The following is a 108,098-nucleotide window of genomic DNA, read 5'->3' on the forward strand; positions in this document are numbered from 1 at the left end:
CGCCGGCAGAGAGAAAACCGTATAGTTGATGGGCGGGAGTGTGAAATTCATTAATCTGCGAAGCTTTGCGCAAATACAGCTATTACTCAGTCGCAGGCAACCGACGGTGAGCGTGCCGCTCGTTATGTTCATTTTGCATAAATTATGCGCAATAAATGCATTTAGGTTCTAAAAAAGCCGGTGTTAGTCTCGGGTTTTCTCCTTATTGAGACACCAGATGAAAACCCTTTCTCTTTCTGCACTTGCTGTACTTCTCGCGGCGGTCACGGCGCCCGTTTTGGCTGCGAATACGCTTTCAGTTGGCGACCAGCGGGGCAATGCGCGGGCGATCCTTGAAGCCTCCGGCGAGTTAAACAACACGCCTTATACGCTGGACTGGCATGAGTTTGCTAACGCCGCACCGTTGCTGGAAGCGATGCGCGCAGGTTCAATAGATGCCGGTTCGGTGGGGGATGCACCCTTAACTTTCGCCGTGGCGGCAGGGCTGGATGCCAAAGGGATCCTGGCGACGCGCTATGCCGGCAACGCCATTATCGTCAAAAAGGGTAGCCCGATTCACAGCGTGAAGGATCTGATTGGCAAACGCATTGCGACGGTCAAAGGTTCATCCGGGCACAACCTGGCTTTGCAGGCGCTGCAAAAAGCCGGTGTCGATCCTAAGCAGGTCAGCTTTGTCTTTACCACGCCAGCAGAAGCGACGCTGGTGCTGGATCAGGGCGGCGTCGATGCGGTTTCCACCTGGGAACCTTACGTGTCGTTTGCCACGCATCAGTCAGGCGCACAGATCCTGGCGGACGGTAAAGACTATCCGGCCCTCAACTATCTGGTGGCCAGCAACGCCGCCATTGCCAGCAAGAAGGCCGAACTGGCCGACTTCACGCAGCGGTTGAGCCGTGCCCGCGCCTGGGGCATCCAGCATCCTGACGCCTATGCGGCCTCCATCAGCAAGCTGTTAAGGATCCCGCAGGACGTGGCGCTGGCAAAGGTGAAGCGCGAAGTGAACTCCGTCGACACCAACAGTCAGGACGTGGTTGCGGTGCAGCAAAATACCGCCGATTTCTACGTGAAAAATGGCCTGATCCCGGCACCGCTGAAGGCGGCTTCCTTTATTGACCTCAGCCTTTCGCAGGGGAAATAGCATGCATCTGGCGCTTTATCTCAGCGACACCGGGTTGCACGCCGGAGGCTGGCGGCATCCTGAGGCGCAAAATAACGATCCGATGCAGCTGCAGACCTGGCTGACGCTGGTGAAAAAAGCCGAGCAGGCCGGATTTGATTTCGCATTTATCGCCGACAAACTGTCGATCGATGATATTTACGGTAACGACATCGCCAGCACCGTTCAGTCGCGTCCGGGTTATGCCCGTCCGGAACCGATGGCGCTGCTGACCGCATTGAGCCTGTTTACCGATCGCATTGGCTTAGGCGCAACCGTATCGACCACCTACGGTGAGCCTTTCCATACTGCCCGCACCATCGCCACAATCGATCATTTTAGCGCCGGCAGAATGGGCTGGAATGCGGTGACCTCGACCAATGATGGCGAAGCACGCAATTTCAGCCGCCAGCAGCATTTAGGCCATCAGGCGCGTTATCAGCGTGCGGGAGAGTTTATCGATGCGGTGCATCAGCTGCTTGCCAGCTGGCAGCCTGGTGCGCTGGTGGCCGACCAGGAGAGCGGCGTTTATATGGATCCGGAAAAGGTCAGCTATACCGATTTTCACGGCGAGCATTTCCATATCAAAGGGCCGCTGACCGTCGCCGCCTCGCCGCAGGGCAGGCCGGTGCAGATTCTGGCGGGCGTCTCGGAGGATTTTAAGAAGGTCGCCGCCCGGGTGGCAGAGGTGATTTTCACCGTTCAACCCGACATGGCGCGCGCGCAGCAATTTTATCAGCAGTTTAAGCAGGAGATGGCCGCCTTGGGTCGTCCACCGCAAGCCTGTAAAGTGCTGCCCGGCCTGATGCCGATTGTGGGCGCAACGCAGCAGGAGGCGGAAGAGAAGCGCCGTCAGCTGGATGAACTGGTCAATCCGTTAGCCGGGTTAAGCTTTATGTCTGCCAGCATGAATTACGATCTGTCGCAGCACGATGAAAACGACATTTTCCCGGATATCTTCGACAAAATCAGCGGCAGCAAAGGGCGCTTTGAGTACGTGATTTCTCAGGCAAGGAAAGAGGGGAAAACGCTGGCCGAAGTGGCGAAAGCCTATGCGGCCAGCGCCTCATTTAAGGTGATTGCCGGCACGCCAGAACAGATTGCCAGCGAGATGATTGCCTGGGTAGAGGCCAAAGCCTGCGACGGTTTCGTGCTGATGCCCGCTGATATGCCGGCCTCGTTGAATAATTTTGCTGAACGGGTCATCCCGGAACTGCAAAAGCGCGGTGCCTTCAGGCAGGGCTATCAGGGAACCACGTTGCGCGACCATCTGGATTTACCGCTGGTCACGCCTCGTTGAACGACGAGTAAAAAAAAGGCGAACCCATCACAGGTTCGCCTTTTTTCGTTCTGGCGTGTTACCAGGCCAGCACTAATCCTGCAATGGAAGCAGACAGCACGCTCACCAGCGTTGAGCCGTACAGCAGTTTCAGGCCGAAGCGGGAAACCACGTTACCTTGCTCTTCGTGCAGGCCTTTGATCGCGCCTGCCACAATCCCGATAGACGAGAAGTTCGCAAAAGAGACCAGGAACACGGAGAGGATGCCGACGCCGCGTGGTGACAGTTCAGCCGCCACTTTTTGCAGATCCATCATCGCCACAAACTCGTTAGACACCAGTTTGGTTGCCATGATGCTACCCACTTTCAGCGCTTCACCTGCCGGCACGCCCATCACCCAGGCAAACGGGTAGAAGACGTAACCCAGCACACCCTGGAAGCTGATGCCGAAGACGAAATCGAACAGGGCGTTAATCGCTGAAATCAGCGCAATAAAGCCAATCAGCATCGCCGCGACGATCACCGCAACTTTGAAACCGGCCAGGATGTATTCACCCAGCATCTCAAAGAAGCTCTGCCCTTTGTGCAGATCGCCCAGCGTCAATTCTTCTTCGCTGTCGACGCTGTACGGGTTGATGATCGACAGCACGATAAAGGTGCTGAACATGTTCAGTACCAGCGCGGCCACCACGTATTTCGGATCAATCATGGTCATGTACGCGCCCACAATTGACATTGATACGGTAGACATCGCCGTTGCCGCCATGGTGTACATGCGGCGCTGAGACATTTTTCCGAGGATATCTTTGTAGGCAATGAAGTTCTCTGACTGACCTAAAATCAGCGAGCTCACGGCGTTAAAAGATTCCAGCTTGCCCATGCCGTTGATTTTTGACAGCACGGTACCGATGGCGCGAATAACAATCGGCAGGATACGGAAGTGCTGCAAAATCCCGATCAGTGCAGAGATAAACACGATAGGGCAGAGAACATTGAGCCAGAAGAATGCCAGGCCTTTATCACTCATGTTGCCGAAAACGAAATTAGTCCCTTGTGCTGCATAGCTCAGCAATTTGTCGAACAGACCCGCAAACCCTTTAACGAAGCCAAGACCCACTTCAGAGTTAAGGAAGAACCACGCAAGCAGCACTTCGATAACCAGAAGCTGTATAATAAAACGTACGCGGATGTTTTTCCGATCGGTGCTAACCAGTAAGGCCAGCACGGCTACCATCACCAGCGCCAAAGCAAAATGAAAAATGCCTGACATGTGTGCTCCATTTTTGAAGGATGTTATATTTCGCTGCACATTCTATGTAACAAGAAACTGAAAAACGAGATCTAGAACACAATATAACAATTACCTATCACCCTTCCCGACAGAATCCCCTGATTGATCACATCCTGATACTGTTTAAAAAAACACCCCACGCATCGGAAGGTTAAGCTTTTACCGGCGCACGAAAAGTGATTGCTCATTTTTTAGCTATGGAGTAGTTTGAAATCAAGGTATAGCCTTTGCTATATTTCTTAGTACTGGCTATCAGAGCGATATGCAAAACCCATTCAAATGCGCTTGATAATCATTATCATTTAAAAGACAATGATCTCTTCAGGTGTTTAGGGGACTAACTATGTTTGAAGGCCGCACAGTAGAACAAACGGTTCGCGGATCGCGCAAAATCAAATTTGCGTTGATGGGCCCTGCGTTTATCGCGGCTATCGGTTATATCGATCCCGGCAATTTTGCCACCAATATTCAGGCCGGCGCCTCTTATGGCTATACGCTGCTGTGGGTGGTGGTGTGGGCCAACATTATGGCGATGGTGATCCAGCTGATGTCTGCCAAACTCGGCATCGCTACCGGGAAAAACCTCGCTGAACATATCCGCGATCGTTTCCCGCGTCCTGCCGTCTGGTTTTACTGGGTGCAGGCTGAAATTATTGCCATGGCGACCGACCTGGCGGAATTCATCGGGGCGGCGATTGGCTTCAAGCTGATTTTCGGCGTCAGTCTGCTGCAGGGCGCGGTGCTCACCGGCGTGGTCACCTTCCTGATCCTGATGCTGCAAAACCACGGTAAAAAGCCGCTGGAACTGGTGATTGGTGGCCTGCTGCTGTTTGTCGCGGCGGCTTACGTCATCGAACTGTTCTTCTCACAGCCGAAGATTACCGATCTGATGCAGGGTCTGGCCGTGCCTTCGCTGCCAACCGCCGATGCGGTGTTACTGGCGGCGGGCGTGCTGGGCGCGACAATTATGCCGCACGTGATCTATCTGCACTCCTCGTTAACGCAAAATCCCGACGGCGGCTCGCGTGAACAGCGCTACTCGTCGACCAAGCTGGACGTGGCGATTGCGATGACCATTGCCGGCTTCGTCAATCTGGCGATGATGGCCACGGCGGCGGCGGCGTTCCACTTTAGCGGTCATACCGGCATTGCCGATCTGGATCAGGCTTACCTGACGCTGGACCCGCTGCTGGGTCGCGCAGCGGCGCTGGTGTTTGGTCTGAGCCTGCTGGCTGCCGGACTCTCTTCCACCGTGGTGGGCACCATGGCCGGGCAGGTGGTGATGCAGGGCTTCGTCCATATTCACATTCCGATTCTGGTGCGCCGCGTGGTGACCATGCTGCCTTCCTTTATCGTGATCCTTGCCGGATGGGAGCCGACACGTATCCTGGTGATGAGTCAGGTACTGCTGAGCTTCGGTATCGCGCTGGCGTTAATCCCGCTGCTGACCTTTACCGGCAACCGCGAGCTGATGGGCGATATGGTGAACTCACGCCCGATGCAGCTGGCAGGCAAGGTGATTGTGCTGGTGGTGGTGGCGTTGAATCTGTATCTGCTGGTGGCGATGGCCATGGGGTTGTAAGCCGACTTCATTACTGCGCAGCCGATAAAAAAGCCGACCTTAACAGGTCGGCTTTTTTGATCGCTTAATGGCGATGATCGTGGTCGTGATGACGCTCTCTTTCATGATGACGGTATTCGCGATGACGTTCGCGATCGTGCCATCTGCGTTCCCGCTCCCATTCGTGACGACGGCGCATCTCTTCATGCCTGCGCCACTGCTCGTGTCGCCACCAGCGGCCTTCATCATAACGGTAGTTGCTGCGCCAGTAGTGCCCATCGCGCCAGCGGCCGCCGTCCCAGTAATTACCGCGCGGATCGCGGTCACCAATATGTAACGAGACGCCAGGAGCTAAGGTGATATTTGCGTTGTCAGCCTGCGCTGTGTGCATTGCCAACGGGGATAAACTTGCCACTAAGGTGGCAACAAGTAATAAACGTTTCATTGGATCTCCTTATCAACGGCTCACCTGCTCCGCTGTGCAGCCAAGATTATAAAGAGTTTGTTGCCGTTTCGCCTGGGGGATTCCGAAAAACTGCCTGCCGGGGAGATTTGAGATTTATCTGGAGAGATCCCGCCGCAGGGCGCGGCGGGACGGGTTTAGCCGAGAATGCTGCTGATTTTTTGCAGTTCAGCCTGGCTGAAATCACGCTTCTGCAGCATGCCAACCGCATCATCAATCTGGCTGGTTTTACTGGCACCAATCAGCACCGAGGTCACGCGGTTTTCCCGCAGCACCCAGGCCAGCGCCATCTGAGACAGTTTCTGCCCACGCTCCTGCGCCATCGTGTTCAGCTGACGCACCTTCTCCATTTTCTCCGGGGTCAACTGGTCGCCGCTGAGGAACTGGCTGCCGCTGGCCGCGCGCGAGTCTTCCGGAATACCGTTCAGGTAGCGGTCGGTCAACACGCCGCCAGCCAATGGGGAGAAGGCGATGCTGCCGACGCCTTCTTTTATCAACACGTCCAGCAGACCGTTATCTGGCGCACGCTCGAACATCGAGTATTTCGGCTGGTGGATCAAACATGGCGTGCCGAGCTGCTTGAGGATGCCAATGGCTTCTGCCGCCAGTTCAGCCGGATAGTTGGACAGCGCGATATACAGCGCCTTGCCCTGACGCACAATGTGGTCCAGTGCGCCCATCGTCTCTTCCAGCGGCGTTTCAGGATCCGGGCGGTGGTGATAGAAGATATCGACGTAATCGAGTCCCATCCGCTTCAGGCTCTGGTTCAGGCTGGCAATCAGATATTTACGCGAACCCCAGTCACCATAAGGGCCGTCCCACATGGTGTAACCCGCTTTGGACGAAATGATCAGCTCATCACGGTACGGCGCAAAGTCTTCCCGCAGGATGCGGCCAAAGTTTTCTTCAGCTGAACCCGGTGGTGGACCGTAGTTGTTAGCCAGATCGAAATGAGTGATACCGTTATCAAACGCATGGCGCAGCAGCTGACGGCTGTTATCCACGCGGGTGCTGTCGCCGAAGTTATGCCATAAGCCTAACGAAATTGCCGGTAGCTTGAGGCCACTCCGTCCGCTGCGGTGATAGGTCATTTTCTGATAACGTTCTGCATCTGCCTGATAAACCATGAATAAATCCTGTTCAGTAGAGGTCGGTTTCCGGGAAAGCATAGCAGTGTATACGGTTACACCGAACCGGTTCGCGCGGTAGATCGCAACTTGAGGATAATTCCGAGGCGTAACGACAGCTTGCCACTGCAACAGCCTGCCACTGTGCTGCGCATTGAAAAATATCGCTAATACTTTGCTGAGGACAACTGTGGAGAAAGAGCTATGCAAAGTCTTACCGTTGGGGAGTACCTGCTGTCGCGCTTACGGGAAGCCGGAATTGGGCATCTGTTCGGCGTGCCGGGTGACTACAATTTGCAGTTTCTCGATGATGTTATTACCAGCAGCGAGATTGGTTGGGTCGGCTGCGCCAATGAGTTAAATGCCGCCTACGCGGCCGATGGCTATGCGCGCTGCCACGGCGCGGCGGCGTTACTGACCACCTTTGGCGTCGGTGAGCTGAGTGCGTTAAACGGCGTGGCAGGGAGCTATGCCGAATACTTACCGGTTATTCATATTGTCGGTGCGCCTGCAACGGCCGCCGCCCGCGAAGGTCTGCTGCTGCATCACACGCTGGGTGACGGTGACTATCGTCACTTTATGCGCATGTCGCAGGAGGTGACGGTCGCCCAGGCAATATTAACGCCAGAGAACGCCGTGGAGGAGATCGACCGCCTGCTTAACGCCGCCTTACGTGCACGGCGTCCGGTCTACCTTTACTTAGCAACCGATGTGGCGGTGGCAAAAATCACCCCAGCCGCCACGTCATTGGCGACAGAACTGCCCTGCGATGCGGCGACCGTCGCCGCTTTTGCTGATGCGGCAGACCAACTGCTGGCGGGGGCAAAAAACGTCGCCATGCTGGCGGACTTCCTCGCCGACCGGGCTCAGCAGCAGGGCAAGCTTAAACAGTTGTTAACCGATGCGCCGATGCCGTTTGCCACCTTATTGATGGGTAAGGGCGTGCTCCCCGAGCAGCATACCGGTTTTGCCGGAACCTATGCCGGTGCTGCCAGTGCCGGTCACACCCAGCAAATTATTGAGCAGGCCGACGTGCTGATTACCGTGGGCGTGCTCTATACCGACACCATCACCGCCGGATTCACGCAAAATATCGACAGCGGCAAAACACTCGCTATCGGGCTTTCATCCAGCCGCATTGGGGACAAGACCTTTACCCCGTTGCCGATGAGCGCCGCATTAACCGCGCTGCAGCCGCTGGTTAAACGTTATGCCGCGCAATGGCCTGAACCCGAGGTTTCGCCTCCGCCGCTCAACGATGTGCCGTCAGACGCGCTCACGCAGGACAGTTTCTGGCAGGCAATACAGCATTTTCTTAAGCCTGGTGATATTGTGCTGGCCGACCAGGGCACCTCGGCTTTTGGCGCAGCGGCGTTAAGGCTGCCTGAAGGCGTGACCTTTATCAGTCAGCCGTTGTGGGGATCGATTGGCTATACGTTACCCGCTGCTTATGGCGCGCAGGTTGCCTGTCCCGATCGTCGGGTGGTGCTGCTTAGCGGCGATGGATCGGCTCAGCTGACCATCCAGGAATTAGGGTCGATGCTGCGGGATGGTATGAAACCCGTCATCTTTATCCTGAATAATGCAGGATATACTGTCGAGCGGGCGATCCATGGCGAGCATCAACGCTACAATGATATTGCCGCCTGGAACTGGACGCAGCTGCCGCAGGCGCTGAGCCTGAACTGCGCCGCGCAGAGTTGGCGGGTGGAGCAAACGGTGCAACTGGTTGAAGTGATGAAGGTTATCGCGCAAAGCGATCGCCTGTCGCTGGTGGAGGTGGTACTGCCACCACTTGACGTGCCGCCGCTGTTGCAGGCGGTCTGTGAAGCGCTAAATAAACGAAATTCTGCATAATGTTACAGAATTCAGATTGATGCCCGTGGGCAAGGACGTCGCGGGCAGGTAAGGTAGTCGATTAACGTGCCTCGCGTGCCTGTTTTGACCGGGGAGGCGTTGTTGTTTGAGTGGGGGAAATTTATAGTGTGTTTAAATGACGTAAGCGGAGCAAAACAATAATGACTAAGTATGCTTTGGTAGGTGATGTTGGCGGCACGAATGCCCGCCTGGCACTGTGTGAAGTAGAAAACGGTGCCCTTTCACAAGCCAAAACTTTCTCCACAGTAGACTACGACAGCCTTGAAGCTGTGATCCGCTTCTATCTTGACGAACAGAAGCAGGAGATTACCGACGGCTGTATCGCTATTGCCTGTCCAATCACTGACGACTGGGTCGAGATGACCAACCATGACTGGGCGTTCTCCACCAGTAAAATGAAAGCTAACCTCGGCTTTGAGCACCTGGAGATCATCAACGACTTTACCGCCGTTTCTATGGCCATCCCGATGCTGTCCGCAGACGATGTGATGCAGTTTGGTGGCGGCAAAGCGGTCAACGACAAGCCTGTTGCGGTCTACGGCGCAGGGACCGGTCTGGGCGTTGCTCACCTGGTTCACGTTGATAAGCGCTGGGTCAGCCTGCCGGGCGAGGGCGGTCACGTCGATTTCGCTGCTAACAGTGAAGAAGAAGACCTGATCCTCGAAGTGCTGCGTGCGGAACTGGGCCACGTCTCTGCCGAGCGCGTGCTGTCTGGTGCCGGTCTGGTGAATCTGTATCGGGCGATTGTTAAATCAGATGACCGGGTGCCGGAAAACCTGAAGCCGAAAGACGTGTCGCAACGTGCGCTGGATGACAGCTGCACCGATTGCCGCCGCGCACTGGCGATGTTCTGCGTGATCATGGGCCGCTTTGGTGGCAACCTGGCGCTGAACCTCGGTACCTTTGGCGGGGTGTATATCGCCGGCGGTATCGTGCCTCGCTTCCTGGAATTCTTTAAATCGTCCGGCTTCCGTGCCGCATTTGAAGACAAAGGCCGCTTTAAGGATTACGTGCAGAATATTCCGGTATTCCTGATCACTCACGATCAGCCAGGCCTGCTGGGTGCCGGTGCGCACCTGCGTCAGACGCTGGGCAGCGTGCTGTAACTGTGGTAACAGGGCCGGTTTCCCGGCCCTGATCTTGCTTCCTTCCTCTATAACCGCATCAGCTGGCGAAACTCTTTTACTTTGCTGCGGCTGACCGGCACCTGAAATTCCAAATCCCGCAGTTTCAGCATGTAGGTGTTATTAAACCAGGGTTCGATTTCGCGGATCTTGCTGAGATTGATGCAATACGATCGATGGCAGCGGAAAAAGGCCTCTTCCGGCAGCCTGCTACAGAATTCGGTGATATTCATCGACATCACATACTCTTCCCGTCGGGTGTAGACAAAGGTCATCTTTTCATGGGCTTCAGCGTAATAAATATCGTTGATATCGGTGACGATAATCCGCTCATCCTTGACCAGGTTAATGGTATGCACCGAACTGCGGACGGCTTCCGGATTGCTCTGGTGCGCGGCCTGCTGCAGGGTGTTTTCGACCTTGCGCAGCATGGTGATAATGCGCATCTCATGATAGGGCTTGAGGATGTAATCGAACGCTTCCAGCTCAAAGGCATCCACCGCATGTTCCTTATAGGCGGTGATAAAGACGATCAGCGGCTTTTGCGCGAACTTACTGATGTTCTGCGCCAGCAGCACGCCGTCCAGTGACGGAATATTAATATCGAGGAAAATCACGTCAACCTGGTGGCTTTGCAGATATTTCAGCACGTCCAGACCATCGTCAAACGTGGCCTCAAGGGTCAGCTGGCTGTGTTGTCTGATTAGCCAGCTCAGCTCCTGCTGGGCCAGAAACTCATCTTCAACAATTATCGCTTTCACATCATTTTCCCGGAGTTAGCAGGGCATTACGCCCGTAAAGAGACGCTTTCACTGGCCGGCAGAGCCGTGCCGTTTTTACTGATATAAAAGGCGATTTCGGTGCCCGGATTGCGCCGGTGAATATGCAGGCCTTCGCCGTAAAGCAGCTTTACGCGGTGATGAACGTTGAGCAGGCCGATTTTATTGCCGGGCATCTCGTTGCTTTCTACCCGCGCCATTACTTCTTCGCTAATGCCATTACCGGTATCGCGAACGGCGATGCGGATCCGGTCGCCCTGGTCTTTCAGGCTGATGGTCACCACGCCTTTTCCCCGGCAGGGATGGATGCCATGCACGATGGCGTTCTCAACCAACGGCTGAAGCAGCAGGCTGGGCAGCGCGCAGTTGACGTCTTCATCAATGTCGTAGATTACCGTCAGCTTGTCGCCAAAACGCGCCTGTTCAATGGCGATATAATCCTTAACCTGATACAGCTCTTTCTTGATATCGATGATCTCATCATCGTTCAGCTCAAGGTTATAGCGCAGGTAGCGCGCCAGATTGGTGATCAGCTGCCGCGCGGTATCCGGATTCATGCGGATTGAGGAGGAGATTGCATTCAGCGCATTGAACAGGAAATGCGGGTTGATTTTGCTTTGCAGCGCGCGCAGTTCGGCTTTGTTCGCCATTTCACGTAGCTGCTCGGCGCGGGACACTTCCAGTTGGGTGGAGATAATTTGCGACAGGCCTACCGCCATCTCTTTCAGCGACCAGGTGATGCGGTGCGCATGGCGATAGTAAATTTTCAGCGTGCCGGTGACTTCCCCTTTTTCCCACAGCGGGATCACAATCATCGAGTGAATTTCCGGCGTGCGGTGCGCCTCGTCGTTATTTTTGATGATGATCTCGCCGTTGGCGATCGAACGTGCGGTGGTCGGGCTTATCGCGTCATCACCGTTGTGGTAATTCGCTTCGCCAACGCCGACATAGGCGAGGATCTGGTTTTTGTTGGTGATGGCGACCGCATCGGCATTGATATCATTGCGGATAATGTCGCACACCTGACGCAGCGACTGGCTGTTGACATGCCGGAACAGCGGCAGGGTTTTATTGGCAATCTCCAGTGCCAGTTTGGCCTGTCTGGCGGCAATGGCCTCTTTTTCGCCCTCAACGCTCTGGATTAACAGCACAATCAGCCCGATGCTTACCGCGCCGAGGATCATCGGCACCGCGATTTCCGAGACGATTTCAATGCCTAAGGTAGTGGGCTGTGACCAGACGACAATCAGGATCATGGTCAGGGATTCACACAGCATGCCGCCGAGAATACCCACGCTCCAGCGCTTCTCTTTCACCACTTTCAGGTTGATATAGCCGGAAACCACACCGGCGATGATGCTGGTGATCAGGCAGGGCACCGAGGTCACGCCATGAACATCAATTAGGAAACGGTGCAGGCCGGCAATCACGCCGGTAATTATCCCGACCCAGGGCCCAAACAGAATGCCGCCGGACATAATCGCGATGGTGCGGACGTTAACCAGCGAGCCATCAACGTTGATGCCGCTCCAGGTACCAAACAGGGCAAATAGCGAAAAGATGGCGGTAACGGCGATCAGTTCCTGGCGTGAATGCTCGTCTTTTTGCAGCAGCTGCCGGAAATGGCGCGTGCGGGTCATGAAGAACAGGCAGATCAGCATCAGCGCGGCGCGGTCCAGCACGGCTAACAGCATTTCAAACATCGAGTGCACGGGCGCCTCGGCGGAGGGAAGAGGGGAAAGGGCTATGATAAGGAAAGCGGGCGGGATGTGCCAGGCATCGGCGCAGTGATTTGCGCCGATGCCTGTCCAGATCAATTTCGGATGGGCTATTTCATCTGGGATTTGCCCAGTTCGGTCAATTCGGCTTCCGTTGCGCGGCCGACAAAGTCCACTTCGAAATCATCGGCGGCAAAGTCCGGCGGCGAGCGGCCCTCGATAAAGGCTGGCCACTGACGCTGCAGGTAGGCTTCATTTTTCGCACACCAGGGCGCGGCAGAAATGTACATCACGTTGCTGTCGAAATCGCCCTGATGTTCATTCTCAACCGAATGGATCACATCGCAGTGCCAGAATACGGTATCGCCGGCTTCCATATCAGGAATTGCGGAAATCCCAGTCAGCAAAAGGGGATGCCATTTTTCACTGATCGAGAGTGCACGGCCCGGCGCCGCGCCACAGAGATCGTCTTCCGGCACATCATCCTGGACGGCACGCAACAGGATCCACGCCATCACGTTTGCTACCGGCAGCAGGTTCAGCGTACCGCCGTGTTTGCGCTGCGGCGAAAGCGCCGTCCAGCCCTGAAAGGTGCGGAACATTGAGCATACGGCCGGTGACGCAAATTCACGCACCTCGGTACGCATTTCTCCATCGAATGGGTTATATTGCTGCCAGTTGCCGCTGAAAACGTGACGGTAAACGTGGCGGAAATTCTCATCCAGCCAGCGTTCAAGCGAGCCGCCATCAATGTGCGGCGACAGGCCAAGTGACCCCGAGTTCGGTGGCCGGCGACGCGTGCGATCGGCATAGCTGACGATGCGCGCAGGGTCGAAATGCTGCTTGCCGTGACTTTCGGTTTGCCACAGCGTATTCAGGAATACCTGTACCGCGTTCATCCGCGCGTGCTGGCGGGCTTCAACCTGCGGCTTCGACCAGTAGATGCCGTAAATCTGCGGTTTACCCTGTTTGAGATCGCCAAAATAGTTGTCTTCCGCCGCATGCTTAAGGCGCTCGACAAAGTTATTACGGTCAAGGTAGTCACCGACTTCCTGATTCCAGGCCTCGGCCTGTTCCTGGGGAAAAACCCCGTGGATGACGCAACAGCCACGTTGCAGGATCTGCGCTTTTTGCTGGCGGGTGACGCGGTGCTGAAGTATATCCTCGGCATCCAGCTGCGGCACGGGATTTTCACCGCGTTGCTGTTGCGCATTCAGTTCGGCAATTTGCTGGCGGATGTTGGCATCAACTTCAGCAAATACGTCTGCATAGTTCGGCAGTGCCTTGCGCAGCTGACGTTTAATATCCGCAACGGCCTGCGGGATGTTATCAATGTTGAGGGAAGACATGGCGATTCTCCTGTAACACTCTCGTTATGGTTATGTAGGGTTGATGTGAATTACAGCGCTTAAAAGCGGAAATTAAAAGGGGCTAAGTTTGTGCGAGACTTCCCCTTTTGTGAGGGCACTATGCATCTGTTTACCGAACGGCTGGAGCTGAAAGGGTTAAAGCCGGAAGACTGGCAACTTTTCCATCGGGTCCATACCGATAAAACCAGCATGGAATTTATCAGCGCCGTGCCGCAGCTGGCCGATATCCGCCAGCGTTTTCACGATCGTCTGGCCCCGTGGCAGGTCACCAGTTTTCATATGCTGTGCCTGACCGTCCGCTTGAAAAGCAGCGGTGAGATCCTTGGGCTGATTGGCGCCAACGCCGAGTGGGCACCGTATCGCCAGGCCGAAGTGGGCTATTCCTTCCTTAGCGAGCACTTTGGCCATGGCTATGGCAGCGAGGCATTAGGCGCGCTGGCGGGCTATCTTTTCGAACATTGTGAGTTTCATAAACTCAAAGCGCAGGTGGTGGAAGGCAACTGGGCCTCGCGGCGGGTGCTGGAGAAAAACGGTTTTATCCTTGAAGGCACCCTACGGGATAATTATCTGTTACGCGGGCAATGGGTGAACGATTGGGTGTTTGGAAAGCTGAAAAGCGACGCCTGAAAATATTTTATCCCGCCTCTCGACAGGGCAGCGGACTCTACGTTATGTTCGTTGTTCGACCAGTTTCTGGTCAGCGTCGCTCGGATGGTCCGGGCGCTAACGTAAATCAGAGGTATCTATGGCTGACAACAGCTCACCACGCCGTTTTTCCCGCATTGAACGTCTTCCCCCTTACGTGTTTAACATCACGGCCGAACTGAAAATGGCCGCACGCCGTCGTGGCGAAGACATCATCGATTTTAGTATGGGCAACCCCGATGGCCCTACGCCGCCGCATATCGTGGAAAAACTCTGTGCTGTCGCTCAGCGTGACGATACTCACGGCTACTCTACCTCGCGCGGTATTCCGCGCCTGCGTCGGGCCATTTCACACTGGTATAAAGACCGCTATCAGGTGGATATCGATCCCGAGTCTGAAGCGATTGTCACCATCGGCTCAAAAGAGGGCCTGGCGCATCTGATGCTGGCCACGCTGGATCACGGTGATACCGTGCTGGTGCCGAACCCAAGCTATCCGATTCATATTTACGGTGCGGTGATTGCCGGCGCGCAGGTGCGTTCCGTGCCGCTGGTGGCGGGCGTCGACTTCTTTACCGAGCTGGAGCGGGCGATCCGTGAAAGCTATCCAAAGCCGAAAATGATGATCCTCGGCTTCCCGTCTAACCCAACCGCGCAGTGCGTTGAGTTAGATTTCTTCGAGCGCGTGATTGCGCTGGCGAAGCAATACAACATTCTGGTGATCCACGATTTGGCCTATGCCGACATCGTCTATGACGGCTGGAAAGCTCCGTCGATTATGGAAGTGCCGGGCGCGCGTGATGTCGCCGTTGAGTTCTTCACCCTGTCGAAAAGCTACAACATGGCCGGCTGGCGTATTGGCTTTATGGTTGGCAACAAAGAGCTGGTGGCGGCACTGGCGCGAATCAAAAGCTATCACGATTACGGCACCTTTACTCCGCTTCAGGTCGCCGCCATTGCGGCGCTGGAAGGCGATCAGCAATGCGTGAAGGACATTGCCGAGCAGTATAAACGTCGTCGTGATGTGCTGGTGAAAGGGCTGCATGAAGCGGGCTGGATGGTCGAAATCCCGAAAGCCTCGATGTACGTCTGGGCGAAAATCCCCGATCATTACGCACAGATGGGCTCGCTGGAGTTCGCCAAGCATATGCTGCAGGAAGCCAAGGTTTGCGTCTCGCCGGGCATTGGCTTTGGTGATTACGGTGATACCCACGTGCGCTTTGCGTTGATTGAAAACAGCGACCGTATTCGTCAGGCGGTGAGAGGCATTAAATCGATGTTCCGCGCGGATGGCATTTTGCCAGGCGCAACGAAGCTGAACGAAGAAGAAGCGTAAGGACTGGGGTCAGGCCGTGTGGCCTGACCCGCTTAATCAGCCCTGGCAGGGTTAAACCATCAGATAGAAGGTGCCAACCCAAAGTAGCAGGATAAAAGAGATCCCCATCAAAGCATATTTCACCGCAAAACTCCTCTGAGCGCCTACGTCTGGGGCGATCCCGGGCCTGCGTAACGCGAACAGATACGATACGGCAGACAGTTACGCCCTACCGTATCAGGTAGCCATAAGAAGCTTATGGCAGGATCGTTCGCTAATTTACCCGCTCTGTTCCGCAAAATAAAGCCGATTGTGCTATGAATCACTGGTATCACGGCGTCTCGATGGACGGGATCACCGACATCCCAACCCGCAAACGCGCCACATCGGCCTGGCCCGGTTCAAACACAATCTTCACCGGCAGGCGTTGCACCACCTTGGTGTAGTTACCCGTGGCATTATCAGCCGTGATCGCCGCGAAGGTGGAACCGGTGGCCGGAGCAATACTGTCGACATGCCCGCGTAACGTCACGCCTGGCAGCGCATCAACCTCAACGGAAACCGGCTGGCCTGGCTTGACGTCGGTCAACTGAGTTTCGAGGAAATTCGCCACAACGTAGGTCTGGTGCAAGGGAACCACCGCCAGCAGGCGGGTTCCGGCGGCCACCCACGCGCCCTGACGGACCGAGCGTTGACCGACTGAGCCATCAATCGGTGCCGTAATGGTGGTGTACGACAGGTTCAGGCGCGCCTGATCGACACTGGCGGTTGACGCGGCGATATCGGCTTCAGCCTGTTTGATACTGGCCTGCAAAATACCCACCTGCTTGCGTGAGGCGAGGGCAGCGGCCTGACTCTGACGCAGCTGAGCCGAGGCTTCACGCATTGAGGCGTTGGTTTTCTGCTGCTCGTCGGCGGTGGTGGTGCCGCTTTTTAGCAGGCGGCGATAACGCTCGGCATTCTGTCCGGCATAGTTCAGCGTTGCTTCACTTGAGCTGACCGCCGCATCATTCTGCGCAATGGTCGCCTGCTGCTGATCGAGCTGCGCCTGAACGCTGGTGAGCTTGGCCTGGCTGACCTGCAGGTTGGCTTCTGCGGTTTCCAGCGCGACGCGGTAATCGCGGTCATCGATGGTCGCCAGCAGGGCGCCGGCCTTAACCGCCTGGTTATCACTGACGTTAACGGTGCGGATATACCCCGACACTTTTGGCGCAACCAGCGTGTAATCCGCGGTCACCACGGCATCATCGGTGCGTGACTGGTGGCGATTCATTGCTGACCAGACAAAAAACACGATGCCCAGCAGGATCGCTAACAGCAGCACTAACATTAAGGTTCTTTTGGCAGGTGTGAAGCTCATATTATTATCTCGTTGCTTTTGCGGCTTGTTGTAAAAGGGTTTGCGGCGGATAAACACGCTTGGGTAGCCAGGCGGTCAACAGCACCATCAGCAGGGCAAAACCAATGATCAGCAGATAGGCATCGCTGATGCTAAGGATCACCGCCTGATGCTTGAGCAGCGTGGCGAAGTGGCTCAGGTTTTCTGTTGTGCTGGCGCTGCCATCCGGCAATAACGGCGTCAGGCTGCTGGCACTGGCAGAGGTGTCTGCGGTCATCAGCCACGGGCGATTGCCCAGGTTATCGACCAGCGTATGCGAGTGAAACTTCTCGCGGTGGGTAAGGAAATTCTCCACCAGACAGCTGGCCGCCACGCTGGAAAAACCGCGCACGGTGTTAAACATGGCCGAGGCAAAAGGCCCTTCCGGTGGCAGAACCACGCTGGTGGCGCTCATCAATACCGGCAGGATCAGCATCGGCTGGGCGAAGGCTTGCAGCAGTTGGATCAGCCAGAAGTTCTGTCGCGCCCAGTCGTCAGTCAACTGCATGCCCATCAGGCAGGAGATGATCATCAACGCCGCGCCACAGGCCAGCATCCAGCGGCAGTCTATCCAGCGCCGGTTGAGTAACGCCGCCATAAAGGGCGCAATGATCAGCTGCGGCAGACCGATGGTCAGGGCCAGCGGCGCAAACTGCACCGTACGGAATCCACTGACCTGACCGAAGTACCCCGACGGCAGGGCAGATCCGGACAGCGACACCATCAGTACGCCCGCCAGCACCAGCAAGCCATGGGTCAGATTCCGGCGCTCCAGCATCTGCAACTTAAACAGCGGCAGCGGGTGATACCACTCGTTGATAAGGAAGACGATCAGCAAGGCAAAGGCGCTGAGCATCATGCCGCTAATCAGCGGCGAGGCAAACCAGTCAAGGCGTTCGCCCTGGCTCAGCGACAGGATTAACAGCGCAATACCGCTGGTGCCGGTCAACATGCCGAACAAATCGATCTGTTTAAAACGCTCAAAGCGGGTGGGATCCTGCGGAATTCCCCAGCCAATTAACAGGTTGGCGATCAGGATCAGCGGGATCACCTGCCAGAAGACGAACTGCCAGCCGACCGAATCGGTCCAGAATGCCGCCAGCGACGCGGCAATGTTGGGGCCGAAGGTGGCGGTTAAGGCATAGGCAGCCAGACCATAAAGCTTGATCGGCGGCGGCAGAAAACGCAGTGCCACGGTCATCAGCATCGGCGGCAGCGCGCCACCAAAAATCCCCTGGATCACGCGTAACGCGATAAATAAAGAAGGCGTGGGTGCGAAAGGCTGCAATAAACCCACCAGCGCAAAGCCGGTTGCGACGGTCAGGGTAAAGCGCCGCAGGGAAAACGTCACCGCAAACCAGGGAGCGATCATCATCGCGGCGACTTCTGCCGCCTGATACACCGAGGTGATCCAGCTGGCCTGGTCATAGCTGAAGCCAATGGCTGCCCGCACATCGGCCAGCGCCAGGTCAGTGACGCGGTCGTTTAATCCTGAGGTCAACGCAGCGATCAGTACACCCACCAGTCCCAACGCCAGACGCAAGGTAAACGGGTGGGGAGCAGGCGGCGCTGCTGGTTGAGCAGTCATAGCAGGGGCTCCGTCAGGAAGGAAATAAAATTACGATGCACTGTATTGCATTGTGGTACATTTGCCGCAGAGTTTACAGTGTGAATGGGTGTATTGCAATGTGATACAGCCTGCCTGGAACGGTAAATAAGTGCTAAAGTATCGTCATCAAGCAAGGAGCAACGGCGTATGTCTGACCCTACAACACAGCGTGAGGATGAGCGCACTGGGGGGATCCAGGTGATCTCTCGTGCGGCGAAAATATTGGATGCGTTGGGCAACCGGCCCGACGGCATGAGTTTGGGCGAAATCGCTCAGGCGGTGGATTTACCCCGTTCAACCGTGCAACGCATCGTCGCGGCGCTGGATTCGGTGCAGCTGGTACGCAGTCCCGGCGCAGGCGGCGTCCGGCTTGGGCCGGCATTGCTTCGGCTCATTGCCACGCTGCATACCGACGTGGTGGCGATTGCTCAACCCTGGCTGCAGGCGCTGTGCGATGCCACCGGTGAAACGGTTTCTCTGGCGCGTGCCAGCGGATTGCAGCTGGCGATCGTGCATTATGTGGTGGCCGATCGTGAGCTGCGCGTGGTTCCGCGCATCGGCCTGAATCTGCCGTTGTACAGCACCTCCGGTGGCAAAGCGCTGCTGGCGCTGGACAGCGATGAACAGGCTCGCGCCGTCGTCGGCGATGCCTATGAAGCCATTACCGATCTGACCGTTAAGGCGTTTCCTGAACTGATTGAACGCCTTAAGGAGATCCGCCGCACGGGTCTTTCGTACGATCGGGGCGAGACGCTGGAAGGGATCTCCACCATGGCGGTGGCGATCGATACCATTCTGGGCCGTTTTTCCATCAGCTTGCTGGTTCCGTCTACCCGTTTTCAGAAGCACGAGGCGCTCTACCGTACAGAGATCCTTAAATGCAAAGAGGCGCTGGTGGATGAGATAGGCAAAGCGGCCTTACGTGACTGACAGGAGAGGGAAATGAAAACGCTTTTAGTCGCCGTTGATAATTCCGCTATAGCCCGCAAGGTGGTGGCACTGGCCACTGAACAGGCGCAGGCTTTGCAGGCCAACGTTGTTGTGCTGTGCTGTATTGATGCCAGCTATGCCAGCACCACCGGCACCTACCTTATCGAGGCCGGGGAAGACCCGAATGATTTCGGTTGCGCGCTGGATGAGCAAAACACCGCTGAAGCCGCGGTGCGTCAGGCTCTGGCGGAACTGCAGCGCGCCGGCATCGCCTCCACCGGGCGTGTGGTGGCCGGTGAGTCCGCGGAAACCATCGTCGCGCAGGCCAACGAACTCTCTGCTGCGATGATCATTATGGGCCGCCGTCATCTTTCCTCTTTTAACCGTCTGCTGAAGGGCTCTGTCAGTGCTGCCGTGATCGAGCGCGCCAGCTGCCCGGTGCTGGTGGATGTTCGGCTAGATTAACTCCGCCTATTGGGCCGCGCATCGCGGCCCGCCTCTACAGGTATTTACTGTCATGTCCCAGGCTACACTCATCTCCTTTATTAGCGGCCTGCTGGTCGTTTTATTTCTCGCGTGGTTGTCAAAGCGGGGTTCCCTCAGTAAAGCCAAAGCGGTTTTGCTGGCCTTTATGCTGCTGTTTGCCGGTAACCTTTATTACTTTGGTTTTGTGGCACCGCAACAGCAGCAGGAAGCCCGTCTGGCTGCGGCAGAGCAACGTCTGGCGACGCTGCCGGTCTACCGCACCATCAAAGATCAGCAGCCGGCACTTTACCAGACGTTGGATCAGGAATTTATTCGCGCCTTACGTGAAGGCAACAGCGAGCAACAGGCGCTGGAACGGTTACGTCCGATGCTGCCAGACCTGCTGAATCAGCGCATCAGCTATGCCGGCGATCGGCAACTACATGATTATATGGCCGTAGCGCTGGAAGAAATGAAAGTCATCAGGCAGAAGGACAGTGCACTCTGTTTCAAATACCTTTTCCCTCAGGTGGAAGGTGGCGTTAACACCGCAGAAATATTACCCAAGGCGCTGATCGACAAAGAGATGGCCAGCATTGATGATTTCCTGCTGCACAGCCACGGCGCACAGCAGCAGGTCGATGTGGCGAAGGGCCGTGCCGCTCTGCAAACCATCGTGCGTTCGCTATACGGCAAGTGGGGCAGCGATCTGCAAACGCTTAACTCCCCGGCCGAAGCGGGTTCTGATAAAGGTAAACTCTGCGATATGACCATTGACCTTTATCAGTCGGTTCTGGCACTTCCGGTTAATAATTCTGCAGACGTTTTACGTATTATTCTCGACGGTAACGCGAATTAAGCGCAAAAAAAAGCCCGCTCGCCGCGGGCATAACACATTGTTATTGTAAGTCATTCATGGTGTTGGCAGACATTAAAATATGTCTGTACGGATAATCGCATCCCTTTCCAGATAGCGCCAGACGGCTTCCTGAATCGATTCAATTGGTAAAACAATGCATTTGCACGGTAAAGAAACTGCAAATGCGGGATTTTCCGATGGCGTCAGGAAAGTCGGCTGTTATCATGCCGCACCGAACGAAGGAGCTAAAATGAAGAAGTTAGTGACTGGCGCCGTTGCGCTGGCTGTATTTGTATTAGCCGGTTGTACTTCCAGCAAGCCAGGGGCATTTGAAAAAGTTGATGAAGATCCTGCGGTAAATACTGTGCAGTATCGTTTTAATCCGTCCACCGTCAATAAGATGGCGATGCAAGAGGATGTGGAACGCTACTGTACAGAACGCGGGTTTGATAAAGTGGAACCGATTAAACCGCAGGAAAGTCGGGTGCCTGGATTAATGAACGCCTGGTATCAGTGTAATTACAGCATTAAAAGCTAAAACGAAAAAAGGGCGGGGAAAATTCCCGCCCAATATTTTTTTCAACGATCTTATTATATTGCCGTGTGCAGGCTTTGCCCGCTTGAGGATGAGTTTCCTCACCCTCTTAGAATTTCTGCTTACCAGCCCCGATGCGGGCCATTTCCGTGGTGATAGCCGCCATGATACCCGTTATGATAACCGCCGCCGGGATGTCCGCCACGATATCCATCATGCACGATACAACCGTTCAACATCAGCATTACGCCCAGAACCGAGACAACTTTAATGAGTTTTTTCATTGTGAATGCTCCTTCACTTTTTCAATGACTACAACTTTACTTGAGAAAAGTGGAGGAATAATGCCGGTTGTGTAGAGTTATTTAATCAGGTATTTCCAGATATTTCAAATTTGTGTTTAATAATTGCGGCATAATATTCATAAATAAGATAAGACCTAAAATAATCCGTTTCCATCCGGAATGCTCTTAATTTAGCACCAGCGACGAATAAACCTTAATACGAATCAATTTCACCTCAGGCCGCCACCGACATCAAATATGCAGTAGACTTAGGGCAGACTGACTAAGGAGAAACTATGAGTTATCAGGTAGAAAACGTGCTGTCGGCGCAGGCGGAACTGGGTGAGTGTCCGGTCTGGTCTGTCAGGGAACAGGTCCTCTATTTTGTCGATATTCTGGCGCCTGCTTTGCACCGGTTCGATCCACAGAGTGGTAAGCATCAGGTTTTCCCGGTGGCTGAGGACATTGGCTGCTTTGGCCTGAATGCTCAGGGTGGATTTGTTGCTGCATTACGCAGCGGCGTCTGCATGCTGGATGATCACGGGCAGATTACTCAGCGCATCGCGCCAAATCCGGGTGATGCGGAACGCAGCCGTTTTAATGATGGCCGCGTCGATCGCCACGGTCGTTTCTGGTGTGGCAGCCTGTGGGAACCGCAGGATCGCAACGGCGGCAAGCTGTGCCGTCTGGATGAACACCTGACGCTGACGGTGCAGGCTGAAGATATCAAAATCTCCAACGGGCTGGCTTTCTCACCAGACAGTCGCTGGATGTATCAGACCGATACGCCAAACGGCGTGCTCTGGCGTTATCCGATGGATGAACAGGGCGAAATCGGTCCACGCGAAGTGCTGCAACGCTTTGTGCAGGAAGAGGGCGGTTTGCCTGATGGTGCCGCCGTCGACAGTGAAGGCTTCTACTGGGCGGCAATGTTTGATGGTTCCCGGGTGATCCGTCTCGATCCCGCTGATGGACGCATTGTGGATGAGATCCCGTTGCCGGTTCGCTGGCCGACCATGGTGGCATTCGGCGGGGAGGATCTGAAGACGCTATATATCACCAGTTCACGCGAAGACCGCACGGCAGAAGAGCTGGCGCGCTATCCTCAGTCAGGCGATGTGTTTGCGGTAAGAGTGGCGGTGGCAGGGATTGCGGAGCCGCTGTTTCAGGCGAAATAATCCGGGAAGGGACATCTCAACGGTGTATGAATGGGGCGAATTATCGCCCCATTTTTTTACGCGTGCTGCAGCGCCTTTTTCTCTTCTTCCGCACGGTGCGGTAAGCGAATGGTGGCAGACATAATCAGCGAAATCACCAGCAGGGCCATAATCAGGCTGAAGGTGATGGTGAAGCCGCCAAACAGCGAAGCAATCAACGACCCCAATACGCTACCGATACCAAAGCCCAGATAAATCAGCCCGTAGTTTTTGGTCAGATTGTTCAGGCCGAAGAAGTCGCTGACCAGCGAGGGGTAAACGGTAATGGTGCCGCCAAAGCTGAAGGCCACGCAGGCGATAGAGATAAAAAAGGTGGTTTCATTCATCTGGGTAAACAGCAGGATGCTCATGCCCGCCAGCGAGACCACCTGCGCCAGAGTAATCACCCGGATACGGGCCATCTTGTCGGACATCACGCCGAGGATCAGTCGTCCACTCAGATTAGCAATGGCGATAATGGTCACCGCATTGGCCGCCGTTTGCGTCGACAGATGCACCAGGCCTTCGCCAATATCTTTCGCCACGCCAATCACATACAGGCCGCTCATACAGGCGGTCAGAAACATCAGAGCCAGCATCCAGTACTGCGGCAGACGCACCGCTTCCGCCAGAGAGAAATCGCGGGCTTTACTGTGACTGCCCTGCGCTGCGGCAGATTGTTTCGGCGCTTCCTTCATAAACAGTGCGCCGGTGACAATTAGCGCCATCGCCAGCAGACCCCAAATCAGGAAGGTATTTTCCAGACTGTAGACGCTGAGCAGGTAGCCGCAGATAAATTTAAAACCGAGGCTGCCCAGACCGTAAGCCCCAATGGCACAGGCGGAGATCAGCCCTTTGCGTTCCGGGAACCACTTCACACAGTTCGACAGGGTCATCAGATAGCCGGCGCCATCAGCCAGTCCCACCAACACGCCCGCGCTCAGATACAGCATAAACAGGTTGCTGGAGTGCGCCGTCAGATAAAAACCAATCGCCATCAACACGCCCGCACCGATGGTGACGTTGCGCACGCCAAAACGCTCCTGCAGCTTGCCGGCCAGGGAAGAAGCAATCGCCAGCCCCAGGCTCAGCAAGCCAAAGGAGAACGCCACCTGGCTAACCGGGGCATCCAGCTTATGCGACAACTGACCATTAAACAGGCTCCAGGTATAAACGGAGCCCAGCGCGAACTGGGTAATGATGGTGCCGAACAGGGTTAACCAGCGGGTACGGTTAACGCTTGTGCTGACGGGCTGTGTGCTCATGGAAAGCTCCCGGGGGAAAGTTTAAGAGAATGAGCAGATGATAAGCCGGGACTTCACGCGCGGGGAGAATAGGGCATGAACTGCCGTCAGAGCGGAATGAAATGCCTGTTAGCGGGTATGAATGGCATGGCGAAATGCAGAGAGAGCGTTGGCGGACGGGCTTTTCAGCAACCCGTCCGCCGGTTCAGCCCTTATTCCGCGGGGGAAAAGCGCATATTGCGCATATCATTGCCGGTTGGCGTCTGGTGCACGCGCAGGCCGAATTCAGGCAGCAGCGCAAAGATGTGGTCAAAGATATCTGACTGGATCTTTTCGTACTCCAGCCAGACCGTGGTGTTGGTGAAGACATAAATCTCAATCGGCAGGCCTTCAGAACCCGGCGCCAGCTGGCGAACCATCAGCGTCATATCTTTGTGGATCTGGGGATGAGACTTCAACCAGGCTTCGAGCCAGGCGCGGAAGGTGCCAATATTGGTCATATGCCGGCCATTCAGTGGCGTGGTGAGATCGCAGCCCAGGCTGGCATTGTGGTTGGCGACTTCAGCGACCTTGCCGTCGAGATACGGCGTCAGCAGCTGCGCGCGATTCATCCGGGCGATCTCTTCATCTGACAGAAAATGAATGCTGGTGGCATCAATATTCAGGCTGCGCTTGATGCGGCGGCCACCGGATTCGGACATGCCGCGCCAATTCTTAAACGAGTCGGAAATCAGCGCGTAGGTCGGAATGGTGGTGATGGTTTTGTCCCAGTTGCGCACTTTCACCGTGGTCAGCCCGATATCAATCACGTCACCATCCGCGCCGTATTTTGGCATATCCAGCCAGTCACCCATTTTCAGCATATTGTTGGCCGAAAGCTGAATGCCGGCGACCAGGCCGAGGATCGGATCCTTAAACACCAGCATCAGTACGGCGGTCATCGCACCCAGACCGGTCAACAGCACCAGCGGGGATTTGCCAATCAGTAGCGAGATCACCATCAGCCCAATCAACAGGGTGGCGATCAGTTTGATGCTCTGAAAAATGCCGCGTAACGGCAGCTGGCCGGCAAAGCTGCTGTTATCGGAGAGCTCCAGCAGGACGTCCAGCAGCGAGTAAAGAATCAGCAGGGTGAAGATCATCAGCCAAACCTGACTGGCGATCATCAGCACGGAATAAATCGGCTCGTCGCCCTTCAGGAACACCTCAAGCTGGATTTGCAGCAGCACGCCCTGCATCAGCAGCGCGAAACGGCTGAACAGCTTTTTATCAATAATGGATTTTGGCCACAGGTGTGAGGATCGGTCGGCAAACCGACGCAGGAATGGCAGCACCGCGCGGTGCAGTAAGCCATGCACAATCAATGAGATGATGGCAATCAGGGCGATGATGGCGAAGAGCGCAATCAGGGGCGCGTAGGGCAGGTCGAAGGCGGTCAGCCATCCGGTTATTAAAAGTTGCATGTGGCTATTATCCCTTCAGGTGAAGCTGTCCAGAGTGCAGTTTCAGTCAAAAAATATCGTTCAGGCGGGCCTTTGGGCTCATGCGAACCCCAGCCTCCCGGCCTTTGACAGCGCAGACGTTCCGCTGCCAGCCGTTATTATCAATTAAGCGCGGCGATGAATGAAGGGTAAATCCGATCCTTTACCTGCGCTGACATACTCTGTTTAAGGTTTTCTCGTGGCAGGCCGATAACCCGGGGATGTGATGGTTAACAATCACGCTGTGTCATCTCTTACGCCACCCTTTCTCTCAGTTATCACGACTTCTTTACTATGAAGGAAATCACTATGCCGGGGATCCCAGTTCGTCTGTCAGGGAAATTGACACTAGGTGGCATTTCGATGCTGCTACTCATCACATTAATTGTTTATCTTGCCATTTCGCTGCGCGGCCAACCGAGGGTGATCGAAGCCAGTAACAGTCTGATCCAGCAGACCGGCGAAAACATTGTCGGCCAGCTGAATCAGCAGTTGATCCGCATTGAAGGCGAAGTCGTCAGCATGGCGCGTCTGGCGGAAGTGCTGCCCCATCAGGACGATTTATTCAAAAGCGTGCTGCCGCAGATTATCGACAGCAAAGGTGACAAAAGCATTGCCGGTGGCGGCATCTGGCCGGAACCGAATGCCTTTACCGAGGGGGTTGCCCGCCGCAGCTTCTTCTGGTCACGCGGCGCCAACGGCACGCTGGATTACTCCGACGGCTACAACGATCCTGCCGGTGCGGGTTACCACAATGAAAGTTGGTACACCTCAACCAAAGCGGCATCGCGCAGCAAGTGTAACTGGTCCGAAGTGTACCAGGACCCGGTTTCCAACGTGAATATGGTCACCTGTAGCGTGCCTTACACCGCAGGCGACAGGTTTGCCGGCGTGGCAACCTTTGACGTGCTTTTGGACAACCTGTCTGGCTTTATGGCCAAGAATGGCAACCTGACCGGCGGCTATGCCTTCGCGTTGGATCAGTCTGGAAACGTGCTGTATTTCCCCGGCAGTAAAGACAAAGCGTTGAAGAAATTCAGCGCGCTGGCGGATGAGCAGAAGTGGCTGGCGCCGGTGGTAGAAGGCCTTGCGACGGCAGCCCATCAGCAGGGAACCACCACGCTGAATAATTTGCAGGATGATTACCTGCATACCCGTGCTCAGGTCACGCTGTTTAAGATGCCGGATACCGGCTGGGTGATCGGCCTGGTCACGCCGGAAGCAAACGTGACCGCGTTGGCCAGAAATATCATGCAGGATATCTTCGTGGTGCTGATCCCGGCGCTGCTGGTTCTGCTGGCGGGTGCCAGGTTGTTTGCACGCGGGCTGACCACGCGTCTTGAATCCACGCGTGCCGCGCTGGATGAGATTGCCAATGGCGATGGGGATTTAACCCGCCGTCTGGATGCTTCCGGCAAGGATGAGATCGCGGAAATTGCCGTATCGTTTAACCAGTTTGTCGACAAGATTGCCGGGGTTATCACTAATGTGCAGGCCAGCGGCATCAACGTGGCTGCCAATGCCACCTTCCTGGCAGAGGGCAATCAGGCCCTGTCGGCGAAGATTGGCGATCAGGCCGCTGCATTGGAGCAGAGTGCCGCTGCGATGGAGCAGCTCAACGCCACCGTGCAGCAGAATGCCGAGAACACCCGCCTGGCAGATGCCTTCACCGAGCAGACGGCGCAGATTGCCCGCAGCAGCAGCGAAGTAATGCATAAAGTGATTGATACCATGGCGACCATCAAAACCTCTTCCAGCCGCGTCGGCGAGATCCTGAGTGTGATTGATGGCATTGCCTTCCAGACCAATATTCTGGCGCTGAACGCTGCGGTTGAAGCCGCCAGGGCCGGTGAGCAGGGCCGTGGATTTGCGGTAGTGGCCGCCGAAGTCCGCGCGCTGGCACAGCGAAGCGCTAATGCGGCGCAGGAGATCAAAACCTTGATCAGCCAGTCGGATACCACGGTGCTGGCAGGCAGTAAGCTGGTGGAAGGTGCAGGCGAACAGCTGGAAGGTTTGGTGAACGACGTGCTGAAAGTGAAGCAGGTGGTTGGTGAAATCCGCGTTGCAGGCGATGAGCAGAGTAAAGGCATTGGTGAAGTGACGCTGGCCGTCTCGCAGATGGAGCGCAGCATTCAGCAGAACCTGCTGTTGGTCAATCAGACCGCGGAAAACACCCAGGCACTACGGGCAGAGGCTTCACAGCTGGCTCAGGACATCTCTTCGTTTAAGGTGGCTACCTCGTAACGGCCGGACGTTAATGCAAAAACCCGGTCCAGATGCTGGACCGGGTTTTTTATTACTTCTGAATATAGCTGCGGATAGCGTCAGCAATCGCTTTATTCGCGTGGCGATCGTCGCGATGTTCCGCGTCCTCGGCCACTTTCATCAGGTATTTATTCAGTTTGCCGCCGGTTGGCACGTTGCCATAGGCAATCAGCATCTGCACGATATGCCTGAGGGCAACGACTTCAACGGTGAGGCGTTCAACGATAGGATCTTTTTCTGACATAGGGTACTCCGCCATGATTCGGTATGTATTTCCCACCAGCTTAGGGGCAGGGAGCAAAAATCAATCAATGGAATACACCGGCATAACGGTGGCTAATCAAATCGGGCGAGCGCATCAGGACAGGTGCAATACCGCACCGGGCATTTTCAGGAAGTTAAACAGGTCGGCCGCAGCGCAATGGGAAAGATCTTTCTGCACGGTGGCATTGCTGTAATTCATCAGGGTGATTCTTTTTAACTGATGCCAGACCAGAATAGCCGATACCGCCAGCGAACAGGTTTCGTCACTCTGCTGGCAGAGCAAAGTGTAATGCCACTCTTCATCGAGTTCATTGGAGAAGAACTGCATCGACTCGGGTGGGATCAGCGCTTTCAGATCGGGCAGCAAAACATCACTCACACGGTGGGCCATACGCAGGGTAAAAGTGGCAGGCATTCAGTGCACCTCCTTATTCAGATGACTGGAGTTTACCCTGTTAATTTGTCTTAATGCGACGTTTTTTAAAATATTATTGAATGAGAATTAATTGATTCAATTGAGGTCGCGCTTTTTTCACTTCAAAGGGGGTAATGGTAAATATAATTATTGATTCACAACATGGTCAGGCGTTAATATATCGACCCTCAACATAATGCTCTTGCAGATAACCTTATTTTTATCTGGTCATTTTGCGTGCTTTCAGGAAATTTTTTAATAAAAGGGCAGGGAAATGAAAAAGTTAGTTTTGGCCTTAGCAGTGTTAACTTTGGCAGGCTGTGCAAGGCCTTATGGTCCTGCAGATAAAATTTTGGATAATCAGATTGTTACCCCATCTTCATCCGGTCAGCAGACCAAGGTCACCATCACACGACAGAAGCAGTTTATTGGCAGCATGAGTGCTGGGATATGTAGGTTTGTTATTACCGTTGATAATACTGAAGTGGCTTTATTGCGCCAGAACCAATTTGTGACGACCTATTTGAAAAACGGGCCGCATAAATTACGCGTCAGTAACGATTGTAGTGTGCTGACGATGGGAATGAGAAAAACGTTGGATATTACCGCAGACGGTACCGATCAGGAATATGTCGCCGAGGTGGGTTTCTGGGGACAATATCGCATGTGGCGCACCAAATAGAATTTCAACACCAGGGCGACAGCTCTATTTCGCCCTGTCATCAGTTATACTGACGGCCTGAACGGTAAAGTATGCATTGCAGTGATGCACACTTTACCCTGGTTAGCAGGTCCACTTCCTGCCTCCGCTTCAACAGGTCATGCCTCCGTTATGATAAAAACATCCCTGCTTCTCTCCACGCTAATGCTGTGCCTTTCACCGGCAATGGCGGCAATGCAATGCGGTCCTTTTCATTTAGATCGCCACCAGGACGGTAGCATTTACGTCAATAACACCAAGCCCAGCCAGCAGAAAGTCACTTTTACCGGTGATAAAGGGGATTACGATAATGTGAAAATCCATCTGCGGGTTAAGAACACCAAGGCACCGGGTATGCTGGATATGGACCAGGCTGTTCAGCACGGCAAGGCGACATTGAACGTGCAGGTGGTGCGAACCAGCGCCAGCCAGATCCGCATCAGCGGTTCCTACGACTGTGAAAAAGTCGGATAGCCCTTCAGTTTGACGAGAATATTGATGAGAAAAATACTGACTGTATTGGGCATTGTTCTGTTTCTTTCCGGCTGCACCTCTTCGACCGGCAAGGATTTCGATGACGCCAAGCTAAGCAAAATCCAGTACGGCCAAACCAGCCGCCAGGATCTGATTTCGCTGTTCGGCCAGCCGACCACGGAAACGCCATACCCGGAGAATCATCTGCTGATGATGTGGAGCTACAGTCAGGCGAAAGCCGGCAGTACCACTGAAGGCAAAACCCTAACGGTGCAACTCGATGGCGGCAAGGTTAAAAGCTACACGGTGAGTAAGACCTGAGGAAAGGGGGATAAAGCAATGGTGCCATCTGCAGATACCCTGGCTGGTCATCTTGTCACTGATGAAAAATGAGCGGATCATGTGTCTACCCCAGGTGAACACGGCAGGTTCCATGTTAATCAGCACTGAGAATTCGCGAAGTCATGTTGCAGATACACAACTCGCTTGTACGCTCGCCGCCGTTGCCGGAGCCCTGAACACCGCAGCATTTGAAGCTGTCGGTTTTTTCTCTGCCAACATGACGGGAAACGTCTCTTCACTGTCAGATCATCTTGCCAAAGCAAACCTGGCACCAGCCATTTTCTTTCTGTCGATTGTCAGCATTTTCATTGCCGGTTCTGCATTCTCGACAATTGTTATCAATTCAGGTTGCAGAAAGAAAATGCGTACGGTATACGCCATTAATATTTTTATAGAGGGTGTCGGGCTTGTCGTGCTCGGTATTGTTGAGAGCTATCTCACGCCAGTTTCCCCCGGCGTGTTACTTATCTTAAGCCTGAGCTTTTTAATGGGCTTACAAAATGCTGTCGTCACGCGAATATCTAACGCGCGTGTAAGAACAACGCATGTATCAGGCACATCTACGGATATCGGTATAGAGCTGGCCTTGCTCTTCGACGTGCTCAGGCGAAAGGAATCACCTAAGGACGCTCCGCTTTATCTTGAGAGACTCAGGCTGCACTCATTCACCTTGCTGTCATTTCTGGCCGGCGGGATCGCAGGAATAGGGTTGTTCCATTCACTTGGATATGCGTTCCTGGTACTGATAGGTGTTGGTCTGATATTTCTGGCGCTGCATAACATGCTAAAGAGGCATAAAAACTCATAATAACTTTTCACCGCCTGCCTCTTTTCCGCTCAAGTAAACGGCCAAAAAAACAATGCGTAAAATGATTTAAGGGGAGGTTGATTGACTTGGGATTTGCGAACTAAAGCGGAGGGTAGCGAACGGTCAGATGGTGTCCCCTGCAGACACATAATTCATCATGCAGGGGATTGTATTTGAATGGTTTTATTGAACGGAAGAATATTTTTACCCGCGTATTTACCCATCGGGGTTGTTCAGAAGCTTAGATTTGAATGCGCAGTGGTCACTGTACAGCCATCTTGCCCGGCCATGAATGATTTTGCTTTTTGGAAGGGTACCGTCTTTGATGCGGTCATAAATGAATGTCTTGCCGAAACCAGTATCAGCCATGATGAATTTGAGATCAACAAGCGAGTCTGGTTGAAACTGATGCTGATGCATAGTCGTTACCTCGTTCAGAGTATTTTGAATATCGCCCAGGCGGCGAACACGAATGCTATTGCGATGAGAATGTGGGGGAGGGTGATCACTTCAGGATGCTGAATGCAGTTGCTGCCACTCGCGGAACTTGTCCATTTCCAAGGGCTTTAAGTCGGTCCACCCCGAAGGCCACATCATCAGCCACTCTACATAATCGGGGGCTGCATTCAGGCCAGGGATTTCTTCTCCGCCCGCTTGCAGGTGTAACCAGCCAAGGTAGTCTTCCAAATTGTGCCTGTGCTCTCCCGTTCTCGCTCTGCACCAGGCTATTCCATGACTGCCCATGCTCGCCCTTGGGGTAGGCAACAAGCCAGATCCGGTCACGGTTATGGGACGCTCCGCACTCAGATGCTGAAATACAACACCATTCCGCATCAAGCCCCAGCGTGGCAAGATCACCAAGGACCATTGCAAGTCCTCTTCCCACAAGCAAAGGTGAGTTTTCCAGCAGGACGTATGAGGGTCGAACCTCATCGACGATTCTTGCCATTTGCTTCCATAATCCCGATCGTGCTCCTTCGATTCCGGCTCCGCTGCCGGCTGCTGAAATGTCCTGGCAGGGAAAGCCTCCAGAAACGATGTCAACAATGCCTCTCCATGACTTTCCATCAAAACTGCAGACGTCAGACCAAATCGGGAATGGTCGCAAGCATCTATCGTTTTGTCGTTGCGCCAGAATTTGTGCGGCGTAGGCATCACGTTCAACTGCGCAAACTGTCCTCCATCCAAGGAGGTGCCCGCCGAGTATTCCTCCGCCAGCACCTGCGAAAAGAGCCAGCTCATTCATCTTGTCCTCTCATGACTTCATCTCCTTATCCACCACGCGCACGAAGTAGACCAGCCAAGATTTAGCTGAGAACTGATCGGGCGGTAGGCATTGAATGGTTTTGTGTGTTTGTCCAACAGAAGGGTGGTAATGCGATCGTGCTCTGACTTGGGTTTGCCGGTGATAGCTTTGAGGATTTCAGCTCTGCACTTGCGGGCTACTGACCTCAACGCGTTTTCCTGCGCTGGCGACATTCTGCCTCTCCATACAATCCATCCACACCTCACGGGCCAGAGTGCAGCGCGGTATGCTCCAGATTAAGCGGCGCTTTCCGGTCTGGCCTGCCCACTGGATAATCTCATCCATGTAGTGCTCAAAGGCTTTCTCTGCTTCAGTCATGCCACCCTCCGCTGTTTGGTTGCCCACTGATTAAGCTCATCATCTTTCCTGCACTCCGGGCAGCAGTAGCTCGCACCCGGCTGAGATGGCTCCCCACAATCGCCATTGCGGCAGATGGGTGACGGCGGTTCCGGCTTCTTCCTGTTAGCCAAAGCGATAGTCCTTTCCAGTTCTTCAAGCTCAGCGGCCTGGTCAGTTATGTCTGCATGCATGAGGTGGCTCCTGAATTTAGAAAACAAAAAACCGCCCGGAGGCGGTCACATTCATCAAAATTTGTATTACGGATTACGATATTGTTCATAGGTGCGTGGTTTGGGATCGGTGGCAGTACGATACTGCTCAATGCTTTGTTTGCGCTGCTTAAGGTATATCAATGTCTCATTGAGCTGATTTTGCTCATCAATAGGCATAGTGAAAACACCAGAATCATTCTTTGATTTAATCTTATCCATGATTTCAATGGCTAAACCAATCATCTCGCTATCGGTCAAAATCTCGTTTCGATACATTTCACTGCGGTTTTCGAGATCGTCAACTTTGCTTTCTAATTCCCCGACCTGAATGAAATAGCCTTCATTCTGTGACTGCGCATCGCTCAGAGCTGCATCCGCATTAATAGCGAGCTCTTTCAATTCGTTGACTTTTTCAATTGCTTGACTGGCAAGCTGTTCAGCTGTATCAGACATGATTAATTCCTTTTCAGTTTAATGGTTTATCGTAATAAATCAGGAAAAATACTAACCGAAATGTAATCAATCTCAAAGCAAAATGCTGTATATAAACACAGTATTTTGTGTCATAAATCTGGTTAGGATTTTTCTGGCCGATTCACACCGCGAGCAGTTAAGAATCGGATGCCCATTCGTTTAGCCATCTGACGAATTGATTCACATGAGCGGTTTATTTTCCGCGCGATTATTTTCGGAGGTAGAGAAGAGGCCATTCTCTTTAGAGAGTCTTTTTCATCTGGAGTCCATCTACGACCAAGCGAAAGCTGATTCCCTCTTCTGCGGTAGTTTCCAGCCATCCTTATCTCCTGAAACTAGGGCGTAAAAAAACCGCCTCAAGGGCGGTGCAAAATTCTCACATGGTCGTTAAACAGGACGAACCCTGACCGTGGACGGATGGCAATCTTGTCCGTGAATTGGGCCAGAAACAGTCAAGATTTCATATTGTGTTTTCTTTCCGTTACGCACCAACGTTACCGAATCACCGGCGTGAGGCTCAAAATTAAAATCATGCTCTTCCTTAATTCCTGAGTCGTCAAAAGTCACTTCTATCTTCATTCCCTTACCCCTTTGATAAACCAAGCCATTGAGCCTGGTAGATTTAACTGATTACTATCTTCTTGCTGTTTAGTCTCTTAACGAAATAAGGCTGCCTCATATCACCAAGGTAAAGGAGCGAGCTCTGTACGTTCTATCGCCTCTTGTATTTGCTCCTGTCTCACCGGATTTGAAGGGCTTATTAATATTCCGTATGGACCATTGCCAAAGTAATGGTAATGATGGGATGTATATTCGATCCCATCAATTAACTTCTTTTGATTGTGCCCATAACGTTCATTCGTTCTCAGCTTCTCGGGTCCCTGTAATGTGAAAATAAGGTATTCATGCATAGTTGGTTCCTCTCAGTTGGAGTAGTATTTCTACCCCGTTACCTTTCGGCGCTCAAGCAGAAATAACTCGCTTACTGAACTATTATTAGTGATAGAGGTGCCTATGTGCGGTCGATTCACGCAGTACAGAACACGCGAAGAATACCTGAAAGAGTTTGCCGACGAAGTAGAGCGGGAGATTGCTTACGACTCTGAACCGATCGGCCGGTATAACGTGGCGCCAGGCACCAACGTTCTGCTGCTTAACCAGCGCGACGATTCCCTTCATCTTGACCCGGTTCACTGGGGCTATGGGCCAGAGTGGTGGGATAAAGCCCCGTTGATTAATGCCAGGGTAGAAACTGCAGCCACCGGTCGCATGTTCAAGCCTCTGTGGAACAACGGTCGCGCTATCGTTATGGCTGACGGCTGGTATGAGTGGAAGCGTGACGGCAGCAAGAAGCAGCCTTACTTCATCTACCACACATCCGGTAAACCCATCTTCTTCGCTGCAATCGGGAAGGCTCCCTACGACAAGCAGAATGAGAACGAAGGCTTCGTAATCGTCACAGCCGCCAGCGATAAAGGCCTGGTGGATATCCATGACCGCCGGCCGCTGGTTCTGAGCACATCCGCTGTGCTGGACTGGCTCAATCCCGACACCACTTCTGAAGAGGCGCAGGACATCGCCAAAGAGCAATCCATACCCTCAGATGAATTCACCTGGCACCCTGTATCGAAGTCAGTGGGCAGTGTGAAGAATCAGGGGAGTGAGTTGGTCGAGGAGATTGATGATCCAGGATTATAAAAACCCCGAAGTGGCGAGGTCGCTTGGAAGCATATTAAAAAATTACAGGCAGTCTTTTACAACACTACTTCTGTTTGAAGCATTGGTGTACCCCATACTAAATGTCTTATAGAATTTCACTTTCGAACCGCCCTGATTGTCGTGCACATCAGCAAACATCGTATCATGCCATGTGAAAACGGTTACCTTACTTGCCGAACGCTCGGTGTGCGTCGTGTTATCCCTTTCAAGCATCATCCTGGTGTTAGTCCATCCCTCATAAATACACTCAGAAAGCTTTTCTGGAGATTTACTGCTTGTACCAGAAAATACAGGATCGTCTCTCCTTGCTTCATTTGGTGTAGACAGGCAGCCTGACAACATAAGTGGCATAATCAGCAACAATCCTTTTGGCACCTTCACTTTTCGTCCCCTTATTAAGAACGGGTATTAACCCAACTGAAGCTTTGAAAAAATAATTTGTTAGTACCACGCAAATAACCCTAGTATTCGCTACAGATTGAGTTAACTTTTTCCATCCACCTTTGCATGTTTTTGGTTCTTTTAGAGGTTTTTGAAAACTTATTTTTTACACCCTCACAAACCATCTTTGTGTTTTCATACATCCTTTGCTCTCCATTCTGCTTGTACAATAGAGATGATTGGGCCAGAAGTGAGACATCTTCCGACATTTCACTTTCACTTGAGTAAGGTGTGTTTGCGTAATCTGCTAGAGCTGGCAATGAAAAAAACACTAGAAGTAAAATGAATCGTTTCAATTTTCTTTCCTTTTAAATGCAGAATGGTATTTTTACCTCCTTACCTTGTCATACTCAAGCTGAACAAATGCCTGCGCTCGATAATCCGCTTCTGCACCTGCTCAGAGGCTGCTCTGGATTCATAGCTTCGTAACGAGGGCCAGCCGCAGCCAGCCCGGAGATTAGTTAAGCTGCTTCGGTGAGCTCATCCCGGCGAATGCTGTAGACGTCCGTAGCCAAATCCAACTTTTCCGTTTCATTAGCGAGATGCTTAGCGGCGTACTTATAGATGCGATCCAGTTCCTTGGCATCAGTCGCCTTACTGGCTGCTTCAGTAAAGGCTGCAAGGAGTTCATCTGGCGTGCGTTCAGTTGGCTGCTGGGTTGTAGTTTCTTCCGCGGCTGGCTTCTGGTTGATCAGGTTGTTCAAATCCTGTCGGGTGCGCGCCGGGGTAACATCGCGCTCAATACGCTCTTTCTGCTCAAACTCGTCCGGGGTATAAACGCCGAGAATAACGTCCGGGCAGTAGAGGCGCGCCCAGTACTTCACGGCAAGATAAGCCATCTGCTGCTTTGGCGCTGTCTTCCAAAGCGGGGAATTGCGGGTGGTGATGAATTCGAGGAACAGCCATTCGCCCCAGGTGATTTCCGTTTCACCGCGAAGAACAGCTCCCACGCGAATGCACAGGCCTTTCTCATTAGCGGCATTGGCTGCTCCGGGCTTGAAGGCATCCCAGTTGCCGCCGTACTCGTATTTGAAGCGCCCCTGAACGGCAGTAGAGCTGGTCACTACCGCATTAACCAACTGGGCTTCATATCCCAGCGTGCCGTTCACCAGATGCGTTTTCTGCGCCACAGCAAATGGGTTCATTCCCCACTGAGCTGCCTGCAATGCCACGGCGAGACAGTCAGCCGGCTTACCGGACAGATGTGCCGGCACTGTCGTTTTACCTTCTGCCATGACAGCTGCAAATGCCTGAAGCTTTTGCAGGCCTGACGGGCTGAAGATGGCTGCTTTCGTATCTGCCTCGTTAGCCGGGGCGTGGATGATTTCGTTGCTCATGAGTAATCCTTTTTCTTCGCCCAGGCTGGGCGGGTGATATCTTCGATGCCGCCCCAGTTATCGGTAGTCCGGCATTCGTGATAAGTGTTCAGGCTGGTACGGAAGAGGTCGTAACCATCCTCGGTATCATCAGGCTGAATCTGAAAGGTGCGAACCGGATAGCGGCCGCAGTCGATGGTTTCGCTGACGCAAAGGAAAATAAACATTGGATATTCGCCAAAGTGGCGGAGATAACCTTCGCGGTACATGGCGTCCTGCATGTGATACCGGAACTCAGCCAGATGACGGGGGAAGCGATCCATATCCGCCACCTTTTTGACGTCAACGATTACCGGCTGGCCTGTCAGGAACTTGTCAGGCCTGATGCGGCATAACTCACTGGTTTCATCATCTGTCCAGTAGATTGAACCCTCGCAGTGTCCTTCAGCTTCAAGCAGCCATCTGGCCGCCGGGTGCGCCAATGCACTCTCACGCATCAGTTTCAGCTTCCTGCCTTGCTCTGCATCCATGACTGTCATGCCGCCGCCTTCACAATCCTTTAGAAAGCGAGCTTCTTCTTCCTTGCCTGCGGTTGTGCGGCGGTTGAATTCCGGCGCCACGATGAATCGCTTGTCGAACTCCAGCGGCTCCAGCAAAAGGCAGTGCAGGGCGGTACCCATATCAAGTGCCTTAAGCTTTTCGGTATCCACTGGTGCTTCCTTGCGCCATTTGTAAATGGCCGGGTTAGTTGCAATATCATCCAGTTGAGATTTGCTAACCCCGGCGCCTGAGTGGTAATCCTCGTTGCTGATATCGAGGTACATTCCCGGTTCCATCAGGCCACCTCACGATATGAGTGCTTGTCCTTCCAGATTGACTCAGCCAGGCGCTGCTCTTCGTTTTTGGTCACGTAATCCCAAAGGAATTTATGCGCCAAATCCTGAGCATCTGAACCATCCTGAGCGCGGCCAACCATTTCCATATCGTCGCCTTGCTTGGAGAAGAACACCGTCATAGCGGCTTCCACAGGGTTGTGCTTGAGAGGTTCAACAATCTGCTCGACCATCTCCCGCACCTGTTCGTGCTCAACATCACCAAATCCTTGGATGATGGTTTCTATTTCCTGTCTGTCTTTGAATGTGAGCCTCATGGCTTACCCTCCGATCGCAGGAACTCAACCAACTTATCCAGCCAGCTCTTACGGGGCGGGGGAGTGAAGCTGGCGCTGGTCAGGATGTGTTTTGGGTGAAACTGAATTGATTTGAACGCGTCGAAATTGGAGCCACCCACACGGGTAGCCCCAGCAGTTGCAAGTTGCATGGGTGAGTCCTTTAGTTTGAATTAATAAGTGATTCTGGTATGTGGGATGAGGTCACCTTTGAGGGCTACCAGTGTTGCAATGGCATCTTCGCGAGTCAGTCCGGCATGGGCTATCAAGGCGTTTACCACCGCGGTGCCGATCGTCTTGCGGTGCGCTTCATTAGCTGCGCGGGCGGCTGCCTCATCGGCAATGCGTTTTTCTTCAGCCAGGCGAGTGGCTTCTTTCTGCTCGGCTTCCCGCTTGATGCGATCGGCTTCCTGCCGCGCCTTAATTTGCTCTGCTTCGATAGCCTGTTGCTTTTCCCGTTCAGCCTTTTCCTTTGCCTCTTTAGCTTCACGCTCAGCACGTTCCTGTGCTTCGATACGGTTACGCTCTGCCTGCTCAGCAGCTGCCTTTAAATCGGCTTCACGCTTGGCTGCTGCTTCACGTTCCTGCTGTGCTTTCTGCTCGGCATCAATGCGTTCCTGCTCGATAGCCTGCCGCTTAATCTCTTCTTCGCGGGCAATGCGCTGGCGTTCTGCTTCGGCTTTTGCTTCAGCTGCGTCTCGGTCGAATTTGTCGTTAAGCAGAAGGGCGATTTCGTGATCTGATTCGAACTGCTTTTTCAGCGCTTCAGCGGCAGCAAGCTCTTCATCAGCAATGCGCTGGCGCTCTTCCTGAGCGGCCTTTTCAGCAGCAATCCTTTCCTGCTCAGCTTCCCACTCAGTCAGTGGCTGGCGAGTGGCATCGCGCAGTTCGTCACAAGCATCAACGAACCGCTTAATTTCTGCTTCAGCGGGCTTTACTGCTTCCTTGAGTCGCTTCAGATACTCACGACCCGGCTTTTCAATGGCTGTCTTGCTGCGTGATACCTGAGCTGCCAGTGAAGCTACCCGAGCCCGGCCTTTTGCAGTGCTCAGGTCAGGGACTTCATTCACAGCCTGCTTAATCTGCTCAATGTACTGATCGAGACCGTTCGGCACATAAACAGCCGGCGCCTGCTCTGGCTTAATTTCGAGTACTGCGATATCCGTTGTTTCGCTCATATTCCTCTCCTGTGGGCATAAAAAAGGCCTCCGGAGAGGCCAAGCTGAACAATAACGGCCAACGCCACCTTGTCTAAAGCGCGTTGGTTGATGACTGGGCGCCATCGTCAAGCGGTCACGTATAACCGCTTTGCGATGTATCCGGTTACTCGCCTAAGGCTTTCAAAATGGCAGCATCAATCTGAGCTGCGCTGTCTTCCGCTGGGTTAACTGAGCCAGCCACCGATGTGATTCCCGCCTGACGGAACTGCGCCTGAATTCGAAGGCAAGCCTCAAGCAACTCAGGAGCTGCTGCCAATAGCAGCGCATCTTTCTTTGGTGCTTCACCCGCACCATGCCAATCCTTAACAAAGGCGATAATCATGTTGTTCTGATCGACGACTTCAAAGAACTTGTTCTCGAAGCCGTACCAACTGGCCTCTGATATGCAAGCTTTGAAATTACCCGGCGTACCCTTAAACTCGCTCATCCTTCCACCTCTCAAACTGGTCTTTGTTCATCTGCTGGCTGATTACCTTGCCTGCAAATACCCCTTTACCTTCAGTTAAATCAGCACGCCAATGACAGCCACAGGCCATCTGTGTGACGCGCCATTTACCGTCTTTGCGGTCGACTATCATGGTGTGCTCCGGGCATAAAAAAGGCCGCCTGGTGGCAGCCTGTTATTTGTTATCGATAAATTTTATCCATTCGAGATTTGCAATTCTTTCAATGCTGCCATCAGCAAGCTCAACAATGGCTACCGAATAGTTGCCAGCGCCATTTTCAAATTCTTCAAAGTTACATCCCCATTCATGAAAATATGCCTCATATGGCTCACCGTTAGCTACGCGCCCTACGCCATTCTCCCATTTGGTTTTTGACACCAGAACCTTTCTCATCTCTCACTCCTGCGGCAGCGCCGCTGTTAAATTAAAGGAATGCTGCATCCGCGCATCTTCTGGCGGGCATTCGTTAGCTGTCCGTGAGGGTTTTTCACCTTCCGGTACTCAGGATCCTCGCGAGTCACAAACTCAGGCTCAGCCTTAACGCGCCAGTTCGGTGCTGTTACTGCCCTCAGAACCCGGTCGGTGCAACCAGTCACTGATGTATTGCGCTCAGCTGCACGTTTAGCCCTGCGGCGATTTCTGGCGTTATCAGAGGCCAGATAGGTCATTACGATTGTCATACTTACCTCCGGTAATTGGCTTAGGTGGTGTGGTCGGTGGGAAGCCCATTTCGACCTGCATCTGGCCTACTTGTCTTCGGCATAGTTCCGCAGGCCTCGCCGCTTTACGTGCGACATATTCCCGTCCATGAACCCTTCACCACACCCCAAAGCCAACTTCACTTTGGTTCCCCGCATTTCGGCGGGAACAAACCCCATCAATGTTAAAGAGCATCGGCTTCCTGCCGGTTAGTGCGTCCTGCTGATGGGGTTAAGAATACTACCGGTATTTATTGTTGTAAATACTGTGGGTATTTATTATTGGCATAAATCTAAGATGTTTATGAATATTAAGGGTATTTATTTTTTATTCTGCAGGAAAACAGCATCTGATGGGGGGTTTTGAGTGGGGTTCAACTGAAATGCACGCACAAAAAACCCGGCGCGGTGGCCGGGTTAGTCATTAATCTTAACGATTAGGCTGCTTGAGGAATCGCGCTTAAGCTTTCATCAAGTTGTTTGTTGAGTTTACGAACTTGATCCACGCAAGCTTCCATCTGACCAAGCACCTGGAATATTGTATCAAAATCGTATTTGTCAGCCATTTTATGCTCCTAGTAGTTTAGATATAAGGCTTATCATTGAGAGCAGAAATTGCGCCACACAAGGCATCATAATCGTCTGAATCAATGGCCTTTGCCAAGTCGTCTGCGAGTCGAATGTAATCATCCAAATCGCTTAAATCTTCTTCTTTGTCAATTTTAAGCAATTCTACCGCCACTCCGGAAAGCTGACGGAAAAACTTAAGTTGCGTAACGCTATGAGAAAAAGTTGGATTGTTACGCTGAAGCTCAGGTATTGGCAGCAGTTGCGCCTTTTTCAACATTGAGCTTATCTCACCCAAGATAGCAGAATAAAGTGAGTTAAATTGGTTTACAGCACGCTTATGCAATAAATCAGCTGGCTCTTTGTCGTCTTCAGGTACGGCAAAGTTATCATTCTTTTGGGTCACTAATCATACTCCTTATATGGGATCGATCAACACGATTTACAATCTGTGCTGTCTGCTTAATGAACAAAACGGCACTAATTGGTAAAAGGGTGGTTGACCATCCATGCCAGAAGTACCAGTGCATCAGTCCACTATATACCCATAAAATCGGCAAACTTTAAAGAAACTTTAGTATGAATTTTGTTCCTGGTTGGGATTAGTATAGTCTTTTGTGGTTGCAGTGATAGATCGGTTTATAAATTTCAGAAATTGTCCTGATCTATCTCACTCGAACGCCTCTACCGGCCTACTTGCCATCAGCCCATTTGGTAATCTGACTATCAATCTTGCTATCGAGGTAGCCAGTAAAGTGGGGCGTTGCTGCTTTTAGTAGTAGGGCAATACATGCTGCAAATGCCAAAACGAGTAAAACTCTGCTGATGCTCATAACCTCTCCTTGCATAACTTCACCTGAACATCTCTTCCGACCACTGGACTAAACCAGTCGCAGCTTAGTCTCTACACCCACACCTATGATCCTGCAATTACCGTTGACTGGTGTCATCGGCCAGGCAGGATTCAGTCCCTTCAAATACTTCTGGCTGCCATCGATAATCAGGCGCTTAAAAGTAGCCTCGTTCGAATCGGACAGCTTTGCGATTACTAGGCTGTTATTGATCGCATCACGACCGGTATCGAAGAGAACGAACGTTCCTTCAGGAATACTCAGCCCTGCAGGAGCCGTCATTGAATCGCCCTCAACCTCAAGCCAGAAAGCATCGCCCTGAATATGAGCGTCAGACTCGAGCCACAGGTCTATATCCTTCAGGGTGTAGGCTTCACATGCCTCCGCCCAGGCTCCCGCCTGAACCTTGCTCAGTACTGGGTATTTTTTGCCAGGGCTATAAGGCCGGTACCCGGATACATTTGCATCAACCGTGGCAGCATAGCGGCCTACTTCAGCAGCGAGAGTAGGGCTTATCTCGGATACTTGGGCATTCAAAATTCTGGCGAACGCCGTCACCGTTGGCACGTTCAATCCAATCCTTCCGTTTAAGTAATGACCCACAGCACCTTGAGAAATCCCCATCTCATCAGCGATCGTGTACTGGGTTACCCCTAATTGCTTTTTCTTTGACTCATACAAAGCTTTCAGGCGCTTAGCGTCTTCAAGCTGGGTTGCAGTCAGATTTTTTTTGTTTTCCATGATCACATTCTAATACCAACAGTAATCAAAAATGAAATACCTTGGATATTTACTTATATAAATACTTGTAGTATTCTTTTGGCTGTGAATCCCAAGGAGTGATTTTATGAATCGAATGACTTTAGAGGATTACGCAAAGATTCACGGCCAAGCCAAGGCTGCTAAGGATTTCGGCGTTATCCAATGTGCGATCAGTAAGGCCATTCGCACAGGCCGCAACATATTTGTGACTGTCGGCAAAGATGGTGTTGTTAAGGGTGAAGAGCTGAAACCTTTCCCGAGCACTAAGAAATAATCACCACCGCTCTTTAAAACTCTGAAGCCGCTCCCACCGAAATGTCGGAGCAAAACTCAAGTGACTTGCTCACGGCAAACTCACGCAAAAACATAATCAACACGGAGAAGTATCGGATATGGAACACGCAAACAACAGCAAGTTAATCAACCAGGTAGAAACAGAACTCCGCTCCCGGCTAACCCATAAAGGCCAACGCGCATTAGCGAGTGAGGCAGGGTGGCACGAATCAAAAGTAAGCCGCTTGAATCTTCGCGACATGGCGACTGTTTTCGTGCTGCTGGAAAAGGTGTGGGAGACAAGCCTGATCGCTGAGGTTGCCAGGCAGGCAGTCGAAGCTGTGATGGGAAAAGAAAAAGCCCCAAACGCTGGAACGCTTGAGGCCTGATGCGAAAAGACTGGATCAATTCACAGGAGTAATTATGTCATCACTTTCACAGTTGTACAAATACAAAGACCAGAACGGCACTGAAACCACGACACGAAAGACCTTCCTTGTTCCGCTGTCAGAAATCTATGTCGAGCCGGGATATAACGTCCGTGATATCGACCAGGCGCATGTTGAAGAATTCCGGGATGCATTCATGGCCGGTGAGTTTGTTCCGCCGCTGGCGGTTCAGGTCACCGATCAGGGCGTCAAGGTAATCGACGGCCATCACCGCTTTTACGGCGCAAAGTTGGCTACCGAATCCGGTACCGAGATTCCACGTCTGGAGTGCAAAGACTTTGTTGGCACTGAAGCCGATCGCATTGCCTTCATGGTCACAAGTTCTCAGGGTAAGGCTTTGGCTCCTCTTGAGCGTGCAGCCGCTTATCTGCGCCTGAGCAATCAGGGATGGGAAGACTCTGAGATAGCGAAGAAGGTAAAACGCAGCGTTGCTGATGTTGATCACCATCTTCAGCTGCTGGAGTGCGGCGAAAGTCTGATTGAAATGGTCAGGGCAGGTGAGGTGGCGCCCACGACTGCGGTTGCTCTTTCCCGCCAGCACGGCACACACGCCGCCGCAGTCGCTGAGATTCAACTGGGCAAGGCCAAAGCATCTGGCAAGACCAAGCTTACCAAATCAGCGGCAATGCCTCAGTTCAGCGCTCACAAGGCACGTCGACTGGCTGAATTGCTGGTTGATGCTGAGTTCGGTGTTGATGGTGGTTTTCACCAACTGACCCTCTCTCAAGGCACCGTTGAAGAGATTAAACGCATTCTCGCTGAATACCGTTCAGGTGTCGGCGGAAAACAGGGTGAGGAAGCAGTATGAGCCTCGCCAAAGTAATCCAGTTCCCAAAACAAACCGAGCAAACGGGAGGTCATATGGCCGACCTGTCCAACGGGTATACCAAAGTAGCCAACGAGATACAGCAGCTTAAGCCTCGCCTGAGAATGTCGGGCAGGGAGTGGCAGTGCTTTGAAGCGGTGATATGGCTTACCTACGGATGGAATAAAAAACAGGACAGGGTAACGAACACGGTAATCGCTGAAATGACAGGCCTCAGTGATAAGCATGTTTGTGATGCCATCAAGTCTCTGGCGGAACGCAAGATAATTTTCAGCCGCAAGCAAGGAATGATGAAGTTGGTTGGCGTGAATACAGAGATTTCAGCATGGATTTTAGAGAGACCGGAAACGGGAACAAAATCCCCGAAAACGGGAATAAGGTTCCCGGAATCAGGTAAAACATCCCCGGAAACGGTAACCACCCAATACAAGAACAAGAACACTAATAAAACCCCCCTTAATCCCCCCAAGGGGAAAACTAAATCATTCGATCCGATGGCTGTTAAAATTCCTGAATGGCTGAACAAAGACGCCTGGCAGGAATGGGTTCAGTACCGGAAAGAATCCCGGAAATCTATCAACTCTCAACTGACAGTGACCAAGGCTTTCAATGCGCTCAATGATTACCGCTCTGAAGGCCATGACCCGGTGGATGTAATCAACCACTGTATCGCCAATAGCTATCAAGGCCTTTATCCACCAAAGGGCAAGCAAACCCGGCAACAGGGCATTGCACAGCCATCTAAGCCAATGAATCACATTCCGGAGGGCTTCACAGGATGAGCGCACATAACCTACTGAAACGCCTGCAGGCTTCAATGCCTCCCGGCGTGCAACCGAAGTTCACCACTGGCGAGGAGTGGAAAGCATGGCAGGAAGAGCAGGGCCGGATCTCATCTCAGCGTGTTGCTGAACGAAACCGACTTACCCGGCTACAGGCCGTGCTCGGGCGCTCAGGTATTCAGGGGCTGCACCAGTCCTGCACCTTCCAGAACTACAACGCTGAGCTACCAGGCCAACAGCACGCACTTGGAATGGCAAAGCAATACGCCTTCCAGTTCGGCAATGGCTTTGGTGGATTCATCTTCAGCGGCGGTTGCGGCACTGGAAAGAATCACCTGGCGGCCGCGATCGGTAATCAACTGCTTTCAAAAGGCCAATCGGTGCTCGTTGTTACCGTTCCTGACCTGATGATGCGCTTTCGTGAAACGTACCAGGATGGCGCCAGATTGACTGAGTCAGACTTGATGAAAGACCTCTGCAATGTTGATTTACTTGTGCTCGATGACATCGGCGTGCAGCGCGGCAACAAAAACGAGGAAGTGGTGCTTTTCCAGATCGTGGATAACCGTCTGAGCAACCGTAAGGCTGTCGGCATGCTGACCAATCTGGACGAGAAGGGCATGACCGAAGTGCTGACCGAGCGGATCATGGACCGGATGAAAATGGACGGAGGCATGTGGATCAACTTCGACTGGTCCAGTTACCGTAGCCAGGTGAAATCATAATTTTTGTCATTGGAGGTTTTGATATCACTTACAAGCCATCACTCGTAATAGCTGTATTTGCATTGTTTTCTGCAGCAATTGACCCATGCAAGGCTATGAAATAATTATCACACCGATAACAAGAGCGGCTGTATTGCGGCTTGTGAAATAACCAATACCCTACTGAAACACAGGAGCAATTTGTGACAGCTGATGTAATCCCATTAAAACCCCGCCAAGACCATCTATCCGAAGTCAGCAATGCACTGTTGCTGCTAAAAGTGATGGTCGCCCAAAATCACAGCCCGGTGCTAATCAGCGAAATACTGATGAAAGCAGAGCATGAACTCGCTTTGCACAGGGAGCAGGTAAAAAGGAGGTAGAGTTTGAACAAGCAAAGTTACTTTCTGATTGATTCAGAACGACGACGAAACTGCATTGAATTCATCAAGACCCTACCAGCCAATCCCGCTTCACCCCTCGTAGTAACCATCCAAGAGAAAACCCGCAGCCTCGACCAGAACGCCAAGCTTTGGGCGACGCTTTCTGACGTCTCCGATCAGGTTGACTGGCATGGACGCAAACTGACCAGTGAAGAATGGAAATGGGTGTTTACCGCGGCGCTGAAAAAGCAGGATGTCGTGCCGGGGATTGATGGCGGATTTGTGGTGTTAGGGCAGTCAACCAGTCGCATGACCGTAGGTGAAATGCGGGACTTAATCGAACTAATCAGCGCCTTTGGTGCAGAGCAGGGCGTCCGCTTCGGCGATGAAGCATCTGAAGCCTTGCAATGGGCCCGGCGTTACGGGAGAGCAGCATGACAGCACGCGAACGAATCAAAGAATTCCTCACCGGCCGCACTGGCCACGTCTCAACCACCATTGTCCACGACCACATTGAATCACTGGGCTATAAGCGATGCAGCTCCTGCTCAGCGCTATCTAAGATGGCCTCAAGGGGGGAAGTGCTAATCGAGGGATATCACATTCACACCTTCGCGAAGCTTAATCCCGCTTACAAAGCGACAGAAGCCTCAGTGCGTCAGACGGCCAATCATTCTCACCTGGCTAAGCCAATGGGGCGTGTGCCAGGCAAGCCAAAGCGTGAAAACGCGATATTCGATATGTGCCGGGAATACAGCAGCATTTATCGGTTAATAGATCGACCACTGCGCGGTGTCAGGGTATGAACGCACAACTCACCACGATACCTGAATTACTCACCCTCACACGCGGCAATCAAACTGAGGCTGCAAGGAAGATTAACTCTAACCGAGCAACCATCAGGAAGTATGCCCGTGACTTTAAGGCTACTCAGCACGCGATAGTTAATGGCGTGCTGATGGTCTATCGCGGACAGTTAGGGCAGCACAAGAGGAATGGTCATGGCTAAATCATGGTTCCACCACCCAGACTGCACCACCGAAGAAGCCAACCAGTTAATCCTCAGCTACACCGCCCGCAACATCAAAACCGAAAAGCACCTCGCCGCCGATTACAAGTCGTGGACGGTTTCGGCATTGCTGCCTGAAACCAAATACGATCCGATCCCGAGCAAGCGCTGGGAACAGCCGATATGGAGCCGTGTATGACTCAGCCCGTGGAAAAGGCATGCGCTGATTGCGGTATGGCCCTGAGTGACGACGAAGCATGGGTTTGCAGCGATTGCTGCGCGTTCTACGAAATGACCGACCCAAATTTCAGAATGGAGGATGAAGATGGCAACAGTCATCAAGCCGCCGAAACCCCGTAAATGCAAATGCTGCCCCACCAAGTTCACACCCCGCAACAGCCTTCAGACCGTCTGCTCTCCCAAATGTGCAATACAACTCGCTAACCAGCTATCCGATCGCAAACAAAAGCGACAGGAGAAAGCTGAGCGTGCTGCATGGAATAAGCGCAAAGCCGATGTTAAGCCGTTAAGCCACTGGATGAACATGACCCAGCGGGCGTTCAACGACTACATCAGGGCGCGGGACGGGGAAGTCTGTATCAGTTGCGGAAGCACAACGGCTGTCAGCTATCACGCCGGGCATTTCAGAACGACAGCGGCGGCATCTCAGCTCAGGTTCAACGAAGACAACTGTCACAGCCAGTGCTCAGCATGCAACGTGCATCACTCTGGCGCTATCAGTCCGTACCGCATCAACCTCATATCGAAAATCGGCCTTCAGCGCGTCATAGCGCTTGAATCTGACAACAACCCTCACCGATACACCCGTGAAGAACTGGACTCGCTACGTGCGAAATACAGGGCTTTGCTGAGGGAAATTATTAAGCAAAAGGAGGCGGCATGATTATCGACCTCAAATTACCAAGTTGGGCGGAGTTAATGGATTGCCCTTTTTGCGGAGGAAAGGCGGAACTGTCTTCCGATGGTGATGGGGTTTATGCCGGGTGCAATACCAAAGGATGCTTGCTCAGACCAATAACTGACACCTTCAGTATTAAGCGAGATGCCATAAAAGCATGGAACAGGAGGGCACCATGACCGAATACCTTAAAGAAAAATGGCGGATGCTTCGGCTCTACCGAACCCGAAACACCTTCCCGATTGACTACCGCATCCTCCGCAACACAGCAAAGCTAATGGGAGCCAGAAATGAGCGTACGCGAGCTTAATCTAAACAAAGAGCAGCATGACTGGCTGAATAACTGGCTGGAACTTTGGGGTGCGTGGATTTATTCCGGGCGACTGGAGAAGCGGCAGAGCAGCATGATCGCTCAATGGATGGCCAGTGTAGAGCCACAACCGGGAATGACCCGGCCAATGTGTAATGACGATGACGGAATGTTGATTTCTCAGGTCGTAGATTCCGTCATGCGCATCGATAAAAAAGCCTTTGGCATCCTGCTAAGTTATTACGCTCACGGTTCTTCCAAGCGAGCCATTGCATCCTACTACCACAAGGTCGCAAGTCCACGCAAAATGTCAGGCAGAGGTGGCGAGCAATTGCGGCGCCCATCGATGATTACCTGCAGGCGAGAGGTGGATGATATTTTGAATGCATCTCTCTTCTTAATTCACGATCTGCTTCTAATTGCATTTAACACTCGCAAACGTGTAGATAAAATCAGAAAGGTCGCATAGAGGGTATTGACTCGCTTGAGCCAATGAGCCAATATATGCGTATAGATTGCCGTTAGTGACTTCTATGGTCGCTGCGGTTTTTTTATGTCTGAAATTTGGCCAAATGAGCCGAATAACGAGTTTAATCGGCTCACTCCTGCATAAAGTAATCAAAAATGTTGACTAGGTAATCATAAATGTTTACTATGATTCCATGTTCAACAGACAGGAGGAGTAGTGAAGCAAAGCGAGTTCAGGCGGTGGCTTGAATCTCAGGGAGTTGAAGTTTCAAACGGCACAAACCACTTGAAGCTGAGACTAAACGGGAAAGTGAGTGTAATGCCCAGGCATCCCGGAGCTGAGTTAAAAGAACCACTGCGAAAGGCCATACTCAAGCAGTTAGGCCTGAAATAACAAACCAGCCCTTCGGGGCTGGTACTCGCGGAGATTCACTAAGACGATATGCGATACCCTATAAATCTGGAATCGTGCGAAGGGGGATACTTTGTGTCATTCCCCGATATCCCCGAAGCGCTTACTCAGGGCGACACGCGAGAAGAAGCGTTAGAGATGGGGCTGGATGCGCTGGTTACTTCATTCGATTTTTACTTTGAAGATAACCGGCCCGTTCCGCTTCCCGGTGATATAACCGGCGATTACGTTGATGTGCCCGCCAGCGTGGCGGCGAAGGTGATGATGCTCAATGTGTTCATTGATTCCGGCTTAACCCAGGTTGAGCTGGCTTCGCGCATGGGGGTAAAAAAGCAGGAAGTAACGCGGCTTTTTAATCTGCATCACTCAACGAAAATCGACACTATTCAGAAAGCGCTATCTGCGCTGGGTAAACGGTTGGAACTGACCGTAGAATAAACCACCAACATTATTCAAAGGCTGCCCTCGGGTGGCCTTTTTTCGTTTTAGCGCCTCCCGAATCAAAAATGAATCCCTCCTGTGTGAAGTCGGGACGGCGCTTTTGTAATGCAAAAAATCCGCTCAGTGGCGGATTCTTTCGGTTGACTACCCCAACGGCAAGGCGGTGCTTTTTCTCTCGACAAGAAAGAGTTTACCCGGACTTGTTCAGTTCACAATGTAACCAATTCCTAAATTGGACAAGTCCCCTTAATCGGGGGTGGAAATTGAAAAGAATGCCAGATAAAGATCCGGGCTACTGGGCGAGCCTGATAGCCTGGCTTTATGCCCACAGAAATGAATCAGGATATGCAGCCTTAGCTGGAGCTATGGCTCTGCTGCGGGCTTCATACTTCGGCAAAGACACGTGGCCACGCCGCTTAATGGACGCCGCTATGTGCAGCATCTTTGCCTTCTTCGTCAAGCCAACCCTTCAGGTCGTTATCTCAATCTTCGGATGGAATATAGGAGACGACTTCGCCTGGGTTGCAGCGATCCTCATAGGCTTTATCGGAATCGACTACATCTCCTTCCGCTTCAGAAAGCTAACAGATAAAAAGTTTGGAGGCACTGATGAAGCTCAGCAATAACGGCGTTGCGTTTATCAAGCGTGAAGAGGGCGAGAAGCTAACTGCTTATGCTGACTCAGTAGGCGTCCTGACTATAGGTGTCGGCCACACAGGCGCGGTATGTGGGAAGCCAATAACTCGCGGCATGACGATCACTCAGAATCAATCGACGGCATTACTGCTGAGTGACATTGCCTGGGTGGAATCATCCATTGGTAAATCGGTGAAAGTGCCACTCACCCAAAACCAGTATGACGCGCTCTGCAGTTTCGTCTTTAACGTGGGCAAGTCCGCCTTTGAGAATTCCACCCTACTGAAGAAGCTGAATGCCTGCGATTACGCCGGTGCTGCCGATCAGTTGCTGCAGTGGAAACGAGCAGGAAACATCCCTGACCTGCTATTGCCACGCCGCAAGAGAGAAAGGGAGCTATTCAAAACATGAACATCATCGCCGGACTCAGAAATTACTCCCACATCATCGTTATTGGACTCATCTGCGTGGCGCTGTGGGGGCTTAATGCCCGTAACTCTCAGCTAACCGCAACCAACGAGAGACTGGAGAAGCTGACCAATAGCAAAGATGATCAGATTAACGATCTTCGTTCCAAAAATGATGACCTGGCAACCAGCGTGAAAGACCTGGTCACAGCAGTGAAACAACAGAATGCCGTCATGTCTCAGGTAACCGAGCAGCGAGCAGTTACAGCACAGCAAAACAGGAAGCTCCAGAGTGAAATCAAACGTTACCTCGCGGATGACAAGTGCGCTGTTGCTCCTGTTCCCGCTGACGCTGTTGACAGGTTGCGGGACGCAGCAAAAGCCGCAAGTGGAGTACAGGACAATAAAGCAGCCTCAGTTAAGCCTGCCGGCCGACCTGACAAGCCAGATTAATGTTCCGCCGGTACCCGAAAACTTGACGTTTGGTGACAGCGTGTCGCTGAATGCTGAGCTGTTTGGCCTGCTTGGTCAGTGCAACATTGACCGGGCTGGCATCCGAAAAATCGAATTATCCCGCCAAGGCGAATAACCATGAGTGAAGCAAAGCCGCAGGACGGCAGCACTGTTAAGGGGTACCGTACGCTGGGACCGAAAGAAATTGAAGATATGAACGAGCTGAAGAAGGTCAGCCGTGAGTTCTGTCAGTTATTGGAGAGGCAGAAGGCTTGGGTGCAGGACGAACTGTCCATGACAGGTAATCACTCAGCCGAAGCGCATGAAGCAGGTCGCTGCCTGTCTATCGCTCGTGCCAAAATGCAGGAAGCCTGCATGTGGGCCTGCCGATCAGTATCTCGCCCTGATGCTGATTGCTGAGTGGCCATCACAAGGCGCATTTAAGAGTGCGCCTGATGATGAATCTCTTCGACAAAGGATAACTGTTATCCACTCTGTGAAGCGGTGCAAAACTGTCTGATTAATTCTTCTTCACTAAGAATGTTCTTAACGATAATGTATGGCCTCCATTTATGAAAAGGAGGCTTTATGTTTGATTACGATGGGTTCAAAAAAGACCCCGACAATGCCGGAAGGATTTTATGTTGGGCTTGTTTTTCTATGGATCCCTGGCACTTGGCTGGAATCTATAAAACCGAAGATGAAGCAAAAAAGATGCTTGAGCTTCTGGGTAAGGGCTATCAAGTGAGTTATGGGTCGCACGAAAAAGGCACTGACGAGTTTGTTGGTGGCCTATAGCTGAATAATTAAAGAAAGCCGCCTCCGGGCGGTTTTTATTGTAGTAAACATGGCAACACCATATTGGTAAGCCATAGAACCGGCTCACCGTGATAGCTAGGAAAATGGGTGAATAAAGCATGGCATAAATATTGATAGGTATTTTTACTATAGGGATGTAAATGCCATGCTTATTATCAACTTTCAGTAACTACTAAACCTTGTTGTAGCTGATTGACCGTCCAAATGGTGGGTAAGTTGACGTCGAATCTTTAATTTCATAGGTAGCTACAACATTCCCCTCGGCGTCCAACTCTCTATAGAGGTATTCATCAGTATCTTGGCCCTTCCTTGCGCCTTTCCAGTTTGAGGAAACCAGTTCAAGGGTATGATTATCTGGAATACCAATTCTCTTTTTATATTCGTCACTCATATAGATTCCTTAAGGTTTTTTTATGGCACTCACCGACAAACAAGAAATGTTCTGTCGCGAGTACCTCATCGATTTGAACGCCACGCAAGCGGCCATTCGGGCGGGGTACAGCGAAAACACCGCCCGGAAGATTGGTAGTGAGAACCTCTCAAAACCAGACATCCAAAACAGAATCGCCGAACTCAAAGTACAACGCAATGAGCAAGTAAACATTGATGCTGCTTATGTTCTAAAGCGTCTGGTGGAGATAGACCAGATGGACGTGCTCGACATCCTGCTTGCTAATGGCGAACTAAAGCCAATTAAAGACTGGCCTAAAACTTGGCGCACAACCTTATCCGGAATAGACGTCACTGAGATGGCAGGAGATGACCCTGGCTTCCTCAAAAAGATTAAGTGGCCGGATAAAGTGAAGAACCTTGAGCTGCTTGGTAAGCATATCAGCGTGCAGGCATTCAAAGAGCAGATTGACCAAAAGGTCACCGCAACGCACAACATCATGCCCGTACCGTCATGCAGCAGTGCTGAAGAGTGGGAGGCGGCCGCACAGCAACAGCAGAGCGAGGTATTAGGCAAATGAGCTACAACGTAGTTTGGAAGCCTTTGCCCGGATCTCAATCTCTGGCTCTCAGCTGTCCATGCGATGAAATCCTGTTTGAGGGTACTCGCGGACCCGGCAAGACGGCGGCACAACTTGCCCGCTTCCGCCGCCTGGTAGGATTGGGTTACGGCACGTTTTGGCGCGGAATCATCTTCGACACCGAATATAAAAACCTCGCCGACATCATCACTCAGTCCAAGCGTATGTATCGCCTTTTCGGAGATGGAGCCAGATTTCTTAACTCTGCATCAGAGCTTCGATGGGTTTGGCCCACAGGTGAGGAGCTACTTTTCCGCTTCGGGAAAGAGGCTGACGACTACTGGGACTATCACGGTCAGGAATTCCCGTTCATCGGGTTTAACGAGTTGACCAAGCAACCTAATGCAGATTTCTATGAGTCAATGTTCTCATGCCGCCGATCATCATTCCGGCCGCAGGATTACCCGCGCGAAGATGGTTCACTGTTGCCGAACATACCGCTTGAGACATTCAACACCACAAACCCATTTGGCATCGGCCATACCTGGGTGAAAAAGCGGTTTATTGCACCAGCTCCGCGCGGAACCATTATCCGCGAGAAGCAGATGGTGCCAAACCCGCAGACTCAGCAGGAAGAAGAGATAACGCTGACCCGTGTAGCAATACATGGCTCATTCAAAGAGAACCCATATCTCGACCCGGTTTACATCGCCACGCTGATGAGCATTAAAGACCCAAACAAGCGTAAAGCATGGGTTGAGGGCTCATGGGATGTCACCAGCGGAGGCCGTTTCGACCACCTGTGGAACGAGTCACTTCACGTCATCAAGCCATTCATCATCCCTGACACATGGACTGTTGACCGTTCACATGACTGGGGGGAGTCCAAGCCATTCTCTAACCTGTGGTGGGCGCAGTCTGACGGCACAGAGGCAACGCTAGCTGATGGTGGTAAATTCTGCCCACCTGCTGGATCACTGGTTCTTATTGGCGAGTGGTACGGCTGCCCGCCCGATGAGCTGAACAAAGGCCTCAATATGTCATCCACTAACGTCGCTAAGGGCGTTGCATGGGTCGATAAGCGCCTTGCCGGAGAAGAGTGTGACGAGCCTGAAGAAACAAAGCAGCAGGGACAGATGCATATCATGCCTGGCATCTGCAAAGAGGTAATGCCGGGACCAGCTGATAGCGCCATTTACAACACTGCTGACAACGAGTTGTCCATCGGTCAGAAGATGGAGAAGCAAGGTGTGAAGTGGGTTGAGTCCAACAAAAAGCCCGGCTCCCGAATCAATGGCGCGTCGCTCTTTGCCGACATGCTGGAAGCAGTAATCGAAGGAAAAAAGACAGAGAGTGGCATGGCTGAAAAACCCGCATTCTATGTATTTGACTACTGTCGTGGCTGGATAAGCCGCGTTCCCGTACTGGTACGCGACGATAAAAAACCTGATGACGTGGATACCACTCAGGAAGACCACGACTGGGACGGCACGCGCTACCGCGTTCTGCATTCGCCGAAGAAAACAGGCGCAATCTTCTTCTAAGGAGCACCAGTGAGTGAATTAACAACCGAGGCGCAATTCCTCGTTAACGCCCTTACTGATGCTATAGGGCGCCAGCGCATGCTGTACGCAGGCATGAATGGCAACACCAAGAGAACAAAGCTGTGGGATGAGTTTGGCTATCCTGAGCAACTCACATTCGATAACTTTCACCGGCAATACCGCAGGGGCTCTACCGGCTTCGCAGCCGTGCATAAGCTCCTTGATTCATGCTGGACCGATAATCCAACCATCATTGATGGCGACGAATACCGCGAATCAACCAACACGACAGCCTGGGAGAAGGCAGTCACCAAGCTGATGAAAAAGCACTGGGCAAAGATTAAAGATGCCGATCGCCGCAACATGGTTGGCCGGTACTCTGCTCTGCTGATTCAGGTCAGGGATAACCGGGACTGGCGTGAGCCAGTAGACATCGCGGTAGTGAAGCGCCTTGGCTCGAAAGCTCTGGTGAAGCTAATCCCGGCATGGGAAGCGCAGATTACGCCCGGCAATACGGACGTGGATACGCACTCGGAAACCTACGGCCAGCCGGTCAGCTATCACTTTAACGAGCAGCCGGTTGGGGATGATAAAACTACTGGCAGCCCGCGAGCAGTTCAGGTGCATCCCGATCGCATCATCCTTTTGTGTGAGGGCTCTGAAGACGAGAACATCCTCTCTGGCATTCCTCTGCTTGAAGCCGGGTATAACGACTTGCTCGACATCGAGAAGACGAAGGGCGGTAGCGCTGAAGGTTTCCTGAAGAATGCCAGCCGTCAGTTGGGCATAAGCTTTGATGCAGCCACCGACATGGCCACTATTTCCAAAATGGCTAAAGAGGCAGGTTACAAAGACCTTGGCGAGGCCATGAACGACAAGATGATGAAGTTGAATCGCGGTACGGATTCGGCTCTAGTCACACAGTCTGGCACCACGTCAGTGCTCTCCGTTGCAGCAGCCGACCCGACACCGAGTTGGACCGTATCGGCTAACCAGTTTTGCGCAACGATTCAATGCCCGTTCAACATCCTTTTTGGCAAGCAGACTGGCAACCTTGCCTCTGAAGAAGACAAGACAGCATGGGCTACGCGTTGCAATGGCCGCCGCTGGGGATTCATGAGTGACCTGGTGACGCGTGTTATTGAGCGCTTCTGGACTATCGGCATCATCGACCCACCTTCAACCGGTGAGGTCACACTGGCATGGTCTGACCTTCTCGCGCCAAGTGAGAAAGAGAAGATCGCCAACATGCAGGCGCTGGCTGACGTAGCTCAGAAGACGCAGCAGGCATTCGGCACATCAGCAGTTGATGTGAACGAGATACGCGCCGCCGGTGAGCTTGAGCCAATTAAAGAGCCGGCAATACCTGACCCTGAAGCCAAACAAACCGATAAGGACCCGCTGACAGATGACGACGACAGCGACGACCCGAATCGGGACACCGATAGTTCCGCGCAATAAAACCGATCCCACGCAATCAGCCAGGCAAGTTGGCCGGATGTATCGTGACATTGAGTCGCGCTACCTCGATATCAAGCGCGCCCTGAAGGTGCTATTCGATGAGCGGTTAACCGGCCGGGTGAGGAAGTCTAACGCTGAGCAAATCTATCTGGCCTGCAACAACTTGGATTCACCCGCCACGCTTTACCAGTGCAACGCTGGCACGTACATCTACGACATGACAGCCATTCAGCTTGCTGACCTGCTGCAGCGCGTACAGGTGGTTCTGGATGATGCGTTGCTTGATGGTGGAAGCCAGAATTTGTGGGCGTTCGATTATGTTGGCGCGGAGTATGAGCGTGGCACGCTTAACGCCTTCACCAACTTAGCTGTTCAGTCGCCGGTATATGCACAGCAAACCACGTTAATGCAGCTGCTGAGCACTGCGGCCTACCAGAACCAGATAGCCGCGGCTTATGTTGCAACGTACAGCGATTGGGTAGGCATCAGCGACACAGCGCGCGCCGACCTGGCAAATGTGATATCCGATGCGATCGGCAGGGGAGTTAACCCGCGAGAAACAGCCGGCATCATCAGTAAGCGTCTCGATGTATCGATGGCGCAGGCCAAGAACATTGCTCAGACCGAGCAGGTTGGAGCTCTGCGTAAGGCTCAATGGCAGGAAACTGACTGGGCAAAAGACAGGCTAGGCCTTAACACCGCGATCCTTTGGCTGTCGGCGCTAAAGCCTACAACACGAACCTGGCACGCGGCACGGCACGGACGCACCTACACCACTGAAGAGGTTGAGGCGTTCTATGCAGAGCGCGGCAACCGCTATCACTGCTACTGCGCCAACATCCCGGTGATTCTGGGTGATGACGGCAAAGTGGTTAATGAAGGTTTAGCGTATAAGCTGGCCCAAGAGAGAAAAGAATGGGAAAAGTGATAATCTACAAGAAAGTTATCACAACCGGAGTTCTCGTATGCCTGCTGGTACATTTGATGTTATGGATTTCATTTCAAAAGCTGGAGTGGGAGTCATCACTGGCGTCATTGCCGCCATAGTGACTGCGAACGTTGCTTTAAGGCGTTTCTACCATGAAAAATGGTGGGAGAAGAAGAGTCAGTCATATAATGAATTGGTAGGAAATTTATTCGAGTTGCAGATATTTTTCCGAGGGGTACGGCGTAGATATCGAAAAGAAAGAATGGGAAGGATATTTACTGATGACGAAGCGATTGATTGGGATAAAAGCGAAGCGCTATATATAGCGATACAGCGTCAATTAGCATTAGCCCCTATCTCTCTGAGCTCTAAAACTGATTCCTTGGTCAAACAATTTTTCGAACAATCACAATCCAAAACTTGGGAAATGCATAATGAAGGCATGCCTGAGGAAGTAATATATGAAGAGAAAATTAAATTACTACAGCGAGTGATTAATGAGATTGCTCATGACGCGAAAGAAGAGCTGAAGTTCCGATAATTTGAATGTCACTGCAACACCCGTTTAGGCGGGTTTTTTATTGCCTGTAATCCACCAATGAGGACACAGCATGTCACGCATCTGCGTAAACGTGCTGTCGGTCATCAACTCCGCTTCGAACATCACCACTGAAACCATTAATGGCACAGAGCACATCGTCGTGAAAAACGTCGTGCCTGTCCGTGACGGCATTGTGCTGAACGGCGGATTGTACCCGGCAGAAGAAAACACGAAGGGCTACAAGAGCCTTGAAGATAAGCCCATGCCATATGGCCACCCCAAAGTCGACGGTCGCCACGTCAGCGCCAGCAACGTCAGGGCGGTGAATGAATACCACATTGGCGCATACACACGGAACGTCAGAAAAGAAAACGGTCAGGTTCTGACTGATGCCGTCATCAACCGTCGTTTTGCTGAAGGCTCTGAAAAAGGCCGGAAAGTTCTACAGCGACTTGATGACATGGCTGCAGGAAAGTCTGTCGAGCCCATCGGCATCTCTACTGGCCTGCTGCTAAACCGCATTGAGGCAAAGGGAGAGTCAAGCGGCAAGCGCTACACATGGATCGCCACCAATCAGGTTTATGACCATGTGGCCATCCTTCTCGACGAGCCGCCAGCCGGAACTCCAGAAGAGGGGATCGGCATGTTCGTTAATGCTGAAGGTGATGAGGTTCAGGTAGAAACGGTAAACCTCGCTGACTCAGATACACCTGACCCGCAAGACCCAGCATTAAAGCAGATGTTCAACCACTTCATGGCGTTTTTCAGCGCCAACAATAAGCCCGTCAAAGAGGAAGCAAACCCGATGAAAGAACTCATCACCAATGCGCTGAAAGCGAAAGGCAAAGAGGTCGAAGGTAAGACCGAGGCTGAGCTGATGGATGCGTACAACCAGATGGTCGCCGAAGATGCCAAAGCGAAAGTTGACGCTGATGAAAAGGCGAAGAAAGAAAAAGAAGAGGCTGAAAAGAAAGATAAGCAGCCAGCCACCAATGGTGAAGAAATGCCAGCCTGGGCGAAATTGCTCACTGAGCAGGTATCTGCGCTGAACACCCAGTTCACCGCCAACTCTGACAAAGAGAAAGGCGAAAAACGTGCTGCCGTTAAAACTAAGTTTGGCCTCGACGACATCGCGGTTAACGCGCTGGACGGCGCTGCGCTTGATGGCCTGTATGCCCAGTGCCAGACCTCAATTGGCCTGAACGGTTCTTTCCGTCAGACCGCTACCAATCAATCTGTCAGCGAAATGCCGGAGTAAATAATGGCTAAAGATGGAAAGCACGTAATTCACGCGGGCGGCATTTTTGCGAACCCACAGTTACATCGCGAAGGCGCTGCGGCAGCCGACACCAAGCCAGGCACTATTGGCTTTTTTGATAACACCACCAAAAAATTCACCGCATCGGTGGCAGGTGCGGAGCAGGCGATTCTGTATGTCGCCAACTACGACTACCTGCGTTGCAAAACCGTGGATGACACCATCGCTGCTGGCGACTGGGTAGTGGCGATGCATCCGACGCCGGGCGTGTTCTTTAACGTTCCTGCGGCTGCTGGCACCTACACCAAAGGGCAGCCGCTCTCAATCGCAAACGGTCGCGTTAAGGCGGTAGGTACAGATGAGTCTGTCCGCGCCTACGTGGAAGAAGATCGTTCATACACCATCGCGACTGCAGGTGATCTCCTGCGCGTAGTCATTAAGTAAGGAGCACCTGAATGTTTGCATTTTCCGTTAAGAAGGCAACCGAGACACGGAACCTTGAGGCTAACACCGCTCAATTCCAGGAGCTCCAGTTCGCCCGTAATTCGAGTGCTCAGGCAGTGGCTGATTTCATTGCTCGTACGCGCGTGCGTGGTGAAGCTGCTAACGCTCCAGCGCTGGATGCTGTTAACGCAGTCGATGACATTCGTCGCCTGTACAAGGCATATGATCAGACTGTTCTGTCTGAATTTGAACCCAATACTGAGTTCACCTTGCTGAACGATCTGATGCCGCTGTCACGCTCAGTGCGTCTGGAAGAGTCTGTGTATGAGTACGCTCGCACGGGTGGCCGTGGCTGGGCGCACACATCAATGTCCGGCCAGATTGGTGCCGCGCTTGATGCGAAGAGCTACACCTTCGACGGCACCATGGTTCCCATCCATGACTCCGGCTTTAAGTTCAACTGGCGTGATCCGGTGTTCAACAAAGGCAGCGCTCTGTCTTCACTGGCAGATGCTCAGTCCGGGTCTGTTGATGATGTCCGTCGTCAGTATGTCGATTATATCTGGGAAGGTTTCCGCGACGCGGCAGGTAACTTCATCAAGTTCGACGACAAGACCTGGAAAGGATTGCGACACGACGAACGCGTTGCCCAAGTAACCCTGACCGTGAACTTTGCTACCAGCACCGATCCGAAAGCAATGCGCGCCGGAGCGATCGCTCTGCGAGACGTTATGAAGCTTCAAAACCTTCAGTACGGCCAACAGACCTGGTACGTTTCCAGCGACATCATGTCGAACTGGGAACAGTATTTTGATGTGAACTCTCTGCGCACAGTGCTGGAAGAAATCGCGAAGCTGTCTGGTATCTCAGCCATCAAAGAAGATGCTGAGCTTACCGGGAACGAAATCGTAATTGTCCCGCTTCAGGCTGGCGTTATCGCTCCAATCGTTGGTCAGGCATTCGGCACCGTTGCCGATCCTCGCCAGTTCTACAACAGCGATTACGTTTGGCGCACATGGGGTGCTGCTGGCCTGATGGTTAAGCAGGACATTAACGGTCACTTCTCAGTAATTCACGCATCCAGTTAAGGAAAAAACATGGCACTCGTAAAAGTATTAGTAGCAAATCTCTTTGCCGGTGCCAGCTTCCAGAAACTGGAGGCTGGTCAGGTCTATGACGTCGATGATTCAGTTGCCGAAAAGTGGATCGCTCAGGGCAAGGCTGAAAAATCCACTGAGAAAAAAGGTGAGAAACTTACCTTCGAGGTGGCGACGCCTTCAGCGCCCGTATCCACTGACACCTCAGCGATTCAATTAAAACTGGATGAGGCTTTGGTGCAGGTGCAAACACTGACCGAAGCAGCGGCGACGAAAGAGACTGATCACGCAGAATCTCTCGCGAAAGAAACTAAGCGCGCTGACGATGCCGAAGCAGCACTGGCGGAAGCACTCAAAAAGGCGAAATAACCATGGCAGAGCAGATAACGGCCGCGCAGGTTAAACAGCAATTATCTGCGCTGGGTTACTCCGTGCCGGACTTCATGATTGATGCCTACCTTTACAAGTTGGGCAGCATAAGCATGTGCCTGGAGGCGGCTGGCTACGATGATTGCGACATGATGCTGATTCAGGTTTACGCCGTGACGTTGATGGCGGTAACCGCATTCAGCCAGCGCATTAAGTCACAATCAGCGCCTTCAGGGGCGTCCCGATCGTTCGATTACAGCGGCGATGTGAAGACAATGCGCAACACACTGGCGGCTCTGGACACATCAGGATGCACTGCACTTTTGCCGATCGACGTTGGCACAAGCGTTGGCTTCTTTGATGTGGTAGGTGGTTGCTGATGTGGATACCAGTGTCTGAGCGTTTACCAAAGCCATTCAATCGAGTGTGGGTGAAAACTGATAGCGACAAGCAGACGACCGCTTACGTTACCGCGTCAGGTGAGTGGCGGATTAACTGCCCGCGCATTGCGGCTGAGAACCCCACTGTCGTTAGCTGGAGGGAATAGCTATGTCATCACTTGCTTCGTGGAGTTACACCGCTGAGTGCACCATATGGAGGAATCTCGGCGTTAGTGATGCAGGTGACCGGACCTATGCTGAGCCGCTGGTGATTCTGGCTGACTATCAGGGCGGGCTTTCGAAACGGCTTGGCTCTATCGGTGCTGAGATTGTCGTAAAGAACACCATCTGGACGGAGTTCGCGCTGGCTCAGGCTGGCGATTACATCCTGATTGGTAGGTCTGATAATCCCGATCCGCTGGCGGCCGGTGCTGACGAGGTTGTGCAGGCGATTCGCTATGCAGACACTTTTGAGCGCCTGACTGATGACTGGGCCATTATTACTGGGGTTTAAGGCCGTAAAGGCTTATCGATATAGAGATATCGTTGGTTTTTACCAGCCAAGGTTGTGCAATAATGGTCGTAAATCGTTAACTGGAATGAACGGTTATGGGCTTTCAATTTTGGTTCACGGTGTTCGCGTCTTTTTTGGTAGGGCCGATAATGCTTGTTGAATCTTTCAAATATTTTCGCCGAGGAATTTATACCAAAACCTTCAAAGGAACGAGTCGAAGGGAATACATTCACAAAGACCCTAAACCCATTGAATACTGGTTTAGCGTGTTAGCCCATTTTGCAATGGGCACGGCGATGCTAGGGTTGGGTTTCTGGCTCTTAGATACGATACCAGTCGTTCACGAATGGTACTCTGAGGTGCATGCATTGCTGCATCTTTGATTTCCTGATTTTCTCATTTAGCTATTATCTACCAAAATCAACCTCGCCTCAGCGGGGTTTTTTATTGCTTGGAAAAAATATGGGCGTGAAGGTGAAAGGTATCAGGCAGGCTCAGCAGAACCTCGACCGAATAATTGGTGACATCCAGGGCAGGAAGGTAGTCAGGGCTCTGCAAAGTGCGCTGATTATCGGCTCGTCTCAGGCAGCGCTATACACTCCAATCGACACATCCACTCTCATCAACAGCCAGTATCGTGAGCTTGAAGTGAGCGGAACCCGGATAACAGGCAGGGTGGGATACTCCGCCAACTATGCCGTTTTTGTCCACGATCCGAACGTGCCGCAAACCTTCCGCCGGGCGACTGCTCAGAAAGAGTTCCTGACAAAGGGCTTTGAGGATACCCGCGACCTTATCGACAGGACCATCAAGAAGGAGATGAGTCTGTGATTCCAGCCATGCATGACCGCCTGCGGGATTACTTTATCTCTGCCGGCCTGACCGATGGCTTCAAAGTTCAGAAGCTTATCTGGACTGATTCCGGCGTCAAAACCGACAAGTTCATGGTGTTCCGGCCAAACGGTGGTTCTAACCTCCGCAATGAGTTGGGCGGTGAGTATTACGTAATGGCCGATGTGATTGGCGCCATGAATGGCAATCAGGCAACTGATGACGCCGTGCAGGCCATTATTCAGCGTGTTCAGGCCGATCCGTTGCCCGGCAACTGCATCGGTTATATCGAAAACTTTGGCGGGGTTCCCGCGCCAGTCTTAACAACCGAAGGCCGCCTGGTCTATCGGCTTCAGTTTGCAATCAAATACGGCGAATAGGCCGGAAAACGTCAAAGAGGAATCACCCATGGCAGCAAATTGCCCAACGGACAACACCAAGTTGTTTGGCCGCGCCATTGTGCTCGAAGTAGCCGATGGCTGTGCCGATGCATTACCACAGGAGTCAGAGTGGAAAGCTCTGGCTGCCGGCACAAGTAAAGGATTCGACTTCTCGCCGAACAGCGTGACATCGGACGCGGACGACACAAAAGGCTATGTTGAAAACATCGTCACCAATGCAGACTTCACCATCTCGTTTGAAGGTGAAGTTCGCCGTAATGACAAGCTCGATCAGTACGGCGTTTTCCGCCTTATTAAGTACTTCAACACCGAGATTCAGGCAGCACGCCAGCCGACTATCTGGGTTCGCATGGAGTTCGGTGCAATCACCTTTATCGGTTACATGCTGATTAACGCGCTGAGTTCTGACGGTGGAACCAACGACATCATCACCTTCTCCACTGAGTTCAAAGTGGCTGATGCAGACACCATCGATGTGATCGACACCGACGATGCAGTGCCTGCTACTGGCGTAACGGTCTCTCCAGCTACCACCTCTCTGGCAGTAGGCGCAAATCGTCAGTTAACCGCTACCGTTCTTCCATCTGATGCAACCGACAAGTCCGGCACCTGGACAACCTCGGATGCAACGAAGGCAACGGTCAGCTCTACTGGCCTGGTGACAGGTGTGGCCGCAGGTGCAGCGACAATCACCTTCACCTCAACTGATGGCAGCTTTACCGGCACCACAGCGGCAACCATCACCGCTTAATTGCCATTTCAGGGGCTTCCACCTGGTGGCCCCGAAAATGACACTTACCGGATTAGCTCATGACTCCACAGAAAGATATTGGCGAGTGCCTTATCAGCCATGGTGAGGATGATTATTTCTTCAGGCCGTCATTCGCTGCCATGTCACGCGTAGGTGAGCCACAGGAGATTGTGCAGGCCTTCTATGACCTGCATAACGATGAGATTACGCCGATTATTCAGCGCGCCATGGATGCATACGGCCTAGTTCCTGCATGGCTGATGGCTCACTTGAGTCGCAAGCAGATGGGTAAGCCAGCAATGATGGCGGCAATATCTGTCCTGGCAGCCTGCTGTGAGAGTGACGTATCCCGGCTGACTGGTGACATTATCCCGGGTAAATCAGGGAAATGGGCGTTCGTATACCGGGCAGGATTGATGAATGCCGTTGAGATGGTGCTGATAGCGCAATCCCTGATTACCCACGGCATTATCGGCAAAGCTAAGTTTCGACAGTTGCAGCGTCATGAGTCTGCACAGGCAACCACGGAGTTCCGATCGTTCGATTACATCAGTGCAGCGCGCAACCACTTTGGCATCAGCAGGACAGAGGCTGAGCAACTGTCCATGACCGAGTTTCAGCTAATGCTGAACGCTAAGTATCCGGATCAGAAGGGCTTCACGCGCGAGGAATATGATCAAGTACAAGACGACTTCTTAGCAAGGCAGGCAAAACGAAGGGCTAAGCTGGCCTAAATTGCACTCAATTGCACCCACTACATGCTAGGATTTATCCCAACACTTACGTTTGGGGATAGGGATATGAGGAAGTTAATTTTAGGTCTGGGTTTTTCATTTTTACTCGCAGGTTGCGCATCAGTAGGTCAAGACTTCGACGAAGGTAAAATTAGCCAAATCCAGAAGGGCGTGACAACTGAACAAGAAGTGATTAGTGAATTTGGTCAGCCCACCTCAAGAAGCGTTGACTCAGAAGGAAACTCAGTTCTGATTTGGACATATAGCCACGCAAATGCCTTTGGTAAAGCAAACGGTAAATCTCTAATGGTTCAACTCAGTGGCGGAAAGGTTAAGACCTACACGGTTAACAAAACCTCATTCTAAAATCTTAAATGCAATTCAATGAACCTCGCTTCGGCGGGGTTTTTTTATGCCAGGAGAAAGCTAAATGGCTGGTTCAGTAAATGCAGGCGGAATCGTTTATGAAGTAGAGATGAATGTCGCCAGGCTAATAGAGGGTCAGCGCCAAGTCAATGAGCGCCTGGACCGGCTGGACTCAAGTTTCAATAGCACGGCGAAGTCTGCTGGGAATGCGGAGAAATCATTTTCCTCTCTTTCAAAAGTTGCTTCTGCGCTTGCCGCCGCTATCTCAATTAAGCAAGTGGCGGAATATGGTAATGCCTGGGTAACGGTCAACAACAAACTTGCCAACTCAGTTCAGGCCAATGAAAAACTTGCTGATGTCACACAGCGCGTCTTTGATATCTCACAGGACACACGGTCAAGCCTGGAGGCGACAGCAACCCTTTATGGGCGACTTGAGCGATCAACGAGAAGTGCCGGCACAAGTACTGCTGATCTAATAAAGCTGACAACAACAATCAACAAAGGTCTGGCAGTTTCAGGTGCCACCACGGAAGAAGCCAGCTCAACCATGACTCAGCTTTCACAGGCGCTGGCGTCTGGCGTGCTGCGAGGGGAGGAATTCAACTCCATCTCTGAGAACGGCAGTCGCCTGGCTGTAGCTCTGGCGGACTCTCTTGGAGTGACAATCGGTCAACTTAGGGGAATGGCGGCTCAAGGCAAACTGACCACGGAAGTAGTGGTTAATGGCTTGCTGAAGCAAAGCGATGCCATCGCCAAAGAGTTCGGCAACACCGCCCTGACGATGGGGCAGGCATTCACTGTAGCAACAAATAACATTACTAAATTTGTTGGTGAAAGCTCCAGCGTGAGCACCTCTATAAAGATTTTTAATAATGGGGTGATATCACTTAGTCAAAACATGGATGTTGTTGCAAATGCGATCGCAGCTGCAGCCGTGATTTTCGGGGGTAGATTTGTTGGAGCCCTTGCTCTGTCAACTTCAGCAAAAGTAAAAGACACTGCCGCAAGCATAGCTTCTGCAAAGGCATCAGAGGCTTCAGCTAAAGATGCAGAAGTTGAGGCTGCTGCAAAATTGCGTCTAGCTGCTGTAGAGAAAGCGCTAACAATCCAATCACTTCAGTTAGCTGAGGGGAGACTCGCAACTTTAAGATCTACTAACGCCTCTGTTGCGGCAGAGGTGCAACTTGCGGAAGCAGAAACTGCCTCCATAAGAACGACTATAGCTCAAATTGAATCAGAGAAAGCTTTAGAAACACAGCGCCTGAAGGCGCAAATATCAGAGCAGGGACGGATCGCAACTGCAACGCGCATGGCCCAACTCCAACAGGCATCATTAGCATTAAATGCTCGTCTCGCAGCATCTGAGGCTGCAACATATCAGGCAAGAAGCTCTGCAATTGCTGCGTCAGAAGAGCAGGTTAGTGCAGCAAGGTTGGCAGCAGCAAATGCTACTGGCGCTGCTACGGCAGCCAATGGGCGTTATATAGCGTCGCAAGAGGCATCTGTAGTGGCATCGCGAGCAGCCTCCGCATCTGCAGGGTTGCTAAAAGGGGCTTTAGGTCTAATAGGCGGCCCTGTAGGTTTTGCTGTGATTGCTGCAACAGGAATTCACTACCTTTACCAGAAGATGCAGCAGGCTCGGCAGGAAAGCATCGATTTCGCTGACAAGCTTGATGGCGTGGTCACCAAGATGAAAGGGCTGAGTCAAATTCAGCTTGCTGCGGAGATCGACAATGCTACTAAGTCAATCAGCGCACAGGCTGACGCACTCAAAGACAATCAATCGAGCATTGAATCTAACGAGCTTCAGCAGTCGAGACTGCGCCGCACGCTTAGTTATCTGGAAGAGGGAAGCCTGCTTTACAAAGTAACGCTTTCAGAGTTGTCAGATGCCCAGAGTGAACACACTCACCTTTTAGCTCAGAACGAAACTGCGCAAAACAAGCTAAGCCAGACAGTGAGCAAGACTGGAATTCTCCGTGCTCAAATGAATGGAACATTTGCACAGGGTATCGACCTGCTGAAGCGCGATGGTGATCAGGCGGGCGTAGCTGCAGGCTTGATGAACCAGTTTGGCAATGCGATCGACTTTGCCAGTCGGGCAAAAGATAAATTCAACTCAACCAGCCTGCAGATTCCACGCAGCGATAAGGCAAATGCTTATAACAAAGACCTGGCCGACGAAAACACCCTCCTTGCCATCACCGATAAACGACTGCGCGCTGTAACCAAAGCTCGCATGGAGGCTGGTGATAAAGGGGGAAATCAGAATCAGGTTAATGCAGCGGGTCAACTTGCAGGCGCTCAATATGACCTGCAGCAGGCTGAAGCGGCTAGAAACAAGGAAACAAAGGAAGGGATTTCCCAAGGGAAAAAGGCTGAGACTCAGGCTGAGTCTATTGCTCAAAAACTTGCAAACCTTAAGCAACAATCCGAGTTGGCCGGCGACTCCACACGAGAGCTTAGCCGTGATCAGGCCATTTTGACGGCGCAGCAATCGCTTGGCAGCGCAGCAACTGAGAAAGACATCAAGTTGGCAGGCCAGTATGCCGCAACTAAATGGGATACTGGTAATGCCATTCGAGCACAGGCAGCAGCAGAAAAACTCCTGCCTGAAACGAAGGAGAATGCCAGTTACAAGCAGGATGTTTCAGACCTGCAGACAGCTTTGTCGGCCAAAAAAATTAGCCAGGAGCAATTCAATTCCACTTCGGAAAGGCTTGAGCAAGAGCATCAGGTCAACCTAGCCAAGATCCGCGCAGAACAGGTTGTTACACCTCAGCAGGCGGCGGCGGGAACTGTTGATCCAGTGCAGCAACTTGCAAATGAAAATGCTCAAAAACTGGCTTTGATCCAACAGTTTGAATCTAACAAGACCATTACTGAACAGCAGGGAATGGCTTTACGTAACGCGGCAAATACTGAGTATGAGCAAGCCCGCATTGATGCAGCGTGGAAGATTTGGGAGAACCAAAACGAAACGAATCAACTAATGGGAAGCGCTATCGACTCTCTTCAGGGTGGCGCCACCAATGCGATAACCGGGCTTATTAATGGAACCCAAAGCTTGCAGGAGTCGCTGGCTAACATCGGAACCACCATTCTCAATAGCGTTGTTAGCGCATTGGTCCAGATGGGCATTGAATGGGTAAAAGCCCAGGTCATGGGTTCTGCTGCGCAAACATCCGCAACTATTTCAAATCAGGCAACAGCTACAGCTGCTCTGGCGGCCTCAACTGCAACAGGAGTAGCTTCCGCTGCGACCCTTCTTGCTGCCTGGACTCCTGCAGCAATGGCTGCATCAATTGCCAGTTATGGCGGCGCAGCGGCGGCGGGCCTGGCGGGATATACCTCCGCAATGACATCGGCTCAGGCTATATCCATTGCGGGATTCCGCAAGAACGGCGGGCCAGTATCTGCCGGCTCAATGTACCAGGTTGGTGAGGGAGGAATGCCTGAAATCTATCAGGCCAGCACAGGCAAGCAGTACATGATCCCCGGTGATAACGGCTCAGTCATCAGCAATAAGGACCTGGCTGGCTCGGGAGGCGGCGGAAGTGTAATCAACCAGGTGAACCACTTCACTTTCGAAGGCTCAACCGCCGACACAACTCAAACACAGGCAGCTTTCGCCAAAATTGCTTACGACCAGTCTCTTAAAGCAATCAAAGACCAGCAGCGGCCAGGTGGCATGCTGCAAAAAAGCAGGTAACCGGAGTAACCAATGCCAGAAACATTTATATGGAGCCCGCAATCGGGTTTCACGGGCGAGCGTACGCCTGATGTAGCCGTAGTGAAATTAGGTGATGGCTACGAACAGCGACAGATGAAGGGTATCAATCCACTTATGGGTAAATACCCGCTCACCTTCATGGGCTTTGAAGATTCCAAATGCGGCCGCGTAAACGTGGCGAAAGCGGTGGATGCGTTTCTCACCACGCGCATGTCTGTTGAGTCGTTCTACTGGACACCGCCAGATACTGGTGTTCAGGGGCTGTATGTGTGCCGTTCGTGGTCGATGCAGAAGAGCAAGGGCATATTCACGTTGACCGGAACTTTTGAGCAGGTGCCACGTTAAGTATTAATTTAATCAAAGGTTTTAATATTATACTCATGCTTATTCATATAAGGGAATGCATTTAGGAATGTTCCGTTTATAGTTTTTATAAGCTCTTGAAGCATATGAAATAGCATTAATAAATTACCTTCTCTCGACTCATTCATGACCCATTTGAGATTAGTGTATTGCTCTCTAATATCCTGTAGTTTAAAACCAAAGTGAATGTTATCAAAATAAAAGTATCCTTTTTTTAAAATGAAAACTCCGTCAATAGATGGTGACTTTATATCATACCTAGAATTATCTAAAGTTAATGGTGGGAGCGTAATTTCAAGTTTCTTATGAATGGGATTCAACCAATGAAAAACTGTTTCTAGCTTTGCAGGGCCATCATATGCAACCACATAATTTTTTATACCAAAAGAACCAATGCCATTCATTTGTATTATTTGATTGATGCTAGGTGTTAATTTTTTTGAGTTATTGGCTGCAATGATAGCATTTTCAAGTTCTTCCGACGTCAAATTGGATTTCACTTCAATGGTGGCTACCACGGATTCGATCAAGAATGCGTTTATTCCACCACCAAAGCTAAGTTTTGGATAATCATTTCTGTACAGAACTATATCATACTGATTTCTTTTCTCACTTGGACTGGAATTGAAGTCAATTATCTCCCCTGTGCCAATTGAAATGGTTCTTGGTAGATGGCTTTCTAAAAACTCATGTATGAAAGATTCTCTAGGTGTCCCCTTATGTAGAGAGTGACCCGTAATTGAAACACTTTTCGACTGAGCGACAAGTAAATCTTCCTTATAATCCATGTGTGCTTTAAGCATTTATCTCAAACTCCATCATTTAATAAAATCTATGCAGTTAACTTATATGTAATTTCTTATCGAGAACATCCTGATATTCGATCAGTACTCAACCTTTTGAGCTGCCAAAGTGCGGCCTTTTTATGGGCGCTATATGAGAGACATACCATCTGAACTAATCATAGAGAGCGTGGACGCTGGAGTAGGGGCTTTCATTGACCTGTATGAGGCAGACCTGCAGCCCTATGGTGGCGACTTAATCCGCTTCCATTCAGGGACTAATGCTTATTATGGGAACGTGATTTGGAAGGGGAACGTTTACCAGCCATATCCGATCGCCGTGGAAGGCTTTGAGAGTAAAAGCGAGGGCGCCTACTCAAGGCCGACGATGACTGTCGCCAACGTTACCGGATTGATCACGGGTATTAACAGGGATTTTGATGACATGCTGGGAGTGGTCATCACCCGTCGTCAGGTTTCAGTAAAGCATCTGGATGCAGTCAATTTTCCAAATGGCAATGCTGACGCCGATCCGACTCAAGAGGCGGTGTCTCGCTATGTTGTTGAGGAAATGACTGGCGAAACATTTGAGCAGGTGACCTATTCCCTTGCGACCCCTATCGACTGTGATAACGCAATTATCCCGGCCAGAACAATCCTAGCTGACGTATGCCAGTGGTCATACCGTGGCCCCGGCTGCGGATACGATGGCCCGCCCGTTGCGGATGAGCGAGACAATCCCACTTCCGATCCCGGAAAGGATAAATGTTCACACCGGCGTTCAGGTTGCAGACTCCGCTACCCACGACCGGAACCAATGCCAATCAGCAGCTTCCCCGGATCTCAAAAGGTGACGTAATGCGTGACTGCCTTGAATACGCAGCATCATGTGAGGATGAAGTCTGCGGCCTGATAGTTGACGATCGCCGCCTATTCAGTTGCACGAATATCCATCCAACCCCATCGGTTAACTTTCGTATCAGCGATGACGACTGGATTGCGGCTGAGTCAGAAGGCGAGGTCACAGCAGTTTTCCACTCACACCCGCCTGGCTATCCCTATCTTTCGGCAGCTGACAGAGCCATGCAGGTTATCACCGGCATTGAATGGTGGCTGGCATGTGATGGGGTGCTTAACAAATTCCGGCCGGTCCCTCATCTTTCCGGGCGCCGGTTTGAGCACGGAAAAATGGATTGCTACACGCTTTTCAGAGATGCCTACCACCTTTGCGGAATAGACCTTCCTGATTTCGAGCGCGAAAACGGTTGGTGGCTGCGTGGTGAGAATCTCTACCTGAAAAATATGGAAGTTAACGGGTTTACTGAGGTTGAACTTCAGTCTGCCCAGCCCGGCGATATCATTATCCGTCAGCCTTTCCCGGGTGCAGACCCTTGCCACTCGATGATCCTGCTCGATGATAATCAGGTGCTGCACCACGACTGCGCCGGTCACATCAGCAGGCGAGAGTCGTACCGGCTTGCGTATATCAAACAAACCCACTCCGTCTGGAGGCATGAACAGTGCTCATCTTTAAATTTAGCGGCCATCTCCGCAGATATTTCCGCCAGGTTGAGCTGAATGTTGAAACGCCCGCTCAGGGCTTAAGGCTGCTGATAGCTCAGAGCCAGGAATTTAAAAAGGCTTTCCTGAGTTCAAAGGTCAATCTGCGGGTAGCTGGTGAAGACGTATCAGAGCAGTCGGTGAAGTGGCATATGGACCGCAGGCTGGAAGATGGCTCAACCGTTTTATTCGTGCCGGCCGTCGAAGGTGCGGTTGTCGGTGCAATCATCATAGCCGTCCTGTCAGTGGCCTACTCGGTGTACAGCGCCCACAACATGAAGACCAAAACGTCTGCTGAGGCGGCGGAAACTAACACCATCACCAACAATTCATTCACCAGTGCGGAAAACCGTGTAGGGCAGGGTAAGCCAGTTCCCATCCTGCTTGGAGAGATGCTGGTCGGAAGTAACGTCATCAGCCTGGGTATTGATACCAGCAACACTGATAACTGGGATGAGATCATCAGCTAATCCCTCCAAATTAAAGCCATTGAGGTAGAACATGAGCTCAGGCGGCGGCAAAGCCTCAACACCCAAACTGCTGAACGATAATCTAAAGTCAAAGCAGTATTACAAGGTTCTCGATTTAATCTCTGAAGGTCCGATTTGGGGGCCGATCGATCAGTCTCACCTCTCATCATTTCTGGTAAACAAAACCCCAATCACCTCTGCAAATGGCGACGTAAATATCAACGGCGTCACTGTGGCATGGCGCCCGGGTTCAGAAACTCAGTCACCAATAAATGGCTTTTCTGCCATCGAAGCAACCACGATCATAAACACCGACGTCACTCAGGCAACGCCTCTGGTGAGGACGGTTACTGATGTCGATGTGACCAGGGTACGCTTTAACGTCGGCGTTTCCTCGCTGGTAGAACAGGACTCCAAAGGCAACCAGAAAGAAACATCGGTGACCCTTGTTCTGGAAACTCGCGTTGGTAATGCTGCATGGAATATCGCAGAAACAGTCACGATCACCGGCAAGCAAAACGGGGAGTATCTCGAGGCCCATGTTATTAATGCCCCTGATACTAAGCCTTTCGATATCCGCGTACGCCGAATCACGCCTGACAGCATGGTCGATACGCTGGTTAATGGCACCATATGGAACAGCTACGTTGAAATCACGGATGACAACCTGAACTATCCGTTTTCAGCCATTGCCGGTTCAGTGATCGACCGCGACCAGTACACCGATACGCCGAGCCGCACTTACCATCTTCGCGGGCTGATTGTTGATGTGCCTGATAACTACGACCCCATCAATCGCACATACACCGGGCTGTGGACAGGCGGCTTTAAGGCAGCGTGGACCAATAACCCAGCATGGTTGTTCCGGGCGCTGGTCAAAAACAACAGGTACGGACTTTCCCGGCGCGCTGGTTACATTGATGTCGATGACGGCTCACTCTATATCCTGTCTCAATATTGCGATCAGCTTGTTGATGATGGATATGGCGGCCGTGAGCCAAGGATGACGCTTAATGCTTATATCACTGAGCAAGCTTCAGCGCGTGACATTCTGGATAATATTGCCGGGATGTTTCGAGGGATAGCGCTGTGGGATGGTATGCGACTTACTGTTTCAATTGACGCCCCGCAAGACCCCATAGCTGCTATCACAAATGCCAACGTGGTTGATGGCACTTTCACCTACAGTAGCACGAAGCGATCTGACCGGTTTAATGCCGTGGTTGTGTCTTGGACTGACCCGGACAATGGCTGGGAGCAGCAGAAAGAGTACGTTTCGGATGATGACCTGATTGCACGGTTCGACTACAACGAGACCACTCTTGAGGCATTCGGCTGCACCTCACGAGGACAGGCATGGAGGGCAGGCAAGTGGCTGCTTGAAACGGCGAAGCGTGAAACAAAGAAAGTGCAGTTCCAGATGGCGCGCGACGCGATCGCCTTTACGCCTGGTGACATCATCGAGCTGATGGATAACAACTATGCCGCGGCGAGACTGGGTGGAAGAATAATCTCCCACGCTGGGGCGGTGATTACCGTTGATGCGGACCTGTCGAGTGTTGCGGGTAGTGGAGATTCAATTTCCCTGGTCGGCTCGAATGGAAAGCTTGTTAAATACGAAATCAAATCCGTAGCCGGTCGTGTAGTGACGCTTAAATCAACACCGGCCTGGGTGAGGGACGGAACCGTATTCGTTATCTCAACCGGCCAGATAGCCACTAGGCTGTTCCGAATTATTGGAATCAGCGAAGCAGAGAACAACTCTACTTACACCATCAACGCCGCACAGCACGATCCAAACAAGCAGGCCATTGTTGACGAAGGGGCTGTATTCGAAATCCCGAACGATAGCGCCAATAGTTATCGCGTTCCCAACATTGAAAACCTTCGGATCATCAATACCAACAGCGAGACGGTGCAGGTTACGGCCACATGGGAAACTGCCACCACAACCAAGAAGTTGGTATTTGAGCTTTATGTTTACTCGATGGATGGGAAGGTTGTCGCGCAGTACGAAACAGAGCTGTTCCGCTTCGACTTTTACGGCATTGATGCCGGTAGTTACACGCTGGGAGTCAGGGGAAGAAATGAGAACGGCATGAAAGGTGCTGAAACTCAAATCAGCCTGGTAATAGGCGCGCCCGGCGCCCCGACTTACATCCAGTGGACCCCAGGCTTTTTCTCTGCGGATATTGTGCCGGTAATGAACGTTACTGCCACAACCGATACTTCTTTCGAGTTCTGGTTCACTGGGGAGGTTCGTGCCACCAGTATCGGTAATGTTGAGAATGAAGCGCAGTTCCTTGGACGCGCATCGCAATGGACACTTCACGCGCTCAAAGCTGATACCACCTATTACATGTACGTCCGCACCAAGAATGCATTCGGCGTGTCGCCATTTGTTGAAGCTTCCGGCAAAGCATCGTCAGATATTCCGGGGATGATTGATTACATCGATGAGCAGATTCGCGAGTCTGAAACCTTCAAGAATCTGGCTGAAAATATTGATACCAATATTGCGGGCATGCTTCAAAACGCACTGGATAATGATGCAAGCGTTGATCACCAGTTTAAGCAGTACGGTGAAGTTCGCGCAGACATAATCACAGTGAACACCACTATTGCGGACGTCAGTCAGGCAATGGCGCAGCAGAACACGCTGGTGCAGGCGCAGATTGGCGACTTAACGTCATCAGTGAATCAAAAGCTGACGGCAACGGTTAACTCAGACGGCACGGCCAGCGCATTTTATGACGTGGGTCTGCAAATATTAAGAAATGGGCAGTATTACAAAACCGGTATGGCAATGGGTATTGAGCCATCCGGAAGTAGTTATAAAACGACAATGGCATTCAGTGCAGACCAGTTTGGTATTTATACGGGAAATACTGCCGGGAGCTATCAGCTTGCGTTTGCAGCACTAAATGGACAGGTATTCCTTCGTTCTGCATTTATCCAGGATGCTTCAATCGGGAGAGGTAAAATCACCGATACACTTCAATCGGATAATTATGTTCAAGGTTCTGCCGGATTGTTAATTAACTTCAAAAATGGAACGTTTGAAAATAACGGCTCTGACAACTCGGGGCGCATGACTATGACCAACAACACTATCAGTGTATTTGATGCCAGTGGCGTTCTGCGTGTAAAAATGGGGAAACTTAGCTGATGACATGGGGATTTGGTACATGGGACGCTGGCGGTAATTATAACAATACCGGCCTTGTGCCGGTAAACATACTTGGCTATTACCGAATTGAAGAAAACACATTAAGCGCAAGTTACTCATTTTCTGTTCCTGCGGGATATTCACTTTACTTTGTAGTTATGCCAGACAGTTCTACAGACGGAACTGGGGATAACAGGCGTAGGATTTACGTGTCGGGAAATAACGTAATTGTTGAGCCTGCGCCAAATAATGTTTCCGGAACTGACCGCTTCCCACTGAATGCAATGTATATAATGGGGTATGCAGCATGAGTTACGGGGCGATGCTAACAAGGGAGGATGGCACTCCTTTTTACATTCAGGACACCATTCCTTTCGCTTTGGTTAGGCGTCAGACGTTTTCTTTGGATGCTACAGTCAACTCAGGTAACGGTCAGCGCATTTCATTGGATTCTTCGAATGGCATTCCATACCTATATTTCGTAAGATTCGATCAACCCGATGGTTGGGGCTATCAGCAGGCTTCGTCCGGAACTCATGGATTAGTGGTAGGGGCATTCAGTAGTGGAACCGTAAGCGGAACTATTTATGTATTTGGAGCCGTTGTTCAGCCGGTACCTGCGTGGGGAATCGCAATTTATGATGGCGCTGGCAGATGCATACTGACTAATGAGACAAGAGTGTTATTGGGGATTAACGTCGTCAATCCTACCGGAAACGCAGGTACAGCAGAGTATCTGAATGAAACAATATCAGGTAAAAAGGCAATCATCCCTGCCCGCTGTGGAGCTGTAGTCTACTCGCAGTTTATCGGTGGCAACATAGTTACCCAGATAATTACCCGTTCAACAGGGTGCTACTGGAATGGAAGCAATACGATCATAAAGTCTAACCAGATGGGAAGGAGTTCCGCATCCATTGCAGTTAGCTCAACAAAAGGTAGCGGTTACGCACCACCTTACATTGAATGTAGCTTGTACGATTAAATAAATAGATCGAAATGATCTGATTTTTTAGTGAAGTTATTGCGGGATTTGTCCGATAATGTAGTAAATTATATTTAGGGTAATTAAATGAAAAAGATTATCATTACACTTCTTGTTTTTTTGTTTATTCCTACAGCTTCGGGTTATGCTGCATCATATCCTTTGAGAGCATGGCAACTTGGAAAATCTGGCGAGGTTACCGTCAAGTTTGACGTTAACAAACTCGGTAAGGCCGAGAATTTTGTGATCGTAAAATCCAACCCTAAAGGTTTTTTTGAAAGAAGCGCAGTAGATGCCGTTAAAGAAATGGCGTTTGATAAAGACCATCCTGTTACAGGAAGGGAAATCACTATCAAATACGAAAAGTAACCCCCCACAAATCGAGATAGACCCGGCCAATGTGCCGGGTTTTTTATTGCCCGGAGAAAAGTTATGCCAGCAGGCACTATCGCGCTAACCAACAATTCGACCACTGTTACCGGCACTGGTACATCCTTCACCACCGAGCTTAAAGTTAATGACTTTGTGGTGGCAGTAGTTGGCGGCGTGGCTTACACCCTGGGTGTGGCCACCATTGCCTCCAACACTTCGCTAACCTTGATCCAAAAATATGATGGCCCGACAACCTCCGGCCTGACATGGAACCCGGTACCGTTTGGTACTATGACTGCAATCACCGCACAACTTGCGGCGCAGGTAACTTACGCCATTCGTGGACTGAACCTTGATAAGGCCAACTGGCAGCAGGTATATACCGGAACTGGCAACATAACCGTAAATTTACCCGACGGATCAAGTTATACCGGGCCAGCATGGAACGGAATAGCCGCCGCGATAGCCAATAAAGCCGGCAGTGGCGCCAACTCCGACATAACGTCATTTACAAACATAACCGGTGGAATCGCTCTAAAAAGAGGAGGCTCACTAAGCTATGAAAACCCGTCTAATGCCTCGCAACAATTGGGTTTTTTAAACTATGACTACACCAACGGCACATTATTACTGGGGAACTCATTCACTCCAGTTAAGATAAAAGCATCGTCCACTGTGCAATTCAGGACAACGGACGCCGCAGTCAGTAATACCGTAAACCCGGCCTGGGTGTCGCTCGCAGCAGGAAACATAGTAGCGAACAACTTCGTACAGACAAGCGGCGGATTAATGTACGGCGGGCAGCTGACTTCCAGCTTGCAGATAAACGGCTCCGGCGCACGATCTGCAATCATGCAGTATTACCTCAATAGTGGCGTGGACGAAAACATACTTTTCACGCTACTTATAGGCGGGACTAGCACGAACTTCCGCCTTAATAACGCCGGGTATGGCGTTGCGCCGGCCGGGTGGATCACATCATCTGACTCAAGGATTAAAGATAAGAAGACGGTAATTGATGATCCGTGGACCAAAATGCGCGGCATGAGGGGCTACACGTGGACGAGGCTCGATACTGGCGCTGAGGGGGTAGGGTTTCTGGCGCAGGAAGTGCAGTCCATCTTCCCTGATAACGTTATGAACCTCGGTGAGACTACCTTGAAAGACGGCACCGTAGTGAAGGACACACTGGCGCCTGATACCCTCGGAGTGGCAGCTGGCCTGCATCATGAAGCTATTCTCGCTTTGATGGATAAAGTTGAGGCTCTTGAAAGCGCCGTACAGTCTCGCGATGCCGCTCTGGAAGAAATACAGAAGCGCCTTAAAGCCCTCGATGGGCTGGACGCGTAAGTAAATTCCCCGCCACTTCAGTGAGCTAACTTTCCCATCTAAAAATCCCCTTGATAGCCTGCACCGATCAATATTACTGTATATGCATACAGTATTTTGTGAGGGAGGTTATCATGGCACGCAGAGACGACATAGCAACAGCATTCAGAGCAAGCATCAAAATAGCGCCGAACGGCAAGCGCACGGTTACGACGGTCGACTTCGTGGATCATCTGACGAAGGTAAACTACGACTTCACCCTGGCTGAAGCCAACCGGTGGATTGAGCACTATCAGGGCTGCTTCCGCGACATCTCGACAGAAGAGGGTGAGCGCCGGATGTTCCACCTGTTCAATCCAAACAACGGGGGCCACTGATATGGGATTTCCATCACCGGCGCAGGACTACGTTGAATCGCGGATCGACCTGAATGTGATCTGCCAGGTGCGGCCCAGCGTGAGCCTTTTTGAAATTGACGGCGTTATTCATCTGATGGATTCGGGCTCTAAGCCAATGTCAGGGGATATGCTCTGTTTCGAGCTGTACGGCGAGAGGGCGGTAGGTAAGCTGATGGGGCAGTCAATCATCACCCGTGACGGTGAATCGCTGGAGGGGGCTTCCATGGAGGATTTAGTGGTACTGGGAAAGGTGACTTTCATGGTGTCCACCTTCCATGAGGACAACCGGCCAATAATATAATGGATAAAAAATTACAAAAAAAAGCCCGCATGGCGGCGGGCTCAACTTGTTATAGCACAGGGTAGTATCTAATGAGGTTAACGATGGATATCGTTACTATAACCATAGTAGCGCCACGCTAAACTGCAAATTACAGGCAAAAAAATCCCGGCCATCATGGACGGGAGATAAAGTGAATCAAAAAATCTTGGGTTCCGTTAGTGCCCTCACTACAGTCCGACAGGGAAAGCTGTAGTGAACTACCGGTAGATAAGTTATCGGTTGTGACTTCCAAAGCTTGAGGGGAAATTACTATTTGCCCAGGCACAAAAAACCGGCCTAAAAGGCCGGAAGAGTTTGCTGTGTATGGCTTTTTTATATTTGCCTGATCGGTTATTACAGGCCAGACCAGTATGAACTATGTATTGGGATGGTACTGAGATCAGAGGCACAAAAAACCCGGCCGTGGAGCCGGGAAAAGGAACAGTATTACTCTTGAACTACACAAGCATTAATCCGCATGTGTAGATTGTTTAGCCTACTATGCAGTGCCGGCTATGGCTGTAGGCATGTTCTTAGGGCGTAAAAGTTCGGAGTTTTCTGGTGTGGGGGGGTAAGTCTTGATGAAAGTCTTAGGTGAAAATCAACGGCCACAAAATCAAATAATCAGAACGCTTCTCCGGCTCCCACATCCCCTGTGAGCGAATCCCACCGTACTCCCCCTGGTGTAGGGCATTACAATATTCTTCATAAGCACTGAGCTGGGACTACATGATAGCCTGGGCATATGAAGATGAATAGCATCCTATGGGTATACCCCCATACTGAGCGGATGAACAGTTATGGATTTGGCATTGGTGACGAGCGCCGGCGAAAGCATCGAGGGAGAGGTGCTGGATAAGCTGAACGTGATCGGCAAGGTCACTTTTTGCGCCCGACGCGTTTATGAGGAGCGCCGGCCGACAATTTAGCTAACCTTTCCGTCTATCCAGTTTGCCCACCATTGCATCATCTCCCGGCGTTTCTCCAGGTATTGAGCATGGTTGTAGATGCCCCGAATGGTTCCGCTGTCATGGTGAGCAAGCTGTCTCTCAATGGCGTCATGCGGCCACTCATGCTCATTCATGATTGTGCTGAACTGGTGGCGGAATCCATGTCCACTTGCCAGTCCCTCATAGCCAATCTGGCGGATCACCTGCAGAACAGCGTTATCACTGAGGGATTTCTTTTTGTCATTTCGGCCAGCAAATACAAACAGGGATACCGGTTGTGTGATTGGTCTCAGTGATTCAAGAAGTGTGATGACCTGTTCAGACAACGGTACGATATGGGCCCGTCTCCCCTTCATCACTTCGGGAGGGATTGTGATGGTCTTCGTTGCAAGGTCGATGTCCGTCCATTTCAGCGACCGCATCTCAATCGTTCTCAGGGCGGTGTACTGCAGAAACTGTGTGGCCACCCGGGATACAACGCTACCCGAATAGCCTGCAAGAGCCTGGTTAAAAGCCGGTATCTGGTCGGAAGGCAGGAAAGGGTAGTTCTTTTTGCGGTAACCCTTCATGGCATCAGCAAGGTCTGGTGCTGGATTGTATTTCGCCCTACCAGTTATGATCGCATAACGGAAAACTTCACCACAGCGGCGGCGTGCCTTATTGGCACGCTCCATCGCCCCTCTTTCCTCGTACAGCCTGATAACAGACAGGATCTGCATCGGCTCAATTTCGCTTATCTCCATGTCGCCAATCATTGGCAACACATCATCTGCGAACATCCTTCCAAGCTCTTCCGCGTACTTCAGAGACCACACCTGCCTTTTATGCTCATACCATTCCCTGTAAATCGCTCCGAAGGTGTTTACCCTGGCCAGCTGCTTCTTTGCCTTAATTGGGTCAACCCCTCCAGAAACATCCTTGCGTGCAAGCCATGCTTTGTCCCGTGCTTCCTGCAGAGACATTAGTGGGTATTTTCCAACAGTGAGAACCTTCTCTTTGCCCTCAATCTTGTACCGCAACTGCCACACCTTCTTCCCCGATACCGGGACATACAGATACAGGCCATTACTGTCCAGAAGCCGGTAAGGCTTGTCTTTTGGTTTGGCGGCGTCGATCTGCTTTACGGTAAGCATGGGTAAAATTCCGGTGGGTAAATTTATTTACTCGTTTTTTACCCGCCAAACTATGCGGCTGTCAACGAACTATTGCGAACTAATGCGAACGATGATTTCTGTCGAGTGCTGATATGGCTGGGGATTTGCGAACTAAAACGGAGGGTAGCGAACGGTCAGATGGTGTCCCCTGCAGGAATCGAACCTGCAACTAGCCCTTAGGAGGGGCTCGTTATATCCATTTAACTAAGGAGACAGCGGGCGGCAGTATAGCGCGCTTTTAGTCGCAGATTAAGCACTTACCCGGTCAACTGCTGGTTTTGTCGCCAGTTACCCACAGTTTCCTGCCGCAACTGCCCGGTTACCGCAAAACACCCCGCAAACGCAATTTTCCCTATAGCAGCTAAATCCGCAATTTATGCGCTGGATCAATATTGCCCTAATCGTGCAGGACTACTGTAAAGCAAAGTAAATCCACGGCTCTACGCTAACGTCCTGAAGAGGTAAGACTATGTCTATGAAACTGTCCCTTGCGGTGATCACAGTGATCTGGGTGGGTTATGTTGTCTATGCCGGAACCTTCTACGCCGCCACCTGGTCGATGTTCAACTAAGCGCTGACAGGATGCCAATCTCGCCGGTTATCCTGTAAAAAAGGCCCCATCGGGGCCTTTATCATTCAAGTCTGCTGCGTGACAAAACCGCCTTACTCCGCCTGCTGAACCTTGCCTTCTTTCTTCGCTTTGGCTTTTGCTTCTGCTTTCGCCTTAGCCTTGGCTTTGGTGCTCATATCGTTGCGGATCTGTGCATGGCTGATCACCGCGAAAATAAAGGTGCCGCCGATGATATTGCCGGCCAGGGTTGGCAGGGCAAACGGCCAGAGGAATTCATGCCAGCTGATCACCCCGTTAAACACCAGATAGAGCACTTCCACCGAACCAACCACGATATGCGCCAGGTCGCCCAGGGCCACCAGCCAGGTCATCAGGATAATGACCCAGATTTTTGCCGCACCGGCAGAAGGGAACATCCACACCATGGTGGCGATAATCCAGCCGGATACCACCGCATTGGCAAACATCTCTCCCGGTGAGTTCTCCATCACTTTTTGACTGATGGCCACAAAGGCATCCCGCGTAGCTTGATCAAATATCGGCATATGGGTGAAGGCCAGTGACGCCAGCGCCGTACCGACCAGGTTACCGCCCAGCACGATGCCCCACAAACGCAGCAGTAGCAGCACGTTGCTGCCCGACGGTTTGTGCATAATCGGCAATACCGCCGTAACGGTGTTTTCCGTAAACAGCTGCTGTCGCGCCATAATCACAATGATAAAGCCAAAGGTGTAGCCCAGATTCTCCAGAATAAACGCGCCCGGCACGCCTTCCAGATTGACCTGAAAAATCCCTTTAGCCATCAGCGAAGCACCCATCGAAAGCCCTGCCGCAATGGCCGAAAACAGCAGGGCCAGCCCATCACGTTCTAACTCCTTTTCACCCTCCTGACGGATCTGCTCATGTACCGCCGCCGCGCGTGAGGGCAGGGCCTCCTCATCCACCTCGATCTCTTCGCCTTGTTCACTTTCCTGACTTTCTACTTCGCCATCATCCTGTTTCTTATTCATTATTTTAGTTCCCAGTGGTAATTACTCTCTAAGCGTAGCGTGTTTATCGGGAAGTTGAAATGTAACGAAACCTCAGAAGAAGCGTAACAAACCTTTAACCGCAAGGCTTTTTTGCGCGATTTGTGACGCGTAACAGGCATAATGCCTTACCCGGGAAAAATGCAGGGCTACTGCAGGCTGCGATGAACTGATTGCCTGTGGTACTATTTCGCCCAATTCTACTAAGCGCGAATTTTTTTGATGCTGGAAGCCAACAATCTGACCTGCGTACGCGATGAACGCACGCTGTTTAACGATCTCAGTTTTACCGTTTCAGCGGGCGATATTGTCCAGATTGAAGGGGCGAATGGGGCAGGGAAAACCTCTCTGCTGCGGATCCTTGCCGGGCTCAGCCGGGCTGAACAGGGCGACGTGCTGTGGCAGCAAAAGCCCATTCGTCACCAGCGTGAAACCTGGCACGCCGCGTTGCTGTACCTTGGGCATCAGCCCGGTGTGAAAGCGGTACTGACCGCACGCGAGAACCTGCATTTTTATCATGCCAGTCAGTCTGAAGCGTCACTGATGGCGGCGCTGGAAGAGGTGGATTTAACCGGATTTGAAGATGTCGCCGTCTCCCAGCTTTCCGCAGGCCAGCAGCGTCGTGTGGCGCTGGCCAGATTATGGTTAAGCCGCTCGCCTTTATGGATTTTGGATGAGCCGCTCACCGCGATTGATAAATCCGGCGTGGAAAAGCTGATGGCGCTGTTTAACCTCCATGCGGAGAACGGCGGGGCGGTGATTTTAACCACCCATCAGGATTTACCGTCGGCACATCGCACAGTTCGCAAAATTCGTCTTACCTCTTCGGAGGTAGTCTGATGTTCTGGCGTGTCCTTAAGCGCGAACTGCGCATTGCGTTTCGCAGTGGCTCGGAAATCATTAATCCGCTGTGGTTCTTCCTGATCGTGATTACCCTGTTCCCGTTGGGAATTGGGCCAGAACCTAAATTGCTGGCGCGTATCGCGCCGGGCATCGTTTGGGTGGCGGCATTGCTTTCCTCGTTGCTGGCCCTTGAACGCCTGTTTCGTGATGACTTTCTTGATGGCTCGCTGGAACAACTGCTGTTGTTGCCGACGCCACTGCCGATAACGGTTTTGGGGAAAGTGGCCGCTCACTGGGTGGTAACCGGCCTGCCGTTATTGTTGCTGTCTCCTCTGGCTGCTTTACTGCTTTCGCTGGATTTTGCCAGCTGGCGAGCCATTGCCCTGACGCTGCTGCTGGGTACGCCAACCCTGAGTTTCCTTGGGGCCATCGGCGTTGGACTGACCGTCGGATTGCGTCGCGGCGGCGTATTACTGAGTTTGCTGGTATTGCCGTTGGCGGTGCCGGTGCTGATATTTGCCAGTGCAGCCATAGACGCTGCCGGCATGGGATTACCGATTGACGGCTACCTGGCCATATTGGGAGCCCTGTTGGTGGGCAGTGCCACCTTGGCGCCGTTCGCCACCGCCGCAGCATTGCGGGTTAGCGTGCATTAACTGATTTCTAATAAAAAACACCAGAACGCTTTTTCTTTTTATGTGAGCAAAATAATAATGTGGAAATGGTTACATCAACTCGGTAAGCCCGACCGGCTATACCGGTTATGCGGTCGTTTGGTGCCCTGGTTCGCGGTGCTGGGCGTAGCAGCACTGTTACTGGGCTGGATTTGGGGATTTGGTTTCGCCCCGGCCGATTATCAGCAGGGAAACAGCTACCGCATCATGTATATCCATGTCCCGGCCGCCATGTGGTCAATGGGTATCTATGCCTCAATGGCTATCGCTGCCTTTATTGGTCTGGTCTGGCAATGGAAAACCGCCGACCTGGCTGCTGCCGCCATGGCGCCGGTGGGCGCGGTGTTTACCTTTATTGCGCTGATCACCGGTTCTGCCTGGGGTAAGCCGATGTGGGGCACCTGGTGGATTTGGGATGCCCGCCTCACCTCTGAACTGGTTCTGCTGTTCCTTTATATGGGCGTCATCGCCCTGTACAACGCCTTTGACGACCGCCGGATGGCGGGACGAGCCGCCGGGATCCTGATCCTGGTCGGCGTGGTTAATCTGCCCATCATTCATTACTCGGTGCAGTGGTGGAACACCTTGCATCAGGGTTCCTCCGGCATGCTTCAGCAGTCGATTGACCCCAGCATGCGCTCGCCGTTGCGCTGGTCGATCCTCGGTTATCTGCTGGTGTTCATCTCACTGACGCTGATGCGCTTGCGCAATCTGCTGCTGTTTACCGAACGCCATCGCCCGTGGGTGGCTGAACTGGCAGCGAAAGGAGGGCGTAAAGCATGACCCCAGCATTCTCATCCTGGTCAGCATTCTTTGCCATGGGCGGTTACGCCTTTTATGTCTGGCTGGCGGTTGCCTGCACGCTGATTGCCCTCGCCGCGCTGGTGCTGCACACCGTTATCCAGCGTCATCGCCTGCTGCATGACATTCGCCAGCGTCAGTCGCGGGAAAGTCGCATCCGCGCCGCCAAAAGTAAAAAACGAGCCAGTGAAGCCGCAGGAGAACAACAGTGAATCCGCGCCGTAAAAGTCGCCTGATCATGGTGACAGCAATTCTGGTGGGCCTCGGCCTGGCCACCTCTTTAGTGATGTACGCACTGCGTTCAAACATCGACCTTTTTTACACACCCGGTGAAATTATTGACGGTAAAGGGGAAGCCCACGTGAAGCCCGAACCCGGCCAGCGCCTGCGCGTCGGCGGCATGGTGATGCCGGGCAGCGTGAAGCGCGATCCGCAGACGCTTCAGGTCTCCTTCAAATTGTATGATGCCCGTGGCGTCATCAGCGTCAGCTATCTCGGCATTCTTCCTGACCTGTTCCGTGAAGGGCAGGGCGTGGTGGCACAAGGTGTGCTGCAGAACGGCAATCTGGTGGAAGCCAAGGAAGTGCTGGCAAAACACGATGAAAAATATACGCCGCCAGAAATTGAGGACGCGATGAAAACCAATCCTAAAGGCCCGCAGTCGGCCTATCAGCCACCCGTACAAGGTGGCCAGTCATGATGCCGGAAATCGGCAGTTTTCTGCTCTGTCTGGCGCTGGCTATTTCGCTGCTGTTAAGTATCTACCCGCTGTGGGGCGCCGCCCAGCAGGATCGCCGTTTAATGGGGCTGGCGCGCCCGCTGAGCTTCGCGCTGTTTGCCTGTATCCTTGGCGCTTTTGCGATACTGGTTCATGCTTTTATCGTCAACGATTTCAGCGTGGCCTATGTGGCGACCAACTCCAATACGCTGCTGCCGGTTTACTACCGTATTGCGGCCACCTGGGGTGCGCATGAAGGCTCGCTGCTGCTGTGGTTGCTGTTGCTCAGCACCTGGACGCTCGCCGTCGCGCTGTTCAGCCGCGGCATGCCGATGGATTCCATCGCGCGCGTGCTGGCAGTGATGGGAATGATTAACCTCGGTTTCCTGCTGTTTATCACCCTGACGTCGAATCCGTTTACCCGCACGCTGCCGGACTTCCCGATCGACGGTAGCGACCTGAATCCGATGCTGCAGGATATCGGCCTGATCTTCCACCCGCCGATACTCTATATGGGTTACGTGGGCTTCTCGGTGGCCTTTGCGTTTGCGATCGCCTCGTTGATGGCGGGCAGGCTGGATACCGCCTGGGCGCGCTGGTCACGCCCGTGGACCACCGCAGCATGGGTCTTCCTGACCGTCGGCATCGTGCTGGGTTCGGCCTGGGCTTATTATGAGCTTGGCTGGGGCGGCTGGTGGTTCTGGGATCCGGTTGAAAATGCGTCCTTTATGCCGTGGCTGGCCGGCACCGCGCTGATCCACTCGCTGGCGGTGACCGAAAAACGCGGCACCTTTAAAGCCTGGACAGTGCTGCTGGCGATAACCGCCTTCTCACTGAGCCTGCTGGGGACGTTCCTGGTTCGTTCTGGCGTGCTGGTGTCGGTACACTCGTTCGCATCCGATCCGTCGCGCGGGATGTTTATCCTCGCCTTCCTGGTGATTGTTATCGGTAGCTCGCTGCTGCTGTATGCGGTGAAGGGCAGCAAAGTCCGCAGCCGCGTGCAGAATGAAGTCTGGTCGCGCGAGTCCTTCTTACTGGGTAACAACGTGCTGCTGATCGCCGCGATGCTGGTGGTCTTGCTGGGAACGCTGTTGCCGCTGGTGCACAAACAGCTGGGCCTGGGCAGTATCTCGATTGGCGAACCCTTCTTTAATACCCTGTTTACCTGGCTGATGGCGCCAATGGCGCTGATGCTGGGTATTGGCCCGCTGGTGCGCTGGCGTCGTGATGAACCGCAGAAACTGTGGAAGCGTCTGGCGGTGGCCTTGGTGGGGACGCTGGTGCTGTCGATCCTGCTGCCGTGGTTGATGCAGGACCGCATCGAAGCGATGGCGGTCGTCGGCCTGCTGATGTCGATTTGGGTCATTTTCCTGACGCTGATGGAGCTGCACGAACGCGCCACTCACCGTCACAGCTTCTTCAAAGGATTAACCCATCTTTCCCGCAGCCACTGGGGAATGGTGCTGGGTCACCTGGGCGTGGCGGTGACGGTTATCGGTATTGCCTTCAGCCAGAACTACAGCGTTGAGCGCGATGTGCGCATGCGCGCGGGCGATACGGTCGACATCCAAAACTATCACTTCACCTTCCGCGATGTGCACAACCTGCAAGGGCCGAACTATACCGGCGGCGTCGGCATTATCGACGTCACGCGTAACGGCAAGCACGAAGCGACACTGCACGCGGAAAAACGCTACTACAGCGTGGCGCACACCATGATGACCGAAGCCGCGATCAACGGCGGCTTCACCCGTGATCTGTACGCCGCATTAGGTGAAGAGCTGGGCGATAACGCCTGGGCGGTGCGTATTTACTACAAACCTTTCGTTCGCTGGATCTGGTTCGGCGGTCTGTTTATGGCCGTTGGCGGTATTTTCTGCCTGTGTGACCCGCGCTATCGTTCACGCAAAAAAGCAGAGAAGGAGCTGGCATGAGCAAGAAAATTCTTTATATCCCGCTGGTGCTGTTCCTGCTGCTGGCGGCGGCCCTGATGTGGCAGCTGAACCGCAATGCGCACGGTGACGATCCCACGCTGCTGGAGTCGGCCCTGGTCGGCAAGCCGGTGCCGGTGTTTAAGCTGGAATCACTGGATCAGCCGGGTAAAACCTACAATCAGTCAGTACTCACTGACGGCAAACCGATCCTGCTGAACGTCTGGGCGACCTGGTGCCCGACCTGCCGGGCCGAGCATCAGTATCTGAATTCGCTGGCGTCAACGGGCGTGCGCGTGGTCGGGCTGAATTATAAGGACGATCGCAATAAGGCGATCAACTGGCTGAACACGCTGGGCAACCCCTATGCACTGAGCCTGTATGACGGTGATGGCATGCTGGGGCTGGATCTGGGCGTCTATGGCGCGCCGGAAACCTTCCTGATCGATGGCAAAGGGATTATTCGCTATCGCCACGCCGGGGATCTGAACGACGACGTGTGGAACCGTGAAGTGAAGCCGTTATGGGATAAATACAGCAAGGAGGCGGGTGCATGAAAGGGATCGTCCTGATTTTAGTGCTGTTTCTCAGTGGCAGCGTGCTGGCTGACAACATTGATACCTATAAATTTTCTTCCGTCGATCAGGAGCAGCAGTATCGCCACCTGACGGAATCGTTGCGCTGTCCAAAATGCCAGAACAACAGCATCGCCGATTCCAACGCGATGATCGCCAGCGACATGCGGCTGAAGGTCTATGAACTGCTGCAAAACGGCCAGACGCCGGATCAGGTTAAGCAATATATGGTGGCGCGCTACGGCAATTTCGTTACCTATGAACCGCCGGTAATGCCATCAACCCTGATTTTGTGGGCCGGTCCGGCGCTGTTTGTGATTATTGGCGCGATGGTGATTGTACTGCGCAGTAAAAAGCGCAGGCCAGATGACGAGATGGATGCGGAACAGCAACAGCGCCTGAATGCGCTCTTAAAGAATAACAGGAAGCAATAATGGGTGGATTCTGGTTAACCATTCTGGCGCTGTTAATAGCGTCCTGCGCGCTGTTGCTGATTGCCGGCGGGCGCAAACATCGCCCGGTTTCAATTGAACGCGATGCGCTGAATAAAGCCTTTTATCATCAGCGTCTGAAAGAGCTGGAAGAAGATGAAGATCAGGGTGTGGTGGGCGAGCGGCCAGAGATGGTGCGTGAGTTACAGCAAACCCTGCTGCACGATATCCCAAAAGATGAAGAGATCGTTGAACGTAGCGTAGGGCGTTGGGTGCTGCTGCCTGGCGTGCTGGTGCTGATCCTGGTCAGCCTGGGCTTCTACTTCAAAACCGGTGGCTTTGCGCAGGTGATGTCCTGGCAGCAGGTGAAAAACGATCTGCCGGCCTTGCGTGCGCAGGTGATGGATCCCGCTGCCAAACCGTTGACCATGGAAGAACTGGCGCGGCTGGGGCTTGGCGTGCGCAGCTCGCTGCAGGACGATCCGCAGAACGTCAACGACTGGCTGATGTTGGGGCGGATCGGCATGGTGCTGAATAATGCCGATACGGCCACCAAAGCCTTCCAACGCGCGATGCAGCTGGCGCCCAATAATCCCGAAGTGAAGCTCAGCTACGCGGACGTACTGACGCGTTCTCCCGATCCGGAAGATAATCGTCAGGCGAGCGTGATGCTGAACGAGATGATCAAAGCGGACGGTGATAATCTGCGGGTGCTGAGCCTGTTGGCATTTAATGCTTTTAGTCAGCAGCACTATCCTGAGGCCATTGCCGTTTGGCAAAAGATGTTACAATTGTTACCTGCTGACGATAAGCGCGGGGTAATGATCCAGCGCAGCATCGAGCAGGCAAAAACGGAATCCGGCAAGCAAAACAGCCATCTGGCGCTTTCCGTCACTCTGGCACCAGGTGCAGAAAAAATGTTACCCGCTGGCGGAGTGTTGTATATTTCCGTTGCTGATGGTGTTTCTCCCGTCCCGGTGGCGGTGAAAAAATTACCGTTAAGCCATTTTCCTCTATCGCTGACGCTGGATGACAGCAATGCCATGATGCCGGAGCGGCTTCTTTCTGCTCAGCATCAGGTTCAGGTACGCGTGCGTATCTCACGTGATGGCAGCGCCAACCCGCAGTCCGGGGATTGGTTCGGCACCAGTGCCGTCACGCCATTTGATGGTCATCAGCAACTGTCTGTTGAGATTAATCAGCAGCAGCCATAGGCGGTATTACACAGAAGACAGGGAGTAAGAGATGAGCTACCGCGTGACGGGTGTAGCGCTGGCCAGCGTGCTGCTGATAGGTTGCGCCAGTTCGAATACGGCAGATGAGCCACAAGGGCGGTCCGATCCGTTCGAGGGCTTTAACCGCTCGATGTTCAACTTTAACTACAACGTGCTCGACCCGTACGTAGTTCGTCCTGTGGCGGTGGCCTGGCGTGACTATCTGCCGGTGCCTGCGCGCACCGGGCTGAGTAACTTCTTCAGCAACCTTGATGAGCCGTCGACGATGGTGAACTACTTTATTGAGGGTAAACCTTATAAAGCGATGATCCACTTCAACCGCTTCTTCCTGAATACCATTCTGGGGATGGGCGGCTTTATCGACGTGGCGAGCATGGCGAATCCAAAGCTGGCCAAAGAAGAGGCGCGCGGGTTTGGTAGTACGCTGGGGAATTACGGCGTCGGCTACGGTCCTTACGTAGAAGTGCCGGGCTACGGTGGCTTCACCCCGCGTGAGGATGTCGGTGGGCTGGTTGACGATCTTTACGCGCCGCTCAGCTGGCTGACCTGGTGGATGTCGGCAGGGAAGTGGGCGTTGGAAGGGGTTGAAACCCGTGCTCAGCTGCTCGATTCAGATGCGATGCTGCGTAACTCGAAGGACCCTTATGCCTTTGTGCGTGCGGCATACTTCCAGCATCATGATTTCCTCGCCAGCGATGGCAGGCTGATCCCGCAGGAAAACCCTAACGCCTCGGCGATTCAGGGCGATCTCAACGATATCGACTCTAACTAACCGTTGCGGTGATATAAAAAAAGGCCTGTCGCAAGACAGGCCTTTTTTGTTGCCGGCGTGCTATCAGAACTTGTAGTTAAAGTTCGCGCCGTACAGCCAGGCTTTACCGGTAGAGTTAAAGGTGTAAGGGCCTTCTTCTACAGTGACATGCTGACCGTGCATATAGGACAGGCCAACGTCGACGGAAGCATCCTGGTTAAAGGCGTAGGAAGCACCGGCGCTCAACCACAGACGATCCTGATCCGGGATAGAGATGGAACGGTTTTCTGCCGGGACCGGGCTGTCATCAAAGGCAATACCGGTGCGGAAGGTCCAGTTTTCATCATAGAAATAGGACGTGCCCAGCGCGATGCGGTAAGCATCCTTAAAGCTCTCATCTTTATAGAACAGCGTCTGGCCATTGCTGCCGGTCGCTTTCAGCTCCTGGAACTGGCTCCAGCTGGTATAGGTCAGGCTGTAATGCACGGCCCATTGCGGCGCCACTTTATGGTAACCGGAAAGCTCCCACATTTCAGGCAGATTCAGGGTCAATGCGCCCGGAACAGTTTGACCGCTGGTACCGTAAGGCAGGCCGAAATTACCCGCCTGATTAATTGGGTTAATATAGGTTGGGATGCTGCTCTTATAATCGCCGTCAAAGTCGATTTTAACTTCAGAGCGGTAAGTAAAGCCGAAACGGTTATTCGGATCCACTTCATACAGAATACCGGCATTCCAGCCGTAACCCCATTCATCCCCTTTCAGATGGGCAATCTGCGTATCTGCTGGCAAGCCCAGTGCGGCACCGGATTCACCCGCGTATCGCTCAATCTTGGCACGGGCATAAACCGCATCAAAGCCCACACCAAAACTGAAGTTCTGATTAAGACGATAAGCGGTGCTTAAATTAAAGTTCACCGTTTGCAGATCGGTTTTACCGCCATATCCGCCCGCGGTGTAGTCATCATTAAATTCGGTTGCCAGACCATAATTGGAGGTTGCCGACGCGCCTAACCACCATTGATCGTTAATAGGCTGGACGTAATGAAGGTTGGGTACCCATTGCGTTGGCGCAATATTATTGGCATCCAAACTTTGTCCTGACTGGCTGTCGCCACTGATATTGACATCAGGATCAATAAATACGGCACCGACAGAAAACATCGGGCGATCCATTAACGCCATGGTGGCCGGGTTACGGCTGGCAGATGCCGCGGTATCCCCCATGGCGCCTTCGCCTGAATAAGCGCGTCCTAAACCTATGGCCGAAAATTCATTCAATTGAAAGCCGGCTGCGTAAACGTTAGAAGAAACAATTGCCACTGCAGCTGCGAGAGCAGACTTCGCAAACAGGTTTTTATGGTTCATGACCACAACCTCATTTATTTGATTTTTATTGAACTTTGTCACGGATGTAACAAAGGTTCACGAATTTTAGGGACTGACGTACGGCTAACAAATCAGACCAGTGGCACCAGTATAGGTCCGACCTGTATCGATGTTGCAATATTGTTTTATAAATATTTCTGAAATGATCTAAGAAAAGCGATCTGCTTAACAAAAAACTGCGTGTCTGAATTGAACCTATCGAGTCTAGCTTGTTTCAGATCAAATTTGACGTGGATATATGGCACTTATTGGCGCTATATCACGCAATTGCCAGACAGCCTTTCGCGGCAGGGGTAACATAGCGGCCAGAGAATACACTTTCTGCCGCAACCCGCGCGGCTAACAGGAGATTTCCCATGTCCCATGCCATTAATAAATGCAGCGCCAACGAAACCGCCGCCTGCTGTTGTGTCGATGTTGGTACGATCATGGACAATACCGACTGCACCGCAAGCTGGAGCCAGCTGTACGGCACTCGCCAGCAGGCGGAAGCCATGCTCAGCCAGCTGACGGAAAAAGCGCGTCAGGTCGAATCCGATCCCTGCCAGATTGACGCGCGCTTTAGCGAGCAGCCTGAGGGTGTGCTGCTTGACGCGGATTTCACCTTCAGCTGCCAGGCTGAAACGATGATTTTTCAGCTCGGCCTGCGTTAATCCCCTTCTTCCGCAATGAGTGGGTTTTCCCACTCATTGTTTTCTAAAGCGTGTTTGCTCTCGCAATTTTCTCTCATTCCGCGTGCACATTGTTAAAATCTGGTTAACCTTAGAGGTCAGACCTGTTAGGCAATGATGCCGTTTGACTGTTAAGGGTAATCAGAATGAGCAAAGCGCTTCCTTTGCTGACGCGTCAGGGCGATCGCATCGCTATTACACACGGACTCCGCACCCCGTTTGCCCGCCAGGCAACGGCATTACACGGCGTGCCGGCGATTGAGCTGGGGCGGATGGTGGTGAGTGAACTCCTGGCGCGTAGCGAACTGCCGCCCGAAGTCATCGAACAGCTGGTGTTTGGCCAGGTGGTGCAGATGCCCGAAGCGCCGAATATTGCCCGCGAAATCGTCCTTGGCAGCGGCCTGAGTGTGTCGACCGATGCCTACAGCGTCAGCCGCGCCTGCGCCACCAGTTTTCAGGCAGTAGCGAACGTTGCTGAAAGCATGCTGGCAGGCACCATTCAGGCCGGAATTGCCGGCGGGGCGGACTCTTCCTCAGTGCTGCCGATTGGCGTCAGCAAAAAGCTCGGTCGTATTCTGGTCGATCTCAATAAAGCCAAAACCTTCTCGCAGAAAATGTCGCTGTTCAGCCAGCTGCGCCCGCGCGATTTGCTGCCGGTGCCGCCCGCCGTGGCGGAATACTCAACCGGGCTCAGAATGGGTGACACCGCCGAGCAGATGGCAAAAACCCATGGCATTACCCGCCAGCAGCAGGATGCGCTGGCTCACCGTTCCCATCAGCGTGCCGCCCGGGCCTGGGAAGATGGCCGCCTGGCGGGTGAAGTGATGACCGCGTTTGTTCCGCCATGGCGCAAAGCGTTTGAGCAGGACAATAACGTGCGAATGGCCTCGACGCTGGATGACTACGCGCGTCTTCGTCCCGCCTTCGATCGTCAGCACGGCACCGTCACCGCCGCCAACAGTACGCCGCTGACCGATGGTGCCGCCGCTGTGGTGCTGATGACCGAATCGCGGGCGAAAGCGCTGGGCATCGTGCCGCTGGGCTATCTGCGCAGCTACGCCTTTACCGCGATAGACGTCTGGCAGGACATGCTGCTGGGGCCGTCGTACGCTTCGCCGCTGGCGCTGGACCGGGCCGGGATCACCCTGGACGATCTGACGCTGATCGATATGCACGAAGCGTTCGCCGCGCAAACGCTGGCTAATCTGAAAATGTTTGCCGACGAGCGTTTTGCCCGCGAGGTGTTAAAACGCCCGCATGCGCTGGGCGAAGTGAACGAAGAGAAATTTAACGTGATGGGCGGTTCAATCGCTTACGGCCATCCTTTTGCGGCGACCGGCGCACGTATGATTACCCAGACGCTGAACGAGTTGCGTCGTCGCGGCGGTGGGCTGGGGCTGGTCACCGCCTGTGCCGCGGGCGGGTTAGGCGCAGCAATGGTTCTGGAGGCCGAATGACAACGATGATGACGCACAACCCAGAAAAAGCCTCGGCATTCAGCCTGGTGATGCGGCTGGATAACGTCGGGGTAATCACCATTGATGTGCCTGGCGAAAAGATGAATACGCTGAAGGCGGAGTTTGCCGGGCAGATCCGGGAGGTGATTGCTCAGGCGCGCGCTAATTCGCACCTCGCGGGACTGGTGCTGATATCCGGTAAGCCGGACTCGTTTATTGCCGGTGCGGACATCTCAATGATCGACCGCTGCAAAACGGCACAGGAAGCGGAAGCGCTGGCGCATGAAGGGCAGAAGGTGATGGCCGAAATTGCCTCGCTTTCCGTGCCAGTGGTTGCTGCGATTCATGGCGCCTGCCTCGGCGGTGGGCTGGAGTTGGCACTGGCCTGCAATCAACGCGTGTGTTCGCTGGATGATAAAACCCGGCTCGGGCTGCCAGAAGTGCAGTTAGGTTTGCTGCCGGGCTCCGGCGGTACGCAGCGACTGCCGCGACTGATTGGCGCATCGAGAGCGCTGGATCTGATCCTCACCGGCAAAACCCTGCGGGCAAAGCAGGCCGTCAAAATGGGGCTGGTGGAAGACGCCGTGCCGCAGGCTATTCTGTTGGAAACGGCGGTGAAGATGGCCCTGAACGGCCGTAAGCCGCGAAAAACCTTACCGCTGCGCGAGCGGCTGCTGAATGCTCCGGCAGGGCGCGCGTTGCTGTTTGCCATGGCGACCAGACAGACGGAAGCCAAAACCAAAGGCAATTACCCGGCCACCCGGAAAATATTGTCGGTGGTGAAAACCGGCCTGCTGAAGGGCAGTATTATCGGCTATGCCGCAGAAGCCAAAGCCTTTGGCGAGCTGGCGATGACGCCGGAATCACAGGCGTTACGGTCGATTTTCTTCGCCACCACCGAGATGAAAAAGGATCGCGGTGCGGATGCCAGCCCGCGTGAACTGAAAGCGATTGGCGTGCTGGGTGGCGGCTTAATGGGCGGCGGCATTGCCTATGTCACCGCAACGCGTGGCAAGTTGCCGGTGCGCATCAAAGACATTAAGCCGGAAGGCATTAATCATGCGATGAAATACAGCTGGGATTTGCTGAGCAAAAGCGTGCAGCGTCGGCATCTGCGCCCGGCAGAGCGCCAGCAACAAATGGCCCTGATTGGCGGCGGCACCGACTACCAGGGCTTCCATCATCGTGACGTGATCATTGAAGCGGTGTTCGAAGACCTGACGCTGAAGCAAATCATGGTGGCAGAGGTTGAAGCCAATACTTCGGGCCAGACGATTTTTGCCTCCAATACCTCCTCGCTGCCGATTGCTGATATTGCAGCTAACGCCAGCCGGCCGGAAAACGTCATCGGCCTGCACTATTTCAGCCCGGTAGACAAAATGCCGTTGGTCGAAGTGATCCCGCATACCACCACCTCGGCCGAAACCATCGCCACCGTGGTTTCGCTGGCGAAAAAGCAGGGCAAAACGCCGATTGTGGTGGCCGACCGGGCCGGATTTTATGTCAACCGCATCCTGGCGCCGTACATTATTGAAGCCATGCGCTGTTTGCTGGAAGGAGAGCCGATCGACAGCATCGATCGGGCGCTGGTGAAGTTCGGTTTCCCGGTCGGGCCAATCCAGTTACTGGATGAAGTGGGCATCGACGTCGGCACGCACATTATGCCGGTGCTGGAACAGGCCTGGGGCGAGCGCTTTAACACGCCGGACGCCTTTGCCGCGGTATTGAATGATGACCGTAAAGGGCGCAAGAATGGACGTGGCTTCTATCTCTACAACCGTAAAACCTTCAGCCGTAAAAAGTCGGTTGATGAGAGTATTTATAAACTGCTTACGCTGAACCCTAAAAGCCATCTCAGCGCCGATTCTGTCGCTGAGCGCTGTGTGATGATGATGCTGAACGAAGCCGCGAGAACCCTCGACGAAGGCGTGATTCATTCCGCCCGCGATGGCGATATTGGCGCGGTGTTTGGCATCGGTTTCCCGCCGTTCCTCGGCGGCCCGTTCCGCTATATGGATCGTCTTGGGGCGGCGGACGTGGTCAACACATTAGAGCGGCTGATGCAGTCACACGGCGAACGTTTTGCCCCGTGCGAGGCGCTGAAGCGACGGGCCGCCAGCGGCGAACGTTTTTACAAAACGGCGGAAAAATCGAATAGCCATGCCGATTCAGGGGGTTAGATTTTACCGCAAAACAGGGGCGCTTTAGCACTGTTCTGGAAAGCGCTCATTTAATAAACAATCGGTTGACTATACTCAAGGCATTAGGGTACAACACAGCGTTCATTCACTGAATGAAGAGTCGGGAAGCTGTGTTTTCCGGCGTTTACGTTTAACAACAGCGGTGCATTATGCAAGTTTTCATTATGCGTCACGGCGATGCGGCATTAGATGCGGCTAGTGATTCTGTACGACCTCTGACTCATTGCGGATGTGATGAATCACGCCAGATGGCGAAATGGCTTAATGGCCAGACAGTAGATATTGAACGTGTGTTAGTCAGCCCGTACCTGCGTGCTGAACAGACGCTGGCTACGGTGCGTGAAGCACTGATCCTGCCGGAGGGGCAGGAGGTCTTGCCTGAACTGACGCCTGGCGGCGATCCCGCGATGGTGGCCAGTTACCTGCAAGTGCTGGCGAAAGAAGGGGTGAAATCTGTATTAGTGATTTCCCACCTGCCGTTGGTGGGCTACCTGGTGTCTGAGCTCTGCCCGCAGGAATCGCCGCCGATGTTCGCGACCTCGGCCATTGCCCGTATCGACTACGATGCTGACAACGGCACCGGTAAGCTGGAGTGGCAGGTCAGTCCTTCCAAACTGGCGAAAGCGATGTGATGTTACAGGGCCAGGCGATCTGGCCCTGACGCCGTCTTAAGGTAATTCTGGCGGCATCCACTCTTCCACCTCAATCAGCACCAGCAGCGCGGCATCGCCGCCGAACAGCTTGGGCGCCTGATGAAATGCCATCACCATCGGATGCTGTGCCAGCCACAGCGGCGACTGCTGCTTCAATACATGCTTGCCGTGGCCGTGCATCACGCTGGCGCAAAAAATGTGCTCACGTCGGCACGCTGCAATCAACGCACCCAGCTCTTCCTTGGCCTGCCGTTGCGTAAGCCCATGCAAATCCAGAAAAATTTCCGGCGTGTAATCGCCACGCCTCAGCTTTTTCAGCTCGTAATGGCTGACATCACTGCGCACGTATCGCGTGGGGCCTTCCTCGGCCAGCAAAGGCTGGAATTCATCGGAAAAATAGTGACTGGCATCCATCTGCTCAGAAATCAGCTTTTTCTGCGGAACCACCGCGAGGTTTTTCTTCTGCGGTTTGTGGACAATGGTGTCCTGCGCCAGCTTTCGGGTGCCGGTCATTAATCCGCGAAACAACGCCTGATCTTCGGCGCTGAGGGGCTGTTTTTTACTCATCAGGTTCTCATTGTCCGGCTTTATAAGGCAAAACGGCGCGGAACGTCGTCTTCAGGAAATGCTGACAGTCTACCCTGAGTTGTGGCGGCAAAAAACAAATGTCAGCTTTTTCACACCGCCGCGCTGAATTATGGCCCGCTTCATGGCAAACTAGCTGCCGAGTTTTAGTAAGGCCTGTGGAGGGCACTTTGGACAAAATTTTCGTCGATGAGGCAGTCAGTGAGCTGCACACCATTCAGGATATGCTGCGCTGGACGGTAAGCCGTTTTTCCGCCGCCGAGCTCTGGTATGGTCACGGCACCGATAATCCCTGGGACGAAGCGGTTCAGCTGGTGTTGCCCACGTTATATCTGCCGCTGGATATCCCGGAAGACATGCGCAGCGCACGGCTGACATCCAGCGAGCGTCATCGCATTGTCGAGCGCGTGATCCGCCGCATCAACGAACGTATTCCGGTCTCCTACCTGACCAACAAAGCCTGGTTCTGCGGACACGAGTTCTATGTCGATGAACGCGTGCTGGTGCCGCGTTCGCCCATCGGCGAGCTGATCAACGATCGCTTTGCGGCGCTGATCCCGGATGAGCCGAAATATATTCTGGATATGTGTACCGGCAGCGGCTGTATCGCCATTGCCTGTGCCTATGCCTTCCCGGACGCCGAGGTGGATGCGGTCGACATCTCCACTGACGCGCTGGCGGTGACCGAGCAGAATATTGAAGCGCATGGCCTGACCCACAGCGTCACGCCGATCCGCGCCGATCTGTTCCGCGAACTGCCAAAAACCCCTTACGACCTGATCGTCACCAATCCGCCGTACGTGGATGAAGACGACATGGACGATTTGCCAAACGAATACCGCCATGAGCCTGAACTGGGCCTGGCTGCCGGACGTGATGGTCTGAAGCTGGCGCGCCGTATCCTGGCTAACGCGCCAGATTACCTGAGCGAGCAGGGCGTGCTGATTTGTGAAGTGGGCAACAGCATGGTGCACATGATTGACCAGTACCCTGACGTGCCGTTTACCTGGCTGGAGTTTGCCAACGGCGGCGACGGCGTCTTTATGCTGACGCGTCAGCAGATCGTCGATGCGCAGCACCACTTTGGCATTTTCAAAGATTAATAAAGAACAATAAAAGAGGTCATCATGGCTGGTAACACTATTGGGCAACTGTTTCGCGTCACCACCTTCGGTGAGTCTCATGGACTGGCGCTGGGCTGTATTGTAGACGGCGTGCCGCCCGGCATTCCGCTGACCGAAGCCGATCTGCAGCACGATCTGGATCGCCGTCGTCCTGGTACGTCACGTTACACCACCCAACGTCGCGAACCGGATCAGGTCAAAATCCTCTCCGGCGTGTTTGAAGGTGTGACCACCGGCACCAGCATCGGGCTGTTGATTGAGAACACCGACCAGCGTTCTCAGGATTACAGTGAGATCAAAGACGTGTTCCGTCCCGGCCATGCTGACTACACCTACGAGCAGAAATATGGCCTGCGCGACTATCGTGGCGGTGGCCGTTCGTCGGCCCGTGAAACCGCGATGCGCGTTGCCGCTGGCGCCATTGCCAAAAAGTATCTGGCACTGAAGCACGGCATCAAAGTCCGCGGTTTCCTGGCGCAGATTGGCGATGTGGCCTGTGAGCTGAAGGACTGGGATCAGGTTGAACAGAACCCGTTCTTCTGCCCGGATCCCTCGAAGCTGGAGGCGCTGGACGAACTGATGCGCGGGCTGAAGAAAGCGGGTGACTCGATTGGTGCGAAAGTGTCGGTGATGGCCGAAAACGTCCCGGTTGGCCTTGGCGAACCGGTTTTCGATCGTCTGGATGCGGACCTGGCGCATGCGTTGATGAGCATCAATGCGGTGAAAGGCGTTGAGATTGGTGACGGCTTTGCGGTGGTTAACCAGCGCGGCAGCCAGCACCGTGACGAAATTCGCGCGGATGGCTTCCAGAGCAACCACGCTGGCGGCATTTTAGGCGGCATCAGCAGCGGTCAGCCGATTCTGGCCAACATCGCCATGAAGCCAACCTCGAGCATTACCGTGCCGGGCAAAACCATCAACCGCTTCGGTGAAGAAGTCGAGATGATCACCAAAGGCCGCCACGATCCCTGCGTGGGGATCCGCGCGGTGCCGATCGCGGAAGCGATGATGGCGATCGTGCTGATGGATCACTTACTGCGTCAGCGTGCTCAGAACGCTGATGTGCACACGGACATTCCTTGCTGGTAACCGAATGAAAAAGACGCTGATGGCGCTTGGTGCGCTGCTGATAAGTGCTTCCTCACTGGCGGCAACGCCCTGGCAATCGATCCGCCAACCGATTAGCGGCACGCCGCAGTCGATTGGTCAGTTTGCTAATGGCTGTATCGTTGGCGCAGAACAACTGCCGCTGGATGCGCCTGACTATCAGGTGATGCGCCAGGATCAGCGTCGCTACTTCGGCCACCCGGATCTGATCATGTTTATTCAGCGTCTGAGTACGCAGGTGCATAATCTGCAGCTCGGCGAAGTGTTGATTGGCGACATGGGCATGGCCGCCGGTGGGCGCTTCAGCAGCGGTCACGCCAGCCATCAGTCGGGACTGGATGTAGATATCTGGCTACAGCTGCCTAAATCGCGCTGGTCCTCAGCGATGCTGTTAAAGCCTCAGCCCCTGGATTTGGTGGCGGCGGACGGTAAAAACGTGGTCGCGCGCCACTGGCAGCCGGAAATCGACAGCCTGATTAAACTGGCGGCGAAAGATGATGATGTGACGCGCATCTTCGTCAATCCGGCGATTAAAAAGCAGCTGTGTGCCGATGCCGGTGCCGATCGGGACTGGTTACGCAAAGTGCGTCCATGGTTTGGTCACCGCGCGCATATGCATGTGCGTTTGCGTTGCCCGCCGGGCAGCATGCAGTGTCAGGATCAGCCTGCCCCGCCGGCCGGCGATGGCTGTGGTGCCGAGCTGCAAAGCTGGTTCCTGCCAGCCAAACCGGGCAGTGGCGTGCCAGTGAAGCGCGAGCCGCCGCCGTTACCGCCATCCTGTCAGGCGTTACTGGATAAACATTTGCTTTAGGGATCGAAGATGGATTGGTTCGTCGTCAGCCCACTGTTTGTTGGGCTGCTGTTCTTTGTCGCCATGCTGGCCGGGTTTATCGATTCGATTGCCGGTGGCGGCGGGCTGTTAACCGTGCCGGCGCTGATGTCCGTGGGTCTCTCTCCCGCGCAGGCGATTGCCACCAATAAATTGCAGTCAGTTGGTGGCTCGTTCTCGGCAAGCCTCTATTTTGTCCGTCGTGGCGCGGTCAATCTGCGCGAGCAGCGGCTGAATATCTGCATGACGTTTCTGGGTGCAGTGACCGGTGCCATTCTGATCCAGCATTTGCAGGCCGAACTGCTGCGGCAGGTTCTGCCGATCCTGCTGATCGCTATCGGGCTGTACTTCCTGCTGCTGCCGAAAATTGGCGAAGAAGATCGCCAGCGTCGCCTGCACGGCTTGCCGTTTGCGCTGGTGGCCGGTGGTTGCGTCGGCTTTTATGACGGCTTTTTTGGTCCCGGCGCGGGCTCTTTTTACGCGCTGGCTTTCGTCACCCTGTGCGGCTATAACCTCGCCAAATCCACGGCTCATGCCAAAGTGCTGAACTTCACCTCCAATTTTGGTGGCCTGCTGTTCTTTATGTTTGGCGGCAAAGTGGTGTGGGGAACCGGACTGGTGATGCTGGTGGGCGCCATCTGTGGTGCCCGGTTAGGTGCACGCATGGTGTTAAGCCGTGGGCAAACGTTGATCCGCCCGATGGTGGTGATCGTGTCTGCTGTGATGAGTGCAAAACTGCTTTACGACAGTCATGGCGCGGCGATTGCGGCCTGGTGTCACCATCTGTTGGGTTGAGAAAAGAAAGAATGAACGATAGCCACCACTACACGCAGCTGATTGAAATTTATGACCGCTGCTTTTTTGCCGATTTTCAGACACGCCTGATTAAAGGCGATGACGAACCGATCTATCTTCCTGCTGATGACGACGTGAATTATCACCGCGTGGTGTTTGCTCACGGCTATTACGCCAGCGCGCTGCATGAAATCTCGCACTGGTGCATTGCCGGTGCTGAACGCCGCAAACAGGTTGATTTTGGCTACTGGTATTGCCCGGATGGCCGTGATGCCATGACGCAGAACCAATTCGAAACGGTAGAAGTGAAACCGCAATCGCTGGAGTGGATGTTTTGTGTTGCGGCAGGGTTTCCCTTCAATGTAAGTTGTGACAATCTCAACGGAGATTGTGAGCCGGATCGCATCGCGTTTCAGCGCAAAGTCCATGCTCAGGTCATGACGCATCTGGAACAGGGCCTTCCTGCTCGTCCAGCCCGATTGATTGCTGAACTCTGCTCGTATTACTCAACGCCCCCGCTGACGGCGGCACAGTTTCCCTGGCCAGAAGACCTGTGATCGTGGGGACAGGAACGAATAAGGAATTTTATGATCGATGAATTTGAGGCGCGTATTCTGGCCCTGATCGACGACATGGTGGAAAGCGCCAGTGACGACGAGCTGTTTGCCAGTGGTTATCTGCGTGGGCATCTGACGCTGGCCGTGGCTGAGATTGAACTCTCCGGCGAGCATACTCCTGAAGCATTACAGATTCAGGTGCAGAGAAGTCTGCAGAACGCCATCCAGGCCGGTGAACTTTCTCCGCGCGATCAGGCGCTGGTGATTGGCATGTGGGACAATCTGTTCCTGCAAGCGCGCAAACCTTCCTGAAAACCAGGCGGCCACCGTGCCGCCTGGCTTAATTCTCCTGTCAGAACGCCGTTTTAATCGCTTTCCCTTTCAGTAATTTCCTTACCCAGTAACGATTCGGATGCATCGCTGCCAGCGTGTCGGCATCCAGCGGGATCGGCTCGCCACAGAGTTCTGCCGCCAGCACTTCTGCGCCCAACGGACCGCTGCACAACCCGCGTGAACCTAACGCACCCAACACAAACAAGCCTTTATGCACCGGCGCTGCCTGTGCGGTCTCTTTATGCTGTGACAGATCGGCATACTGTTCCAGCGTTTGCTGATAATCGGGCAGGGGACCAAACATCGGCAAATGGTCGCGAGAGGCGCACCGCACGCCACTGCGGGATTCACCGGCGCTGACGTCGACTTCTTTCGGCCAGTCTGCCTGTGGCAGGCAGCGGATCAGCCTTTCGCGGTTTTCCTGCTGGTCCTCTTCACGGTAGTCGGTTGAGGTGTCCGCGCGATGATAACTGGCACCAATACAGTGATGCTGATTGTGCGGGTTTGCCGGCGTCAGGTAACCGTCATAACACAGCACCTGCTTTAGCGGGCTTAACCCAGGCGTGGTGGGAATATGGCTGACCTGGCCGCTAACGGCGTAAGCGGGCAGCATTTCGCTCTGGGCAAAGGACGCCAGGGTGTGGCCGGTGGCCAGCACCACGTTGCGGTGTGGCTTAGCAGGCTGGTCATGGAACTGTAACTGCCAGCCATCCGCCTCGGACCGCATTTCCGTTAGCGTATGCTGCCAGTGGATCTGCAATCCTTGCTGCATAGCCAGTTCAAACAGCGCCGGGGTCAGTTGCCCCGGAGAGAGCCAGCCGCCCAGCGGGTAGCTTATTCCGCCGCAGCCTGTTTCCACGCCACACAAGGCTTCCGCTTCGGCCTGCGATACTTCGCGGGCGATCTCTTCAGGCAAGCCCATGCTCAGCAGTTTGGCGATCTTCTCGCGGCTTTTTTCATCCCAACCCAGCTGCGTGACGCCGCACCAGTCATGATCAAAAGCGACCGGCAGGCTGTCGTAAAGCCGGCGGGCAAAGGTGAACGCCAGTGGGAAGAAGGTGGCTAATGCCGGATCGTGCTGATTGAGCAGGGGATAGAGCGCGCCCTGACGATTCCCGGACGCGCCTTCGGCGGCCCTGGCATCCGCGCAGTATAGGGTGACCTTTTTGCCGCGACGTAACAGCGCCAGCGCCAGCAGCGCGCTGGCAATGCCGCCGCCAATAATGGCGATATCATCGCCTTCAGCAGCCGGACGCGCGTACCACGGCATGTTTGCCTGAGGGGACGTTAACGCGTCCATTGAACCGCAAAGCATTTCGCGTTTCGGGCCAAAGCCTTTGCTGCGAATAACGTTAAATCCCGCATCTCTCAGACCGCGACGAACAAATCCTGCGGCGGTAAAGGTGGCTAAGGTGCCGCCCTGGCGGGCCAGTTTCGCCATGCAGGCAAACAGTTCTGGCGTCCACATATCGGGATTTTTAGACGGCGCGAAGCCATCCAGGAACCAGGCATCGACCTGATGCTGCAGGCTGTCATCAAAAGTGTGGATCAGCTGGTTAATATCGCCAAACCACAGATCCAGCGTGATGCGGCCGCCGTCCAACAGCAAACGGTGACAGCCTGGCAACGCTTGCGGCCACTGTTGGCAAAGTTCCGCCGCGTAGTCGGCCAGTTCAGGCCAGACGGCCAGCGAGCTGGCGAGATCTGTCACGTTTAAAGGATATTTCTCACTGCTGATGAAGTGTAAACGCTGTAATTTAGCCTCGGGATGCGCTTCCCGGAAGCGATCGAACGCCTGCCAAAGGGTCAAAAAGTTCAGACCAGTCCCAAAACCTGTCTCAGCAACGATAAATAAATCGCGCGAATGTTGAGCAAATCGATCGGGTATTTGGTTGCCACCGAGGAACACATGGCGGGTCTCTTCCAGACCATTTTCATTGGAGAAGTAGACGTCGCCAAACGCTCGGGATACAGGTGTACCCTGTTCATTCCAGCTTAATTCGGCATACTCGATCGGGGTCGTTTTCAAGGGGGAAGCTCGGTTATCAGGCGGTGCCGCGATTGTAACGGTGTGAGCTGGCCCACGCAAATTTACAAAAGTTAAGCGCTGATCGGACTTGTTCGGCGTACAACTGTAAGCTAAAGTGCCTGTCGAATCCTAATATAAGTAGTGAATGAGGTATTGAATGAAACGTGCAGTGATTACTGGCTTGGGTATCGTTTCCAGCATTGGTAATAACCAAGAGGAAGTTTTGGCATCTCTGCGTGAGGGTCGCTCAGGCATCACCTTCTCCCAGGAGCTGAAAGATTCCGGCATGCGTAGTCACGTCTGGGGTAACGTCAAACTGTCTAAAGACGAAATCTCAGCTCTCATCGATCGCAAAGTATTGCGTTTCATGAGCGATGCGTCCATTTATGCTTACATCTCCATGCTGGAAGCGGTGAAAGATTCCGGCCTGACCGCCGAGCAGTACCAGAACAACCCACGTGTGGGTCTGGTTGCCGGTTCCGGTGGCGGTTCCCCTTACAACCAGGCTGCCAGCGTTGATGGTATGCGTGCGAAAGGCCTGCGTGGCGTGGGTCCTTATATGGTGACCAAAGCCATGGCGTCCGGCGTTTCTGCCTGCCTGGCAACACCGTTCAAAATTCACGGTGTGAACTACTCCATCAGCTCCGCTTGTGCCACTTCCGCTCACTGTATCGGTAACGCGGTTGAGCAGATCCAGCTGGGCAAACAGGATGTGGTCTTTGCTGGCGGCGGCGAAGAGCTGTGCTGGGAAATGTCCTGTGAGTTCGACGCGATGGGCGCACTGTCCACCAAGTACAACGAAACCCCAGAAAAAGCCTCCCGTACTTACGATACCAGCCGTGACGGCTTCGTTATCGCTGGCGGCGGCGGTATGGTGGTGGTTGAAGAACTGGAACACGCGCTGGCTCGCGGTGCTCACATCTATGCAGAAGTGGTTGGCTACGGCGCGACTTCTGACGGTGCTGACATGGTTGCCCCATCAGGCGAAGGCGCAATGCGCTGTATGCGTCTGGCAATGGCCGATGTGGATACCCCAATCGACTACCTGAACACCCACGGTACCTCTACGCCAGTGGGCGATGTAAAGGAACTGGGCGCAATCTGTGAAGTGTTTAGCGAGAACATGCCTGCCATGTCCGCGACCAAAGCAATGACCGGTCACTCTCTGGGTGCCGCCGGCGTGCAGGAAGCCATTTACTCTCTGCTGATGCTGGAACATGGCTTTATCGCGCCAAGCATCAACATTGATGAGCTGGACCCCGCGGCGAAAGGTCTGAACATCGTGACCAAGCCAACCGAGCAGAAGCTGAAGACCGTTATGTCTAACAGCTTTGGCTTCGGCGGGACTAACGCCACCCTGGTGATGCGTAAGCTCGACTAAGTTTCAGGGGGCGAAATGTCGCCCCCTGTCTTTCCCTTCAGCGTTCTCTCTGTTCCATCGGCCTCAATCGCTTCGGCAAGCCGGCAACCACCAAATCGTAAGATTCCTCTACCAGCTGCCGTACCAGGCCTTCACTAATTTGTTCGCCGGGATAAATCGAGATCCAGTGACGTTTATTCATATGGTAAGCCGCATGAATGCTGTCGTAGATCGCCCGTTGTAACAGTGCGTTTTCGGGATCGCATTTCAGATTCACAATCCGCTCGCCGCGAACCTGTGCCAGTAAAGCGAACATCTTGCCGCGCACCTTAAACACCTCATATTCCGGGCCAAACGGGTAGCAAAGCTCGGCTGCAGGCAGGGTCCGGGCGACGTCGGCCGCCAGCTGATGAATCTGTTTTCCGTCCATTGTATGGCTCCATCGCGGGGATTTCTGTCCAGCAGGCTAGCATAACCGGACCCTCCGGCTCACCCCCCGATTTTATTCTTTCTCCCGCAGCACCTTGCCAACATTTCCCGCAGGATGAACCGCCAGCAGCGTTTCCCGGCTGTAGCCACTTTGCGTCATTAACACTGCTATCATCGCGTCAAACACCGCCAGCACGCTGATAATCGAGGTGGTGGCCAGCATATTGAGCGGATCAATCTCCTGAGTTTCAGGCATCAGCAACAGCCGATCGGCTGCCTGAGCAATCGCCGATCCGGCGTTTTCAGTGACGCTTACCAGCGTGCAGCCTTTGCTTTTTACCGTCGGCAATAAGCGGGTTAACTCATCGGAATTGCCGCCGCGCGACAGCATAATCAGCACGTCGCTGGCGCGCAGAAAACCGATGTCACCGTGCGCCGCATCGGCAGCGCTAAGCCAGGTGGCGGGACGCTCTACGCAGGAAAGCATATGGGCGATCTTTCTGGCGGCAATGCCCGAGGTGCCAATCCCGGTGACCGCAATTTTCCCCTCGCAGCGGGCCAGCGTACTGAGTACCGCCAGCCATTGCTGACGGTCGAGTTGGCTTTCCAGCGTGGTTAGCGCATCGCGATAGGTCTGCCAGCCAGAGGTGGCCTGTGACCAGGCGTCGATGTGCTCCATCAGGCCTCCTGCATCATCTGGCGATACTTCATATGGTCGTGATACATCTCGCGGAATACCTGGTATTTGCGATCGTAGTAATGTTTGATCTCATTGGTTTGCGGCGTGACGGTTTTACCGATGCGGCTCATGGCATTCATCGCTTCCGGCAGGGATTCATACACCCCGGCGGCCACGGTGCCCATCATCGCGCTGCCCAACAGCATCGCTTCACTCTCTTCCGGTAGCAGCATCGCACAGCCGGTGGCGTTAGCATGTTCCTGCACGAAGATCGGATTCTTGGTGCCGCCACCGCTGGCCATAATGGTATCGATGCTGTAGCCGGTCTGGTTCATGGTTTCGATGATATGGCGGGCACCCAGCGCAATCGCCTGAATGGTCGCCAGATAGTGCAGCGCCATATCTTCCGGCGTGCGCGAGAGTTTCAGCCCGGTGAGGATGCCGGTCAGATTCGGGTTCGCGCGCGGTGAGCGGTTACCGTGAAAATAGGGCAGCATATGGATATCGCGGGTCAGAAAGGCAATCTTTTCGGGCTCGCCGGCCATTTTGCGCAGCAGGTCGTTAAGGACTTCATAGATGGTTTTGCCCTGAGCCTTTCCCTGATCGCGCAGCGTGGCATAGCAGGGGTGAGACTGGATCATATGGTCAATCAGCGCGCCGGTGGCCGACTGGCCGCCTTCGTTCAGCCATAAGTCGGGCAGAATGGCGGAGAAGTAGGGGCCCCAGACGCCTTTAATAAAGCGCGGCTCTTTCGAAATGGCCATATGGCCGGTGGAGGTGCCGCCTATCAGCGCGATGCGCCGGTCAAAGTCAGCATGTTCCCCGGACGCGCCCGCCGCACCCAGCGTGCCGAGGCTGCCCGCATGGGCATCAATGATCGATACGCTCACCGCCGTGCCGGGCAGCAGGCCCATTTCGCTGGCGGCTCGCTGCGTCAGGCCGTGCCCCAACGGTTCACCCATGGTTTTTACATCGCGGCCAATTTTCGCCGCGTCATGCTCGAGCAAATCTTCCAGCCCAATCTGGCGGAAATAGCTCTCATCCCAGCGGTTCTCATGGCCCATATAAGTCCATTTGCACACCAGCGAGCACAACGAACGCGTTTCATCCTGGGTGGCCCGCCAGGTGAGGAAGTCGGGCAGGTCAAATAAATGGCCGATATTCTGCCAGCTGTTGGGCATATGCTGTTTCAGCCACAGCAGCTTTGGCGTCTGCATTTCGGGTGAGATCACCCCACCAACATAGTCCAGCACCCGGTGCTGGGTGGCGTTGATGCGCTCGGCCTGCGAAATGGCGCGGTGATCCATCCACACGATAATATTCTGCTCGCTGCGGCCCGACGGACTGACCGTCAGCGGTTTGCCTTCTTTATCCAGCACCACCAGTGAACAGGTGGCATCAAAGCCGATGCCTTTAATCTGTACCGGATTGATGTTGCTTTGATTGACGGCATCGCGCACCGCCTGGCACACCGCCTGCCAGATATTGTCTGACGACTGCTCGACAAAATCGGCCTGCGGGCGATACAGCGCAATTTCCCGGCTGGCCTGGCCCATCATCCGGCCCTTAAGGTCGAAAATTCCCGCACGTGCGCTGCCGGTCCCTACATCCACACCCAGATAATAACTTGTCATTGTTAGCCTCGACCGTCAGGTTCTGCGATTCTGTAACGCAATAAACAGGATAAGCACACCGCCCCAGAGCGCCATCGTCAGATAGCTGCTCACGCCCAGCAGATTGAGCCCGCTTTCCAGCATTTGTAAGACGATCAGCGCCAGCACCATGCCAATCACCCGGCCAAATCCGCCGTCGGGATTTACCCCACCCAGCACCGAGGCCAGAATGGTCACCAGCAGCCAGGACTCGCCGTAGCCTGCCTTCGCCGAGTTGAACATCGACATCATCAGCAGCGCCGCGCCCCAGCTCAGCAGGGCAGAGAAGATATACACCGTGATTTGCACCCGCGCGGTGTTGATGCCGCTGAAGCGGGTGGCCTGTTCGTTAGATCCCAGCAGATAAATGCTGCGGCCCAGCGTGGTCTGCTCCAGCAGAACCCATAGCGCAAAGGCCACCAGCAGGAACAGCAGCAGGGCAAAAGGCACGCCAAACACCTCGCCATTGCCGAGGAACTGAATCAGCGGTGGGAAGCCGGAAATCACCGCGCCGTTGGAGAGCAGGATATTCAACCCGGCGATCAGCGTCATGGTGCCGAGCGTGGCGAGTATCGGCGACACCCCAATCACCGCGATCAGCAGACCATTCAGCGTGCCGATCAGCACCGCCAGCAGCGCACCGGCGATGAGCGCCAGCAGCAGAAACAGCGGCTGGCCCGGATGGGCAACGATGATCGCGCCCATCAGCAGGGAACAGGCGTTGGCGCTGGCGATAATCGACAGG

The 108,098-nt window shown here is 53.0% G+C and carries 134 protein-coding genes and 1 tRNA gene (1 of these 135 cut by a window edge); 91 read left to right on the top strand and 44 right to left on the bottom strand.

The window, feature by feature from the left end; genetic code table 11:
* Positions 1 to 217: 217 nt before the first annotated feature.
* Both AC0IXH_RS00765 and AC0IXH_RS00770 read left to right on the top strand, forming a co-directional pair.
* Entirely contained in the window at positions 218 to 1,138 is a 921-nt protein-coding gene (locus AC0IXH_RS00765; protein ID WP_013203274.1) for an ABC transporter substrate-binding protein, read from the top strand.
* Between the two features lies 1 nt (position 1,139).
* A complete protein-coding gene (locus tag AC0IXH_RS00770) occupies positions 1,140 to 2,456 on the top strand; it encodes an LLM class flavin-dependent oxidoreductase (RefSeq protein WP_013203273.1) in 1,317 nt (438 codons plus the stop codon).
* A gap of 58 nt (positions 2,457 to 2,514) precedes the next feature.
* Here the strand turns inward: AC0IXH_RS00770 and AC0IXH_RS00775 are convergent, their stop codons facing one another.
* Entirely contained in the window at positions 2,515 to 3,705 is a 1,191-nt protein-coding gene (locus AC0IXH_RS00775) for a NupC/NupG family nucleoside CNT transporter (RefSeq protein WP_013203272.1), read from the bottom strand.
* A 364-nt stretch (positions 3,706 to 4,069) separates the two neighbouring features.
* On the opposite strand from AC0IXH_RS00775, the gene AC0IXH_RS00780 reads away from it, so the two are divergent.
* A complete protein-coding gene (locus AC0IXH_RS00780; RefSeq protein WP_013203271.1) occupies positions 4,070 to 5,308 on the top strand; it encodes an Nramp family divalent metal transporter in 1,239 nt (412 codons plus the stop codon).
* A gap of 64 nt (positions 5,309 to 5,372) precedes the next feature.
* On the opposite strand, the gene AC0IXH_RS00785 is transcribed toward AC0IXH_RS00780, so the two are convergent.
* Both AC0IXH_RS00785 and mgrA read right to left on the bottom strand, forming a co-directional pair.
* Positions 5,373 to 5,732 carry a DUF2502 domain-containing protein gene (locus tag AC0IXH_RS00785; RefSeq protein WP_013203270.1) on the bottom strand — a complete coding sequence of 120 codons (360 nt, stop codon included), beginning with the start codon at positions 5,730 to 5,732 and terminating at the stop codon, positions 5,373 to 5,375.
* 155 nt (positions 5,733 to 5,887) lie between these two features.
* The gene (gene mgrA, locus AC0IXH_RS00790) at positions 5,888 to 6,877 is read right to left on the bottom strand and encodes an L-glyceraldehyde 3-phosphate reductase (protein ID WP_471719755.1); all 990 of its coding nucleotides are present in this window, start codon (positions 6,875 to 6,877) and stop codon (positions 5,888 to 5,890) included.
* A 204-nt stretch (positions 6,878 to 7,081) separates the two neighbouring features.
* Between mgrA and AC0IXH_RS00795 the strand changes: the two genes are divergently transcribed.
* Positions 7,082 to 8,734: an alpha-keto acid decarboxylase family protein gene (locus tag AC0IXH_RS00795; RefSeq protein ID WP_471719756.1), complete on the top strand. Its 1,653-nt coding sequence runs from the start codon at positions 7,082 to 7,084 to the stop codon at positions 8,732 to 8,734.
* Between the two features lie 161 nt (positions 8,735 to 8,895).
* Positions 8,896 to 9,861: a glucokinase gene (gene glk / locus AC0IXH_RS00800; RefSeq protein WP_471719757.1), complete on the top strand. Its 966-nt coding sequence runs from the start codon at positions 8,896 to 8,898 to the stop codon at positions 9,859 to 9,861.
* Between the two features lie 47 nt (positions 9,862 to 9,908).
* Here the strand turns inward: glk and AC0IXH_RS00805 are convergent, their stop codons facing one another.
* The 3 genes from AC0IXH_RS00805 to AC0IXH_RS00815 all read right to left on the bottom strand — a co-directional run bounded on the left by AC0IXH_RS00805 (position 9,909) and on the right by AC0IXH_RS00815 (position 13,725).
* Positions 9,909 to 10,640: a LytR/AlgR family response regulator transcription factor gene (locus tag AC0IXH_RS00805; RefSeq protein ID WP_013203266.1), complete on the bottom strand. Its 732-nt coding sequence runs from the start codon at positions 10,638 to 10,640 to the stop codon at positions 9,909 to 9,911.
* A 26-nt stretch (positions 10,641 to 10,666) separates the two neighbouring features.
* The gene (locus AC0IXH_RS00810; RefSeq protein WP_346566372.1) at positions 10,667 to 12,361 is read right to left on the bottom strand and encodes a sensor histidine kinase; all 1,695 of its coding nucleotides are present in this window, start codon (positions 12,359 to 12,361) and stop codon (positions 10,667 to 10,669) included.
* Between the two features lie 125 nt (positions 12,362 to 12,486).
* On the bottom strand, positions 12,487 to 13,725 hold the full coding sequence (locus AC0IXH_RS00815; RefSeq protein ID WP_471719758.1) for a DUF1479 domain-containing protein: 1,239 nt from the start codon (positions 13,723 to 13,725) through the stop codon (positions 12,487 to 12,489).
* Between the two features lie 120 nt (positions 13,726 to 13,845).
* Between AC0IXH_RS00815 and AC0IXH_RS00820 the strand changes: the two genes are divergently transcribed.
* Both AC0IXH_RS00820 and alaC read left to right on the top strand, forming a co-directional pair.
* Positions 13,846 to 14,373 carry a GNAT family N-acetyltransferase gene (locus tag AC0IXH_RS00820; RefSeq protein WP_471719759.1) on the top strand — a complete coding sequence of 176 codons (528 nt, stop codon included), beginning with the start codon at positions 13,846 to 13,848 and terminating at the stop codon, positions 14,371 to 14,373.
* A gap of 118 nt (positions 14,374 to 14,491) precedes the next feature.
* Positions 14,492 to 15,727 carry an alanine transaminase gene (alaC, locus tag AC0IXH_RS00825; RefSeq protein ID WP_013203262.1) on the top strand — a complete coding sequence of 412 codons (1,236 nt, stop codon included), beginning with the start codon at positions 14,492 to 14,494 and terminating at the stop codon, positions 15,725 to 15,727.
* Positions 15,728 to 15,778: 51 nt separating this feature from the next.
* Here alaC and ypdK read toward each other — a convergent pair whose 3' ends face one another.
* From ypdK to AC0IXH_RS00840, 3 genes are all read right to left on the bottom strand, one after another.
* Positions 15,779 to 15,850 carry a membrane protein YpdK gene (gene ypdK, locus AC0IXH_RS00830; protein ID WP_105760737.1) on the bottom strand — a complete coding sequence of 24 codons (72 nt, stop codon included), beginning with the start codon at positions 15,848 to 15,850 and terminating at the stop codon, positions 15,779 to 15,781.
* Between the two features lie 187 nt (positions 15,851 to 16,037).
* Positions 16,038 to 17,066 (bottom strand): HlyD family secretion protein, encoded by a 1,029-nt coding sequence (locus AC0IXH_RS00835; RefSeq protein WP_134824785.1) that lies wholly within the window; start codon positions 17,064 to 17,066, stop codon positions 16,038 to 16,040.
* Positions 17,067 to 17,070: 4 nt separating this feature from the next.
* Complete coding sequence (locus AC0IXH_RS00840) at positions 17,071 to 18,672, bottom strand: MFS transporter (RefSeq protein WP_013203260.1); 1,602 nt, start codon at positions 18,670 to 18,672, stop codon at positions 17,071 to 17,073.
* 168 nt (positions 18,673 to 18,840) lie between these two features.
* Here AC0IXH_RS00840 and AC0IXH_RS00845 point away from each other — a divergent pair, with 168 nt between their 5' ends.
* From AC0IXH_RS00845 to AC0IXH_RS00860, 4 genes are all read left to right on the top strand, one after another.
* The gene (locus AC0IXH_RS00845; RefSeq protein WP_053144394.1) at positions 18,841 to 19,623 is read left to right on the top strand and encodes an IclR family transcriptional regulator; all 783 of its coding nucleotides are present in this window, start codon (positions 18,841 to 18,843) and stop codon (positions 19,621 to 19,623) included.
* 12 nt (positions 19,624 to 19,635) lie between these two features.
* Positions 19,636 to 20,088: a universal stress protein gene (locus tag AC0IXH_RS00850; protein WP_151036839.1), complete on the top strand. Its 453-nt coding sequence runs from the start codon at positions 19,636 to 19,638 to the stop codon at positions 20,086 to 20,088.
* 52 nt (positions 20,089 to 20,140) lie between these two features.
* Complete coding sequence (locus tag AC0IXH_RS00855) at positions 20,141 to 20,947, top strand: hypothetical protein (protein ID WP_471719760.1); 807 nt, start codon at positions 20,141 to 20,143, stop codon at positions 20,945 to 20,947.
* A 250-nt stretch (positions 20,948 to 21,197) separates the two neighbouring features.
* On the top strand, positions 21,198 to 21,485 hold the full coding sequence (locus AC0IXH_RS00860) for a putative periplasmic lipoprotein (protein WP_013203256.1): 288 nt from the start codon (positions 21,198 to 21,200) through the stop codon (positions 21,483 to 21,485).
* 119 nt (positions 21,486 to 21,604) lie between these two features.
* Here the strand turns inward: AC0IXH_RS00860 and AC0IXH_RS00865 are convergent, their stop codons facing one another.
* Entirely contained in the window at positions 21,605 to 21,766 is a 162-nt protein-coding gene (locus AC0IXH_RS00865) for a hypothetical protein (protein WP_471719761.1), read from the bottom strand.
* A 296-nt stretch (positions 21,767 to 22,062) separates the two neighbouring features.
* Here AC0IXH_RS00865 and AC0IXH_RS00870 point away from each other — a divergent pair, with 296 nt between their 5' ends.
* Positions 22,063 to 22,944, top strand: coding sequence for an SMP-30/gluconolactonase/LRE family protein (locus AC0IXH_RS00870; protein ID WP_053144385.1), 882 nt, complete (start codon positions 22,063 to 22,065; stop codon positions 22,942 to 22,944).
* 56 nt (positions 22,945 to 23,000) lie between these two features.
* Here AC0IXH_RS00870 and AC0IXH_RS00875 read toward each other — a convergent pair whose 3' ends face one another.
* Together AC0IXH_RS00875 and AC0IXH_RS00880 are read right to left on the bottom strand one after the other, a co-directional pair.
* Positions 23,001 to 24,227 carry an L-lactate MFS transporter gene (locus tag AC0IXH_RS00875; RefSeq protein WP_134824780.1) on the bottom strand — a complete coding sequence of 409 codons (1,227 nt, stop codon included), beginning with the start codon at positions 24,225 to 24,227 and terminating at the stop codon, positions 23,001 to 23,003.
* Between the two features lie 191 nt (positions 24,228 to 24,418).
* Entirely contained in the window at positions 24,419 to 25,669 is a 1,251-nt protein-coding gene (locus AC0IXH_RS00880; protein WP_013203252.1) for a mechanosensitive ion channel family protein, read from the bottom strand.
* A 327-nt stretch (positions 25,670 to 25,996) separates the two neighbouring features.
* Here AC0IXH_RS00880 and AC0IXH_RS00885 point away from each other — a divergent pair, with 327 nt between their 5' ends.
* Positions 25,997 to 27,931, top strand: a complete 1,935-nt coding sequence (locus tag AC0IXH_RS00885; RefSeq protein ID WP_471719762.1) for a methyl-accepting chemotaxis protein — start codon at positions 25,997 to 25,999, stop codon at positions 27,929 to 27,931.
* A gap of 52 nt (positions 27,932 to 27,983) precedes the next feature.
* Here AC0IXH_RS00885 and AC0IXH_RS00890 read toward each other — a convergent pair whose 3' ends face one another.
* Positions 27,984 to 28,196 carry a hypothetical protein gene (locus AC0IXH_RS00890; RefSeq protein WP_013203249.1) on the bottom strand — a complete coding sequence of 71 codons (213 nt, stop codon included), beginning with the start codon at positions 28,194 to 28,196 and terminating at the stop codon, positions 27,984 to 27,986.
* A gap of 114 nt (positions 28,197 to 28,310) precedes the next feature.
* Positions 28,311 to 28,631: a hypothetical protein gene (locus AC0IXH_RS00895; protein WP_346566383.1), complete on the bottom strand. Its 321-nt coding sequence runs from the start codon at positions 28,629 to 28,631 to the stop codon at positions 28,311 to 28,313.
* 274 nt (positions 28,632 to 28,905) lie between these two features.
* On the opposite strand from AC0IXH_RS00895, the gene AC0IXH_RS00900 reads away from it, so the two are divergent.
* From AC0IXH_RS00900 to AC0IXH_RS00915, 4 genes are all read left to right on the top strand, one after another.
* Positions 28,906 to 29,313 (top strand): hypothetical protein, encoded by a 408-nt coding sequence (locus tag AC0IXH_RS00900; RefSeq protein ID WP_471719763.1) that lies wholly within the window; start codon positions 28,906 to 28,908, stop codon positions 29,311 to 29,313.
* A 150-nt stretch (positions 29,314 to 29,463) separates the two neighbouring features.
* Positions 29,464 to 29,805 (top strand): hypothetical protein, encoded by a 342-nt coding sequence (locus AC0IXH_RS00905; RefSeq protein WP_471719764.1) that lies wholly within the window; start codon positions 29,464 to 29,466, stop codon positions 29,803 to 29,805.
* A 24-nt stretch (positions 29,806 to 29,829) separates the two neighbouring features.
* Positions 29,830 to 30,126, top strand: a complete 297-nt coding sequence (locus AC0IXH_RS00910; protein ID WP_053144377.1) for a lipoprotein — start codon at positions 29,830 to 29,832, stop codon at positions 30,124 to 30,126.
* 112 nt (positions 30,127 to 30,238) lie between these two features.
* Positions 30,239 to 30,955 (top strand): YoaK family protein, encoded by a 717-nt coding sequence (locus AC0IXH_RS00915; protein ID WP_471719765.1) that lies wholly within the window; start codon positions 30,239 to 30,241, stop codon positions 30,953 to 30,955.
* Positions 30,956 to 31,171: 216 nt separating this feature from the next.
* Here AC0IXH_RS00915 and AC0IXH_RS00920 read toward each other — a convergent pair whose 3' ends face one another.
* The 5 genes from AC0IXH_RS00920 to AC0IXH_RS00940 form a co-directional block, all read right to left on the bottom strand.
* Positions 31,172 to 31,375: a helix-turn-helix transcriptional regulator gene (locus AC0IXH_RS00920; RefSeq protein WP_013203237.1), complete on the bottom strand. Its 204-nt coding sequence runs from the start codon at positions 31,373 to 31,375 to the stop codon at positions 31,172 to 31,174.
* 85 nt (positions 31,376 to 31,460) lie between these two features.
* Positions 31,461 to 32,201: a DNA cytosine methyltransferase gene (locus AC0IXH_RS00925; protein ID WP_471719766.1), complete on the bottom strand. Its 741-nt coding sequence runs from the start codon at positions 32,199 to 32,201 to the stop codon at positions 31,461 to 31,463.
* A 177-nt stretch (positions 32,202 to 32,378) separates the two neighbouring features.
* A complete protein-coding gene (locus AC0IXH_RS00930) occupies positions 32,379 to 32,579 on the bottom strand; it encodes a hypothetical protein (protein ID WP_471719767.1) in 201 nt (66 codons plus the stop codon).
* A gap of 278 nt (positions 32,580 to 32,857) precedes the next feature.
* Entirely contained in the window at positions 32,858 to 33,265 is a 408-nt protein-coding gene (locus AC0IXH_RS00935; RefSeq protein ID WP_471719768.1) for a hypothetical protein, read from the bottom strand.
* A 408-nt stretch (positions 33,266 to 33,673) separates the two neighbouring features.
* The gene (locus tag AC0IXH_RS00940; RefSeq protein WP_471719769.1) at positions 33,674 to 33,865 is read right to left on the bottom strand and encodes a hypothetical protein; all 192 of its coding nucleotides are present in this window, start codon (positions 33,863 to 33,865) and stop codon (positions 33,674 to 33,676) included.
* 435 nt (positions 33,866 to 34,300) lie between these two features.
* Between AC0IXH_RS00940 and AC0IXH_RS00945 the strand changes: the two genes are divergently transcribed.
* A complete protein-coding gene (locus AC0IXH_RS00945; protein WP_471719770.1) occupies positions 34,301 to 34,984 on the top strand; it encodes an SOS response-associated peptidase family protein in 684 nt (227 codons plus the stop codon).
* Between the two features lie 42 nt (positions 34,985 to 35,026).
* Here the strand turns inward: AC0IXH_RS00945 and AC0IXH_RS00950 are convergent, their stop codons facing one another.
* From AC0IXH_RS00950 to AC0IXH_RS01010, 13 genes are all read right to left on the bottom strand, one after another.
* Positions 35,027 to 35,386 carry a hypothetical protein gene (locus tag AC0IXH_RS00950; RefSeq protein WP_471719771.1) on the bottom strand — a complete coding sequence of 120 codons (360 nt, stop codon included), beginning with the start codon at positions 35,384 to 35,386 and terminating at the stop codon, positions 35,027 to 35,029.
* A gap of 521 nt (positions 35,387 to 35,907) precedes the next feature.
* The gene (locus tag AC0IXH_RS00955; protein WP_471719772.1) at positions 35,908 to 36,783 is read right to left on the bottom strand and encodes a RecT family recombinase; all 876 of its coding nucleotides are present in this window, start codon (positions 36,781 to 36,783) and stop codon (positions 35,908 to 35,910) included.
* A complete protein-coding gene (locus AC0IXH_RS00960) occupies positions 36,780 to 37,598 on the bottom strand; it encodes a PD-(D/E)XK nuclease-like domain-containing protein (RefSeq protein ID WP_471719773.1) in 819 nt (272 codons plus the stop codon). Before AC0IXH_RS00960 ends, AC0IXH_RS00955 begins: the two co-directional genes overlap by 4 nt.
* Positions 37,598 to 37,912, bottom strand: a complete 315-nt coding sequence (locus AC0IXH_RS00965; protein ID WP_471719774.1) for a hypothetical protein — start codon at positions 37,910 to 37,912, stop codon at positions 37,598 to 37,600. Before AC0IXH_RS00965 ends, AC0IXH_RS00960 begins: the two co-directional genes overlap by 1 nt.
* Positions 37,909 to 38,082 (bottom strand): hypothetical protein, encoded by a 174-nt coding sequence (locus AC0IXH_RS00970; protein WP_471719775.1) that lies wholly within the window; start codon positions 38,080 to 38,082, stop codon positions 37,909 to 37,911. The genes AC0IXH_RS00965 and AC0IXH_RS00970 overlap by 4 nt, the downstream gene beginning before the upstream one ends.
* A gap of 21 nt (positions 38,083 to 38,103) precedes the next feature.
* Complete coding sequence (locus AC0IXH_RS00975) at positions 38,104 to 39,108, bottom strand: hypothetical protein (RefSeq protein ID WP_471719776.1); 1,005 nt, start codon at positions 39,106 to 39,108, stop codon at positions 38,104 to 38,106.
* A 145-nt stretch (positions 39,109 to 39,253) separates the two neighbouring features.
* Positions 39,254 to 39,577 carry a hypothetical protein gene (locus tag AC0IXH_RS00980; protein ID WP_471719777.1) on the bottom strand — a complete coding sequence of 108 codons (324 nt, stop codon included), beginning with the start codon at positions 39,575 to 39,577 and terminating at the stop codon, positions 39,254 to 39,256.
* Entirely contained in the window at positions 39,564 to 39,728 is a 165-nt protein-coding gene (locus tag AC0IXH_RS00985; protein WP_455865426.1) for a hypothetical protein, read from the bottom strand. Before AC0IXH_RS00985 ends, AC0IXH_RS00980 begins: the two co-directional genes overlap by 14 nt.
* 42 nt (positions 39,729 to 39,770) lie before the next feature.
* A complete protein-coding gene (locus tag AC0IXH_RS00990) occupies positions 39,771 to 39,989 on the bottom strand; it encodes a hypothetical protein (RefSeq protein WP_471719778.1) in 219 nt (72 codons plus the stop codon).
* Between the two features lie 742 nt (positions 39,990 to 40,731).
* Positions 40,732 to 40,860 carry a hypothetical protein gene (locus tag AC0IXH_RS00995; RefSeq protein ID WP_471719779.1) on the bottom strand — a complete coding sequence of 43 codons (129 nt, stop codon included), beginning with the start codon at positions 40,858 to 40,860 and terminating at the stop codon, positions 40,732 to 40,734.
* 17 nt (positions 40,861 to 40,877) lie between these two features.
* Positions 40,878 to 41,267 carry a hypothetical protein gene (locus tag AC0IXH_RS01000; RefSeq protein ID WP_471719780.1) on the bottom strand — a complete coding sequence of 130 codons (390 nt, stop codon included), beginning with the start codon at positions 41,265 to 41,267 and terminating at the stop codon, positions 40,878 to 40,880.
* Positions 41,268 to 41,553: 286 nt separating this feature from the next.
* Complete coding sequence (locus AC0IXH_RS01005) at positions 41,554 to 41,694, bottom strand: hypothetical protein (protein WP_471719781.1); 141 nt, start codon at positions 41,692 to 41,694, stop codon at positions 41,554 to 41,556.
* Positions 41,695 to 41,742: 48 nt separating this feature from the next.
* On the bottom strand, positions 41,743 to 42,453 hold the full coding sequence (locus tag AC0IXH_RS01010; protein ID WP_471719782.1) for a LexA family protein: 711 nt from the start codon (positions 42,451 to 42,453) through the stop codon (positions 41,743 to 41,745).
* Between the two features lie 106 nt (positions 42,454 to 42,559).
* Here AC0IXH_RS01010 and AC0IXH_RS01015 point away from each other — a divergent pair, with 106 nt between their 5' ends.
* The 22 genes from AC0IXH_RS01015 (at position 42,560) to AC0IXH_RS01120 (ending at position 51,744) form a co-directional block, all read left to right on the top strand.
* Positions 42,560 to 42,748 (top strand): Cro/CI family transcriptional regulator, encoded by a 189-nt coding sequence (locus AC0IXH_RS01015; protein ID WP_471719783.1) that lies wholly within the window; start codon positions 42,560 to 42,562, stop codon positions 42,746 to 42,748.
* 118 nt (positions 42,749 to 42,866) lie between these two features.
* Positions 42,867 to 43,136, top strand: coding sequence for a CII family transcriptional regulator (locus AC0IXH_RS01020; RefSeq protein WP_471719784.1), 270 nt, complete (start codon positions 42,867 to 42,869; stop codon positions 43,134 to 43,136).
* A 34-nt stretch (positions 43,137 to 43,170) separates the two neighbouring features.
* A complete protein-coding gene (locus AC0IXH_RS01025; protein WP_471719785.1) occupies positions 43,171 to 44,004 on the top strand; it encodes a ParB/RepB/Spo0J family partition protein in 834 nt (277 codons plus the stop codon).
* Positions 44,001 to 44,804, top strand: a complete 804-nt coding sequence (locus tag AC0IXH_RS01030) for a replication protein (RefSeq protein ID WP_471719786.1) — start codon at positions 44,001 to 44,003, stop codon at positions 44,802 to 44,804. The genes AC0IXH_RS01025 and AC0IXH_RS01030 overlap by 4 nt, the downstream gene beginning before the upstream one ends.
* On the top strand, positions 44,801 to 45,529 hold the full coding sequence (locus AC0IXH_RS01035; protein ID WP_471719787.1) for an ATP-binding protein: 729 nt from the start codon (positions 44,801 to 44,803) through the stop codon (positions 45,527 to 45,529). The genes AC0IXH_RS01030 and AC0IXH_RS01035 overlap by 4 nt, the downstream gene beginning before the upstream one ends.
* Positions 45,530 to 45,711: 182 nt before the next feature.
* Positions 45,712 to 45,891, top strand: a complete 180-nt coding sequence (locus AC0IXH_RS01040) for a hypothetical protein (RefSeq protein WP_471719788.1) — start codon at positions 45,712 to 45,714, stop codon at positions 45,889 to 45,891.
* Between the two features lie 3 nt (positions 45,892 to 45,894).
* Positions 45,895 to 46,329, top strand: a complete 435-nt coding sequence (locus tag AC0IXH_RS01045; protein WP_338570479.1) for a recombination protein NinB — start codon at positions 45,895 to 45,897, stop codon at positions 46,327 to 46,329.
* A gap of 364 nt (positions 46,330 to 46,693) precedes the next feature.
* Positions 46,694 to 46,900 carry a protein ninH gene (locus AC0IXH_RS01050; RefSeq protein WP_013203211.1) on the top strand — a complete coding sequence of 69 codons (207 nt, stop codon included), beginning with the start codon at positions 46,694 to 46,696 and terminating at the stop codon, positions 46,898 to 46,900.
* Positions 46,893 to 47,099, top strand: a complete 207-nt coding sequence (locus tag AC0IXH_RS01055) for a hypothetical protein (RefSeq protein ID WP_471719789.1) — start codon at positions 46,893 to 46,895, stop codon at positions 47,097 to 47,099. The genes AC0IXH_RS01050 and AC0IXH_RS01055 overlap by 8 nt, the downstream gene beginning before the upstream one ends.
* Positions 47,096 to 47,260, top strand: a complete 165-nt coding sequence (locus AC0IXH_RS01060; RefSeq protein WP_471719790.1) for a protein NinF — start codon at positions 47,096 to 47,098, stop codon at positions 47,258 to 47,260. The genes AC0IXH_RS01055 and AC0IXH_RS01060 overlap by 4 nt, the downstream gene beginning before the upstream one ends.
* On the top strand, positions 47,226 to 47,804 hold the full coding sequence (locus tag AC0IXH_RS01065) for a recombination protein NinG (protein WP_471719791.1): 579 nt from the start codon (positions 47,226 to 47,228) through the stop codon (positions 47,802 to 47,804). The genes AC0IXH_RS01060 and AC0IXH_RS01065 overlap by 35 nt, the downstream gene beginning before the upstream one ends.
* A 35-nt stretch (positions 47,805 to 47,839) precedes the next feature.
* Positions 47,840 to 47,998: a Lar family restriction alleviation protein gene (locus tag AC0IXH_RS01070; RefSeq protein WP_471721105.1), complete on the top strand. Its 159-nt coding sequence runs from the start codon at positions 47,840 to 47,842 to the stop codon at positions 47,996 to 47,998.
* Positions 47,995 to 48,129 carry a YlcG family protein gene (locus tag AC0IXH_RS01075; RefSeq protein WP_471719792.1) on the top strand — a complete coding sequence of 45 codons (135 nt, stop codon included), beginning with the start codon at positions 47,995 to 47,997 and terminating at the stop codon, positions 48,127 to 48,129. Before AC0IXH_RS01070 ends, AC0IXH_RS01075 begins: the two co-directional genes overlap by 4 nt.
* Positions 48,110 to 48,598, top strand: coding sequence for an antiterminator Q family protein (locus AC0IXH_RS01080; RefSeq protein WP_471719793.1), 489 nt, complete (start codon positions 48,110 to 48,112; stop codon positions 48,596 to 48,598). The genes AC0IXH_RS01075 and AC0IXH_RS01080 overlap by 20 nt, the downstream gene beginning before the upstream one ends.
* Positions 48,599 to 48,814: 216 nt before the next feature.
* Positions 48,815 to 48,991 carry a type II toxin-antitoxin system HicA family toxin gene (locus AC0IXH_RS01085; RefSeq protein ID WP_338570464.1) on the top strand — a complete coding sequence of 59 codons (177 nt, stop codon included), beginning with the start codon at positions 48,815 to 48,817 and terminating at the stop codon, positions 48,989 to 48,991.
* Between the two features lie 48 nt (positions 48,992 to 49,039).
* Positions 49,040 to 49,447 carry a type II toxin-antitoxin system HicB family antitoxin gene (locus tag AC0IXH_RS01090; RefSeq protein ID WP_471719794.1) on the top strand — a complete coding sequence of 136 codons (408 nt, stop codon included), beginning with the start codon at positions 49,040 to 49,042 and terminating at the stop codon, positions 49,445 to 49,447.
* Between the two features lie 275 nt (positions 49,448 to 49,722).
* A complete protein-coding gene (locus AC0IXH_RS01095) occupies positions 49,723 to 50,076 on the top strand; it encodes a phage holin, lambda family (protein WP_013203207.1) in 354 nt (117 codons plus the stop codon).
* The gene (locus tag AC0IXH_RS01100; protein ID WP_471719795.1) at positions 50,060 to 50,497 is read left to right on the top strand and encodes a lysozyme; all 438 of its coding nucleotides are present in this window, start codon (positions 50,060 to 50,062) and stop codon (positions 50,495 to 50,497) included. Before AC0IXH_RS01095 ends, AC0IXH_RS01100 begins: the two co-directional genes overlap by 17 nt.
* Positions 50,494 to 50,946 (top strand): Rz lytic protein, encoded by a 453-nt coding sequence (locus AC0IXH_RS01105; protein ID WP_471719796.1) that lies wholly within the window; start codon positions 50,494 to 50,496, stop codon positions 50,944 to 50,946. The genes AC0IXH_RS01100 and AC0IXH_RS01105 overlap by 4 nt, the downstream gene beginning before the upstream one ends.
* The gene (gene lysC, locus AC0IXH_RS01110) at positions 50,882 to 51,082 is read left to right on the top strand and encodes an Rz1-like lysis system protein LysC (protein WP_471719797.1); all 201 of its coding nucleotides are present in this window, start codon (positions 50,882 to 50,884) and stop codon (positions 51,080 to 51,082) included. The genes AC0IXH_RS01105 and lysC overlap by 65 nt, the downstream gene beginning before the upstream one ends.
* 2 nt (positions 51,083 to 51,084) lie before the next feature.
* Positions 51,085 to 51,366 carry an Acb2/Tad1 domain-containing protein gene (locus AC0IXH_RS01115; RefSeq protein WP_471719798.1) on the top strand — a complete coding sequence of 94 codons (282 nt, stop codon included), beginning with the start codon at positions 51,085 to 51,087 and terminating at the stop codon, positions 51,364 to 51,366.
* Between the two features lie 168 nt (positions 51,367 to 51,534).
* Positions 51,535 to 51,744: a hypothetical protein gene (locus tag AC0IXH_RS01120; protein ID WP_471719799.1), complete on the top strand. Its 210-nt coding sequence runs from the start codon at positions 51,535 to 51,537 to the stop codon at positions 51,742 to 51,744.
* 193 nt (positions 51,745 to 51,937) lie between these two features.
* Here AC0IXH_RS01120 and AC0IXH_RS01125 read toward each other — a convergent pair whose 3' ends face one another.
* Entirely contained in the window at positions 51,938 to 52,156 is a 219-nt protein-coding gene (locus tag AC0IXH_RS01125) for a hypothetical protein (protein ID WP_471719800.1), read from the bottom strand.
* A gap of 22 nt (positions 52,157 to 52,178) precedes the next feature.
* Between AC0IXH_RS01125 and AC0IXH_RS01130 the strand changes: the two genes are divergently transcribed.
* The 19 genes from AC0IXH_RS01130 to AC0IXH_RS01220 all read left to right on the top strand — a co-directional run bounded on the left by AC0IXH_RS01130 (position 52,179) and on the right by AC0IXH_RS01220 (position 68,436).
* The gene (locus tag AC0IXH_RS01130) at positions 52,179 to 52,736 is read left to right on the top strand and encodes a terminase small subunit (protein ID WP_471719801.1); all 558 of its coding nucleotides are present in this window, start codon (positions 52,179 to 52,181) and stop codon (positions 52,734 to 52,736) included.
* Positions 52,733 to 54,280, top strand: coding sequence for a terminase (locus AC0IXH_RS01135; protein ID WP_471719802.1), 1,548 nt, complete (start codon positions 52,733 to 52,735; stop codon positions 54,278 to 54,280). Before AC0IXH_RS01130 ends, AC0IXH_RS01135 begins: the two co-directional genes overlap by 4 nt.
* A 9-nt stretch (positions 54,281 to 54,289) precedes the next feature.
* Complete coding sequence (locus tag AC0IXH_RS01140; RefSeq protein ID WP_471719803.1) at positions 54,290 to 55,741, top strand: DUF1073 domain-containing protein; 1,452 nt, start codon at positions 54,290 to 54,292, stop codon at positions 55,739 to 55,741.
* Positions 55,689 to 56,669: a phage minor head protein gene (locus AC0IXH_RS01145; protein WP_471719804.1), complete on the top strand. Its 981-nt coding sequence runs from the start codon at positions 55,689 to 55,691 to the stop codon at positions 56,667 to 56,669. The genes AC0IXH_RS01140 and AC0IXH_RS01145 overlap by 53 nt, the downstream gene beginning before the upstream one ends.
* 37 nt (positions 56,670 to 56,706) lie before the next feature.
* Positions 56,707 to 57,210, top strand: coding sequence for a hypothetical protein (locus tag AC0IXH_RS01150; RefSeq protein WP_471719805.1), 504 nt, complete (start codon positions 56,707 to 56,709; stop codon positions 57,208 to 57,210).
* A gap of 70 nt (positions 57,211 to 57,280) precedes the next feature.
* Positions 57,281 to 58,468 carry a DUF2213 domain-containing protein gene (locus AC0IXH_RS01155; protein WP_471719806.1) on the top strand — a complete coding sequence of 396 codons (1,188 nt, stop codon included), beginning with the start codon at positions 57,281 to 57,283 and terminating at the stop codon, positions 58,466 to 58,468.
* 3 nt (positions 58,469 to 58,471) lie between these two features.
* Positions 58,472 to 58,912, top strand: a complete 441-nt coding sequence (locus AC0IXH_RS01160; RefSeq protein WP_346566437.1) for a hypothetical protein — start codon at positions 58,472 to 58,474, stop codon at positions 58,910 to 58,912.
* 11 nt (positions 58,913 to 58,923) lie between these two features.
* Entirely contained in the window at positions 58,924 to 60,000 is a 1,077-nt protein-coding gene (locus tag AC0IXH_RS01165) for a major capsid protein (protein ID WP_338570427.1), read from the top strand.
* A 9-nt stretch (positions 60,001 to 60,009) separates the two neighbouring features.
* Positions 60,010 to 60,378: a hypothetical protein gene (locus AC0IXH_RS01170; RefSeq protein ID WP_471719807.1), complete on the top strand. Its 369-nt coding sequence runs from the start codon at positions 60,010 to 60,012 to the stop codon at positions 60,376 to 60,378.
* 2 nt (positions 60,379 to 60,380) lie between these two features.
* Positions 60,381 to 60,758, top strand: a complete 378-nt coding sequence (locus AC0IXH_RS01175; protein ID WP_471719808.1) for a DUF7370 family protein — start codon at positions 60,381 to 60,383, stop codon at positions 60,756 to 60,758.
* 169 nt (positions 60,759 to 60,927) lie between these two features.
* A complete protein-coding gene (locus AC0IXH_RS01180) occupies positions 60,928 to 61,272 on the top strand; it encodes a hypothetical protein (protein WP_455865403.1) in 345 nt (114 codons plus the stop codon).
* A gap of 95 nt (positions 61,273 to 61,367) precedes the next feature.
* A complete protein-coding gene (locus AC0IXH_RS01185) occupies positions 61,368 to 61,655 on the top strand; it encodes a DUF2542 family protein (RefSeq protein ID WP_455865402.1) in 288 nt (95 codons plus the stop codon).
* Between the two features lie 79 nt (positions 61,656 to 61,734).
* Complete coding sequence (locus tag AC0IXH_RS01190; RefSeq protein WP_471719809.1) at positions 61,735 to 62,103, top strand: HK97 gp10 family phage protein; 369 nt, start codon at positions 61,735 to 61,737, stop codon at positions 62,101 to 62,103.
* On the top strand, positions 62,100 to 62,483 hold the full coding sequence (locus tag AC0IXH_RS01195) for a phage tail termination protein (RefSeq protein ID WP_471719810.1): 384 nt from the start codon (positions 62,100 to 62,102) through the stop codon (positions 62,481 to 62,483). Before AC0IXH_RS01190 ends, AC0IXH_RS01195 begins: the two co-directional genes overlap by 4 nt.
* A gap of 28 nt (positions 62,484 to 62,511) precedes the next feature.
* The gene (locus tag AC0IXH_RS01200) at positions 62,512 to 63,255 is read left to right on the top strand and encodes an Ig-like domain-containing protein (protein WP_471719811.1); all 744 of its coding nucleotides are present in this window, start codon (positions 62,512 to 62,514) and stop codon (positions 63,253 to 63,255) included.
* Between the two features lie 59 nt (positions 63,256 to 63,314).
* Positions 63,315 to 63,989, top strand: a complete 675-nt coding sequence (locus AC0IXH_RS01205; protein ID WP_471719812.1) for a DUF6246 family protein — start codon at positions 63,315 to 63,317, stop codon at positions 63,987 to 63,989.
* 66 nt (positions 63,990 to 64,055) lie between these two features.
* On the top strand, positions 64,056 to 64,355 hold the full coding sequence (locus AC0IXH_RS01210) for a hypothetical protein (RefSeq protein WP_471719813.1): 300 nt from the start codon (positions 64,056 to 64,058) through the stop codon (positions 64,353 to 64,355).
* A gap of 64 nt (positions 64,356 to 64,419) precedes the next feature.
* Complete coding sequence (locus AC0IXH_RS01215) at positions 64,420 to 68,070, top strand: tape measure protein (RefSeq protein ID WP_471719814.1); 3,651 nt, start codon at positions 64,420 to 64,422, stop codon at positions 68,068 to 68,070.
* A gap of 12 nt (positions 68,071 to 68,082) precedes the next feature.
* Positions 68,083 to 68,436, top strand: coding sequence for a phage tail protein (locus tag AC0IXH_RS01220; protein WP_471719815.1), 354 nt, complete (start codon positions 68,083 to 68,085; stop codon positions 68,434 to 68,436).
* Positions 68,437 to 68,444: 8 nt separating this feature from the next.
* Here the strand turns inward: AC0IXH_RS01220 and AC0IXH_RS01225 are convergent, their stop codons facing one another.
* Positions 68,445 to 69,257, bottom strand: a complete 813-nt coding sequence (locus tag AC0IXH_RS01225) for a DUF6602 domain-containing protein (RefSeq protein WP_471719816.1) — start codon at positions 69,255 to 69,257, stop codon at positions 68,445 to 68,447.
* Positions 69,258 to 69,390: 133 nt separating this feature from the next.
* Here AC0IXH_RS01225 and AC0IXH_RS01230 point away from each other — a divergent pair, with 133 nt between their 5' ends.
* The 11 genes from AC0IXH_RS01230 (at position 69,391) to AC0IXH_RS01280 (ending at position 78,770) form a co-directional block, all read left to right on the top strand.
* A complete protein-coding gene (locus AC0IXH_RS01230) occupies positions 69,391 to 70,095 on the top strand; it encodes a phage minor tail protein L (RefSeq protein ID WP_471719817.1) in 705 nt (234 codons plus the stop codon).
* On the top strand, positions 70,095 to 70,814 hold the full coding sequence (locus AC0IXH_RS01235) for a C40 family peptidase (RefSeq protein WP_471719818.1): 720 nt from the start codon (positions 70,095 to 70,097) through the stop codon (positions 70,812 to 70,814). The genes AC0IXH_RS01230 and AC0IXH_RS01235 overlap by 1 nt, the downstream gene beginning before the upstream one ends.
* On the top strand, positions 70,757 to 71,266 hold the full coding sequence (locus tag AC0IXH_RS01240) for a tail assembly protein (protein ID WP_455865390.1): 510 nt from the start codon (positions 70,757 to 70,759) through the stop codon (positions 71,264 to 71,266). The genes AC0IXH_RS01235 and AC0IXH_RS01240 overlap by 58 nt, the downstream gene beginning before the upstream one ends.
* Positions 71,267 to 71,297: 31 nt before the next feature.
* Positions 71,298 to 74,435, top strand: a complete 3,138-nt coding sequence (locus AC0IXH_RS01245; RefSeq protein ID WP_471719819.1) for a TipJ family phage tail tip protein — start codon at positions 71,298 to 71,300, stop codon at positions 74,433 to 74,435.
* A complete protein-coding gene (locus tag AC0IXH_RS01250; protein ID WP_471719820.1) occupies positions 74,435 to 74,746 on the top strand; it encodes a hypothetical protein in 312 nt (103 codons plus the stop codon). The genes AC0IXH_RS01245 and AC0IXH_RS01250 overlap by 1 nt, the downstream gene beginning before the upstream one ends.
* Positions 74,743 to 75,420, top strand: a complete 678-nt coding sequence (locus tag AC0IXH_RS01255) for a hypothetical protein (RefSeq protein ID WP_471719821.1) — start codon at positions 74,743 to 74,745, stop codon at positions 75,418 to 75,420. Before AC0IXH_RS01250 ends, AC0IXH_RS01255 begins: the two co-directional genes overlap by 4 nt.
* A gap of 87 nt (positions 75,421 to 75,507) precedes the next feature.
* Complete coding sequence (locus AC0IXH_RS01260; RefSeq protein ID WP_471719822.1) at positions 75,508 to 75,789, top strand: energy transducer TonB; 282 nt, start codon at positions 75,508 to 75,510, stop codon at positions 75,787 to 75,789.
* A 63-nt stretch (positions 75,790 to 75,852) separates the two neighbouring features.
* Entirely contained in the window at positions 75,853 to 77,142 is a 1,290-nt protein-coding gene (locus tag AC0IXH_RS01265; protein WP_471719823.1) for a tail fiber domain-containing protein, read from the top strand.
* A 113-nt stretch (positions 77,143 to 77,255) separates the two neighbouring features.
* Positions 77,256 to 77,498 carry a DNA polymerase V gene (locus tag AC0IXH_RS01270; RefSeq protein ID WP_471719824.1) on the top strand — a complete coding sequence of 81 codons (243 nt, stop codon included), beginning with the start codon at positions 77,256 to 77,258 and terminating at the stop codon, positions 77,496 to 77,498.
* Position 77,499: 1 nt separating this feature from the next.
* Positions 77,500 to 77,820 carry a S24/S26 family peptidase gene (locus AC0IXH_RS01275; protein WP_471719825.1) on the top strand — a complete coding sequence of 107 codons (321 nt, stop codon included), beginning with the start codon at positions 77,500 to 77,502 and terminating at the stop codon, positions 77,818 to 77,820.
* Positions 77,821 to 78,641: 821 nt separating this feature from the next.
* Positions 78,642 to 78,770: a hypothetical protein gene (locus AC0IXH_RS01280; protein ID WP_471719826.1), complete on the top strand. Its 129-nt coding sequence runs from the start codon at positions 78,642 to 78,644 to the stop codon at positions 78,768 to 78,770.
* On the opposite strand, the gene AC0IXH_RS01285 is transcribed toward AC0IXH_RS01280, so the two are convergent.
* From AC0IXH_RS01285 to AC0IXH_RS01295, 3 genes are all read right to left on the bottom strand, one after another.
* Complete coding sequence (locus AC0IXH_RS01285; protein ID WP_471719827.1) at positions 78,767 to 79,924, bottom strand: tyrosine-type recombinase/integrase; 1,158 nt, start codon at positions 79,922 to 79,924, stop codon at positions 78,767 to 78,769. The genes AC0IXH_RS01280 and AC0IXH_RS01285 overlap by 4 nt on opposite strands.
* Before the next feature lie 160 nt (positions 79,925 to 80,084).
* Positions 80,085 to 80,159, bottom strand: a tRNA-Arg gene (locus AC0IXH_RS01290).
* A gap of 449 nt (positions 80,160 to 80,608) precedes the next feature.
* Complete coding sequence (locus AC0IXH_RS01295; protein ID WP_471719828.1) at positions 80,609 to 81,526, bottom strand: formate/nitrite transporter family protein; 918 nt, start codon at positions 81,524 to 81,526, stop codon at positions 80,609 to 80,611.
* Between the two features lie 240 nt (positions 81,527 to 81,766).
* On the opposite strand from AC0IXH_RS01295, the gene ccmA reads away from it, so the two are divergent.
* From ccmA to mlaA, 10 genes are read left to right on the top strand one after another with little or no spacing between them, the layout of a single operon-like run.
* The gene (gene ccmA / locus AC0IXH_RS01300; protein ID WP_053144373.1) at positions 81,767 to 82,384 is read left to right on the top strand and encodes a cytochrome c biogenesis heme-transporting ATPase CcmA; all 618 of its coding nucleotides are present in this window, start codon (positions 81,767 to 81,769) and stop codon (positions 82,382 to 82,384) included.
* Positions 82,384 to 83,043 carry a heme exporter protein CcmB gene (gene ccmB / locus AC0IXH_RS01305; protein ID WP_013203166.1) on the top strand — a complete coding sequence of 220 codons (660 nt, stop codon included), beginning with the start codon at positions 82,384 to 82,386 and terminating at the stop codon, positions 83,041 to 83,043. The genes ccmA and ccmB overlap by 1 nt, the downstream gene beginning before the upstream one ends.
* A gap of 57 nt (positions 83,044 to 83,100) precedes the next feature.
* Entirely contained in the window at positions 83,101 to 83,844 is a 744-nt protein-coding gene (locus tag AC0IXH_RS01310; RefSeq protein WP_013203165.1) for a heme ABC transporter permease, read from the top strand.
* Positions 83,841 to 84,074, top strand: coding sequence for a heme exporter protein CcmD (gene ccmD / locus AC0IXH_RS01315; RefSeq protein WP_471719829.1), 234 nt, complete (start codon positions 83,841 to 83,843; stop codon positions 84,072 to 84,074). The genes AC0IXH_RS01310 and ccmD overlap by 4 nt, the downstream gene beginning before the upstream one ends.
* Positions 84,071 to 84,562: a cytochrome c maturation protein CcmE gene (ccmE, locus tag AC0IXH_RS01320; RefSeq protein ID WP_134824651.1), complete on the top strand. Its 492-nt coding sequence runs from the start codon at positions 84,071 to 84,073 to the stop codon at positions 84,560 to 84,562. Before ccmD ends, ccmE begins: the two co-directional genes overlap by 4 nt.
* On the top strand, positions 84,559 to 86,514 hold the full coding sequence (locus tag AC0IXH_RS01325; RefSeq protein WP_471719830.1) for a heme lyase CcmF/NrfE family subunit: 1,956 nt from the start codon (positions 84,559 to 84,561) through the stop codon (positions 86,512 to 86,514). Before ccmE ends, AC0IXH_RS01325 begins: the two co-directional genes overlap by 4 nt.
* A complete protein-coding gene (locus tag AC0IXH_RS01330; RefSeq protein WP_013203161.1) occupies positions 86,511 to 87,068 on the top strand; it encodes a DsbE family thiol:disulfide interchange protein in 558 nt (185 codons plus the stop codon). The genes AC0IXH_RS01325 and AC0IXH_RS01330 overlap by 4 nt, the downstream gene beginning before the upstream one ends.
* On the top strand, positions 87,065 to 87,520 hold the full coding sequence (locus AC0IXH_RS01335) for a cytochrome c-type biogenesis protein (RefSeq protein WP_013203160.1): 456 nt from the start codon (positions 87,065 to 87,067) through the stop codon (positions 87,518 to 87,520). The genes AC0IXH_RS01330 and AC0IXH_RS01335 overlap by 4 nt, the downstream gene beginning before the upstream one ends.
* The gene (gene ccmI / locus AC0IXH_RS01340) at positions 87,520 to 88,731 is read left to right on the top strand and encodes a c-type cytochrome biogenesis protein CcmI (RefSeq protein ID WP_013203159.1); all 1,212 of its coding nucleotides are present in this window, start codon (positions 87,520 to 87,522) and stop codon (positions 88,729 to 88,731) included. Before AC0IXH_RS01335 ends, ccmI begins: the two co-directional genes overlap by 1 nt.
* A 31-nt stretch (positions 88,732 to 88,762) precedes the next feature.
* Positions 88,763 to 89,524: a phospholipid-binding lipoprotein MlaA gene (mlaA, locus tag AC0IXH_RS01345; protein ID WP_013203158.1), complete on the top strand. Its 762-nt coding sequence runs from the start codon at positions 88,763 to 88,765 to the stop codon at positions 89,522 to 89,524.
* Between the two features lie 63 nt (positions 89,525 to 89,587).
* Here mlaA and fadL read toward each other — a convergent pair whose 3' ends face one another.
* Positions 89,588 to 90,871 carry a long-chain fatty acid transporter FadL gene (gene fadL, locus AC0IXH_RS01350; RefSeq protein ID WP_013203157.1) on the bottom strand — a complete coding sequence of 428 codons (1,284 nt, stop codon included), beginning with the start codon at positions 90,869 to 90,871 and terminating at the stop codon, positions 89,588 to 89,590.
* A 377-nt stretch (positions 90,872 to 91,248) separates the two neighbouring features.
* On the opposite strand from fadL, the gene AC0IXH_RS01355 reads away from it, so the two are divergent.
* From AC0IXH_RS01355 to sixA, 4 genes are all read left to right on the top strand, one after another.
* A complete protein-coding gene (locus tag AC0IXH_RS01355; RefSeq protein WP_013203156.1) occupies positions 91,249 to 91,545 on the top strand; it encodes a YfcZ/YiiS family protein in 297 nt (98 codons plus the stop codon).
* Between the two features lie 164 nt (positions 91,546 to 91,709).
* Entirely contained in the window at positions 91,710 to 93,020 is a 1,311-nt protein-coding gene (gene fadI / locus AC0IXH_RS01360; RefSeq protein WP_013203155.1) for an acetyl-CoA C-acyltransferase FadI, read from the top strand.
* A 5-nt stretch (positions 93,021 to 93,025) separates the two neighbouring features.
* Complete coding sequence (gene fadJ, locus AC0IXH_RS01365) at positions 93,026 to 95,200, top strand: fatty acid oxidation complex subunit alpha FadJ (RefSeq protein WP_471721106.1); 2,175 nt, start codon at positions 93,026 to 93,028, stop codon at positions 95,198 to 95,200.
* A 170-nt stretch (positions 95,201 to 95,370) separates the two neighbouring features.
* Positions 95,371 to 95,853 carry a phosphohistidine phosphatase SixA gene (sixA, locus tag AC0IXH_RS01370; protein WP_013203153.1) on the top strand — a complete coding sequence of 161 codons (483 nt, stop codon included), beginning with the start codon at positions 95,371 to 95,373 and terminating at the stop codon, positions 95,851 to 95,853.
* A gap of 36 nt (positions 95,854 to 95,889) precedes the next feature.
* On the opposite strand, the gene smrB is transcribed toward sixA, so the two are convergent.
* The gene (gene smrB / locus AC0IXH_RS01375) at positions 95,890 to 96,441 is read right to left on the bottom strand and encodes an endonuclease SmrB (protein ID WP_013203152.1); all 552 of its coding nucleotides are present in this window, start codon (positions 96,439 to 96,441) and stop codon (positions 95,890 to 95,892) included.
* Between the two features lie 188 nt (positions 96,442 to 96,629).
* On the opposite strand from smrB, the gene prmB reads away from it, so the two are divergent.
* Genes prmB through AC0IXH_RS01405 form a run of 6 tightly spaced genes read left to right on the top strand, consistent with a single transcriptional unit; the run spans position 96,630 to position 101,183 of the window.
* Positions 96,630 to 97,562, top strand: a complete 933-nt coding sequence (gene prmB / locus AC0IXH_RS01380) for a 50S ribosomal protein L3 N(5)-glutamine methyltransferase (RefSeq protein WP_013203150.1) — start codon at positions 96,630 to 96,632, stop codon at positions 97,560 to 97,562.
* A gap of 24 nt (positions 97,563 to 97,586) precedes the next feature.
* Complete coding sequence (gene aroC, locus AC0IXH_RS01385) at positions 97,587 to 98,672, top strand: chorismate synthase (protein ID WP_471719831.1); 1,086 nt, start codon at positions 97,587 to 97,589, stop codon at positions 98,670 to 98,672.
* A gap of 4 nt (positions 98,673 to 98,676) precedes the next feature.
* On the top strand, positions 98,677 to 99,501 hold the full coding sequence (gene mepA, locus AC0IXH_RS01390; RefSeq protein WP_471719832.1) for a penicillin-insensitive murein endopeptidase: 825 nt from the start codon (positions 98,677 to 98,679) through the stop codon (positions 99,499 to 99,501).
* Positions 99,502 to 99,510: 9 nt separating this feature from the next.
* A complete protein-coding gene (locus AC0IXH_RS01395; protein WP_053144349.1) occupies positions 99,511 to 100,314 on the top strand; it encodes a sulfite exporter TauE/SafE family protein in 804 nt (267 codons plus the stop codon).
* Positions 100,315 to 100,325: 11 nt separating this feature from the next.
* Entirely contained in the window at positions 100,326 to 100,871 is a 546-nt protein-coding gene (locus tag AC0IXH_RS01400) for an elongation factor P hydroxylase (protein ID WP_471719833.1), read from the top strand.
* A 30-nt stretch (positions 100,872 to 100,901) separates the two neighbouring features.
* Positions 100,902 to 101,183, top strand: coding sequence for a YfcL family protein (locus tag AC0IXH_RS01405; protein WP_013203145.1), 282 nt, complete (start codon positions 100,902 to 100,904; stop codon positions 101,181 to 101,183).
* A 40-nt stretch (positions 101,184 to 101,223) separates the two neighbouring features.
* On the opposite strand, the gene mnmC is transcribed toward AC0IXH_RS01405, so the two are convergent.
* Positions 101,224 to 103,233 carry a bifunctional tRNA (5-methylaminomethyl-2-thiouridine)(34)-methyltransferase MnmC2/FAD-dependent 5-carboxymethylaminomethyl-2-thiouridine(34) oxidoreductase MnmC1 gene (gene mnmC / locus AC0IXH_RS01410; protein ID WP_471719834.1) on the bottom strand — a complete coding sequence of 670 codons (2,010 nt, stop codon included), beginning with the start codon at positions 103,231 to 103,233 and terminating at the stop codon, positions 101,224 to 101,226.
* 157 nt (positions 103,234 to 103,390) lie between these two features.
* Here mnmC and fabB point away from each other — a divergent pair, with 157 nt between their 5' ends.
* Complete coding sequence (gene fabB, locus AC0IXH_RS01415) at positions 103,391 to 104,614, top strand: beta-ketoacyl-ACP synthase I (RefSeq protein ID WP_013203143.1); 1,224 nt, start codon at positions 103,391 to 103,393, stop codon at positions 104,612 to 104,614.
* Positions 104,615 to 104,651: 37 nt separating this feature from the next.
* Here the strand turns inward: fabB and AC0IXH_RS01420 are convergent, their stop codons facing one another.
* From AC0IXH_RS01420 to AC0IXH_RS01435, 4 genes are all read right to left on the bottom strand, one after another.
* Positions 104,652 to 105,023: an MmcQ/YjbR family DNA-binding protein gene (locus AC0IXH_RS01420; RefSeq protein ID WP_471719835.1), complete on the bottom strand. Its 372-nt coding sequence runs from the start codon at positions 105,021 to 105,023 to the stop codon at positions 104,652 to 104,654.
* A 72-nt stretch (positions 105,024 to 105,095) separates the two neighbouring features.
* Positions 105,096 to 105,701 (bottom strand): SIS domain-containing protein, encoded by a 606-nt coding sequence (locus AC0IXH_RS01425; protein ID WP_471719836.1) that lies wholly within the window; start codon positions 105,699 to 105,701, stop codon positions 105,096 to 105,098.
* A complete protein-coding gene (locus tag AC0IXH_RS01430; RefSeq protein ID WP_013203140.1) occupies positions 105,701 to 107,335 on the bottom strand; it encodes an FGGY-family carbohydrate kinase in 1,635 nt (544 codons plus the stop codon). The genes AC0IXH_RS01425 and AC0IXH_RS01430 overlap by 1 nt, the downstream gene beginning before the upstream one ends.
* Positions 107,336 to 107,350: 15 nt before the next feature.
* Positions 107,351 to 108,098, bottom strand: the 3' portion of a protein-coding gene (locus AC0IXH_RS01435) for an ABC transporter permease (protein ID WP_013203139.1). The gene runs 206 nt beyond the window's last position; the window shows 748 of its 954 coding nt (coding positions 207–954); the start codon falls outside the window, past its right edge; the stop codon is at positions 107,351 to 107,353.

The sequence above is a fragment of the Erwinia sp. AC075 genome, from assembly GCF_979253995.1.

Bases quoted from the DNA above. Each gene is read 5' to 3' on its own strand.
- AC0IXH_RS00835 (WP_134824785.1), bottom strand. From the start codon at position 17,066: ATGAGCTTCACACCTGCCAAAAGAACCTTAATGTTAGTGCTGCTGTTA.
- AC0IXH_RS00885 (WP_471719762.1), top strand. From the start codon at position 25,997: ATGCCGGGGATCCCAGTTCGTCTGTCAGGGAAATTGACACTAGGTGGC.
- AC0IXH_RS01005 (WP_471719781.1), bottom strand. From the start codon at position 41,694: ATGAGCATCAGCAGAGTTTTACTCGTTTTGGCATTTGCAGCATGTATT.
- AC0IXH_RS00945 (WP_471719770.1), top strand. From the start codon at position 34,301: ATGTGCGGTCGATTCACGCAGTACAGAACACGCGAAGAATACCTGAAA.
- AC0IXH_RS00870 (WP_053144385.1), top strand. From the start codon at position 22,063: ATGAGTTATCAGGTAGAAAACGTGCTGTCGGCGCAGGCGGAACTGGGT.
- AC0IXH_RS01155 (WP_471719806.1), top strand. From the start codon at position 57,281: ATGTCACGCATCTGCGTAAACGTGCTGTCGGTCATCAACTCCGCTTCG.
- AC0IXH_RS01165 (WP_338570427.1), top strand. From the start codon at position 58,924: ATGTTTGCATTTTCCGTTAAGAAGGCAACCGAGACACGGAACCTTGAG.
- AC0IXH_RS00810 (WP_346566372.1), bottom strand. From the start codon at position 12,361: ATGTTTGAAATGCTGTTAGCCGTGCTGGACCGCGCCGCGCTGATGCTG.
- AC0IXH_RS00860 (WP_013203256.1), top strand. From the start codon at position 21,198: ATGAAGAAGTTAGTGACTGGCGCCGTTGCGCTGGCTGTATTTGTATTA.
- AC0IXH_RS01245 (WP_471719819.1), top strand. From the start codon at position 71,298: ATGAGCTCAGGCGGCGGCAAAGCCTCAACACCCAAACTGCTGAACGAT.
- AC0IXH_RS01190 (WP_471719809.1), top strand. From the start codon at position 61,735: ATGGGCGTGAAGGTGAAAGGTATCAGGCAGGCTCAGCAGAACCTCGAC.
- mepA (WP_471719832.1), top strand. From the start codon at position 98,677: ATGAAAAAGACGCTGATGGCGCTTGGTGCGCTGCTGATAAGTGCTTCC.
- AC0IXH_RS01135 (WP_471719802.1), top strand. From the start codon at position 52,733: ATGAGCTACAACGTAGTTTGGAAGCCTTTGCCCGGATCTCAATCTCTG.
- AC0IXH_RS01265 (WP_471719823.1), top strand. From the start codon at position 75,853: ATGCCAGCAGGCACTATCGCGCTAACCAACAATTCGACCACTGTTACC.
- AC0IXH_RS00855 (WP_471719760.1), top strand. From the start codon at position 20,141: ATGTCCCAGGCTACACTCATCTCCTTTATTAGCGGCCTGCTGGTCGTT.
- AC0IXH_RS01220 (WP_471719815.1), top strand. From the start codon at position 68,083: ATGCCAGAAACATTTATATGGAGCCCGCAATCGGGTTTCACGGGCGAG.
- aroC (WP_471719831.1), top strand. From the start codon at position 97,587: ATGGCTGGTAACACTATTGGGCAACTGTTTCGCGTCACCACCTTCGGT.
- AC0IXH_RS01225 (WP_471719816.1), bottom strand. From the start codon at position 69,257: ATGCTTAAAGCACACATGGATTATAAGGAAGATTTACTTGTCGCTCAG.
- AC0IXH_RS01050 (WP_013203211.1), top strand. From the start codon at position 46,694: ATGAACGCACAACTCACCACGATACCTGAATTACTCACCCTCACACGC.
- smrB (WP_013203152.1), bottom strand. From the start codon at position 96,441: ATGAGTAAAAAACAGCCCCTCAGCGCCGAAGATCAGGCGTTGTTTCGC.
- AC0IXH_RS01270 (WP_471719824.1), top strand. From the start codon at position 77,256: ATGGCACGCAGAGACGACATAGCAACAGCATTCAGAGCAAGCATCAAA.
- AC0IXH_RS01070 (WP_471721105.1), top strand. From the start codon at position 47,840: ATGGATTGCCCTTTTTGCGGAGGAAAGGCGGAACTGTCTTCCGATGGT.
- AC0IXH_RS00795 (WP_471719756.1), top strand. From the start codon at position 7,082: ATGCAAAGTCTTACCGTTGGGGAGTACCTGCTGTCGCGCTTACGGGAA.
- AC0IXH_RS01230 (WP_471719817.1), top strand. From the start codon at position 69,391: ATGAGAGACATACCATCTGAACTAATCATAGAGAGCGTGGACGCTGGA.
- AC0IXH_RS01150 (WP_471719805.1), top strand. From the start codon at position 56,707: ATGCCTGCTGGTACATTTGATGTTATGGATTTCATTTCAAAAGCTGGA.
- AC0IXH_RS01175 (WP_471719808.1), top strand. From the start codon at position 60,381: ATGGCAGAGCAGATAACGGCCGCGCAGGTTAAACAGCAATTATCTGCG.
- sixA (WP_013203153.1), top strand. From the start codon at position 95,371: ATGCAAGTTTTCATTATGCGTCACGGCGATGCGGCATTAGATGCGGCT.
- AC0IXH_RS01100 (WP_471719795.1), top strand. From the start codon at position 50,060: ATGAAGCTCAGCAATAACGGCGTTGCGTTTATCAAGCGTGAAGAGGGC.
- AC0IXH_RS01145 (WP_471719804.1), top strand. From the start codon at position 55,689: ATGACGACGACAGCGACGACCCGAATCGGGACACCGATAGTTCCGCGC.
- AC0IXH_RS01200 (WP_471719811.1), top strand. From the start codon at position 62,512: ATGGCAGCAAATTGCCCAACGGACAACACCAAGTTGTTTGGCCGCGCC.
- fadI (WP_013203155.1), top strand. From the start codon at position 91,710: ATGAGCAAAGCGCTTCCTTTGCTGACGCGTCAGGGCGATCGCATCGCT.
- mgrA (WP_471719755.1), bottom strand. From the start codon at position 6,877: ATGGTTTATCAGGCAGATGCAGAACGTTATCAGAAAATGACCTATCAC.
- AC0IXH_RS01080 (WP_471719793.1), top strand. From the start codon at position 48,110: ATGAGCGTACGCGAGCTTAATCTAAACAAAGAGCAGCATGACTGGCTG.
- ccmA (WP_053144373.1), top strand. From the start codon at position 81,767: ATGCTGGAAGCCAACAATCTGACCTGCGTACGCGATGAACGCACGCTG.
- AC0IXH_RS01015 (WP_471719783.1), top strand. From the start codon at position 42,560: ATGAATCGAATGACTTTAGAGGATTACGCAAAGATTCACGGCCAAGCC.
- AC0IXH_RS00920 (WP_013203237.1), bottom strand. From the start codon at position 31,375: ATGCATCAGCATCAGTTTCAACCAGACTCGCTTGTTGATCTCAAATTC.
- AC0IXH_RS01105 (WP_471719796.1), top strand. From the start codon at position 50,494: ATGAACATCATCGCCGGACTCAGAAATTACTCCCACATCATCGTTATT.
- ccmI (WP_013203159.1), top strand. From the start codon at position 87,520: ATGGGTGGATTCTGGTTAACCATTCTGGCGCTGTTAATAGCGTCCTGC.
- AC0IXH_RS01405 (WP_013203145.1), top strand. From the start codon at position 100,902: ATGATCGATGAATTTGAGGCGCGTATTCTGGCCCTGATCGACGACATG.
- AC0IXH_RS00780 (WP_013203271.1), top strand. From the start codon at position 4,070: ATGTTTGAAGGCCGCACAGTAGAACAAACGGTTCGCGGATCGCGCAAA.
- AC0IXH_RS01215 (WP_471719814.1), top strand. From the start codon at position 64,420: ATGGCTGGTTCAGTAAATGCAGGCGGAATCGTTTATGAAGTAGAGATG.
- AC0IXH_RS00765 (WP_013203274.1), top strand. From the start codon at position 218: ATGAAAACCCTTTCTCTTTCTGCACTTGCTGTACTTCTCGCGGCGGTC.
- ccmB (WP_013203166.1), top strand. From the start codon at position 82,384: ATGTTCTGGCGTGTCCTTAAGCGCGAACTGCGCATTGCGTTTCGCAGT.
- AC0IXH_RS00840 (WP_013203260.1), bottom strand. From the start codon at position 18,672: ATGACTGCTCAACCAGCAGCGCCGCCTGCTCCCCACCCGTTTACCTTG.
- glk (WP_471719757.1), top strand. From the start codon at position 8,896: ATGACTAAGTATGCTTTGGTAGGTGATGTTGGCGGCACGAATGCCCGC.
- AC0IXH_RS01255 (WP_471719821.1), top strand. From the start codon at position 74,743: ATGAGTTACGGGGCGATGCTAACAAGGGAGGATGGCACTCCTTTTTAC.
- AC0IXH_RS00960 (WP_471719773.1), bottom strand. From the start codon at position 37,598: ATGGAACCGGGAATGTACCTCGATATCAGCAACGAGGATTACCACTCA.
- AC0IXH_RS00845 (WP_053144394.1), top strand. From the start codon at position 18,841: ATGTCTGACCCTACAACACAGCGTGAGGATGAGCGCACTGGGGGGATC.
- AC0IXH_RS01210 (WP_471719813.1), top strand. From the start codon at position 64,056: ATGAGGAAGTTAATTTTAGGTCTGGGTTTTTCATTTTTACTCGCAGGT.
- AC0IXH_RS01250 (WP_471719820.1), top strand. From the start codon at position 74,435: ATGACATGGGGATTTGGTACATGGGACGCTGGCGGTAATTATAACAAT.
- AC0IXH_RS00770 (WP_013203273.1), top strand. From the start codon at position 1,140: ATGCATCTGGCGCTTTATCTCAGCGACACCGGGTTGCACGCCGGAGGC.
- AC0IXH_RS00935 (WP_471719768.1), bottom strand. From the start codon at position 33,265: ATGTCTGATACAGCTGAACAGCTTGCCAGTCAAGCAATTGAAAAAGTC.
- AC0IXH_RS00930 (WP_471719767.1), bottom strand. From the start codon at position 32,579: ATGACTGAAGCAGAGAAAGCCTTTGAGCACTACATGGATGAGATTATC.
- fabB (WP_013203143.1), top strand. From the start codon at position 103,391: ATGAAACGTGCAGTGATTACTGGCTTGGGTATCGTTTCCAGCATTGGT.
- AC0IXH_RS01400 (WP_471719833.1), top strand. From the start codon at position 100,326: ATGAACGATAGCCACCACTACACGCAGCTGATTGAAATTTATGACCGC.
- AC0IXH_RS01160 (WP_346566437.1), top strand. From the start codon at position 58,472: ATGGCTAAAGATGGAAAGCACGTAATTCACGCGGGCGGCATTTTTGCG.
- AC0IXH_RS00785 (WP_013203270.1), bottom strand. From the start codon at position 5,732: ATGAAACGTTTATTACTTGTTGCCACCTTAGTGGCAAGTTTATCCCCG.
- AC0IXH_RS01330 (WP_013203161.1), top strand. From the start codon at position 86,511: ATGAGCAAGAAAATTCTTTATATCCCGCTGGTGCTGTTCCTGCTGCTG.
- AC0IXH_RS01335 (WP_013203160.1), top strand. From the start codon at position 87,065: ATGAAAGGGATCGTCCTGATTTTAGTGCTGTTTCTCAGTGGCAGCGTG.
- ccmD (WP_471719829.1), top strand. From the start codon at position 83,841: ATGACCCCAGCATTCTCATCCTGGTCAGCATTCTTTGCCATGGGCGGT.
- AC0IXH_RS00925 (WP_471719766.1), bottom strand. From the start codon at position 32,201: ATGAATGAGCTGGCTCTTTTCGCAGGTGCTGGCGGAGGAATACTCGGC.
- AC0IXH_RS01295 (WP_471719828.1), bottom strand. From the start codon at position 81,526: ATGAATAAGAAACAGGATGATGGCGAAGTAGAAAGTCAGGAAAGTGAA.
- AC0IXH_RS01205 (WP_471719812.1), top strand. From the start codon at position 63,315: ATGACTCCACAGAAAGATATTGGCGAGTGCCTTATCAGCCATGGTGAG.
- fadJ (WP_471721106.1), top strand. From the start codon at position 93,026: ATGATGACGCACAACCCAGAAAAAGCCTCGGCATTCAGCCTGGTGATG.
- AC0IXH_RS01010 (WP_471719782.1), bottom strand. From the start codon at position 42,453: ATGGAAAACAAAAAAAATCTGACTGCAACCCAGCTTGAAGACGCTAAG.
- AC0IXH_RS01020 (WP_471719784.1), top strand. From the start codon at position 42,867: ATGGAACACGCAAACAACAGCAAGTTAATCAACCAGGTAGAAACAGAA.
- AC0IXH_RS01430 (WP_013203140.1), bottom strand. From the start codon at position 107,335: ATGACAAGTTATTATCTGGGTGTGGATGTAGGGACCGGCAGCGCACGT.
- AC0IXH_RS01275 (WP_471719825.1), top strand. From the start codon at position 77,500: ATGGGATTTCCATCACCGGCGCAGGACTACGTTGAATCGCGGATCGAC.
- AC0IXH_RS01090 (WP_471719794.1), top strand. From the start codon at position 49,040: ATGCGATACCCTATAAATCTGGAATCGTGCGAAGGGGGATACTTTGTG.
- AC0IXH_RS00890 (WP_013203249.1), bottom strand. From the start codon at position 28,196: ATGTCAGAAAAAGATCCTATCGTTGAACGCCTCACCGTTGAAGTCGTT.
- AC0IXH_RS00900 (WP_471719763.1), top strand. From the start codon at position 28,906: ATGAAAAAGTTAGTTTTGGCCTTAGCAGTGTTAACTTTGGCAGGCTGT.
- AC0IXH_RS00965 (WP_471719774.1), bottom strand. From the start codon at position 37,912: ATGAGGCTCACATTCAAAGACAGACAGGAAATAGAAACCATCATCCAA.
- fadL (WP_013203157.1), bottom strand. From the start codon at position 90,871: ATGAACCATAAAAACCTGTTTGCGAAGTCTGCTCTCGCAGCTGCAGTG.
- AC0IXH_RS00905 (WP_471719764.1), top strand. From the start codon at position 29,464: ATGATAAAAACATCCCTGCTTCTCTCCACGCTAATGCTGTGCCTTTCA.
- AC0IXH_RS00880 (WP_013203252.1), bottom strand. From the start codon at position 25,669: ATGCAACTTTTAATAACCGGATGGCTGACCGCCTTCGACCTGCCCTAC.
- AC0IXH_RS00820 (WP_471719759.1), top strand. From the start codon at position 13,846: ATGCATCTGTTTACCGAACGGCTGGAGCTGAAAGGGTTAAAGCCGGAA.
- AC0IXH_RS01310 (WP_013203165.1), top strand. From the start codon at position 83,101: ATGTGGAAATGGTTACATCAACTCGGTAAGCCCGACCGGCTATACCGG.
- AC0IXH_RS01125 (WP_471719800.1), bottom strand. From the start codon at position 52,156: ATGAGTGACGAATATAAAAAGAGAATTGGTATTCCAGATAATCATACC.
- AC0IXH_RS01030 (WP_471719786.1), top strand. From the start codon at position 44,001: ATGAGCCTCGCCAAAGTAATCCAGTTCCCAAAACAAACCGAGCAAACG.
- AC0IXH_RS00910 (WP_053144377.1), top strand. From the start codon at position 29,830: ATGAGAAAAATACTGACTGTATTGGGCATTGTTCTGTTTCTTTCCGGC.
- AC0IXH_RS00875 (WP_134824780.1), bottom strand. From the start codon at position 24,227: ATGAGCACACAGCCCGTCAGCACAAGCGTTAACCGTACCCGCTGGTTA.
- AC0IXH_RS00985 (WP_455865426.1), bottom strand. From the start codon at position 39,728: ATGATAGTCGACCGCAAAGACGGTAAATGGCGCGTCACACAGATGGCC.
- AC0IXH_RS01260 (WP_471719822.1), top strand. From the start codon at position 75,508: ATGAAAAAGATTATCATTACACTTCTTGTTTTTTTGTTTATTCCTACA.
- AC0IXH_RS00865 (WP_471719761.1), bottom strand. From the start codon at position 21,766: ATGAAAAAACTCATTAAAGTTGTCTCGGTTCTGGGCGTAATGCTGATG.
- mlaA (WP_013203158.1), top strand. From the start codon at position 88,763: ATGAGCTACCGCGTGACGGGTGTAGCGCTGGCCAGCGTGCTGCTGATA.
- AC0IXH_RS00975 (WP_471719776.1), bottom strand. From the start codon at position 39,108: ATGAGCGAAACAACGGATATCGCAGTACTCGAAATTAAGCCAGAGCAG.
- AC0IXH_RS01325 (WP_471719830.1), top strand. From the start codon at position 84,559: ATGATGCCGGAAATCGGCAGTTTTCTGCTCTGTCTGGCGCTGGCTATT.
- AC0IXH_RS01025 (WP_471719785.1), top strand. From the start codon at position 43,171: ATGTCATCACTTTCACAGTTGTACAAATACAAAGACCAGAACGGCACT.
- AC0IXH_RS00895 (WP_346566383.1), bottom strand. From the start codon at position 28,631: ATGCCTGCCACTTTTACCCTGCGTATGGCCCACCGTGTGAGTGATGTT.
- AC0IXH_RS01035 (WP_471719787.1), top strand. From the start codon at position 44,801: ATGAGCGCACATAACCTACTGAAACGCCTGCAGGCTTCAATGCCTCCC.
- AC0IXH_RS01180 (WP_455865403.1), top strand. From the start codon at position 60,928: ATGTCATCACTTGCTTCGTGGAGTTACACCGCTGAGTGCACCATATGG.
- AC0IXH_RS01115 (WP_471719798.1), top strand. From the start codon at position 51,085: ATGAGTGAAGCAAAGCCGCAGGACGGCAGCACTGTTAAGGGGTACCGT.
- alaC (WP_013203262.1), top strand. From the start codon at position 14,492: ATGGCTGACAACAGCTCACCACGCCGTTTTTCCCGCATTGAACGTCTT.
- AC0IXH_RS01285 (WP_471719827.1), bottom strand. From the start codon at position 79,924: ATGCTTACCGTAAAGCAGATCGACGCCGCCAAACCAAAAGACAAGCCT.
- AC0IXH_RS01355 (WP_013203156.1), top strand. From the start codon at position 91,249: ATGTCCCATGCCATTAATAAATGCAGCGCCAACGAAACCGCCGCCTGC.
- AC0IXH_RS01055 (WP_471719789.1), top strand. From the start codon at position 46,893: ATGGCTAAATCATGGTTCCACCACCCAGACTGCACCACCGAAGAAGCC.
- AC0IXH_RS01075 (WP_471719792.1), top strand. From the start codon at position 47,995: ATGACCGAATACCTTAAAGAAAAATGGCGGATGCTTCGGCTCTACCGA.
- AC0IXH_RS00970 (WP_471719775.1), bottom strand. From the start codon at position 38,082: ATGCAACTTGCAACTGCTGGGGCTACCCGTGTGGGTGGCTCCAATTTC.
- AC0IXH_RS00955 (WP_471719772.1), bottom strand. From the start codon at position 36,783: ATGAGCAACGAAATCATCCACGCCCCGGCTAACGAGGCAGATACGAAA.
- AC0IXH_RS00995 (WP_471719779.1), bottom strand. From the start codon at position 40,860: ATGGCTGACAAATACGATTTTGATACAATATTCCAGGTGCTTGGTCAG.
- AC0IXH_RS01065 (WP_471719791.1), top strand. From the start codon at position 47,226: ATGGCAACAGTCATCAAGCCGCCGAAACCCCGTAAATGCAAATGCTGC.
- AC0IXH_RS01185 (WP_455865402.1), top strand. From the start codon at position 61,368: ATGGGCTTTCAATTTTGGTTCACGGTGTTCGCGTCTTTTTTGGTAGGG.
- AC0IXH_RS01170 (WP_471719807.1), top strand. From the start codon at position 60,010: ATGGCACTCGTAAAAGTATTAGTAGCAAATCTCTTTGCCGGTGCCAGC.
- AC0IXH_RS01235 (WP_471719818.1), top strand. From the start codon at position 70,095: ATGCGTGACTGCCTTGAATACGCAGCATCATGTGAGGATGAAGTCTGC.
- AC0IXH_RS00815 (WP_471719758.1), bottom strand. From the start codon at position 13,725: ATGTCTTCCCTCAACATTGATAACATCCCGCAGGCCGTTGCGGATATT.
- AC0IXH_RS00775 (WP_013203272.1), bottom strand. From the start codon at position 3,705: ATGTCAGGCATTTTTCATTTTGCTTTGGCGCTGGTGATGGTAGCCGTG.
- AC0IXH_RS00915 (WP_471719765.1), top strand. From the start codon at position 30,239: ATGTTAATCAGCACTGAGAATTCGCGAAGTCATGTTGCAGATACACAA.
- AC0IXH_RS01425 (WP_471719836.1), bottom strand. From the start codon at position 105,701: ATGGAGCACATCGACGCCTGGTCACAGGCCACCTCTGGCTGGCAGACC.
- AC0IXH_RS00990 (WP_471719778.1), bottom strand. From the start codon at position 39,989: ATGAGAAAGGTTCTGGTGTCAAAAACCAAATGGGAGAATGGCGTAGGG.
- AC0IXH_RS00940 (WP_471719769.1), bottom strand. From the start codon at position 33,865: ATGAAGATAGAAGTGACTTTTGACGACTCAGGAATTAAGGAAGAGCAT.
- AC0IXH_RS01280 (WP_471719826.1), top strand. From the start codon at position 78,642: ATGGATTTGGCATTGGTGACGAGCGCCGGCGAAAGCATCGAGGGAGAG.
- AC0IXH_RS00850 (WP_151036839.1), top strand. From the start codon at position 19,636: ATGAAAACGCTTTTAGTCGCCGTTGATAATTCCGCTATAGCCCGCAAG.
- AC0IXH_RS01395 (WP_053144349.1), top strand. From the start codon at position 99,511: ATGGATTGGTTCGTCGTCAGCCCACTGTTTGTTGGGCTGCTGTTCTTT.
- AC0IXH_RS01060 (WP_471719790.1), top strand. From the start codon at position 47,096: ATGACTCAGCCCGTGGAAAAGGCATGCGCTGATTGCGGTATGGCCCTG.
- AC0IXH_RS01130 (WP_471719801.1), top strand. From the start codon at position 52,179: ATGGCACTCACCGACAAACAAGAAATGTTCTGTCGCGAGTACCTCATC.
- AC0IXH_RS01420 (WP_471719835.1), bottom strand. From the start codon at position 105,023: ATGGACGGAAAACAGATTCATCAGCTGGCGGCCGACGTCGCCCGGACC.
- AC0IXH_RS01120 (WP_471719799.1), top strand. From the start codon at position 51,535: ATGTTTGATTACGATGGGTTCAAAAAAGACCCCGACAATGCCGGAAGG.
- AC0IXH_RS01095 (WP_013203207.1), top strand. From the start codon at position 49,723: ATGCCAGATAAAGATCCGGGCTACTGGGCGAGCCTGATAGCCTGGCTT.
- AC0IXH_RS00980 (WP_471719777.1), bottom strand. From the start codon at position 39,577: ATGAGCGAGTTTAAGGGTACGCCGGGTAATTTCAAAGCTTGCATATCA.